The 112753-nt window shown below is 72.8% G+C and carries 104 protein-coding genes, 2 tRNA genes and 1 riboswitch (2 of these 107 running past the window's edge); of the genes, 41 read left to right on the top strand and 65 right to left on the bottom strand.

The features are described from left to right. Positions 1 to 67: the 5' portion of a hypothetical protein gene (locus ACA511_RS11570; protein WP_375024125.1), read on the bottom strand. 62 nt of this gene lie to the left of the window's left edge; only the first 67 of its 129 coding nucleotides appear in the window; it begins with the start codon at positions 65 to 67; its stop codon lies off the left edge, out of view. 73 nt (positions 68 to 140) lie between these two features. Here ACA511_RS11570 and ACA511_RS11565 point away from each other — a divergent pair, with 73 nt between their 5' ends. From ACA511_RS11565 to ACA511_RS11555, 3 genes are all read left to right on the top strand, one after another. Then, entirely contained in the window at positions 141 to 1649 is a 1509-nt protein-coding gene (locus ACA511_RS11565) for a recombinase family protein (protein WP_375024124.1), read from the top strand. A 561-nt stretch (positions 1650 to 2210) separates the two neighbouring features. Next, complete coding sequence (locus ACA511_RS11560) at positions 2211 to 2387, top strand: hypothetical protein (protein WP_375024123.1); 177 nt, start codon at positions 2211 to 2213, stop codon at positions 2385 to 2387. Next, on the top strand, positions 2384 to 3820 hold the full coding sequence (locus ACA511_RS11555) for a replication initiator (RefSeq protein ID WP_375024122.1): 1437 nt from the start codon (positions 2384 to 2386) through the stop codon (positions 3818 to 3820). Before ACA511_RS11560 ends, ACA511_RS11555 begins: the two co-directional genes overlap by 4 nt. Before the next feature lie 131 nt (positions 3821 to 3951). Here ACA511_RS11555 and ACA511_RS11550 read toward each other — a convergent pair whose 3' ends face one another. The 3 genes from ACA511_RS11550 to ACA511_RS11540 form a co-directional block, all read right to left on the bottom strand. After that, entirely contained in the window at positions 3952 to 4371 is a 420-nt protein-coding gene (locus ACA511_RS11550; RefSeq protein WP_375024121.1) for a hypothetical protein, read from the bottom strand. 1183 nt (positions 4372 to 5554) lie between these two features. Further along, a complete protein-coding gene (locus ACA511_RS11545; protein ID WP_375024120.1) occupies positions 5555 to 5821 on the bottom strand; it encodes a hypothetical protein in 267 nt (88 codons plus the stop codon). A gap of 335 nt (positions 5822 to 6156) precedes the next feature. After that, positions 6157 to 6453: a hypothetical protein gene (locus ACA511_RS11540; protein ID WP_375024119.1), complete on the bottom strand. Its 297-nt coding sequence runs from the start codon at positions 6451 to 6453 to the stop codon at positions 6157 to 6159. 196 nt (positions 6454 to 6649) lie between these two features. On the opposite strand from ACA511_RS11540, the gene ACA511_RS11535 reads away from it, so the two are divergent. Beyond that, on the top strand, positions 6650 to 7888 hold the full coding sequence (locus ACA511_RS11535) for a helix-turn-helix domain-containing protein (protein ID WP_375024118.1): 1239 nt from the start codon (positions 6650 to 6652) through the stop codon (positions 7886 to 7888). Positions 7889 to 7974: 86 nt separating this feature from the next. Here the strand turns inward: ACA511_RS11535 and ACA511_RS11530 are convergent, their stop codons facing one another. After that, positions 7975 to 8658: an exodeoxyribonuclease III gene (locus tag ACA511_RS11530; protein WP_375024117.1), complete on the bottom strand. Its 684-nt coding sequence runs from the start codon at positions 8656 to 8658 to the stop codon at positions 7975 to 7977. Positions 8659 to 8872: 214 nt separating this feature from the next. On the opposite strand from ACA511_RS11530, the gene ACA511_RS11525 reads away from it, so the two are divergent. Together ACA511_RS11525 and ACA511_RS11520 are read left to right on the top strand one after the other, a co-directional pair. After that, positions 8873 to 10024, top strand: coding sequence for an FKBP-type peptidyl-prolyl cis-trans isomerase (locus ACA511_RS11525; protein ID WP_375024116.1), 1152 nt, complete (start codon positions 8873 to 8875; stop codon positions 10022 to 10024). Positions 10025 to 10290: 266 nt separating this feature from the next. After that, the gene (locus ACA511_RS11520) at positions 10291 to 12951 is read left to right on the top strand and encodes a transglycosylase domain-containing protein (RefSeq protein ID WP_375024115.1); all 2661 of its coding nucleotides are present in this window, start codon (positions 10291 to 10293) and stop codon (positions 12949 to 12951) included. A 29-nt stretch (positions 12952 to 12980) separates the two neighbouring features. On the opposite strand, the gene ACA511_RS11515 is transcribed toward ACA511_RS11520, so the two are convergent. Then, positions 12981 to 13352: a hypothetical protein gene (locus ACA511_RS11515; protein WP_375024114.1), complete on the bottom strand. Its 372-nt coding sequence runs from the start codon at positions 13350 to 13352 to the stop codon at positions 12981 to 12983. 50 nt (positions 13353 to 13402) lie between these two features. Further along, positions 13403 to 13519: riboswitch (SAM riboswitch) on the top strand. Positions 13520 to 13641: 122 nt separating this feature from the next. Between ACA511_RS11515 and ACA511_RS11510 the strand changes: the two genes are divergently transcribed. The 4 genes from ACA511_RS11510 (at position 13642) to ACA511_RS11495 (ending at position 20963) form a co-directional block, all read left to right on the top strand. After that, positions 13642 to 14817: an aminotransferase class V-fold PLP-dependent enzyme gene (locus ACA511_RS11510; protein WP_375024113.1), complete on the top strand. Its 1176-nt coding sequence runs from the start codon at positions 13642 to 13644 to the stop codon at positions 14815 to 14817. A 100-nt stretch (positions 14818 to 14917) separates the two neighbouring features. Then, entirely contained in the window at positions 14918 to 19492 is a 4575-nt protein-coding gene (locus tag ACA511_RS11505) for an SseB family protein (RefSeq protein ID WP_375024111.1), read from the top strand. Next, on the top strand, positions 19489 to 19857 hold the full coding sequence (locus ACA511_RS11500; RefSeq protein ID WP_375024110.1) for a hypothetical protein: 369 nt from the start codon (positions 19489 to 19491) through the stop codon (positions 19855 to 19857). Before ACA511_RS11505 ends, ACA511_RS11500 begins: the two co-directional genes overlap by 4 nt. Before the next feature lie 119 nt (positions 19858 to 19976). Then, a complete protein-coding gene (locus ACA511_RS11495; RefSeq protein WP_375024109.1) occupies positions 19977 to 20963 on the top strand; it encodes a hypothetical protein in 987 nt (328 codons plus the stop codon). 491 nt (positions 20964 to 21454) lie between these two features. On the opposite strand, the gene ACA511_RS11490 is transcribed toward ACA511_RS11495, so the two are convergent. Continuing rightward, complete coding sequence (locus ACA511_RS11490; RefSeq protein WP_375024107.1) at positions 21455 to 22273, bottom strand: TrmH family RNA methyltransferase; 819 nt, start codon at positions 22271 to 22273, stop codon at positions 21455 to 21457. A 223-nt stretch (positions 22274 to 22496) separates the two neighbouring features. Between ACA511_RS11490 and ACA511_RS11485 the strand changes: the two genes are divergently transcribed. The 3 genes from ACA511_RS11485 to ACA511_RS11475 all read left to right on the top strand — a co-directional run bounded on the left by ACA511_RS11485 (position 22497) and on the right by ACA511_RS11475 (position 28291). Next, a complete protein-coding gene (locus ACA511_RS11485) occupies positions 22497 to 24797 on the top strand; it encodes a substrate-binding domain-containing protein (RefSeq protein WP_375024106.1) in 2301 nt (766 codons plus the stop codon). A gap of 281 nt (positions 24798 to 25078) precedes the next feature. Then, positions 25079 to 26599: an RNA polymerase sigma factor gene (locus ACA511_RS11480; RefSeq protein WP_375024105.1), complete on the top strand. Its 1521-nt coding sequence runs from the start codon at positions 25079 to 25081 to the stop codon at positions 26597 to 26599. Between the two features lie 225 nt (positions 26600 to 26824). Continuing rightward, a complete protein-coding gene (locus tag ACA511_RS11475; RefSeq protein ID WP_375024104.1) occupies positions 26825 to 28291 on the top strand; it encodes an RNA polymerase sigma factor in 1467 nt (488 codons plus the stop codon). A 52-nt stretch (positions 28292 to 28343) separates the two neighbouring features. Here the strand turns inward: ACA511_RS11475 and ACA511_RS11470 are convergent, their stop codons facing one another. Next, positions 28344 to 29429 (bottom strand): phosphotransferase family protein, encoded by a 1086-nt coding sequence (locus ACA511_RS11470; protein WP_375024103.1) that lies wholly within the window; start codon positions 29427 to 29429, stop codon positions 28344 to 28346. Between the two features lie 537 nt (positions 29430 to 29966). Between ACA511_RS11470 and ACA511_RS11465 the strand changes: the two genes are divergently transcribed. Further along, on the top strand, positions 29967 to 30572 hold the full coding sequence (locus ACA511_RS11465) for a hypothetical protein (protein ID WP_375024102.1): 606 nt from the start codon (positions 29967 to 29969) through the stop codon (positions 30570 to 30572). Between the two features lie 4 nt (positions 30573 to 30576). On the opposite strand, the gene ACA511_RS11460 is transcribed toward ACA511_RS11465, so the two are convergent. Then, a complete protein-coding gene (locus ACA511_RS11460) occupies positions 30577 to 31896 on the bottom strand; it encodes a PLP-dependent aminotransferase family protein (protein WP_375024100.1) in 1320 nt (439 codons plus the stop codon). A gap of 117 nt (positions 31897 to 32013) precedes the next feature. Between ACA511_RS11460 and ACA511_RS11455 the strand changes: the two genes are divergently transcribed. The 5 genes from ACA511_RS11455 (at position 32014) to ACA511_RS11435 (ending at position 34286) form a co-directional block, all read left to right on the top strand. Beyond that, a complete protein-coding gene (locus tag ACA511_RS11455; RefSeq protein ID WP_375024099.1) occupies positions 32014 to 32664 on the top strand; it encodes a pyridoxamine 5'-phosphate oxidase family protein in 651 nt (216 codons plus the stop codon). Positions 32665 to 32716: 52 nt separating this feature from the next. Beyond that, positions 32717 to 33313, top strand: a complete 597-nt coding sequence (gene orn, locus ACA511_RS11450; RefSeq protein ID WP_375024098.1) for an oligoribonuclease — start codon at positions 32717 to 32719, stop codon at positions 33311 to 33313. A 54-nt stretch (positions 33314 to 33367) separates the two neighbouring features. Further along, a tRNA-His gene (locus ACA511_RS11445) sits at positions 33368 to 33443 on the top strand. A 119-nt stretch (positions 33444 to 33562) separates the two neighbouring features. Then, on the top strand, positions 33563 to 34129 hold the full coding sequence (locus ACA511_RS11440; RefSeq protein ID WP_375024097.1) for a response regulator transcription factor: 567 nt from the start codon (positions 33563 to 33565) through the stop codon (positions 34127 to 34129). A gap of 84 nt (positions 34130 to 34213) precedes the next feature. Further along, positions 34214 to 34286: transfer RNA gene (locus tag ACA511_RS11435), tRNA-Lys, on the top strand. Positions 34287 to 34358: 72 nt separating this feature from the next. On the opposite strand, the gene ACA511_RS11430 is transcribed toward ACA511_RS11435, so the two are convergent. Together ACA511_RS11430 and ACA511_RS11425 are read right to left on the bottom strand one after the other, a co-directional pair. After that, complete coding sequence (locus ACA511_RS11430) at positions 34359 to 34871, bottom strand: tyrosine-type recombinase/integrase (protein WP_375024728.1); 513 nt, start codon at positions 34869 to 34871, stop codon at positions 34359 to 34361. A gap of 147 nt (positions 34872 to 35018) precedes the next feature. Continuing rightward, a complete protein-coding gene (locus ACA511_RS11425) occupies positions 35019 to 35483 on the bottom strand; it encodes a hypothetical protein (protein ID WP_375024096.1) in 465 nt (154 codons plus the stop codon). Between the two features lie 118 nt (positions 35484 to 35601). Between ACA511_RS11425 and ACA511_RS11420 the strand changes: the two genes are divergently transcribed. Beyond that, positions 35602 to 37023, top strand: coding sequence for a serine/threonine-protein kinase (locus ACA511_RS11420; protein WP_375024095.1), 1422 nt, complete (start codon positions 35602 to 35604; stop codon positions 37021 to 37023). Between the two features lie 322 nt (positions 37024 to 37345). On the opposite strand, the gene ACA511_RS11415 is transcribed toward ACA511_RS11420, so the two are convergent. Genes ACA511_RS11415 through ACA511_RS11405 form a run of 3 tightly spaced genes read right to left on the bottom strand, consistent with a single transcriptional unit; the run spans position 37346 to position 39591 of the window. Next, the gene (locus ACA511_RS11415; RefSeq protein WP_375024094.1) at positions 37346 to 37729 is read right to left on the bottom strand and encodes a hypothetical protein; all 384 of its coding nucleotides are present in this window, start codon (positions 37727 to 37729) and stop codon (positions 37346 to 37348) included. A 42-nt stretch (positions 37730 to 37771) separates the two neighbouring features. Further along, positions 37772 to 38440, bottom strand: a complete 669-nt coding sequence (locus tag ACA511_RS11410) for a response regulator (protein ID WP_375024093.1) — start codon at positions 38438 to 38440, stop codon at positions 37772 to 37774. Then, complete coding sequence (locus tag ACA511_RS11405) at positions 38437 to 39591, bottom strand: sensor histidine kinase (RefSeq protein WP_375024092.1); 1155 nt, start codon at positions 39589 to 39591, stop codon at positions 38437 to 38439. The genes ACA511_RS11410 and ACA511_RS11405 overlap by 4 nt, the downstream gene beginning before the upstream one ends. A 138-nt stretch (positions 39592 to 39729) precedes the next feature. Between ACA511_RS11405 and ACA511_RS11400 the strand changes: the two genes are divergently transcribed. The 4 genes from ACA511_RS11400 to cydC are packed head-to-tail and all read left to right on the top strand — an operon-like array spanning position 39730 to position 44970. Next, entirely contained in the window at positions 39730 to 41001 is a 1272-nt protein-coding gene (locus ACA511_RS11400; protein ID WP_375024091.1) for a cytochrome ubiquinol oxidase subunit I, read from the top strand. A 27-nt stretch (positions 41002 to 41028) separates the two neighbouring features. Then, positions 41029 to 41796, top strand: a complete 768-nt coding sequence (locus ACA511_RS11395) for a cytochrome d ubiquinol oxidase subunit II (protein ID WP_375024090.1) — start codon at positions 41029 to 41031, stop codon at positions 41794 to 41796. A gap of 10 nt (positions 41797 to 41806) precedes the next feature. Further along, a complete protein-coding gene (cydD, locus tag ACA511_RS11390; RefSeq protein ID WP_375024089.1) occupies positions 41807 to 43378 on the top strand; it encodes a thiol reductant ABC exporter subunit CydD in 1572 nt (523 codons plus the stop codon). Further along, the gene (gene cydC / locus ACA511_RS11385) at positions 43375 to 44970 is read left to right on the top strand and encodes a thiol reductant ABC exporter subunit CydC (RefSeq protein WP_375024088.1); all 1596 of its coding nucleotides are present in this window, start codon (positions 43375 to 43377) and stop codon (positions 44968 to 44970) included. Before cydD ends, cydC begins: the two co-directional genes overlap by 4 nt. Here the strand turns inward: cydC and ACA511_RS11380 are convergent. Beyond that, positions 44937 to 46415: a vanadium-dependent haloperoxidase gene (locus ACA511_RS11380; protein WP_375024087.1), complete on the bottom strand. Its 1479-nt coding sequence runs from the start codon at positions 46413 to 46415 to the stop codon at positions 44937 to 44939. The genes cydC and ACA511_RS11380 overlap by 34 nt on opposite strands. A gap of 92 nt (positions 46416 to 46507) precedes the next feature. Continuing rightward, positions 46508 to 47548: an alpha/beta hydrolase gene (locus tag ACA511_RS11375; protein ID WP_375024086.1), complete on the bottom strand. Its 1041-nt coding sequence runs from the start codon at positions 47546 to 47548 to the stop codon at positions 46508 to 46510. Positions 47549 to 47762: 214 nt separating this feature from the next. Here ACA511_RS11375 and ACA511_RS11370 point away from each other — a divergent pair, with 214 nt between their 5' ends. Continuing rightward, positions 47763 to 49085, top strand: a complete 1323-nt coding sequence (locus ACA511_RS11370) for a cation:proton antiporter (RefSeq protein ID WP_375024085.1) — start codon at positions 47763 to 47765, stop codon at positions 49083 to 49085. Positions 49086 to 49161: 76 nt separating this feature from the next. Here ACA511_RS11370 and ACA511_RS11365 read toward each other — a convergent pair whose 3' ends face one another. The 8 genes from ACA511_RS11365 to ACA511_RS11330 form a co-directional block, all read right to left on the bottom strand. Further along, positions 49162 to 49935, bottom strand: a complete 774-nt coding sequence (locus tag ACA511_RS11365; protein WP_375024084.1) for an ABC transporter permease — start codon at positions 49933 to 49935, stop codon at positions 49162 to 49164. Next, positions 49932 to 50906: an ATP-binding cassette domain-containing protein gene (locus ACA511_RS11360; RefSeq protein WP_375024083.1), complete on the bottom strand. Its 975-nt coding sequence runs from the start codon at positions 50904 to 50906 to the stop codon at positions 49932 to 49934. The genes ACA511_RS11365 and ACA511_RS11360 overlap by 4 nt, the downstream gene beginning before the upstream one ends. A gap of 162 nt (positions 50907 to 51068) precedes the next feature. After that, positions 51069 to 51713 carry a PadR family transcriptional regulator gene (locus tag ACA511_RS11355; protein WP_375024082.1) on the bottom strand — a complete coding sequence of 215 codons (645 nt, stop codon included), beginning with the start codon at positions 51711 to 51713 and terminating at the stop codon, positions 51069 to 51071. A gap of 185 nt (positions 51714 to 51898) precedes the next feature. Beyond that, positions 51899 to 52357, bottom strand: a complete 459-nt coding sequence (locus ACA511_RS11350; RefSeq protein ID WP_375024081.1) for an anthrone oxygenase family protein — start codon at positions 52355 to 52357, stop codon at positions 51899 to 51901. Positions 52358 to 52406: 49 nt separating this feature from the next. Then, positions 52407 to 53618 carry a ketosynthase chain-length factor gene (locus ACA511_RS11345; protein ID WP_375024080.1) on the bottom strand — a complete coding sequence of 404 codons (1212 nt, stop codon included), beginning with the start codon at positions 53616 to 53618 and terminating at the stop codon, positions 52407 to 52409. Next, positions 53615 to 54886: a beta-ketoacyl-[acyl-carrier-protein] synthase family protein gene (locus ACA511_RS11340; protein WP_375024079.1), complete on the bottom strand. Its 1272-nt coding sequence runs from the start codon at positions 54884 to 54886 to the stop codon at positions 53615 to 53617. The genes ACA511_RS11345 and ACA511_RS11340 overlap by 4 nt, the downstream gene beginning before the upstream one ends. Positions 54887 to 54889: 3 nt before the next feature. Further along, positions 54890 to 55309 carry a cupin domain-containing protein gene (locus ACA511_RS11335; protein WP_375024078.1) on the bottom strand — a complete coding sequence of 140 codons (420 nt, stop codon included), beginning with the start codon at positions 55307 to 55309 and terminating at the stop codon, positions 54890 to 54892. Between the two features lie 70 nt (positions 55310 to 55379). Next, complete coding sequence (locus tag ACA511_RS11330; protein WP_375024077.1) at positions 55380 to 55721, bottom strand: TcmI family type II polyketide cyclase; 342 nt, start codon at positions 55719 to 55721, stop codon at positions 55380 to 55382. A gap of 224 nt (positions 55722 to 55945) precedes the next feature. Between ACA511_RS11330 and ACA511_RS11325 the strand changes: the two genes are divergently transcribed. Both ACA511_RS11325 and ACA511_RS11320 read left to right on the top strand, forming a co-directional pair. Then, positions 55946 to 56488 carry a flavin reductase family protein gene (locus ACA511_RS11325; protein WP_375024076.1) on the top strand — a complete coding sequence of 181 codons (543 nt, stop codon included), beginning with the start codon at positions 55946 to 55948 and terminating at the stop codon, positions 56486 to 56488. A 56-nt stretch (positions 56489 to 56544) separates the two neighbouring features. Continuing rightward, on the top strand, positions 56545 to 57615 hold the full coding sequence (locus tag ACA511_RS11320; RefSeq protein ID WP_375024075.1) for a methyltransferase: 1071 nt from the start codon (positions 56545 to 56547) through the stop codon (positions 57613 to 57615). Positions 57616 to 57686: 71 nt separating this feature from the next. Here the strand turns inward: ACA511_RS11320 and ACA511_RS11315 are convergent, their stop codons facing one another. The 5 genes from ACA511_RS11315 to ACA511_RS11295 form a co-directional block, all read right to left on the bottom strand. Next, positions 57687 to 58082, bottom strand: a complete 396-nt coding sequence (locus tag ACA511_RS11315; protein WP_375024074.1) for an ester cyclase — start codon at positions 58080 to 58082, stop codon at positions 57687 to 57689. Continuing rightward, positions 58079 to 58630, bottom strand: a complete 552-nt coding sequence (locus ACA511_RS11310) for a cupin domain-containing protein (protein WP_375024073.1) — start codon at positions 58628 to 58630, stop codon at positions 58079 to 58081. Before ACA511_RS11310 ends, ACA511_RS11315 begins: the two co-directional genes overlap by 4 nt. 71 nt (positions 58631 to 58701) lie before the next feature. Beyond that, the gene (locus tag ACA511_RS11305; protein ID WP_375024072.1) at positions 58702 to 60375 is read right to left on the bottom strand and encodes an NAD(P)/FAD-dependent oxidoreductase; all 1674 of its coding nucleotides are present in this window, start codon (positions 60373 to 60375) and stop codon (positions 58702 to 58704) included. Between the two features lie 16 nt (positions 60376 to 60391). Then, complete coding sequence (locus ACA511_RS11300; protein ID WP_375024071.1) at positions 60392 to 61186, bottom strand: SDR family NAD(P)-dependent oxidoreductase; 795 nt, start codon at positions 61184 to 61186, stop codon at positions 60392 to 60394. A gap of 2 nt (positions 61187 to 61188) precedes the next feature. Further along, positions 61189 to 62139, bottom strand: a complete 951-nt coding sequence (locus ACA511_RS11295) for an oxidoreductase (protein ID WP_375024070.1) — start codon at positions 62137 to 62139, stop codon at positions 61189 to 61191. A gap of 180 nt (positions 62140 to 62319) precedes the next feature. Here ACA511_RS11295 and ACA511_RS11290 point away from each other — a divergent pair, with 180 nt between their 5' ends. After that, positions 62320 to 62814: an ester cyclase gene (locus ACA511_RS11290; RefSeq protein WP_375024069.1), complete on the top strand. Its 495-nt coding sequence runs from the start codon at positions 62320 to 62322 to the stop codon at positions 62812 to 62814. A gap of 21 nt (positions 62815 to 62835) precedes the next feature. Here ACA511_RS11290 and ACA511_RS11285 read toward each other — a convergent pair whose 3' ends face one another. The 16 genes from ACA511_RS11285 to ACA511_RS11210 all read right to left on the bottom strand — a co-directional run bounded on the left by ACA511_RS11285 (position 62836) and on the right by ACA511_RS11210 (position 77415). Next, entirely contained in the window at positions 62836 to 63474 is a 639-nt protein-coding gene (locus ACA511_RS11285) for a hemerythrin domain-containing protein (RefSeq protein ID WP_375024068.1), read from the bottom strand. Then, positions 63474 to 64460: a hypothetical protein gene (locus ACA511_RS11280; protein WP_375024067.1), complete on the bottom strand. Its 987-nt coding sequence runs from the start codon at positions 64458 to 64460 to the stop codon at positions 63474 to 63476. The genes ACA511_RS11285 and ACA511_RS11280 overlap by 1 nt, the downstream gene beginning before the upstream one ends. A gap of 2 nt (positions 64461 to 64462) precedes the next feature. Next, positions 64463 to 65311, bottom strand: a complete 849-nt coding sequence (locus tag ACA511_RS11275; protein WP_375024066.1) for a methyltransferase domain-containing protein — start codon at positions 65309 to 65311, stop codon at positions 64463 to 64465. A 5-nt stretch (positions 65312 to 65316) separates the two neighbouring features. Beyond that, positions 65317 to 67413 (bottom strand): MMPL family transporter, encoded by a 2097-nt coding sequence (locus tag ACA511_RS11270; RefSeq protein WP_375024065.1) that lies wholly within the window; start codon positions 67411 to 67413, stop codon positions 65317 to 65319. Positions 67414 to 67583: 170 nt separating this feature from the next. Continuing rightward, positions 67584 to 68054, bottom strand: a complete 471-nt coding sequence (locus ACA511_RS11265) for an anthrone oxygenase family protein (protein WP_375024064.1) — start codon at positions 68052 to 68054, stop codon at positions 67584 to 67586. Further along, positions 68054 to 69238: an FAD-dependent monooxygenase gene (locus ACA511_RS11260; RefSeq protein ID WP_375024063.1), complete on the bottom strand. Its 1185-nt coding sequence runs from the start codon at positions 69236 to 69238 to the stop codon at positions 68054 to 68056. Before ACA511_RS11260 ends, ACA511_RS11265 begins: the two co-directional genes overlap by 1 nt. A gap of 5 nt (positions 69239 to 69243) precedes the next feature. Continuing rightward, complete coding sequence (locus ACA511_RS11255; RefSeq protein ID WP_375024062.1) at positions 69244 to 69552, bottom strand: antibiotic biosynthesis monooxygenase family protein; 309 nt, start codon at positions 69550 to 69552, stop codon at positions 69244 to 69246. Between the two features lie 31 nt (positions 69553 to 69583). Beyond that, a complete protein-coding gene (locus ACA511_RS11250; protein WP_375024061.1) occupies positions 69584 to 69871 on the bottom strand; it encodes an antibiotic biosynthesis monooxygenase family protein in 288 nt (95 codons plus the stop codon). 12 nt (positions 69872 to 69883) lie between these two features. Continuing rightward, a complete protein-coding gene (locus ACA511_RS11245; RefSeq protein WP_375024060.1) occupies positions 69884 to 70624 on the bottom strand; it encodes an SDR family oxidoreductase in 741 nt (246 codons plus the stop codon). A gap of 122 nt (positions 70625 to 70746) precedes the next feature. Beyond that, positions 70747 to 71625 (bottom strand): BTAD domain-containing putative transcriptional regulator, encoded by an 879-nt coding sequence (locus tag ACA511_RS11240; RefSeq protein ID WP_375024059.1) that lies wholly within the window; start codon positions 71623 to 71625, stop codon positions 70747 to 70749. A gap of 32 nt (positions 71626 to 71657) precedes the next feature. After that, positions 71658 to 72038 carry a SchA/CurD-like domain-containing protein gene (locus ACA511_RS11235; protein WP_375024058.1) on the bottom strand — a complete coding sequence of 127 codons (381 nt, stop codon included), beginning with the start codon at positions 72036 to 72038 and terminating at the stop codon, positions 71658 to 71660. Between the two features lie 85 nt (positions 72039 to 72123). Beyond that, on the bottom strand, positions 72124 to 73188 hold the full coding sequence (locus ACA511_RS11230; RefSeq protein ID WP_375024057.1) for a glucose-1-phosphate thymidylyltransferase: 1065 nt from the start codon (positions 73186 to 73188) through the stop codon (positions 72124 to 72126). Positions 73189 to 73353: 165 nt separating this feature from the next. Next, entirely contained in the window at positions 73354 to 73713 is a 360-nt protein-coding gene (locus tag ACA511_RS11225; protein ID WP_375024056.1) for a hypothetical protein, read from the bottom strand. Positions 73714 to 73845: 132 nt separating this feature from the next. Continuing rightward, a complete protein-coding gene (locus ACA511_RS11220) occupies positions 73846 to 74874 on the bottom strand; it encodes a methyltransferase (RefSeq protein ID WP_375024054.1) in 1029 nt (342 codons plus the stop codon). Between the two features lie 91 nt (positions 74875 to 74965). Further along, positions 74966 to 75886, bottom strand: coding sequence for a hypothetical protein (locus ACA511_RS11215; RefSeq protein ID WP_375024053.1), 921 nt, complete (start codon positions 75884 to 75886; stop codon positions 74966 to 74968). Positions 75887 to 75894: 8 nt separating this feature from the next. Continuing rightward, a complete protein-coding gene (locus tag ACA511_RS11210; protein ID WP_375024052.1) occupies positions 75895 to 77415 on the bottom strand; it encodes an FAD-dependent monooxygenase in 1521 nt (506 codons plus the stop codon). 216 nt (positions 77416 to 77631) lie between these two features. On the opposite strand from ACA511_RS11210, the gene ACA511_RS11205 reads away from it, so the two are divergent. From ACA511_RS11205 to ACA511_RS11195, 3 genes are all read left to right on the top strand, one after another. Continuing rightward, positions 77632 to 79128 (top strand): sialidase family protein, encoded by a 1497-nt coding sequence (locus ACA511_RS11205; protein ID WP_375024051.1) that lies wholly within the window; start codon positions 77632 to 77634, stop codon positions 79126 to 79128. Beyond that, complete coding sequence (locus ACA511_RS11200; protein WP_375024050.1) at positions 79118 to 80692, top strand: FAD-dependent oxidoreductase; 1575 nt, start codon at positions 79118 to 79120, stop codon at positions 80690 to 80692. Before ACA511_RS11205 ends, ACA511_RS11200 begins: the two co-directional genes overlap by 11 nt. A gap of 63 nt (positions 80693 to 80755) precedes the next feature. Continuing rightward, entirely contained in the window at positions 80756 to 81928 is a 1173-nt protein-coding gene (locus ACA511_RS11195; RefSeq protein WP_375024049.1) for a nucleotide disphospho-sugar-binding domain-containing protein, read from the top strand. Here ACA511_RS11195 and ACA511_RS11190 read toward each other — a convergent pair. From ACA511_RS11190 to ACA511_RS11175, 4 genes are read right to left on the bottom strand one after another with little or no spacing between them, the layout of a single operon-like run. Next, positions 81915 to 83006, bottom strand: a complete 1092-nt coding sequence (locus ACA511_RS11190) for a methyltransferase (RefSeq protein WP_375024048.1) — start codon at positions 83004 to 83006, stop codon at positions 81915 to 81917. The two genes, ACA511_RS11195 and ACA511_RS11190, sit on opposite strands and share 14 nt — an antisense overlap. Then, positions 83003 to 83914: an NAD(P)-dependent oxidoreductase gene (locus ACA511_RS11185; RefSeq protein WP_375024047.1), complete on the bottom strand. Its 912-nt coding sequence runs from the start codon at positions 83912 to 83914 to the stop codon at positions 83003 to 83005. The genes ACA511_RS11190 and ACA511_RS11185 overlap by 4 nt, the downstream gene beginning before the upstream one ends. 38 nt (positions 83915 to 83952) lie before the next feature. After that, positions 83953 to 84690, bottom strand: coding sequence for an SDR family NAD(P)-dependent oxidoreductase (locus ACA511_RS11180; protein ID WP_375024046.1), 738 nt, complete (start codon positions 84688 to 84690; stop codon positions 83953 to 83955). A gap of 8 nt (positions 84691 to 84698) precedes the next feature. Continuing rightward, positions 84699 to 85154 (bottom strand): DUF1772 domain-containing protein, encoded by a 456-nt coding sequence (locus ACA511_RS11175; RefSeq protein ID WP_375024045.1) that lies wholly within the window; start codon positions 85152 to 85154, stop codon positions 84699 to 84701. 177 nt (positions 85155 to 85331) lie between these two features. Between ACA511_RS11175 and ACA511_RS11170 the strand changes: the two genes are divergently transcribed. Together ACA511_RS11170 and ACA511_RS11165 are read left to right on the top strand one after the other, a co-directional pair. Continuing rightward, positions 85332 to 86561, top strand: coding sequence for a cytochrome P450 (locus ACA511_RS11170; RefSeq protein ID WP_375024043.1), 1230 nt, complete (start codon positions 85332 to 85334; stop codon positions 86559 to 86561). Positions 86562 to 86678: 117 nt separating this feature from the next. Next, the gene (locus tag ACA511_RS11165; RefSeq protein ID WP_375024042.1) at positions 86679 to 87572 is read left to right on the top strand and encodes an SDR family NAD(P)-dependent oxidoreductase; all 894 of its coding nucleotides are present in this window, start codon (positions 86679 to 86681) and stop codon (positions 87570 to 87572) included. Here ACA511_RS11165 and ACA511_RS11160 read toward each other — a convergent pair. Continuing rightward, positions 87539 to 88057: a hypothetical protein gene (locus tag ACA511_RS11160; RefSeq protein WP_375024041.1), complete on the bottom strand. Its 519-nt coding sequence runs from the start codon at positions 88055 to 88057 to the stop codon at positions 87539 to 87541. The genes ACA511_RS11165 and ACA511_RS11160 overlap by 34 nt on opposite strands. A gap of 192 nt (positions 88058 to 88249) precedes the next feature. Here ACA511_RS11160 and ACA511_RS11155 point away from each other — a divergent pair, with 192 nt between their 5' ends. Beyond that, positions 88250 to 88996, top strand: a complete 747-nt coding sequence (locus ACA511_RS11155) for a class I SAM-dependent methyltransferase (RefSeq protein ID WP_375024040.1) — start codon at positions 88250 to 88252, stop codon at positions 88994 to 88996. A gap of 87 nt (positions 88997 to 89083) precedes the next feature. Here the strand turns inward: ACA511_RS11155 and ACA511_RS11150 are convergent, their stop codons facing one another. Next, positions 89084 to 90142, bottom strand: a complete 1059-nt coding sequence (locus ACA511_RS11150; protein ID WP_375024039.1) for an NAD-dependent epimerase/dehydratase family protein — start codon at positions 90140 to 90142, stop codon at positions 89084 to 89086. Between the two features lie 118 nt (positions 90143 to 90260). Here ACA511_RS11150 and ACA511_RS11145 point away from each other — a divergent pair, with 118 nt between their 5' ends. Beyond that, positions 90261 to 91160, top strand: a complete 900-nt coding sequence (locus ACA511_RS11145) for an NAD-dependent epimerase/dehydratase family protein (protein ID WP_375024038.1) — start codon at positions 90261 to 90263, stop codon at positions 91158 to 91160. On the opposite strand, the gene ACA511_RS11140 is transcribed toward ACA511_RS11145, so the two are convergent. The 3 genes from ACA511_RS11140 to ACA511_RS11130 all read right to left on the bottom strand — a co-directional run bounded on the left by ACA511_RS11140 (position 91157) and on the right by ACA511_RS11130 (position 94306). Beyond that, positions 91157 to 91543: an antibiotic biosynthesis monooxygenase family protein gene (locus ACA511_RS11140; RefSeq protein ID WP_375024037.1), complete on the bottom strand. Its 387-nt coding sequence runs from the start codon at positions 91541 to 91543 to the stop codon at positions 91157 to 91159. The two genes, ACA511_RS11145 and ACA511_RS11140, sit on opposite strands and share 4 nt — an antisense overlap. 1 nt (position 91544) lies before the next feature. Further along, a complete protein-coding gene (locus tag ACA511_RS11135; protein WP_375024036.1) occupies positions 91545 to 92738 on the bottom strand; it encodes an SDR family oxidoreductase in 1194 nt (397 codons plus the stop codon). 128 nt (positions 92739 to 92866) lie between these two features. Beyond that, positions 92867 to 94306 carry a multicopper oxidase family protein gene (locus ACA511_RS11130; RefSeq protein ID WP_375024035.1) on the bottom strand — a complete coding sequence of 480 codons (1440 nt, stop codon included), beginning with the start codon at positions 94304 to 94306 and terminating at the stop codon, positions 92867 to 92869. A 173-nt stretch (positions 94307 to 94479) separates the two neighbouring features. On the opposite strand from ACA511_RS11130, the gene rfbB reads away from it, so the two are divergent. After that, positions 94480 to 95517: a dTDP-glucose 4,6-dehydratase gene (gene rfbB / locus ACA511_RS11125; RefSeq protein WP_375024034.1), complete on the top strand. Its 1038-nt coding sequence runs from the start codon at positions 94480 to 94482 to the stop codon at positions 95515 to 95517. On the opposite strand, the gene ACA511_RS11120 is transcribed toward rfbB, so the two are convergent. From ACA511_RS11120 to ACA511_RS11110, 3 genes are all read right to left on the bottom strand, one after another. Beyond that, the gene (locus tag ACA511_RS11120; protein ID WP_375024033.1) at positions 95501 to 95809 is read right to left on the bottom strand and encodes an antibiotic biosynthesis monooxygenase family protein; all 309 of its coding nucleotides are present in this window, start codon (positions 95807 to 95809) and stop codon (positions 95501 to 95503) included. The two genes, rfbB and ACA511_RS11120, sit on opposite strands and share 17 nt — an antisense overlap. A gap of 16 nt (positions 95810 to 95825) precedes the next feature. Continuing rightward, on the bottom strand, positions 95826 to 96080 hold the full coding sequence (locus ACA511_RS11115) for an acyl carrier protein (RefSeq protein ID WP_371947736.1): 255 nt from the start codon (positions 96078 to 96080) through the stop codon (positions 95826 to 95828). 93 nt (positions 96081 to 96173) lie between these two features. Next, a complete protein-coding gene (locus ACA511_RS11110; protein ID WP_375024032.1) occupies positions 96174 to 98174 on the bottom strand; it encodes a BTAD domain-containing putative transcriptional regulator in 2001 nt (666 codons plus the stop codon). Positions 98175 to 98869: 695 nt separating this feature from the next. Between ACA511_RS11110 and ACA511_RS11105 the strand changes: the two genes are divergently transcribed. Together ACA511_RS11105 and ACA511_RS11100 are read left to right on the top strand one after the other, a co-directional pair. Further along, complete coding sequence (locus ACA511_RS11105) at positions 98870 to 99580, top strand: N-acyl homoserine lactonase family protein (protein WP_375024031.1); 711 nt, start codon at positions 98870 to 98872, stop codon at positions 99578 to 99580. Between the two features lie 99 nt (positions 99581 to 99679). Continuing rightward, on the top strand, positions 99680 to 100045 hold the full coding sequence (locus ACA511_RS11100) for an antibiotic biosynthesis monooxygenase family protein (protein WP_375024030.1): 366 nt from the start codon (positions 99680 to 99682) through the stop codon (positions 100043 to 100045). 40 nt (positions 100046 to 100085) lie between these two features. Here ACA511_RS11100 and ACA511_RS11095 read toward each other — a convergent pair whose 3' ends face one another. Genes ACA511_RS11095 through ACA511_RS11080 form a run of 4 tightly spaced genes read right to left on the bottom strand, consistent with a single transcriptional unit; the run spans position 100086 to position 105299 of the window. Then, positions 100086 to 101732 carry an FAD-dependent monooxygenase gene (locus tag ACA511_RS11095; protein WP_375024029.1) on the bottom strand — a complete coding sequence of 549 codons (1647 nt, stop codon included), beginning with the start codon at positions 101730 to 101732 and terminating at the stop codon, positions 100086 to 100088. Continuing rightward, positions 101729 to 103087 (bottom strand): acetyl/propionyl/methylcrotonyl-CoA carboxylase subunit alpha, encoded by a 1359-nt coding sequence (locus ACA511_RS11090; RefSeq protein WP_375024028.1) that lies wholly within the window; start codon positions 103085 to 103087, stop codon positions 101729 to 101731. The genes ACA511_RS11095 and ACA511_RS11090 overlap by 4 nt, the downstream gene beginning before the upstream one ends. A gap of 60 nt (positions 103088 to 103147) precedes the next feature. Then, complete coding sequence (gene accB, locus ACA511_RS11085) at positions 103148 to 103621, bottom strand: acetyl-CoA carboxylase biotin carboxyl carrier protein (RefSeq protein WP_375024027.1); 474 nt, start codon at positions 103619 to 103621, stop codon at positions 103148 to 103150. After that, the gene (locus ACA511_RS11080; RefSeq protein WP_375024026.1) at positions 103614 to 105299 is read right to left on the bottom strand and encodes an acetyl-CoA carboxylase carboxyltransferase subunit alpha; all 1686 of its coding nucleotides are present in this window, start codon (positions 105297 to 105299) and stop codon (positions 103614 to 103616) included. Before ACA511_RS11080 ends, accB begins: the two co-directional genes overlap by 8 nt. Before the next feature lie 173 nt (positions 105300 to 105472). On the opposite strand from ACA511_RS11080, the gene ACA511_RS11075 reads away from it, so the two are divergent. Then, positions 105473 to 105736 (top strand): DUF6059 family protein, encoded by a 264-nt coding sequence (locus tag ACA511_RS11075; protein ID WP_375024025.1) that lies wholly within the window; start codon positions 105473 to 105475, stop codon positions 105734 to 105736. A 25-nt stretch (positions 105737 to 105761) separates the two neighbouring features. Here ACA511_RS11075 and ACA511_RS11070 read toward each other — a convergent pair whose 3' ends face one another. The 4 genes from ACA511_RS11070 to ACA511_RS11055 form a co-directional block, all read right to left on the bottom strand. Beyond that, entirely contained in the window at positions 105762 to 106265 is a 504-nt protein-coding gene (locus ACA511_RS11070) for a MarR family winged helix-turn-helix transcriptional regulator (protein ID WP_375024024.1), read from the bottom strand. 141 nt (positions 106266 to 106406) lie between these two features. Further along, entirely contained in the window at positions 106407 to 107255 is an 849-nt protein-coding gene (locus tag ACA511_RS11065) for a M23 family metallopeptidase (protein WP_375024023.1), read from the bottom strand. A 19-nt stretch (positions 107256 to 107274) separates the two neighbouring features. Beyond that, complete coding sequence (locus ACA511_RS11060; RefSeq protein ID WP_375024022.1) at positions 107275 to 107778, bottom strand: ArsR/SmtB family transcription factor; 504 nt, start codon at positions 107776 to 107778, stop codon at positions 107275 to 107277. A 59-nt stretch (positions 107779 to 107837) separates the two neighbouring features. Next, complete coding sequence (locus tag ACA511_RS11055) at positions 107838 to 108830, bottom strand: patatin-like phospholipase family protein (protein ID WP_375024021.1); 993 nt, start codon at positions 108828 to 108830, stop codon at positions 107838 to 107840. Between the two features lie 369 nt (positions 108831 to 109199). On the opposite strand from ACA511_RS11055, the gene ACA511_RS11050 reads away from it, so the two are divergent. Continuing rightward, on the top strand, positions 109200 to 112388 hold the full coding sequence (locus ACA511_RS11050) for a glycosyl hydrolase 115 family protein (protein WP_375024020.1): 3189 nt from the start codon (positions 109200 to 109202) through the stop codon (positions 112386 to 112388). Further along, on the top strand, positions 112385 to 112753 hold the beginning of the coding sequence (locus ACA511_RS11045; protein WP_375024019.1) for an endo-1,4-beta-xylanase. The gene runs 999 nt beyond the window's last position; the window shows 369 of its 1368 coding nt (coding positions 1-369); its start codon is at positions 112385 to 112387; its stop codon lies beyond the right edge, outside the window. Before ACA511_RS11050 ends, ACA511_RS11045 begins: the two co-directional genes overlap by 4 nt.

Here is a 112753-nt window from a genome sequence, read left to right as displayed (position 1 = left end):
GGTCGACATAGGCGGACCGGACGCGCCCGGCGAAGACGTCGTTCCCGTAGACGAGGTCGATGCGCATCCCCAGATCCTTATGGAACGCCCCGGCCCGGTAATCCCAGTAGGTATCTTGATGCACCTCCAGGGAGGCCCGGATGGCAGTGACCGAGAGTGACCTGATCCCCGTAGTGGACTACGCCCGCGCCAGCGCCGACAAGTCGAAGGACGAGCACACCGTCAACGACCAGAAGAAGGCCAACGAGCAGACGGCCGCCCGTCTCGGCTGCAAGATCGTTGGCAGGTTCTCGGACAACGACAAGTCCGCGATGAAGGACGGAGTCGTGCGCGAGGAGTTCGAGGCCATGCTTCGCGTCATCCGCGAAGGCAGGCTCCCGGACGGGACGCCGGTCTTGGGCTGCATCGTCACCGCCGACGACCGTCTCATCCGCAGGCCGGGAGACTACGAGCGTTTCGTTGACGCCCTCACCTACGAGGAGGGCAGGGTCTACGCCGACAAGCGAGGCTTCAAGGACCTCTACAGCGAAGACGTCGAGAGCATGGGACTCATGGGCGCGGTGATCTCCCGGATGGAGGTCAAGAAGACCCGCCGCCGCCTACGCGACTGGCACCGCGCCCGCGCCGGCGAAGGAGCCCTCACCCCAGGAGGCCGCCCGTTCGGATGGCAGGACGACCGGAAGACGCTCCACCCGATCGAAGCGCCCTTGATGCGTCAGGCCGTCGAGCGAGTCTTGGCAGGAGGGTCGGTCAGCGGAATCTGCACCGAGTGGAATCGCCGGGGCATCAAGACCCCACGCGGGAACGACTGGCATTACCGGACGGTGTCTCGCGCCCTGGTCAATCCCCGCCTGTGCGGCTTCCGCATGATCAGAGGCGAGTTGATCACCGACGAGCGAGGCGAACCGGTAGCGGGCCAGTGGGAGCCGATCATCACGCCCGACCAGTGGCGGGCGATTCACGCGCTCTTCGCCAACAGGCGAGGCAAGCTGGTGGGCCAGGACGGCACGGCCCTAAGCGCGATGCCCCAGGACTACCGCCAACACTCGTACCTCCTCAGCGGCATCGCGCGATGCGGCGTGATCCTGGCGGACGGCACGATGTGCGGCAAGGGCCTACGCGCCGGGGTCGTCAAGTCGGCGGGTTGGCACAGATACGCCTGCCACTCGCCATCCGTCGGGGGATGCGGACGCCTCACCCGTCGAGGGGACCTCGTTGACGAGTTCATCTCGGAGGCCGTTCTCGCCAAGTTGGAGGAGCGGAACGTCCGTTCAACGGGCATAGGCCCATGGCTGGGAGAGTACGAGCTGGAACAGAAGCTTGAACAGATGCAGGAGCTTCGCCAGCGGTTCGCCGCGCACAAGATCTCCAACAGCCTCTTCTTCGGCGAGGTCGAGCGCCTGGAGCCCGAGATCCACCGGCTACGGGCCGAACGCGAACAGCACTCCCTTGCCGCGCAACGGGCCGCCCAGGACGTGACCGACATCCGCCGCCGCTGGTACTCCGACACGGACGACGACCGGTTGGACGTGTCCCAGAAGCGAACCTACATCCGCGAAGCACTTCACGCCGTAATCGTCCACCCCGCAGGGAAGGGGCGACGCCCGTTCAACCCCGACTTGCTTGAGCCGGTCTGGCGCGAAGACTGACCCGCCCGCAAGCACGAGGCCCCGGACACGAAAACCGACCGGGGCCTTTGCTATGTGATCTGTGTCACTACTGGGCGGGTGCAGCCGGACGCCAGCGGACGCTACCGGACGCCAACGGTCACCAGCGGACAACCACACACACGCGCAGCCCCTACTGGCAAGGCGATCTCGCGGGTTTGATCTTCGTGTGCGCGTGGCACAGTTGAGACCGGAGCCGCATCCAGCGACTCCGAGACAAGCGAGTGGCGGACGGGGTCGGCTCCCGTCGCAGGGGTCCCGTGAGGTGACCTCGAACCAAGCGGAAAGCCGCAAAACACTAAATACACAGATCGCCAAGGTGGGCTCTTGGCACGCAAGACCGGGTGCGCGCCCGGGTGGGACTCGTCCCGCGAATAGCTACCTAAAACGAACAGCCCTGGCTAACACGGCACATAAAGAAAGCCACTCGCGCGAAGCACCTACCGGAACGAGTAGGCGTCAGCCTGCCCGCAAACCGGCGTGCCTTCAGTCCCGGAGATCGTCGCGCGCTCCCTAGCTGTGGCCAGGGAGAGGAGTCACGGGTTGAAGCCCAGCCCGGAAGCAGTCGCATGGGGAAAGCGTCAGGCCAGCACATCGCCGCACTGGTCAGACGCCAAGTGGAGCAAGATCGAAGCCATCTTCGGCGTGAAGCTACTCGTACCGGACGAGACCGAGCAGCAGGACCAAGAGAACGCCGAGACGATGCGGGACGCGGCATGAGCGCCCCGCAGATGCCCGAGCTACCGCCCGAGCTGGCGGCCGCCGTCCAGCGCGCCGCGATGCCGGACTTTGACCGCTGGCACCAGATGATCAAGTCCGCCGGAGGCTGCGAACAGCCCATCCGTCTACGCGGCGAACGCATCACCCTGGACGGCGAGACCGGCGAGCTGATCGAGTCCTACTCGACCGACGACGAGCCGACCGGCTACCTGATCACCGCGTGCGGGAACCGCCGCGCGTCCCGTTGCGCAGCCTGCGCCGAGGTCTACCGAGACGACACCTATCACCTGATCATCTCCGGATTGACCGGAGGCAAAGGCGTCCCCGAAGCGGTCAGCGACCACCCCCGCGTGTTCCTCACCCTGACCGCCCCCTCGTTCGGCGCCGTCCACGCACACCGAACCAAGGCCGGAAAGCCCCAGCCATGCCGCCCCAGACGAGACGACCCCCTATGCCCACACGGCCACCCGGAAGGATGCCGAGCCCGCCACCAGCCCGACGACCCGAGGGTGGGGCAGCCGATCTGCGCCGACTGCTACGACTATCCCGCCGCCGTCCTATGGAACGCCCACGCCCCCGAGCTATGGCGACGCCTGACCCTTACCGTCCCGAAGCTCATCACGGCTGAACTAGGCATCACCCACAAAGCCCTACGCGAACAGGCCCGCCTGTCCTACGCCCGAGTCATCGAGTACCAACGACGCGGCCTCATCCACTTCCACGCCGTTGTCCGCTTGGACGGGCCAGACGGCCCCGACCAGCCCCCACCCCCATGGGCCACCACCGAACTACTGGAGCGCACTCTCCGCACCGCCGCCGCACAGGTCGAAGCGCCGGCCCCGAGCCCGGATGACACAAGCCCGCCGCTCATCCTCCGATGGGGCCGCCAGCTCGACACCCAGCCCATCCAGGTAGCCGCCGAGCTGGACGGCATCGCCGACAGACACGTGGCCCGCTACGTCGCCAAGTACGCCACCAAGGGAGCCGAGGACTCCGGCACCGTAGACCGCCCCATCCGCTACGCCACCCAGATCAACTCACTCAAGGTCTCCGACCACGCCCGCCGCATGATCTGGACGTGCTTCACTCTGGCCGACCTGCCCGAGTACCACGACCTACGCCTACGCAACTGGGCTCACATGCTCGGCTACGGCGGACACTTCTCCTCCAAGTCCCGCCGTTACTCAGTCACCCTCACCGAGCTACGCCAGGCCCGCGCCGACCACGCCGCCCAAGCAGCCCGCCAGGCCACAGGCCAACCCGAACCAGACCCCAACCGCCCCACCGTGACGACCGGCCAATGGAAGTACCTCGGCAGCGGCCTCCTACACGGCGAACACTTCTGGGCCGAGCAAGCCCGCACCCGCATCCAACAGGCGAGAGCCATCCGCGACCAACACACAGAGCGTGACGAAGACCGGAAGTCAAGCTAGCCAGACCACCCGACGTCGAGGAGTTTCACTACAGAGTCAAGGGCGCCGCTCCGCGCCGCCGAGCACGCCGGACGCGCCTGGCCTATTCCGTCGCCCTCACCATGTTGTTCTCACACTCGGTCGACGGTCCTCTAACGACATAGTCGATTAAACACCAAGGCGCGCAGGCAACCTGTATCTTTCACCCTCATGAGCGACCAGTCGGGCCAGAGCGGGCAACCCGAGGGGGAACCTGCCCGCCAATCAGTCGATCCCCAAATCATCTCCGCGAGAATTACTTCCCGCAATGCAATTTTGGCTGCAGCAATAACAGCTCTTGCTGCCGTGATCGTGGCCATAATAGGACCCTGGGCTGCGGCCAAATTCAACAACAGCCCCGCCAGCAACGACGAGGTCAATACAACACCAGAAGCAAAGGCGACGTCATCACCAAAAGCCCAAGCTCCTAATGCCATTAAAGCACCGACATCAACGCCATCAAGCACCTCTCCAGCGTCCCAGGTTAGATTTTCCGGGAAGGTATCGATTACCAACCGGGGAGAAAGGGACATGGACACAAACCCTCCAATTACTGTCGAAGACTCGAACGGTGCCGGCGACTTTAGTATCAATATGTTTGACGCACGAGTCTACGCGAGCGAAGGAACAACTTGGGCCAAGTGGGAGTCGAACAGGAAGCCGTCTTACACTGACTGCGCGAACTACGCAGATGCTGCAGGCGTGACTGCAATGAAGACATACATAGGCGAAACATTTTGCTTCAGAACCAACGGAAATAGGGTCGGCCGCATGAAAGTAATCGAGGAACCTGACTGCTATTGCCAAATTTATAGTGCGACAATATGGGAGCGGCAGTAACGCGGCTCCAAATCAAGTGCTACACGCTATCCCGATCCCAACCTCGCCCATCCAACAGCCTGCCACAAAACACGCCCTCACGCGAAATTATCCTTCAAATGCTTCGACCCGTTCACGCGAGCACATAATCTTACTTGAGCACATTGGAGGCCAATAACTTCCTCATGAGCTTAAGCCGCTGGCCGGTTCCGGACTTGCACGGGGACCCCTCGCGGGGCCTCGGGACGGGCCATTGCGGGCAGGCAGGTGCTGCCCGTCCGCCGGTCGAGGCTACGAGGCCCCGCCCCCGCGCAAGTCCGGAACCGTCCAGCTTTAACGTGCGGGTTGCCCGACGCTTGGGATTTGATTTCGTCAGGTTGGAGCGCGGGGGCGGGTGCGTGGTTGGGCCCGTCCACCGCAGGGCGGGACCGTGGACGGCCGCCGCGCCTTGCGCGTGCGGCCTTGGGGGCCGTTCGCGGCGCGGCCCCGACCACCGCCCCGCCCCACCGTGGACGGCCCGCACGTACCGCACCGCGCAAGCTGAGGTAGGCCCCGCGCCAGGCAGGCCGCACAAGTGCCGGGCAGCGGCTTCTAGGCCGGAGACGCTGGAGACGGAATTGCCGACACGGCGCCGGCCGAACTCCCTTACGGTCGCCCCTCCGGGGTGACCTACGGCCATTCCGCAGGCCCCGACCATGTCAGCACGCAAGGGAAGCCGCGGCCCTCAACTCGCCGCATAGTAGGTGGCCCCGCCTCTCTACTCCGGGGGTGAAGCAGAGAGGCGGGGCGGCAGGTGACGAGCGACGGCCCGAACTCCCCAGCCAGGGCCGCACGTCACCGCCGAGAATGAGGAACGACCCCTGAGCCCCTGCCCCATGGAGGCGTCCCTCTTGTGGCTTACCAGGTGCCAGGGAACATGCAGTGCTTGAGAAGGTCTTCGACCTGTTCGGCAGCGGCTTTGACATCGCCGCAGGGAGCCAGGTAGCCGCGCCGCCCGCGCTCGGCGACGTGGTATCCCCACTCACCGCCCGGCACGGCCAGCACGACTATCCCGAGCCCGACGTGACCGTCGGGGCCGCTGGCGTAGACCCACAGCAGCGGCACCGTGAACCCCTGCGAGCGATAGAGCCGGACGAGACGCCACCCCCGAGGCTTCAAAGCCACGGCCAATAGGTTCAGGAACCTTTCCGCCGTAGCGCCGCCCCGGCACGTCCGCCACCGCAAGACGTGTCGCTCAACCTTGACGCTCAGGGGGCGCACTTGGTCCACAATCTGCCTGCCTTTCATGATCGGTCGGGTGATCCGCGCGCGCACCAGCGGCGGCAGCGGGGAGGAACTTCTGTTGAGGCCATGGCCAAGCCGCAGGGTTCTCGATCGCTTCCCGCAGCTCACGAGGGTTGGTCGCTTCCAGCAGCCGCGCCCCATGCGAGTACGGCACCATGGCCCACCACGCGCCCGTGGCATGCCCGTACCAGGTCACGACTCCGGACGAGGGCGACCTACCCATCGGCCTGCGCGGCGAGCTTGCCCTTAACCGCCACGACCACATCCGCCATGTGCGCGTCGTCGGCCGCAGCGATCGCACCGCCACCGGGGAAGGCGAACCACAGTTCACCACCGCAGACCGCTCGCTGATCACACCGCACCACCACCGGCGACCCGAACGCCGCCGGTACCGACAGCAGCGGATCGGACTCGGCCACCTCCACCGCGTACCCGTGCGACTTGAGCGCCTGCGCCAGCGCCCAGACGCGCAACCGGCGCGCCTCCGTAATCTCCGATGTTTCCGTTGTCATGAGCCGTCCTTCTGTCGAGTGCGGGGACAGAACGAAGCATCCGCAGCGCCGTCGAGATCGATTTCTGCCGATCTAGGTTGACGGCGACGTTTGCCGCACGTTCTATGGCTTTGAGCTTGTCTTTCTCGTCGGATCTCGCAAAGGCACCAGCCAGGGGGCCGGGGAGGGGCCAGACTTGGAGGAGGGAGGGGCCAGCGTGAGCAATGCAAAGCGGAAGAGGTTCGGGGCGTACCTCGCACAGTTGCGCCGGGACGCACGAAAGAGCCAGCGGCAGCTAGCGGAGACGTTGTGTCGGATCTCCGGAACCGCCTCAGTGACGCGCCACGAGATCAGCCGATGGGAGCGAGGCGACCGCGTTCCCGACGTATGGCTACCCGCGCTTGCGACGGCCCTGAGCGTTCCACTCGACACCCTTGAGCGCGGGGCGGCCCATGCACGAGGCGAGGACATCGGCACCGGGCCGCGTAGTCCGGCCGAGGCACTCGCCTATTTCCTGCCCGACCACGATGTTGGGCTCGGGCCTTTGGCGAGCAGTGCGGGACGCCGAGTCGGAGCGACCACCGCCGCCGCCCTTACCGACCGGGCGCACGGCTTACGGCTGGCAGACGACGTTATCGCCGGTGGCGATCTACTCGTCCCAGCGCTCAGGGAGTTGGACGGAGCCGTCCGGCTCTACCGAGAGACGACGCATTCCGAGGAGACCGGCCGCTCGCTCCTCAGCAGCATCGGAGAGATAGCCCAGATCGCCGGATGGATCGCCAGCGACGCGGGCGAGCACGACCAGGCCGCGCGTGCATACCGGCTCGGAGTCTCTGCCGCGCGAGAAGCGGGAGATCTCGCCCTCGTGGGCAACCTCGCCGGAAGCCTCGCCTACCAGCTTTCCAACACCGGCCACGAGGACGACGGGCTAAGCCTCGCCCAGGCTGCCCTAGAGGAGGCAGGCACGGACGCGCCCGCCAAGGCCCGCGCGCTCTTCCTTGACCGAGTCGCATGGGCACGCACCAAGGCGGGCGACGTCCAACCAGCGATGCGCGCACTCGCCGAGGCCCACGAAGCCATGACCGACGAGGACTCGCAGGAGTCCCCCGACTGGGCTTACTGGGTCTCTCCCGAGGAACTCGACGTGATGGACGCCCGCGTCTACACCGAGCTTCGTAAGCCGCTGCGCGCCGTCCCGCTTCTGCAAGAGGTGCTCAGCCGGTACGACTCGACGCACACTCGTGAGTTGGCTCTCTACCTCTCGTGGCTGGCTGTCGCCCTCGTGGACGCCAACGAGCCGGAGGAGGCCGCCATGGCGGCGCGACGGATGCTCGACCTCTCGTCCGACTTCGCCAGCGACCGGACGGCCCGGCGAGGCCGCATCGTCCTGACCAAGCTTGAGCCGTACCGAGACATCCCCGAGGTACGTGAGGTACTCGACACGTACGCGGCTTGAGTCCAGGAAGAACAGGACGTCAAAGCCCCCGCGCCAATCGGCCGGGGGCTTTCGTCTTGTGGCTTAAAGGTGCATCAAGGTACCTTCTAGTCCCAGTAGGTGTAGGGATGTGGGCCCTTCATGGGGGTGGGGACGACGTCGTGGAGGCCGATGTCGCGCAGTTCGGCCAGGGCTCGGCGTTCGGCGGGCGTGACGTGGGTGGAGCCGGCGAAGACCGACGGGTCCCAGACGTCGTCGTCGGTGGGGGCCACGTTGTAGTCGCCGGTCGCCATCAACGGAGTCTCCGGGGACAGTTCGGCGGCGAGCGCGTCGCGCAGGGCCGCGAACCATTCGAGCTTGTAGCGGTAGTGGGCCGACTCCGGGGTGCGGCCGTTCGGCGCGTAGAGCGACCAGACCCTTATACCGCCGCAAGTGGCGCCGATCGCGCGCGCCTCCGGCGCCAGCAGGACCGGCTCGCTGAGCTTGGCCTGGACGCCCTCGCCCCCGGCCCCCTCGGCGTCGGTCTCGCCCTCGTATACGGGCTCGCCCGGGAAGCCGTTGGAGACGTCCTCAATGCCGACCCGTGAAAGAACCGCGACACCGTTCCACCGGCCGTCGCCGTGCGCGGCGGTCTCGTAGCCGAGTTCGGCGACGTCTCCGGCCGGGAACCTGTCGGCGCGGCACTTGGTCTCCTGCAGGCAGACGACGTCCGGCTTCGTCTCGTCCAGCCAGGAGAGGAGGCGCGGAAGCCGGGCCTTCACCGAGTTGACGTTCCACGTCGCGAGGCGCATTCCCCCAGCCTGCCATCCGAGGGGCTCCACTCACCCCGGCCCCGGGGATATCCTGACTGCTTTCCGTCCCCCGCCCGGACGGGCACCGCGATCCGCGCGTGACCGGTAGATTGCGGTCCGGCCTCCTTTACACGGTTTTCACGCTGTGCTTAGCCCGGCCCTGGAAGGGTGGTCACGTTCGTGATGTCGTCTAGCCCGGAGCAAGTGAGGAACCATGTCCGAGGATGAAAAGCCCCGGGGCAAGCCGGTGGTCAAGGCGAAGGCGAAGATCCCGAACGCCCAGAGCATCCGCAGCCCCGAGTTCACCCCGCACGGCATCAGCGCCGGGCGCGGCAGCGGGCTGAACCGGCCGTCCGCCCCGTCCGCGCTGACCGCCAAGCAGGCGCGCAAGCGCCGGCTGATGATGATCGCCGGGATCGTGGTGGCCGCGCTGGCGGTCTCCGGCGGCGTCGCGTGGTGGGTCACGCGCCCCGGGCCCGCGCTGGAGGTGACGGGCAAGTTCGCGTCCGAGCCGAAGGTGGAGATCCCCACCAAGCTCGCGCCGGCCACGTCGCTGAAGGTGACCACCCCGATCAAGGGGACCGGACGGGCGATCGCCAGCGGCGACACCGCCTACGTCTCGTTCGTCACCTACAAGTGGGCCAAGGACAAGGACGACGAGAACTCGCGCGTCAAGAGCACGAGCGAGAAGGTCAGCTCCACCTGGGAGCAGCAGTCCCAGCAGCCGAGCGGGCCGCGTCCGCTCCCCATCGGCAGCAGCGGGCTGAAGGAGATCGACAAGAACCTCGTCGGCAAGACCGTCGGCAGCCGGGTCGTCCTGCAGCTCCCGCCGTCCAAGGACCTCAGCCAGCTGAGCCCGCAGCAGATCACCGACAAGGACGCGGTGGTGTTCATCATGGACATCCAGGCCGTCGTCCCGAAGGACCCGCAGCCGCAGGGCACCGCCAAGAAGCCGGACGACAAGAACCTGCCCAAGGTCGAGGACAAGGGCGCCAAGGAGCCCAAGATCACGATTCCGGACGCGGACGCGCCGGGCAAGCTGCAGGTCGCTACCCTCGTCGAGGGGACCGGCCCGGCGCTCGCCAAGGGCGACGACGCCATCGTGAACTACGTCGGCAAGGTCTGGAAGAGCGGCGACAAGTTCGACTCCAGCTGGGACAACAAGCAGGTCGCGAACTTCCCGATCGGCACCGGGGCGACCATCCCCGGCTTCGACAAGGGCCTCACCGGCGCGAAGGTCGGCAGCCGCGTCATGCTCGTCCTGCCGCCCGCGGAGGGCTACGGCAAGGAGGGCAGCCCGCCCAAGATCAAGGGCACCGACACCCTGGTCTTCGTGGTGGACATCCTCGCCAAGATCCAGAAGTGAGCCCGGCGCGGCACGGCCGCGCGGGCGGCACCGCCTGAATCGCCTGAGGACGGCGCCGTCCGAGGACGGCGCGGGAGCGGCGGGGTTCCGATCGGGGCCCCGCCGCTCGGCGTTCCCGGGAAGAACCGGTATTGCGACGTCCGCCACGACAACCGGCGGGACGGATTGCCCGTCCTCCTATTGGGAGGCCATGCGGTTGCGCATTGGGCGGTCGGCGCACGGATCCCCTCAGGTATCGTCGGTAACGCATTAATCACGGGGGGCTTGTGAGCGACAGCGAAAAGGTCCCGGAGGGCGACACGCCCGCCGGGTCCGCCGAGGTGGGCCGGCGCGACACCGAGGCGGAGTCGCCGCCCGGCACGGACGGCCCGGTCACCGGCACGCTGACCGAGGAGACCGGAGAGACCGCCCAGGGCGCGGAAGAAGCCGCCCAGGACGCCGGAGAAGCCGCCGAGCGCACCGGAGAAGCCGCCGAGGGCACCGGGGATCCCGCCGGGGACGACGCCGAATTCCGGGACGCGGAAGCCACATCACAGAACGGCGACAAGGGTCGCGAATCGCCAGAGTCCGCCAAGGATGCGGGCGAATCAGGCGACCCCGAAACGTCCAAGGACGAACCGGACGATCTCGCGGACGCCCCGGACGATCTCGCTCAGGAACCGGCGTCCGAGGGTGTTGAAGCGCCGGACACGGGTGATACCAAGACCATGCCCGCCGCCTCGTCCAAGCACGGAGGACCTACGCCGCCCGGAAGCGACGGCGGGCGCGGCGGAGGCGGCGGGAGCGGCGGCAAGAAGCCGCGGAGCCGCCGGTCGCGGCTCCTGCGCCGGACGCTGTTCGTGCTGCTCGGGTTCATCGGGTTCTGCATCGCCGCGTTCGGCCTCGCCTACCTGTTCACCCCGGTGCCGTCCCCGCAGGAGAAGGCGATCGCGCAGGGCCCCACGTTCTACTACTCCGACGGCAAGACGCAGATCGCGAAGACCGGCATCAACCGGGACGCGGTCAAGCTCGACCGGATCCCGGAGAGCACCCGCAACGCGGTCATCGCGGCGGAGAACGGCAGCTTCTACGACGACCCGGGCGTCTCGGTGCAGGGCACGACGCGGGCGTTCTGGTCGACCGTGACCGGGCAGCAACTGCAGGGCGGGTCCACGATCACGCAGCAGATGGTCCGCAACTACTACGGCGGCATCGGCAAGGAGCGCTCGGTCACCCGCAAGCTCAAGGAGGTCATGGTCGCGCTGAAGGTCGACCGGGAGAAGTCCAAGGACTGGATCCTGGAGCAGTACCTCAACACGATCTACTTCGGGCGCAACGCCTACGGGGTGCAGGCCGCCGCGCACGCCTACTACGACAAGGACGTCTCGGAGCTGACGCCCGCCGAGGGCGCCTACCTCGCGGCGGCGATCCAGCAGCCGAGCAACTTCTCCGACCCGACCGGCGACCAGCGCGCCGGGGCCGAGCAGCGGTGGCGCGCCGTCCTCGGCAACATGGCGCGGGACGGCTACCTGACGTCCGCCGACGCCGCCGCGCTGGAGTTCCCCGCGCCGGCGAAGCAGAAGATCACCGACGTCCTCAGAGGCCAGAAGGGCTACATGGTCAATGTGGCCAAGAAGGAGCTCACCGAGCGCCGCGGCTACAGCGAGGACGAGATCAACCGCAGCGGGTTGAAGATCACCACGACGTTCGACAAGCGGCTGATGGACGCGATGAAGCTCGCCGTCACGCGGAACGCCCCGGACGGGATGAGCAAGAAGATCCGCACCGGGGCGGTGTCGGTCGACCCGTCCACCGGGCAGGTGCTCGCCTTCTACGGCGGCCGCGGCTACCTGGACGAGGCGCTGAGCAGCGCCTTCGGCGACTGGGCGCAGGCCGGTTCCGGGTTCAAGCCGATCGCGCTCGCCGCCGCGCTGGACGACGGGCGGTCGCTCGGCTCGACCTATGACGGCAGCTCGCCGCAGACGTTCGCCGGGTCGTCCATCCACAACGACAGCAACGAGAACTTCGGGACGGTGAACCTCGTCACCGCGACCCAGCGCTCGATCAACACCGCCTACGTCAACCTCGGCCAGGACATCGGCAACGAGAAGATCCTCAAGATGGCCGAGAAGATGGGCATCCCCGAGGGGCAGATCACCAAGGGCCAGCGGAGCGCCGCGACGCTGCCGCTCGGCATCGTGTCGCTGCATCCCGTCCAGCAGGCGGGCGTGTACTCGACGTTCGCGTCGGAGGGCGTGCACCGGACGCCGTTCGTGGTGAAGTCCGTCACCGACAACGAGGACCACAAGCGCACGTTCACCGAGAAGGGCAAGCGGGCGCTCAGCGCGCAGAACGCGCGGGACGCGACGTACGCGATGGAGAAGGTCGTCGAGGGCGGCACCGGGACCAACGCGCAGCTTCCCGACGGCCGCGACGTCGCCGGCAAGACGGGCACGACCGATGAGGGCAAGGCGATCTGGTTCAACGGGTTCATCCCGCAGATGGCGACGTCGGTCGCGATGTTCCGCAGCGACGGCAAGCCGCTGAACATCCCCGGTTACGGCGCGTACGGCGGGCAGCTGCCCGCGCAGATCTGGCGCAGCTACATGACGGACGCCGTCAACATCAAGGACTACGACCCCAAGTCGTTCGGGTCGCCGTCGATGCGGCCGGGCGGCGGGTACGGCGGGCCGGCGCGGCCGACCATGCCGGGGCAGACGGAGCCGCCGCGCACGGACGGGCCGGCCGAGCCGCCGCCGACCACGGAGGAGCCCGACATCCCGACGCCGCCGACCGACCTGCCGACCATCATCCCGACGCAGCCCGGCGGCGGAGGCGGCGGTGACGACGGCGGAGGCGGCGGCGGAGACGATGGAGGCGGCGGAGGCGGCGGCGGGGGCGGAGACGGCGGGGGCGACGGCGGCGGACGCTCAGCCTCCACCGACTGAGGGACCCCGGGCCGGGCGCCCGGGAGCCGTCAGTCGCAGACCTTGCCGATCCTGGCCGGCGTCTCCTTCATCACGGCGTTGAGCTGGGAGACGTCTCCGGTGCCGACGGCGCGGGCGGCGGCGCGCAGCTTCTCCGCCTCCGCCCGCAGCGCCTTCTTCAGCGCCTCGTCGTCGGCCTTCCTGCCCAGCCCGTCCATCCGTCCTCCGAGCTGCTCGGTCGCCTGCCGCCACTGCGCGGGCTCGGCCGCCGGGATGCTCCTGACCTGCGTGATGTACTGCTGGAACGCCTTCTTCGTGTCGGCGCACACCGCGCCGGAGTTGCCGCCCAGCACCCCGCATCCGCCGAGCGCGCCGAGCACCGCCATGCCCCCGGCCAGCGCCCGAACCACCCCGTACCGCATCGCACCCTCCCACTTGATCCCCGACCGGACCCGCATATAATTCCGCACTAGGTCATGAGCGCCAGCGTCAAGCCCCGGCTTGCTGGCCGGCAACCCTTCGTCCGCGATGGGGTGCCCCGGGTGAGGACCTGGCCGGACGCGGCACCGCGTTCCGGCAAGCGCGGACCCCGACCGACGTTCCGGGGTCCCTGGCCCGGAAGGTCCCGGTATGCCCACGCTGCTCGCCCACTCTCCCATCACGCCTGCTGTGACGCGTCCCGAAGGGGGCCGGGTTCGCCCGTTTCCGCGCGTGATCGGGGCGGGTGTCCCGGTGCCGCTGCGGGACGGCGGCCACGTCCCCTACGCCAACTTCGACTACGCCGCCAGCGCGCCCTGCCTGGAGGCGGTGCAGGAGGCCGTCACCCGCGCGCTGCCGTACTACAGCAGCGTCCACCGCGGGGCGGGCTACGCGTCCCAGGTCACGACCGGCGCGTACGAGGACGCACGCGCGACCGTCCGCTCGTTCATCGGGGCCTGGCGGCGCGCGGCGGTCGTGTTCACGCGCAACACCACCGACTCCATGAACCTGCTGGCGCACGCCGTCCCCGCCGGGACGAGCGTCGTCGTGTTCGAGACCGAGCACCACGCCTCGCTGCTGCCGTGGAGGCGCGCCGTGCGGCTCCCCGCGCCCGCCACCCCGGCCGAGGCCGTCTCCGCCGCCGACCGGGCACTGCGCTCCTGCCCGATCGGGCCGCGGCTGCTCGTCGTCACCGCCGCGTCCAACGTCACCGGCGAGCTGTGGCCCATCGGGGAACTGGCGCGGGTCGCGCACCGCAACGGCGCCCGCATCGCGGTGGACGCGGCGCAGCTCGTCCCGCACCGCCCGCTCGACATGACCGCGCTCGGCCTCGACTACGTCGCGTTCTCCGGGCACAAGCTGTACGCGCCGTTCGGCGCCGGCGTGCTCGCCGGACGCGCCGACTGGCTGCGCGCCGCCGAGCCCTACCTGAAGGGCGGCGGCGCCAGCGCGTCGGTCGGCGCGACGACCCGGTGGGCGGCGTCCGCCGAGCAGCGGCACGAGGCGGGCTCGCCGAACGTCCTCGGCGCCGTCGCGCTCGCCGCCGCGTGCGAGGCGCTCTCCCCCTCCTGGGCGGACGTGGCCGCCCGGGAGGAGGCCCTCGTCCGGCGGCTCCGGACGGGGCTCGCCGCGCTCCCGCACGTCCGGGACCTGTCGTTGTGGGACGGCGGGGCGCCGCGCGTCGGGATCGTGTCGTTCACCGTGGACGGCTGGAACGCGCGGGACGTGGCGCTTACCCTGTCGGAGGAGCACGGCATCGGCGTCCGGGACGGGAGGTTCTGCGCTCACCCCTTCGTCCGGCATCTGGCGGGCGGGGACACCGCGGTCCGCGCGAGCCTGGGCATCGGGACGAGCGAGGGGGACGTCGACCGGCTGCTCACCGCCCTCGCCGGGCTGACAGGGCGCTGACCTGCGAACACCGGCGGGCGGTCAGGTGATTATGCTCTTTGGTCCTGTTCGCCCATGTAGCGTAGGCAGTCGCGTGGGGACGAGCACGGAGAAACAGGGGGTGGCGACCGTGGCCGACGCGTGGCGACCCACGTCGGAGCTGGAACACCGACTGCAGGAGACCGTACGGGCCGGGGACCAGGAGAGCTACTTCCGCCTGCTCGCGGACAGCGAACTCGTCGTCCCCGTCCCGCCCGAACTGGTGGACGGCGTCCTCGCCAACGAGGCGCAGCCGTCATGGCCGACCCAGGAGGAGGACGGCCGCGTCCACGTGCTGGCCTACACCTCGGCGTCGGCGATGCGCGCCTGCCTGGGGCCGGCCTACCAGCACTTCATGACGGTCCGGTTCGGCGACATCGCCGAGACCTGGCCGGACGCCCGCTGGTGGCTCGCCATCGACGCGCCCGCCCACGGCGTCGGCACCGTCCTGCCCATCGAGGCGCGGATGCCGGCCTGGTTCGTCCGCCAGGTCGCCGAGGGCGACGGCCGCCCGCCGCAGGTCGGCCGCGCGCCCGCGCCCTGGGAGGAGCTCCGCGACCAGCACCGCGACCTGCCCCGGCAGGCGCCCCGCCCCGAGTTCCAGCCCGCCAACGACGTCGAGCGCGAACTGCTGCGGGCCGCGGCGAACAACGACCACGACCTGTTCCTGCAGACGCTCGCGGGCACCGACGTCCTGCTGCCCGTCCCGGACGACACGGACTTCACGCTGCGTCCCGGGCGGCCCGGCTTCCCGTGGCAGACCCGCGAGGTCGACGGCTCCACGGTCGTGCCGGTCTTCACCTCCGCCGAGCGCCTGCACGAAGCCGCCGGCACGGGCGCCGAGTACATCAAGCTGCCGTTCACCGTCACCCTGCGCTACTGGCCGAACCCTGACTGGCTGCTCGCCATCAACTCGGGCTCACCCGCGGGCGGCACCGTCCTCGCCCAGCAGCTCCCCGGCCTCGCCACCTGGGCCGACCAGCGCGCCGCCCAGCGCATGACGGAGCACTTCGAACCGCAGAACGACATCGAGCAGCGCCTCTTCGACGCCGCCCGCCGCCGCGACACCGACGCCTTCTACAAGATCCTCCTCGGCGCCCAGGTCCTGGTGCCGGCCGACGCGGACACCCCGTGGGGCATCGTCCCCGGCGACGCCGACTTCCCGTGGCGTCCCGTCCCCGTCCACGGCCGGACGTCCATCCAGGTCTTCACGTCCCTGAAATGGATGAACGAGGCGATCGGCTCGTCCCGCTTCATCATGCCGAGCCTCCACGAGATGGTCGCCGCCTGGCCCGACACCGGCTGGACGCTCGTCCTGAACCCGGGCACCCCGATCGACGCCGCCATGCCGGGCGACCAGATCCGCACCCTGCGCGGCCCGGCGACCCCGCCGTCGGCGGCCACGCCTCCGCCCCCGGAGACCCCGGACGTCCCGGTCGCTCCGGCCGTCCCGGCCGTCCCGGCCGTCCCGCCGGAAGGCGGGCACGCGCCCCACGCCGACCCGCTCTCCGCCGGCGCGCTGGGCGCACCCACGAACAGCGCCCCTTCCGGCGGCGGTCCGAACGCGGGGCAGCCCGCGTCCGCCATCGGCGAGGGCGCGCACCGCGCTCCCGACCCGTCCGGCATCGCGCCCGGCGGCCTCGGGGACGAACCCGGCCACGGCGCACCGCACGAACCCCTGCCGGGCACCCCGCCCACGCCCACCCCGCCGGCCAGCCTCGGCGCACCCGCCACGCCGAACGCGGACCCGGCCACCGGGCCGAGCGCCGAGCAGGGGTTCCCGCCCGGCCTTGGCGAGGGGGCGCACCGGGCCCCTTCTGCGTCCGGCGCAGGCGCGGCCGACGCGCCCAGCACCACGCCTGCGGCGCCCGCCGGGGAAATGCCCTACAGCGACTCGCGCGCGTCCGAAACACCTGGCGGGCCGGCCGGGCACAACCCTCAAGGGCCCCGCATCCCCGCAGCTGAGAGGCCAGGCAAGCACGGGTTCCCGTCCCAGGATGGCGTTCCGGGCGGCATCGGCGCGCCGGGCGAGACCGCAGGCGCAGACCTGTCCGGCGGAGGCACGGCCCCAGGTGTCGTGCCCGGCCATCACTCCCCTGCACCGCACGAAGACATCTCAGGCATCGCCGCGTCCACCCCGCCGAGCAGCGCCGGATCGCCCGGCGGCCCCGCAGGTGCGGACGCATCTGCCGGGACGAGCACGGGGTACGAGCCCGGGGCGCTCGCGGGTGGAGGGGCATACCGCGATCCCCGCACGTCCGGCGAAGCGACCGATCCGGCGGGCGGCACCGCAGCCGATCACCCCGCCGCCACTTCACGCGAAGGCGTCCGAAGCAACACGGGCCTGCCGGGCATCGGAGCGCCGACTGAACCAGGCGCAGGGCAGGATCCGACGGCCAACGCCGGCGGAACGACGTACGGCGGCTCTGCGACCCCCGGAGAACCCCGCACTGGCGCGGCCACCGGGACGGGCGCGGGACCGGAGCCCGCCCCCAGCCCAGGCGCCGCAACGTACGGCGACTCCGCCGCGTCCGGAGAACCCCACACCGGCGCGACCGCCGAGGCGGGCGCGGGACACGCGACTCCCGCCGACACCGGCGAGGCGACATACGGCGACACCCGCGATTCCGGAGCACACCACCCCGGCGCAACCGGCGCGGCGAACGCAGGACAAGAGCCCCCCGGAAGCCCCGGCGCTGCGACCTACAGCGGTCCCCCTGCCTCCGGCGCACACCACCCCGGCGCAGTCAGCGCGACGAACGCAGGGCAAGAGCCTCCCGGAAGCCCAAGCAGCGCAACATACGGCGGCTCCCCCGCGTCCGGAGAACACCCCATCGGCGCGACCGGCGGGGTGAACGCGGGACAAGAGCCTTCCGGAAGCCCAGGCAGCGCTACATACGGCGGTCCCCCCGCGTCCGGAGAACACCGCACCGGCACAACCGGCGCGGCGAACACGGGACAAGAGCCTTCCGGAAGTCCAGGCGCTGCGACGTACAGCGGTCCCGCTGCCTTCGGGGAAGCTCAGGTCGGGGCGACCGGGAGCGCGGGGGCGGGACAGGAAGCTGCCGCCGGTACCGGCGAGGCCGCATACGGCGACACTCGTGTTTCCGGTCAGGACCACGTTGGCGTGGCCGGCGGGGCGGGTGCGGGGTATGAGGGTCCCGCCTATGCCGGTGAGGGGGCGTATCGCGATCCGCGAACGTCCGAAGTGTCCGGTGACGAGGGCCGAGGGGCCGGTGGGGGCGACGTCTGGCCCGGCATGGTGCCGGGGGACGAGCGCGGTCAGCATGCCGGTCCGCCGCTCGGAGGGCCTTCGGACGCGGCAGGCCCGGCCAGTGTGCCCGGCAGCGCCGGAGTGGCCGATGATCCCGCGGGCGCTGGACGTGGGCCTGTGGCGCGTTCCAGTGAGGCGGCGTTCGGCGATGCCCGTGCGTCCGACACTGCGGGCGAAGGCGGCGTCGGTGCTGCTCACGACGGTGAAGGCGCGTACGGCGGGCCCCGTGCGGTCGGCGACCCCGCGGGGGGAGCGGCTCAGTTCGATGTGTCCGGTGCGCCGGGAGAGGCGGGACGCCGTCCGGGCGACCTGCCGCCGGGCGCCGCCGACACGGACGTGCCCGGTGGGCGCGGGTTGCGGGCCGTCGAGGATCCCGAGCCCGCGTTCGAGCCCGGGAACCGGATCGACCAGGAACTCTACGAGGCCGCGTCGGGCGGCGACTCGGACGCGTTCCTGCGGGTGCTGCTGAACGCCAACGTGCTCGTGCCGATCCCGGACGACGCGCCGCTTGAGGCGACGCCCGTGCAGCGCGAGTTCCGGTGGGACGCGGCGCTGCGCGGCGAGGCGGCCGTGCAGGTGTTCACGTCGCTGGTGCGGCTGCGCGAGGTGCTGCCCGAGTCGCGGTTCGTGTACGCGGACTTCCGGGAGCTGATCGGCGCGTGGCCCCGCGAGGACTGGGCGATGCTGCTCAACCCGGGGACGCGCATCGGCGCCTCGCTGCAGGGCGACCAGGTGCGGGCGCTCAGCGAGTGGGCGGTGCGGGTCGGGCTCGTCCCGGCGCGGCCCGAGGTCTCGCCGCCGCCGCCGCGGCCGGAGCCCGCGGCGGCGCAGTTGCCGTCCGACCTGGACGACCGCGTCTCGTCCCCGACCATCATGCAGAAGGTCGTCCCGCACGGGCATGTCGCCTGGTACCTGGAGCAGGGCTACGACCGTGTCGGCGGGTTCGTGCACTCGACCGGTGACGTCGCCGAACTGCAGACGCCCGGCCAGCTGTACGAGGCGCTGGGCCTGCTGTACGAAGGCTCGCCGTTCTCGCCCGCCGACGACGGCGTGTACGTCGTCCGGTGGCCCGCCTACTGCCCCGACCTGTACCGGGTGCCCTTCGGCGGACGGGACGAGGCGGAACTCGCCGAGTGGGGCGAGGCCGGCTGGGTCATCGAGCGTCCGCCGTTCCTGGGCGGCGGTTTCGCGCCGGGGAGCGCCGGGTCCATCCGCGAATACAAGGTGGACAGCGTCCGGCTCCCCTACGGCGCGGAGATGTACTACCTCGGCCGCGACCGGACCGAGCGGTTCGTGGCGATGTACGACCCCGACCGGCTCGCGTGGCTCCGGCCCGAGGCGGGCCCCGAGGGCTGGGACGAGCGGACGGAGGCCGCGCAGTGATCCGGGACGGGTACGTCGCACGCTGGCTCGGACGCGACTTCGAGGCCGCGCCGGGCGCCGACGGCGAGGTCAGGCTGTACGCACCCGACCCGACGGACGGGTTCGAGGAGCTGCGGCCCGGACGGTTCCGCCGGATCGTCCCCGCGTCCGAGATCGAGGACCTCCGGTACGCCCGGACGACATGCCGGTGGCGCGGCGAACGGTTCGTCATCGTGGGCGAGCATGAAAGTTGGCTGCGCGTCGAGTACACGGGCGGACGGTCCCCGGTCGCCGAGAATCTGGGGCTCGACCGCATCGACCAGGGCATCTGGCAGACATGGGCTCCCGGCTCCGAAGTGGAGGACGTCCGGGAGGAGTTGATCTGAGTCCGGACGGGGTTGATTTGGGCCGGAGATCCGTGTTCGCTGGACTCTTGAGGCGATCCCTCGGGTAGGACAAATCGGGCACGGGCGCTCAACGGCGACGCGACGGAGGTGCTGCGGCAGTGATCTGCCGATCGGCGGTCAAACCGGTGTTCATCGGTCTCGGCGCGGCGGCCATCCTGGCCGCCGGAGGCGCATCGGCCACAGCCGCAGACTCGCCCCCTCCCTCCGAACCGGTCACCACGGGCACGCTCAAGGTCAGCATCAGCCCGACCACGGCCGAGTCCAAGCCCGGCGCCCAGGTCACCTTGCGGACGCACATCGAAGCCGTGGACGGCGATGTGTCCGGCATCAAGATCGAGCGCATCGTGGCCACCCCGGAGACCGCCAAGGCGACGATCGAGGGCGACTGCACGTCGGATTGCGCTCTTGGGAACTTCGTGAACGAAGATTCCAAGGAGGTCCTGTCGACGGTGTCCGTGCCCAAGTCCACGGAGAAGACGGTCACGGTGACCGTCACGGTGACCGTGACCGCGACCGGCCTGGATGACGAGACGCCCGCGGCGAAGATCACGTACGTCGTGCCGGAGCAGTCCCCCTCGCCTACGCCGACGCCGACGCCGACGAAGAAGCCGCCGACGTCGCGGGCGCCGTCCAAGCCGTCGCCCACGTCCAGCAAGTCGTCCGGGACGAGCGGGAGCGGCGGTTCCGGCGGGAGCAGCGGGTCGAGTTCCGGGGGCGGGTCGTCGTCCAGCGGATCGGGGACGGGCGGGTATGTGCCGCCGTCGCCCAACTCGTCGTTCGGCACCGGCAACCCGCAGGTCGCGCTTCCGCCGATTCAGGCGCCCAGCCCGTCGGTCGCGCCGAGTCCGGTGCCCGGGTCGGGGACGCCGCAGAGCCGGTTGCAGGGCAACAAGACCCCCGTCGCGCAGGATCTGACCTTCGAGCGGATGGCGAGCACGCAGATCGCTTGGCTGGCCGCCCTGATGGTCGCCTTCTCACTGCTGCTCACGCAATTGCGTCTCGGACGCCGCCACGTCCCGGCCGGAGCCGCGAAGCGCGCGAAGGGAACCCACCGCCGCCCCCGGCACGGCATGTTCGGCAAGTGATCCGATCCGCATGCCTTGGGGTTTCCGACCATTCTGCGGGTATCGCATTCAAGGATCTCGGCAGAAGAAACCGGCCTAAGGAAGAGGCACTCAGCCGCTTCTCCGCGAACGCACGGGAGCGGATCCGCGATTACCGGCGGCTTCGCGATGACATCGGCGGGATGACCGGCCCCCGCGCACGTCCGGGCAACGGCCGAATGGGTGCGAACGGTCTTCGCGCCGTAGCAGAGCAGCATCCATTCGGGCGGGCTCACCGCTGACGGGCCGTGGCACCGACAGCACGCAAATCGCCTTCGCGCGTGTCGACGGGCGCTCCATTAAGTAAGCGAATCGGCGGTTGCTTCGGGCACGGCGACGCGCTCTCGGATTCCCGGGCACCATGCCGTGGAACCCCTCGTTCCGGAGACTCGGGCGAACGGTCGGGTGACTGCTTTCATCCCGGCTCGACGGGTCACGAAATGGCGCAGTCCGGTCTCTCGTCTACGAATTGCCTATATGTCCCTGGTGAGGGTGTAGCAGGCTATTGCGGCGGCGGCTACGACGTTCAGGGAGTCGACGCCGCGGGACAGGGCGGTCTCGTTCATGGGGATGCGGACGCGGTGGTCGGCCTCGTCCAGCCAGCGGGACGACAGGCCGTCGCCTTCGGAGCCGAGGAGGAGGGCGCGGCGGTCGGACGTCTCCACCTCGTCGATGGGTTCCGCGTCCGGGGACGGGGTGAGGGCGAGGAGCTGGAAGCCGGCGGCGCGGATCAGGGCGAGGTCGTTGTGCCAGTCGGTCATGCGGGCGTACGGGAGGGCGAACACGGCGCCCATGGACACCTTGACCGACCGCCGGTAGAGGGGGTCGGCGCAGCGGGGTGCGAGGACGGCGGCGTCCACGCCGAGGGCGGCCGCGCAGCGGAAGATCGCGCCGATGTTGGTGTGGTCGACGATGTCCTCGCAGATGATGAGGCGGCGGGCGCCGGCGAGGACGGCGCCGAGCGGGGGCAGCGGGAGGCGTTCCAGGGACGCCAGGGCGCCGCGGTGCACCGGGAAGCCGGTGATCGACTCCATGGTGGCGTCGTCCGCGACGTAGACGGGGGCGTCGAGGCCGGTCAGGACGTCGGCGAGCGGTTCGGCCCAGCGGCGCGCCATGAGGAGGGAGCGGACGGGGTGGCCGGCGGCGACGGCGCGGCGGATCACCTTCTCGCCCTCGGCGACGAACAGGCCGTGCTCGGCCTCCAGGCTCTTGCGGAGGTTCACGTCGCGGAGCCGCACGTAGTCGGAGAGGCGGGGGTCGGCGGGGTCCGAGACGGCGGTGAAGTCGGCCATCCTCCCAGTCTGCCGCCCGCGGCGGCCGGATCCGGACGGACGTCCCGCGCCGGTTCGTACCGTCGTCGTCGCAGTCCGTGACAGCAGGGGTCAATGCCAGGTTCGTCGGGACATACGGTGATGACCTGCGTCATTATCAGTTTTGAGTTCTTTGTAACCTCTGGTTCGTACTACTACAGTGCCGGGGAACATCGGCGGGTTTCTGGTGAATCGAGGGCAGGCCATGAGCGGACGTCATCGCAATGACTTCCCTGAGGGGATGGACGGCGGCTACGACCCGTCCAGGCCCGTCTTCGGCCCGGCCAACGACGGGTCGTCCGACTGGTTCGGCTCGCGGGAAAGCCAGGGCCGGCCGCTCTCCCAGCCCCCCGGCGGGCCGCAGGGGGCGCCGCAGCCGCAGGGCGCCCCGCCCGGCGCATCGGGCGAGACGCCGGAGTGGTTCACGCCGCGGGCGTCGTCCGAGGAGCCGATCTACGGTTCCGGCGGGTTCAGCGGCGCGTCCGACGCGGGCGGTTACGGCCTCGGGCGGTCCGGCGGATATCCGCAGGGCGAGCCGCGGGCGTCGTCCCCGCAGGGCACCCCGTCCGAGTCCTCGCCGCTCGCCGGGACCGGGTACAGCGAGTACGACGCGATCCGGAGTTCCGACGGCGGCCCGTCCGGCTTCTTCGGCGGCGGCTCCGGCGGGTCGAGCGGATCGGGCGGCTCCGGTGGATCGGGCGGTTCCGGCGGCTACGGCGGCGGTTCGGGCGGCTACGACAGCGGCTCCGGCGGCTACGAGTACGGCCGCCGCAAGCGCAAGCGCAGCGCGACCGCGCTGATCGGGCCGATGGCCGGGGCCGTGGGCCTCGCGCTGCTGCTCGGCGTCGGCGTCTACGCGTTCGCCGAGAGCGGCGGCGGCTGCTCCGGCGACGACGCGATGAACCTGTCGGTCGCGGTGGCGCCGGACATCGCGCCGGCCGTGGAGAAGGCCGCCGGACGCTTCAACGACGGCAAGAGCAAGGTCGGCGGCAAGTGCGTCAAGGCGACGGTGAAGAAGGCCGACCCGTCGACGGTGTCGACGCTGCTGTCCGGGCAGGCCGTGGCGAGCGGGTCCAACGAGCGCCCGGACGTGTGGATCCCCGACTCGTCCCTGTGGATCTCGCTGGCGCAGGCCGCCGCCGAGGGCGGTGACAAGGGCGGCGTCATCTCCACCAAGACGTCGGTCGCCAAGAGCCCGATCGTCGTCGGGCTGCCCCAGTCGCTCGCCGCGCAGCTGAAGCAGCAGGGCATCACCGCCAGCCCGTCCTGGGACAACCTGCTCAAGGCCGCCGGCGGCACCGCGGGCGGCGCGGTGACCAAGAACCAGATGATCCCGGCGGGCTCGGTGCGGCTGGTCGTGCCGGACCCGATGAAGAACGCGGCCGGCATGGGCTCGCTCATGGTGACGAGCATGCTGCTGGCGAACGACCCCAACCGGGACTCGATCTTCACCGGCATCGTCCGGACGGTGCGGGAGAGCACCGTCCCCTCGACGGAGGCGGAGTTCGCGGCGTTCCGCAAGGGCCAGCCGGGCAAGAAGCCGATCTCGCTGTCGTCCGAGCAGGCCCTCTACCAGTACAACAAGACGAAGCCGGGCGAGCCCGCGGTGGCGCTGTACCCGATCGAGGGCACGCTGTCGATGGACTACCCGTTCACCGTCACCGGCAAGGACTCCGGCAAGCAGCAGGCCGCGCGGCTGCTGGAGAAGGAGCTGAGCAGCGAGGCCACCCACAAGGACGTCCACGAGCTGGGGTTCCGCACCCCGGACAGCAAGGCGCCGGCGGGCTTCGGCGAGTCGGCCGGGGTCAGCCCGGCCAAGCCGCGGCAGCTGCCCCAGCCGAAGAGCCAGGACGTCGCGAAGATCATGCAGGCGTGGTCGAAGCTGTCGCTCGGGCTGCGCATGCTGACGCTGATGGACGTGTCCGGCTCGATGCTGGAGAAGGTCGGCCCGAACACCAACCGGCTGCAGGCCCTCGCGGCGGTGTCGCAGGGCGGGCTCGGCATGATGTCGAACGACACCGAGCTCGGCCAGTGGCTGTTCTCGACGAAGATGAACGGCGACCTGCCGTACAAGGTCTCGGTGCCGATCGGCCCGCTCGGCGAGCGGATCGGGTCCACCACCCGGCGCGGCCTCGTCCTGTCGGCGCTCAACCAGATGAAGCCGAAGCCGAACGGCGACACGGGCCTGTACCGGACGATGCTGGCCGCGTACAAGCAGATGAACGAGACCTACAAGCCGGAGTTCGGCAACTCGATCCTGCTGCTGACGGACGGCAAGAACGACGACGACGGCGGCCCCAGCCTGCCGGACACCCTGAAGCAGCTGAAGGCCATGCAGGACCCGAACAAGCCGATCCAGGTGAACATGATCGGGTTCGGCAAGGGCGTGGACCGCAACGAGCTGGAGCAGATCGCCTCGGCCACGAACGGCAACGTCCAGGTCGCCCAGACCCCGCAGGAGATCTCCAAGATCTTCCTCAAGATGCTGTCCCGCCGGATCCAGTGATCAGCGCTCGGTGAGCTTACCGATGCGTCAGGTAGTTCTGGATTTTTCCTGCCGTTCGCTGTCAACCGGGCGCCGGAGTCGATCGTCCAACTGGTGGAGGCCCGACGGGGAGCGGGGCCGTCGGGCCTCCGACCCGCTTTCCCCCCGGCCCGTGACGGGGAGGCGGCCGCCGGACGAGAAGGCGCCGGCGCCGGGAGAGCGCACCGCTCCCCTCTTGGATCTTCCAGCCCGTCCCTCACGATGCGGACGAGGAATCCGAACACAGCCCGCGGGAGGCCCTCGTGTCCGGTTGGCCCAGTTTCGATCGCGCTGACGACGAGCGCCTGGCCCGGGCGCTGGCCGCCGGCGATCCGAGCGCGCTCATCCAGGTCATGGATCGCTACGCGGCCCGCCTGTACGACTACTGCCACGCGCTGCTGCGCGACCAGGAGCAGGCGGCCGGGGCGCTGCACGACGCGCTCATCTCCGCCTACGCGCACGTGTCCGTCCTGCGGGAGCCCGAGCGGTTCCGGGGCTGGCTGTACGCGCTGGTCCGCAACGAGTGCATGCGGCGGCTGCGCGACCGCGACCGTCCCGCCGAGCGGCAGGAGGCGCCCGAGGTCGAGGACGGCTTCCTGGACGAGGCGGAGCTCGCCCGGCGGCAGGAGGCCCGGCGGCTCGTCCACCACGCCCTGTCGGCGCTGCGCGGGCGCGAGCGCGAGGCGCTCGACCTCGTGCTGCGGCACGGCCTGGACACCTTCGAGGTCGCCGGCGTCCTCGGCCTGGAGGCGCAGGAGGCCGCGGACCTGACCGGCGCCGCGCACGCCCGCCTCGACGACGCGCTCGCCGCCGCCCACCTCGCCCGCACCGCGGGCGGCGGCTGCCCGGACCTCGCCGCGATCGCCGGCGAGGGCGGGGGCGGCGGCCGTCCGCTGCCGCCGCCGGTCGTCCGCCGGGTCGTCCAGCACATCGCGTCCTGCGCGGTGTGCGGGCCGCGGCGCGAGCAGGCCGCGCCCGCGGCGCGGCTCCTCCAGGTGCTGCCGGTCGCGATGATCCCGACCGATCTGCGCGGGCACGTCATGGCGACCGCCACCGACGCCGCGCTGGCCCCCGACCTGTCCTACATCGCGCACCGCGCCGAGCCGCTCGACGAGTGGGGCTGGCCCTGCATCGTCGAGCGGACGGGCGCGCAGGAGAAGCCCGAACGGCGCAGACCGCGTGCGCTGTGGCCCGCGCTGGCCGCCGCCGCGGCGGTCATCGTGATCGTGGCGAGCGCGTTCTACGTGATGTCGGGGTCGCCCACCGGGGGGACGAGCGCGCAGGGCCCCTCGGGCGGCGCGACGGAGTCGGTGCTCGACCCGTCCTCGCCGACCGACTCCGAGGACCCGTCTGACTCGCCGACGCCGACGGAGAGCGAGACCCCGACGCCCACCCCCACCACGACCTCCCCGACGCCGACGCTCACCCAGTCGCGCAGGCCGTCGTCCCACTCGTCCGCCCCCCGCCCGACCACGAGGAAGCCTTCGAGGGGGACGCTCTCCGTGGGCGGCGGGTGCAGCCTGACCCCCGGGCAGAGTTGTTCGATCCAGGTCCGCGCCGTGGGCGGGACGGTCGCCTGGTCGGCGTCGGCCGCGGCGCCCCTCAGCGCCGGCGGGGGCGGCACGCTCGCCAGCGGCCGGACCGGCAGTGCCACGGTGACGCTCTCCCCGGCCTGCGAGGGGTCCGGTTCCGGGACCGTCTCCTTCTCCCCCAACGGCGCCGCGACCGTCTCCTGGACCTGCCCGTCCGAGGGCGGCGGGCCGGGTGGAGACGACGGCGGCTGAGGCCGCCGAACCTCGCCTGTGATATAGATCACTTTCGTGTGACCGGGTGCCCACGACTAGGACAGATGGCCACACGGTGTACCGAATCAGTCACGGAATCCGTCCATGCGGGAGAAATTCCAGCAACTTGGTGGCAAGATCAGGCAACCAGAGTCGACCGACAGGCGTCGGGGCTCGCCGGGGGCACGATTCACAACACCACCGAACTCGACTGGGAGGACACCCGTGGCCGGTGAGCCAGGGCCCGGGCGGAATGACGACCAGAGGCTGGCGGACTCGCTGCGAGCCGGGGACGTCATCGCCCTCACCGAGGTCTACGACACGTACGCGCCGTTCCTCTACGACTACTGCCACGGGCTGCTCCGTGACCGGGTGGAGGCGGCGGGCGCGCTCCGCAACGTCATCATCTCGGCCCGCGAGCACGTGGACCGGCTCACCGAGCCGGACCGGCTGCGCGGCTGGTTCTACGCGATCGCCCGCAAGGAGTGCATGCGGCGCCGCGACAGCCCGAACCGGCATGTCGGGCAGGAGGCGCCGGAGGCCGACGACGCGCTGACCCCCGAGCAGCTCGCCCGCCGCGAGGAGCGCCGGCTGCTCGCGCACAGCGCGCTCGCCGCGCTGAACGGCCGGCAGCGGGAGGCGATCGACCTGTCGGTCCGGCACGAGCTGGACGAGGTCGACGTGTGCGGCGTCTTCGGGATTCCGCTGGAGGAGACGCTCGCGCTCGTCCAGAAGGCCCGCGAGGACCTCGCCGCCGCGCTGCGCGCGGCCCTCATCGCGCAGAACCACTGGAAGAACTGCCCGAGCGTCGCGGCGCTGACCGAGTCGTGGCCGCTGACCCCGCAGACGTCGACGTCGCTCGTCCGGCATGTGGCGAGCTGCCCGGTGTGCGAGGTGCAGGAGACGCCGCCGCTGCCGCCGGACCGGCTGCTGTCGGTGCTGCCGATCGCGGCGATCCCCGCCGACCTGCGGCTGGACGTGCTGACCGCCGCCACCGCCGAGGACCGCGCCGGGAACCGCCGCGCCATCGCGGCCTGGACCGAGCCGTTCGACGAGTACGGCTGGCCGCTCCCCTACCAGCCGACCGCCCCGCGCGCCCGCGACCGCGGGCCCCGGCGGCGCGGCCCGCTGCTCGGGGCCGTCGCCGTGGGCGTCGGGATCGTGGTCATGTGCGTCGGCGCCTGGTCCTGGCTGCACGACGGGAGCGGCGGGACGAACGCCTCGGCGTCCGGTCCGGCGGTGCCGGGCGACAGCGGCTCCCCGGGCGACTCGGCCGTGCCCGAGCCGTCCCCGTCCAGCCCGTCCCCCACGGTCTCCTCCCCGTCCCCGTCCAAGTCCAAGTCGCCGTCGAAGTCGCCTTCGCCGACCGCGACCGCGTCGAAGACGCCGGCGACCCGGGCCCCGTCCCCGACGACGCGGGCTCCGGAGCCGAAGCCGGGCAGGCTGTCCGTCGAGGGGTGCAGGATGGGCAACGACGAGTCGTGCACCATCCGCGTCACCGCCGTCGGCGGTGCGGTCGACTGGCGCGTGTCGGGCACTTCGGGCGAGCTGAGCGCGAGCGGAGGCGGCCACCTGTCGCCGGGCGAGTCGGCGAGCGTGACCGTGTCCCGGACGAACGTCGTGTGCTGGGGGCGCAAGAACGGGTCGGTGTCGGTCTCGCCCGGCGGCTCCGCCCGGGTCTCCTACTGCTGACCGCGCCTTCCGCCGGGCGGACGGCGCGTCCGTCCGGCGGAGGGCGGGCCGGCTAGGAGAGCGAGCCGGTGTCCAGGGTGCGGTGGGCGCGGTCCAGCAGGACGGGGACGCCCCCGCCGATCTGGTCGAAGCCCTCGCCGACGGTCGCGTTCTGCAGGTAGCGGGCGTGGATGCCCTCCAGGATGACCGCGAGCTTGAAGCACGCGAACGCGACGTAGAAGTCGAGGTCGGCGAGGTCGAAGCCGGTCAGCGCCGCGTACCGGTCGGTGAACTCGCGGCGGGTGAAGAAGCCGGGCGCCGAGGTGATCGTCGCGCCGACGGGGAGCTCCTCGGCGTCGGCGGCCTCGGCCCAGTAGACGAGCGTCAGGCCGAGGTCGGACAGCGGGTCGCCCAGCGTCGACATCTCCCAGTCGACGACGGCCGCGATCTCGGGGCGCGGCTCCAGCCGGGCGAGCGCGTTGTCGAGCCGGAAGTCGCCGTGGACGAGCCGGGAGGGGGCGTCCGCCGGCATCCGTCCGGCCAGCCGCGCGACGAGCCGGTCGTACTCGGGCAGGTCGCGGGTGGCCCCGGTGGCCCGGACCGCCTCCTGCGAGCTGTCCCACTGCTTGCCCCAGCGCTTGAGCTGGCGCTCCATGTAGCCGGACGGACGTCCGAAGTCGGCCAGCCCGACGGACTCCACGTCGACGGTGTGGATCGCGGCGAGGGCCTCCGCCAGCGCGCTCGACAGTCCGCGCGCCTGCTCGGGGGTGATGTCGACGGCGTCCTCGCGGGTGCGCAGGACGCGGCCGTCGACGAAGTCCATGAGGTAGAAGCGGGCGCCGATGACGTCCTCGTCGTCGCAGAACGCCAGCGTCCTCGGCACCGGCACGGCCGTCCCGCCGCCGAGCGCGGACAGCACCCGGTACTCGCGCCTCATGTCGTGGGCGGTGGGGAGGACGTGCCCGAGCGGCGGCCTGCGCAGCACGACGCGGCGGCCGCCGTCCAGGGTGATCCCGTAGGTGAGGTTCGAGCGTCCGCCCGCGATCAGGTCGATCGCGGCGATCCGTCCCGAACCGGGCAGCTCACGGGCCAGCCAGGCCGCCAGGCGGGGGACGTCGATGCCGGGGACCCCGGCCGGAAGCTCTGCGTCAACGGTCATGACGCCCTATTAGAACGCGGCTCGGTCCGGCCTGTGAACCCCACCCCCGTACCTGTGCCCGTCCGCACGCGCGGACGCCTGTACGCGCTGTGCGTTGTCGGCCACTTCCGGCCGATATGCAGCAACGCTTCACCTGGCCTTCAGCATCCCGGCTGACCTGGGGGAACTTCGTACCGTCCGGCCCTTGACGCCCGTTTCACCGAAACTCTCTGGAGAAAACCCCGACTCCAGGTGGAATCCTCGGACACCCGGGGTACGCATCTGCGACGACACCCGACACACAGGGCGCATCCCTGCGCGGATGTCAGCAGCCGTCATCCCGGCCCATGAGACGGCAGGCTGGACTTATGAGTCTCGCTGGGCTAAGAGAAGAGGACTAGACCATTCGGGACTAGACCGCCCGATTGGGGGGGACGCACCGTGGCAGACGCATGGCTGCCGGGAGCCGGCCGCATGCCGGCACGACACGACGGCGGAGCGTTGCGGGGAGGTGCTCCCCGCGCCGTCTGGTGCGCCGGAGACTACGATCCGCGCAGCGTGTCCGCGCGCTCGGTGGCCGCCGACCTCGTCAAGGAGGACCGGGCGGCGCACCTGGTGTGGCACCCCGGCACCGGCGAGATCGTCCAGCTCCTCCCGATCACCCGCGCCGCCCGGCTGCTCGGCGACGGCGTCGGCCGGGAGGGACGCGTCTGCGCGCAGATCATGGTGGTCGGCAATTCCCGGGCGCCGTTCACCGGTTCGCTGCTCACCGGCCTCGACGCGATCGTCCAGTGGCTGGACGCGTGGGGCGTCGCGCGCCGCTGGCCCGCCGGCCCCCCGCTGCCGTCGCCGCAGTCCTACCACGCGCTGCGCGCCCGCAAGGACTGGGCGCGCGGCGGGCACTACGGGGCGTCCCAGGTGCCGACGCTCGACCGCCCCGACCCCGGCGGCATCGACATCCGGCGCATCACCGGGCCCGACACCCCCGTCGCCCCCATCCCGAAGCCCCGCGCCCCGAGCGCGCCCGCCGGAGCCCGGCTGCCGGCCCCGCGCCCGCGCACGCCGGACCCCGTCCGCCCGCCGCAGAACGACCCGCCGTCCCCCGCGCCGCTGCGTCCCGCCCCCGAGCCCGTCCCGGTCGGCCAGTCCGCGATGTCCAACTGACCGGTCAGGCGCTCAGGCTCCGGACGATCTCGCAGCCCGCGCGCAGTTCGGCCGTCGTCGCGGCCGAGCCGTAACCGATCACCAGGCCGGACGCGCGCGCCGGTCCCATGTGGTGCCGCTCCAGGGTCTCCACCAGGACGCCCCGCTCGCCCGCCTCCGCCGAGACGCGCCGCGCCTCGCCCTCGGGGACGTCCACCACCAGGTGCAGCCCGGCCGTGTCGCCGCGCAGCCGCAGGCCCGCCAGCGCCCCCACGACCACCTCGCGGCGGCGCGCGTACTCGGCGCGCATCCGGCGGACGTACCTGTCGAGATCGCCCCTTTCCAGGAGGAGGCGCAGCGCGTCCTGCGGGACGACGGCCGTGCGGTCGTTCAGCTGCTCGCGGCGCAGCGCCACCTCGCCCACCAGGTCGGGGCGCCCCGCCAGCCAGCCGACGCCCATGTCCGTCGTGAGGATCTTCGCCGTCGTGCCGAGGTAGACCACCACGTCCGGGTCGAGGCCGTACAGGGCGGGCAGGGGCGCCACGTCGAACCGGAACTCGCCGTCGTAGTCGTCCTCGGCGATGAGCGCGCCGTTGCGCCTCGCCCACGCCAGCAGGGCCTGCCTGCGCGGGATCGGCAGGACGCCGCCCATCGGGAACTGGTGCGACGGCGTCGTGTAGACGATGCGGAGATCGTCGGGCAGGCCGTCGACGATGAGGCCGTGCTCGTCGACCGGACACGGCACGAGTTCCGCACCACGCCCCTCTAGGACGACCCGTGCCCTCCCGTAGCCGGGATCCTCCACCCCGACACGGTCGCCTGGACGAAGCACGGTCGCGGCAAGCAGATCGAGCCCGTTCGTCGCTCCCCGCGTCACGAGGAGCCCGTCCAAGGGGCAGCTCACGCCGCGGCTACGCCGGATGTAGTCGGCGAGTGCTTCGCGCAGGCCCGGCAGGCCGTGCGGGTCCTGGCGCTGCTGCGGTGGCATGCCGGCCGCCAGGCGCCATGCTCTGCGCCATGCCGGCGTGTCCAAGGCCCCGATCCAGGCGAGACCCGGCCGCAGGTCGATCTCGTGTGGGGCCGCCGCCCTCCGCGCTGGTCTCGTCGTGGGTTTCCGGGGTCTCGGCTCAGGCGCGGCGGCGACGCCGTCGGTCACATACGTGCCGGAGCCGTGCCGTCCTTCCAGCCACCCCTCCGCGTACAACTGCTCGTAAGCCTCCGTCACCACCGTCCGGCTGACGCCCAGCAGCTTGCCCAGGGCCCTGGTGGACGGAAGCCTCTCGCCCGCGGCGAGCCGTCCGTCCGCCATCGCGTCGCGCAACTGGCCGACGAGCTGAGCGCTCATCGGCTCCCCGGCATCCCGGTCAACGGCGAGGGGCAGATCGATCGACAAAGTGGTCTCCAGCTATACGCATCAAGTGGCCATACCGACCAGGCCACTTGTCTTTTAGCGTAAACGGACATGAAGCCGCTCTCCTCCACCGCCCGCACGCGCGTCCGCAGGCTCCCGGAACGCTCCAGCGCCGACCGCGCCGTCCTGTACGACATCCTCGACGCCGGGATGATCTGCCACCTCGGCGTCGTCATGGACGGAGCGCCACGCGTCATCCCCACCGGCTACGGCCGCCTTGAGGACACCCTCTACCTCCACGGCTCCACCGGCGCGAGCAGCCTCATGGCGGGGCCGTCCCAAGACGTCTGCGTCACCGTGACCCATGTCGACGGCATCGTCCTCGCCCGGTCGGTGTTCCACCACTCCATCAACTACCGGAGCGCCGTCATCTACGGGACGCCCCAACCCGTCACCGACCCCGACGCAAAGCGCACCGGACTCCGGGCCATTACCGAGCAACTGGCCCCCGGCCAATGGGACGCGACCCGCGAACCCAGCCGCAAGGAACTCGCCGCAACGGCCGTACTGGCCCTCCCCTTGTCGGAGGCGTCCGTCAAGGTGCGGCAGGGGCCGCCCAGCGACGACGAGCCCGACCACGCCCTCGACGTTTGGGCCGGCGTCCTCCCCGTCCAGCAGACGTTCGGCACCCCGTCCCCCGACCCGCTGCTGCGCCCCGGCATTCCCATTCCAGGACATATCGCCCATCGCGTGACCTCCTAAATCGATAGGGCTCAATGCCCCGCGCAGTCGCCCATGGCCGTAGGGTGAATCCATGAACGAGCGGCTGGTCTGGATCGACTGCGAGATGACAGGACTCGACCTGCGCAACGACGCGCTCATCGAGATAGCCGCGCTGGTCACCGATAGCGAGCTCAACATCCTGGACGAGGGCGTCGACATCGTCATCAAGCCGCCGCCCGAGACCGTGACGCAGATGACCAAAGTCGTCCGCGACATGCACACCACGTCCGGCCTCCTGGAGGCCCTCCCCAGCGGCGCCACCCTCGCCGAGGCCGAGGACACCGTCCTCACCTACGTCCGGAGCCACGTGAAGGACGCCAAGAAGGCGCCCCTGTGCGGCAACTCCATCGCCACCGACCGGTCGTTCCTCGCCCGCGACATGCCCGCCCTCGACGGGCACCTCCACTACCGCATGGTGGACGTCTCGTCCATCAAGGAACTGGCCCGCCGCTGGTACCCGCGCGCGTACTTCGCGAGCCCGGAGAAGAAGGGCGGCCACCGGGCCCTCGCCGACATCACCGAGAGCATCCAGGAACTGCGCTACTACCGCGCCGCCGTCTTCGTCCCGCAGCCGGGCCCCGACTCCGACGCCGCCCGCGCCATCGCCGCCAAGGTGTCCTCAGGCTGACCCACCCCCGCGGAGCCGCTACACTACTGGGAGCCGGGCGCGATCCCGGCCACGGTGGGTGTAGCTCAGCTGGCAGAGCACTTGGTTGTGGTCCAAGATGTCGGGGGTTCAAGTCCCCTCACTCACCCCAGTGCGGGGCCCCGGTCTTCGGCCGGGGCCTTCGTCGTTCCGGCGCGGTCCATCGACTCCCGGAGATCGTCCCGTTATGCTCCGTCCCTATACATGTCAACGACACCCCAAGGGCAACGGATGAGTGTCGACGAGACGGCCCCCCTTCGCGTCCTCGTGGTGGACGCCGACCCCCTGGTCCGCGCAAGCGTGATCTCCCTCCTGGACGCCAGCGACGAACTCCGGGTCGTGGCCGACACCCCCGACCCGCTGACCGCCCGCACCCTGGCCGAGCAACTGCGCCCCGACATCGTCCTGCTCGACGCGGGCGCCGCCGGGCACGCGCACCCGCTCAGCGGCGCGTCCCGCGTCTTCGTCCACACCGGCGACGCCGCCGCCGCCGAGACCGCCCTGCGCGCCGGCGCCTGCGGGCACCTCGTCCCCGGCGCCTTCACCGCCCGCGACCTCATCCGCGGCGTCCGCGCCGCGTCCCGCACCACCCTCGGCCTGTCCGCCCGCGAGTCCGAGGTCATGGACCTCATCGCCACCGGCCGCTCCAACGGCGAGATCGCCCGGCAGCTCTTCCTCAGCGAGAAGACCGTCAAGAACCACGTCAACCGCATCTACGCCAAGCTCGGCGTGAGCTCCCGCGCCACCGCCATCGCCCTGTGGCGCGGCATGGTCAGCGTCCTCCCCGTCCAGGACTAAACCGATTCGCACAGGTCCGCGGGTCCTGATAATGTTCTTCTTGTCGCCAGGGACCCCGGCCCAAGGCCAGTCCCCAGCAGACACGCGCCGTTAGCTCAATTGGCAGAGCAGCGGACTCTTAATCCGCGGGTTCGGGGTTCAAGTCCCTGACGGCGCACCCGCAACCACCAGGGCGTGCACCGATACTCGGCGTACGCCCTGTTCGCGTTCGTTGCAATCGCCGTTGCGGTTAGCCCTCTGGAGGGCCCCAGAGCGCTCCCCCGATGCGGCTCACGGCGTCGGTCGTCAGTGGGTCGGTCGGCTGGACGTAGCGGCGCGTCGTGCTGAGTTGGGCGTGGCCGAGGATGCGCTGAATCACGTGGATACTCACGCCCTGCTCGCCGAGCAACGTCCCCGCGGTGTGCCTCGCGTCGTGGAGACGGTAGGCGTCCGCTTCGATCCCGCCAGCTCGTAGGAGAGCCTTCCACGCTCCCCAGTCGTCGCGCGCTCGGATCGGTGCGCCGTCCGGGCCGCACCACACGAGCCCCCATTCCTGCCAGGCGTCGCCGGCGGCGCGCCGTTCGGCGTCCTGAGTCGCCCTGTGCGCCTTGAGAAGCGGCACCAGTTGAGGCGGTATCGGGACCTCGCGCTTCCGCTTGCCCTTGGGCCGCGTGAACGTCCATCCTCCCGTCCGTCCCGGACAGGAACGCGCGTGCGCCGTGCAGTCCGGCGAATCGAACTGCCCTGGCCGCCTTCGTCTTATCGGGCAGGTCGCCCACCTGGGTCAGCAGAATCTTCGGGCCGAGGTACTGGGCCTCGTTCTTCTGGGTGCCGTCGTGCTCTTCTCAGAGCGGCTACGTCATGGTTCAGTGAATGGGCCGGGGCGGGGCGGGGCGGGCGTATTGCGAAGTCAGCAGTAAGGGCCGAGGGCCTTCTTGATTTTGGCTGGCGCCTTCGCCATTTTGGGACCGTCGCAAAGGGCATCGGTGCCGTAGGTGACCAGGCTGACCTTTCCGCTTCGCATCCGTACGATCACGCGCGACGGGTCGGAGCCCGGATAGCGCATCTCGGTCGTCGCCCAGCCGCCCTGGCAGGTGATCTCGTCCGACACGACGACGCCGCTGGAACCGTCGGCGGCCGACACGGCGTCGGCGATCTGCGCCCGCGACGGGCAAGGCGCGGCGGCGGGCTTGGAAGGGGACGGCGGCTGCGCGGTCGTGGCGGGCGCGGGGGTGCCGGGCGCGGTGCTGGCCGTGGCCGGTGGGGCGGCGGACGCCTTCCCGGCTGCATCGTCCTCCCCGCCGCCCTGGCAACCGGTGAGAACTCCCGCGCACGTCAGAACGCTGACGACTGTTACAAGCCTGAACACAGGCACGCGACCTCCGCTGTCCGATTTCCGGACACGTTTGCGTCCGCTCTGCTCGGGCGGCCACTATAGCCGAGCCGGTAAGAGTGAACGCGAAATGGGGGACGCGGGAGTGCGTCGAGAGGATTTGCCGCAGAACATCGGTGAGTACCGTCCGCAGTCGCATCTCGCGGCCGGCGGCATGGGCCGCGTGTTCCTCGCGCTCGCCCCCGATGGAGGGACCGTCGCGGTCAAACAACTCCATCCCAGCATCTCCTATGACCGCAAAATGCGGGAACGGCTCAGCCGCGAGGTACAGGTGATGCGGCGCGTCAGCAGCCCCCGCGTCGCCGAACTGCTGGACGCCGACCTCGACGCGGACCCGCCGTACATCGTCACCCGCTACGTACAGGGCCGGACGCTGCACGACGTCGTCAAGACCGACGGCCCGCTGCGCGGTGACGATCTGATGAAAATGGCGCGCGGCATCGCCGAAGCCTTGGTGGCCATCCACGGCGCCGGGCATATCCACCGCGACCTCAAACCGTCCAACGTCATGGTCGTCGGCGGCGAACCAGTCGTCATCGACTTCGGCATCGCCCAAGAACAGGACGCGACCCGGATCACCCGCGAGGGCGGGGCGATCGGGACGGTCGGCTACATCCCGCCAGAGGCACTGGAGGGCGGCGCCGCCGGTCCGCCCGCCGACGTCTTCGCGTGGGGCGCCACCATCGGGTACGCGGCGACCGGCAAACCCGTCTTCGGCACCGGCGGAATGCAGGCCGTCGCGCTGCGCGCCTACCAGGGCGCCGCCGACCTCGACGGCGTTCCCGCCGCGTTTCGCCCGCTCCTCGCCGCCTCGCTCGCGCCGCGACCGGACGTCCGGCCCGATGCCCGCACCCTCGTCCAGACCCTTTCCGGCCCGGAAGGCCCGGCCGCGTTCTCCGTGGACCCGGCCACCGCCCAACCCGTACAGGCATCCGCGCTCGCGCCGGCCACCGATCCCGCCGCCCAGGCCGCCGCAGCGAAACGAACACGAACCCTCGCCGTCGTCGCGAGCACGCTGGCCGTGGTCGTCGTCATCGGCGGGTCGCTCCTCATCCGGCAACTCCGCCTCGACGAGAACGGGCGCCCGTCCGCGCAGCAGACCCCCGTGGCCGCCCCGTCCCATCCGTCCTACCGGGAGGCCATCGCCAACTGGGGCCCGGGGAAGGAGTTCACGCAATTCCTGCGATCCAGTATCGGCAAGAAGATATTCATCGGTGCCCAGCTAGATGAGGACATCCTCCCCGAGGACGGCAATGGCCAGCCTTTCCATGCCTCTCGCAAGAACGACGGGTCCTCCATCATGGTATGGACGGAGTGCTTCGAGAAGCTGGACCCGGGCGAACAGCCCTCGTATTACAAGTGCACCGGCGCCCAGGTCGGTATCCTGGGCGAGCAACCGGGGTGGGCCGGAATGAACTGGGCGCACGGAATGTACAGCATCCAGGGTAATTTCGAGGTGGCGGGAGGTACCGTTCACCAGGGAATCGTCAGCTACACCCTCAAACCCACCGCCGCCGCCTGACCTCCCCGTCTCACGGGCGAAGGAGTGAGACGGACACCGTCGTGGACGATCTGACCGTGTGGGGTGCCGCTCCGCGTCCGGTGGCGGCCGACTCGGTCGGGGCGGTGTCGACCGTCTGAGGTCTTTGGCGATGACGTCCTCCCGGAGGTCGTCGCTATCGTCATTTGGGGCCGAACTAGGGTTAGCCCACGCCCGTCGCTATGCATGTATTCCAAGCGAGATGGCAGGAGGGCAGCAGCGGCCTGCTTGATCCCTCGGGGCGGGAGCTTCGGGGTGGCTTCTGCTCTCTCCTCCATTCCGGTGAGGTGTTTTGTGCAGTTCGTCAGTCCTTGCCGACGGGGTCGGTCTCTTCGTTCCGGAAGGCGGCGGCCGTTCCGGTGACGCTCGCGATTATCAGGGCGACCAACAGAACCCAGCCGGCCATGAGGTCGAGGGCCGACTCCGGATCGACCAGCCGTTCCTGAGCGCCGACCGCGAACATGACGACGAGGTTGAAGAGCGCGGCCACCGCGCCGGCGACCGGAGTCCAGCGGCCCGGCACGGCGGCGAGCAGACCGGCGGCCAGCACGATGGCGACGAGGCCCGGCGGGATCGGCGGGGTGTCGGTGAGCCCGGCCACCTCCAGGACGACGAAGGCGGCGCCGGCGGCGAGGAGTGCGGAGAAGGTCGCCTTTCCCGTCGCGGAAAGGCCGGTGAGGCGAAACATCGATCGTCCCTTTCGATGACGGATCGACCGCGGAGGAGCCGGTCAGCGGAGGAGGCGGCGGGGGGTCACCAGGCCCGCCTCGTAGGCGGCGATGACCAGCTGGGCGCGGTCGCGGGCGGAGAGTTTGGTCATGATGCGGCTGACGTAGGTCTTCGCGGTCGTGGGGGTGACGAACAGCCGGGCCGCGATCTCGGCGTTGGACAGGCCGTCGGCGACCAGGCCGAGCACCTCGCGCTCCCGGCAGGTCAGCCCGTCCAGGCTGGGGTCGGCGGCCTGCGGGTCCACGCGTCCGGCCAGCTCGGCGATCAGGCGGCGGGTGACGGACGGGGCCACCAGCGCGTCGCCCTGCGCCACCACCCGCACGGCGCGGATCAGCTCCGCCGGGTCGATGTCCTTGAGCAGGAAGCCGCCGGCCCCCGCGCGCAGCGCGCCGTAGATGTACTCGTCCAGCTCGTAGGTGGTCAGGATGATGATCTTCAGGTCGGCGTGCGCGGGGTCGGCGGCGAGCCGCCGGGTGGCCTCGATGCCGTCGAGGACGGGCATCCGGACGTCCATGAGGACGACGTCGGGCCGCAGCGCGCCGCACTGCCGGACCGCCTCGGCGCCGTCGCCCGCCTCCCCCGCGACGGCGATGCCGGGCTGCCCCTCCAGGATCGAGCGGAACCCGACCCGGACGAGGGTCTGGTCGTCGGCCAGCAGGACGTTGATCATGCGTGCTCCCGGAGCGGCAGCCTGGCGAGCACCCGGAACGTGCCGTCGCCGCACGGCCCGGCGCGCAGGTCGCCGCCCAGCGCCGCGGCGCGCTCGCGCATCCCGCGGATGCCGTAGCCGGAGCCGCCGGCCGGCGCGGCGCCGGTGTTCTCGACGCGGATGTGCAGGTCGCCCGCGTCGACGCGGATGCGCACCGTGGCCTCCTCGGTGCGGGCGTGGCGCGCGACGTTGGTCAGCGCCTCCTGGACGATGCGGAACGCGGCCAGGTCGACCTCGGCGGGGACGCGCGGCCCGGCGCCCTCCACGGTGGTGCGGACCCGGAGCCCGGCGCGTCCGGCGGTGTCCACCAGGTCGGGCAGGCGGGCGAGGCCGGGGGCGGGCGCGGTGGGGTCGGCCTCGTCGGCCTGCCGCAGCACGCCGAGCGTGGCGCGCAGCTCGCGGCCGGCGTCCCGCCCGGCGTCCCGGATCACGGTGAGGGTGTCGGTCAGCTCGGCGCGCAGCCCGGGGTCGTCGCGGCGCGGACCCCCGGTGAGCTGGAACAGCGCGGCGCCCGCCCGCACGTTGATCATCGAGATGTTGTGGGCGAGGACGTCGTGCAGCTCGCGGGCGATGCGCATCCGCTCCTCGGTGACGCGCCTGCGGCCGTCGGCCTCCCGGCCGCGCTCGGCCTCGGCGACCCGCTGCTCCACCGCGGCCAGGTAGGCGCGGCGGTTCCAGGCCACGCCGCCGACCGCGAGCACCGCCACCAGCCACCCGGCCACCAGGACGGCGCTCTCCCCCTGCCCCTGGGCGGAGCCGGAGCCGCGCAGGATCATGCCGAGGATGGCGATGACGGCGAGCACGATCGCGGCGGGCAGCCGTCCCTCGGCCGCGGTGGTGTAGAGCGCGACGATGAAGGCGACGAAGACGGGCCCGCCCGAGTCGCCGAGCGCGCCCGACAGCGAGGTCAGCAGCAGCGTCAGCAGGAGGACGCTCACGGGGTGGCGGCGGCGCAGCACGAGCGCGGCGCACGCGGCGACGGCGGCGGCCACCTGGCCGGGCAGCGGCGCGGGCCCGTCCCGGGTGAAGGCGGAACCGAGCACCAGGGCCAGCGCGACGGTGCCGATGGCCGCGTCGAGGAGCAGGCCCGGCGGCGGACGGTGCAGCCGCATCGCACCCCTTCGGAAGAGAGCCGCGAGACCACCAAAGTATACATAGCTACTATTTCCGGCGCCTGTCTCCCGTGGTTGACAACCGGGTGTCGACCACAGGCCGACGACAACGCGGCGCCGCTCGGTGAGGATCCAGGCATGAACGCCGAGACGCTCGACCTCGCGCGGCTCCAGTTCGCGATCACCGCGGGCGCGCACTTCCTGTTCGTCGCGCTGACGCTCGGACTGGCGCCGCTGCTGGCGGCCATGCAGACGCGCGCCACCGTGTCCGGGAGCGAGACGCACTGGCGGATGACCCGGTTCTGGGGCCAGCTCTACGTGATCAACTACGGCATGGGCATCGTCACCGGGCTGGTGATGGAGTTCCAGTTCGGGCTGAACTGGAGCGGGCTGACCACGTTCGCCGGAGACGTCTTCGGCGCCCCGCTGGCGATGGAGACGCTCGTCGCGTTCTTCATCGAGTCCACCTTCCTCGGGCTGTGGATCTTCGGCTGGGGACGGATCAACCGGTGGGCGCACCTGGCGCTGCTCTGGATCGTGACGCTCACCGCCTACGTCTCCGCGTACTGGATCATCGCCGCCAACGGCTGGCTGCAGAACCCGGTCGGCGCCGAGCGCCAGGGCGACCGGATGGTGCTGGTGGACCGCGCCGCGATGCTGGCCAACCCGGACGCGCTCATCGCGCTCCTGCACGTGATCGGCGCGGGGCTGCTGACCGGCGGGTTCTTCCTCGCCGGGATCAGCGCCTTCCACCTGCGCCGCCGCACCGCCGACCAGGAGGTGTTCCGCCGCTCGCTGCGCACCGGGATGATCGCGGCGCTGCCCGCCTCCCTGCTCACGCTGGGCGCCGGGTTCAACCAGTTCGCGGTGGTCGCCGACCATCTGCCGATGAAGTTCGCGGTCAGCCAGGGCGACACCGCCGAGCAGGCGCGGCTCCAGGCGGAGCTCGCCGCCGAGCTGGGCCCCGGCGACTACAGCCCGCCCGACTGGATCAACCTGCCGCTCGGCCTGATGATGATCCTCGGCGTGGCGCTCTTCGTGCTGGCGTCGGTCGGGCTCGTCCTGGCCTACGTCAACCGGTCCGGGGTCCTCATGCGCGCCTGGCAGCGGCTGCTGACCTGGTGCGTCGTGCTGCCGTTCGCCGCGGTGATCGCCGGCTGGATATTCCGCGAGGTCGGCCGGCAGCCGTGGACGATCAACCAGATCCTGCGCACCGAGGACGCGCTGGCGCCGTCGGTGTCGGCCGGGAGCATGCGGCTCACGCTGATCGGGTTCACCGCGCTGTTCGCCGTGCTGATCGCGCTGGACGCCTGGCTGCTCGGCCGGTTCGCCCGGCGCGGCCCCGACGGGTCGGCGCTCGGCGCCCAGCCGGACCCGGCCGCGGAGCCCGAGCCCGTGCCGAACTTCTGACGCCGCCCACGCTGACAGGGAACTCTCATGGACGTCCTCGCCATCGGCCTCCTGGCCTTCGCAGCCGTCGGCTACTTCGTGCTGGCGGGCACCGACCTCGGCGCCGGCATGATGCTGTTCTTCCTCGGCCGGAACCCCGCCGAGCGCCGCCTGGTGATCGCCGCCTTCGCCCCGTTCTTCCTCGCCAACGAGATCTGGCTGGTCCTCACCGCCGGGCTCCTCGTCGGCCTGTTCCACGAGCTGGAGGGGGAGCTGTTCGGCGCGCTGTTCGGCACCGTCGCCGCGCTGCTCGCCGGATGGGTCGTCCGGGACGTGGGCCTGTGGCTGCGCGGCCGGCTGGAGGCGCCGGGCTGGCGGCTCTTCTGGGACGGCGCCGTCACGGCCGGGAGCTGGACGGTCACCGGCGCCTGGGGCTGGATCGTCGGCTCGGTGCTGCTGTACCGGCTCGACCCGGAGACCTCGCCGTTCCCGCTGATCGGCGTGGCGGCGGCGTGGGCGCTGTTCGCGCTGCACGGCCTGGCGTTCGCCTCGCTCCGGCTGCGCGGCGCCCCGTACGAGCGGGCCCGGACGGTCACCGGCCCGTCCGGGGAGCCGGTCACGTTCGCGCTCACCTCGGCCGGCATGGTCGTGATCCCGCTGGCGCTCGGGGCGCGGCTCCCGCTGCGCGACTCCGTGACCGAGTCGGCGGAGTTCGTGGCCCAGTCGACCGCGCTGCTCCTGCCCGTCCTCGTCGCCGCCCAGGTCTGGACGTGGTGGGTCTTCCGCCACCGGGTCACCGCGCCGAGCTACCTGTGAGGGCGCGGCCGTGACCGCGCCCGACCTCCCCGGACTCGACCGCCGGCGGCTGCTCCGCACCCTCGCGCCGCCGGCGGTCGTTCAGGGGGCGCTGGTGGTCGCCCAGGCGGAACTGCTGGTCCGAGCGCTCGCTCCGCCCGATCCCGGCCCGCTGCCCTGGCTGGCCGCGGTCGTCGGGCTGCGCGCCCTGGTGTCGTGGGCGACGGCGAGTGCCGTCCACCGGGCCGCCGCGCGGCTCAAGGCCGACCTGCGCACGGCCCTGCTGCCCGCGCGCGGCGGCGCCACGCTGATCGTCCGGGGCTTGGACGCGCTCGACCCGTACCTGACCGGCTACCTGCCGCAGCTCGCCATGGCCGCCGTCGTGCCGCCGCTGGTGCTGGCGCGGCTGCTGGCCGCCGACCCGGCGTCCGGGCTCACGGTGCTGGTCACGCTGCCGCTCGTCCCGGTGTTCGGCGTCCTGGTCGGCCGGCACACCCGCGACGCGACCCGCGTGCAGTGGGAGCGGCTGAGCCGCCTCGGCGGCCACTTCCGCGACGTGGTCGCGGGCCTGCCGACGCTGCGCGCGTTCGGCCGGACCGGCCACCAGGAGGGCGAGGTGCGGCGGATGGCGGACGCGCACCGGCGCGCCACCCGCCGCGTGCTGCGCACCGCGTTCCTGTCGGCGCTCGTGCTGGACCTGGTGGCGACGCTGTCGGTCGCGCTCGTCGCCGTCCCGGTCGGGCTGCGGCTGCTGGACGGCGGCCTCGGCTACCGGACGGCGCTGCTGGTCCTGCTGCTCACTCCCGAGGTCTTCCTGCCGCTGCGCGCGCTCGGCAGCCGGTTCCACGCCGCCGCGGAGGGCCTCGCGGTCGCCGAGGAGACCGCCCGCGTGCTCGGCCGGGCCGAGCCCGAGCCCACCGGGCGGATCGCGCCGGCGCGCGGCGACATCCGGCTGGAGGACGTCAGCGTCCGCTACGGCGACCGGCCCGCGCTCGACCGGGTGTCCCTGGTGATCCGGCGGGGCGAGGTGGTGGCGCTGACCGGGCCGAGCGGCGCGGGCAAGTCGACGCTGCTGGCGGTGCTGCTCGGCCTGGCCGTGCCGGACGAGGGCCGCGTCCTCGTCGGCGGGACCGACCTGCGCGACCTCGACCTCGCGGCGTGGCGGCGGCAGGTCGCCTGGGTGCCGCAGGCCCCGCACCTGTTCGCCGACTCGGTGGCCGGGAACGTCCGGCTGGGCATGCCCGCGGCACCGGCGGCGGCGGTGCGGCGCGCGCTGGCGGACGCGCACGCGCGGGACTTCGTGGACGCGCTGCCGGACGGCGACGCCACGATGCTCGGCGAGCGCGGCGCCGGGCTCTCGGCCGGGCAGCGGCAGCGGATCGCGCTGGCCCGCGCCTACCTGCGCGACGCGCCCGTCCTGCTGCTGGACGAGCCCACCGCGCGGCTCGACCCCGGCAGCGAGCAGGCCGTCGTCCGCGCGGCGCGGCGGCTGCTGCGGGATCGGACCGCGGTGCTGGTCGCGCACCGTCCCGCCCTGCTGGACGGCGCCGACCGGGTGATCCGGCTGAACGAGGGACGGGTCGTCGAGGAGGTGCGCCGGTGACCGCGTGGGCCGTCCTCGCGGGGGTCGCGGCGCGGCTGTGCGCGCTGGGCCTGACCGCGTCCGCCGCCTGGCTGATCGCCCGCGCCGCCGAGCGGCCGGACCTGTCGGCGCTGGGCCTCGCGATCGTGGCGGTGCGGGCGTTCGCGTCCGCGCGGGGCGTGTTCGGCTACCTGGAGCGGCTGGCCGGGCACGACGCGGCGCTCGGCCGCGCGGCCGGGCAGCGGGTGCGGCTGTACCGGGCGCTGGCGCACGGCCCCCTCCCGGCCGGGTCCCGCGGCGCGGGGTCCGGCGGCGGGGAGGCGCTCACGCACATGGTCGCCGACCTGGACGCCGGGCAGGACCTGCGGCTGCGCTGCGCGCTGCCCGCGATCGTGGCCGGGGTCGCCGGCACGGCGGCGGTCGCGTTCTGCTGGGCGCTGCACCCCGCGTCGGGCGCGGTCGTGGCCGCCGGGGCGCTGGCGGCGGGCCTGGCCGTCCCGGCGGCGGCCGCCGCCGCGGCCCGCAGGCTCGGCGCTCGCCTCGCGGGCGCGCGCGCCGAGCTGGCGGCGCGGGTCATGGACCTCACCGACGGACGCGCCGACCTGGTGGCGTTCGGCGCGCTGGACTTCGCGACGGCCGCCGCGGAACGCCAGGCGCGGCGGCTGGCGCGGACGGAACGCCTCAGCGGCGGGGTGTCGGCCGCGGCGCTGGCGGCGGGCACGGCCGTCCAGGGGCTGACGGCGCTCGGCGTCGCGTGGGCGGCGGCCGGGACGGGCGCGGTGACCTGCGCGGTGCTCGTGCTGACCGCGCTCGTCGCGCTGGACGCGGTCCAGCCGGCGATCCCGGCCGCGCAGCTCTGGGTCGAGCTGCGCCCGGCGGCGGCGCGGGTGCGGCGGGTCGTCCGGGCGGACGCCGCGCTCCCGCCCGACGAGCGGCCGCACCGCCCGGCCGTGCCGGGACGCGTCGCGCTGCGCGGCGTCCGGGTGCGCTACGGGGACGTCCCGGCGCTGGACGGCGTCGACCTCGACCTGTCCCCGGGACGTTCGGTCGCGGTGCTCGGGGAGAGCGGCGCGGGCAAGTCGACGCTGCTGGCGGTGCTCGCCGGGCTCGTCCAGCCCGGCGAGGGCCTGGCGCTGCTGCGGCCGGCGCGCGGCCTGTACCAGGACGCGCACCTGTTCGCGGCCACGGTGCGGGCGAACCTGCTGATGGCGAAGCCGGACGCGGGGGACGCCGAGTTGCGCGCCGTCCTGGACCGGGTGCGGCTGACCGGGTGGCTGGACGCCCTCCCCGAGGGCCTGTCCACGCCCGTGGGCGCGGGCGGCCGGGGCCTGGCCGGCGGGCAGCGGCAGCGCCTGCTGCTCGCCCGCGCCCTGCTCGCCGACCCGGAGGTGCTGCTGCTCGACGAGCCCACCGAGGCGCTGGACGCCGCGACCGGGCGTGCCGTGCTCGCCGGCGTGCTGCGGGCACGGCACGGACGGACGACGGTCGTGGTCACCCACCGGGAGGACGCGCTCGGCCTCTTCGACGACATCGTCGTCATGGCCCGCGGCCGGGTCGAGCTGCACGACGCCGGCGACCGTCAGCCGATCGGCCGGGCCTTCCCCTCGGCATGAGCGTGGATCAGCTCGTAGGCCCGGTCGCCGATCTTGGGCCCGAACTCCTGGGACGCCCGCACCGCGGACGGGAAGTGGACGCCGCCGAGCACCCGGCTCCACGCGCACTGGCTCACCCATTCGCTCCAGGTGTTCCAGGTCAGCACCGTGTCGGCGGCGGGGGTGACGCCGGGCTCGGTGAGCGAGGACCCCTTGGCGAAGCGGAACGAGAGCGTGATGTCGTCGGTGCCGAAGACGCGCCGTCCGGCCTGGGCGGCGGACGCGCAGACCGACGTGGAACCCGACGGGTACTCGGTGTGGTCGGGGATGTCGAGGTAGCTCTGCCACTCCTCGCCGGGCATGTCCTTCACGGTGCCCTTGCCGGGACCGCCCCACGCGCTGACCCGCTTGCCGCGGTACAGGAAGCGGATCGCGCTGAACGGCCGCACCGCGTTGTACTTGTACTTGGCGTACCAGGACGTGATGAGCGCGTCGAAGCCGGCGACGTCGGTGGCGGCGGTGTGCTCGACGAACGTGTCCAGCGACGCGTGCTTGTTCAGCGCGATGGTGCCGATGGAGTACCCGATGCCGCGGAACTTGTCGTCGAAGAACTCGGCGATCATCTTCTTGCGGTCGTCCAGCCCGGCGGACGCCGCCAGCATCTGGTCCGCCTGCTCCTTGTACCCCTTCCGGTTGTGCTGGTAGTCGCTCTTGACCGGCGGCGGCGGCAGGAACCGCTTCGGGCTGTCGTAGCTGAACGGCTTGGTGACGCTCAGCTGCGGCGTGATGAACTGCTGCACCTGGAAGATGCCGTTGCTCTTGGTCACCACAGCGGGCTGCCAGCGGGACGGGTCGGTCAGCTTGTAGGCGGTGTTGACGGGCTGGTATCCGAGGTAGTCGGAGTAGGGCTGCCGGTTGTACCGGCGTCCGCCCTCGTCGCCGAGCTGGTTCATGCCGTCGTGCACCCGGCCCCGCACCACGGCGTTGCCCGCCTTGTTGCCGATGCCGACGGGCGTGGTGAGGTCCTCGCTGTCGTCGTCGGGGTCGAGCCCGACGCTGGTGAGCACCTCCCGCCATTCCTCGGACGCGGTCGGGACGAGGCTCTTGTAGACCCGGTAGGACGCGTACAGGATGGCGATGTTCTTGTTCCGGTTGGTGGCGCCCTCGGCGGCCGGGCGGCGGCCCAGGTCGGAGTAGAGGCCGACGGCCCGCTCCCGGTACGGCGCGATGGCGTCGAACTGGGCGACCGCGGCCATGGCCGCGATCCGGAAGACCAACGTGGCGTCGTTGCCCTTGGCGGACACCTCGGTCCTGATGACGTGCCCGACGCGGCTCCACAGCACGTCGGTGATCGCGTTCCCCTTGTCGAAGTCGAAGTCCGCGGCCCGCGCGGACGAGCGGTCGTCCACCGCGGGCGCGACGCTCACCGCCCCGGCGGTCAGCACGGCGGCGCACAGCGCGGTCACGCGGAGCCCCCGGGGTCTCCGGGCTCTGTTCGGGTCGGACATTTCCTTCCGCCTTCCTCTCGGCGCGCCGGCGGCGCGCTCCAGCCGGGCGATCAAGCGGGCCGGGCCCCGACCGCGGACATCAGCAGCGGCAGGCTGCGGGTGAACTCGCGGTTCCAGTAGGCCCAGCCGTGGGTGCCCGCGCCGTAGAGGTCGGCGGTCACCCGGACGCCCGCGGCGCGGGCGTGCTCCACGAAGCGCGCGTTCATCGGCCCGACCCAGCCTTCGAGGGGGTCGGCGGGCCGTCCCGGCGGGTCGAGCGGGCCGGGCCGCCCGTCGCCGGACGACACGAACAGCCGCACGCCGCGCAGCGCGCCCACCCGGTCGTGGGGGTTGTGCTCGCGCCACAGGCCGGACTGCCGGACCGGGTCGCCCCAGAGGCCGGACGGGTCGGCGCCGTAGCCCTCCAGCACGGCCAGGACGTTCGCGGCGCCGGACACCGTGTCGGTCAGCCCGCTGTAGGAGGCCGCGGCGCGGAACATCCCGCGGTGGCGGGCCGCGTACGACAGCGCGCCGAACCCGCCCATGGAGACGCCGGCGACCGCGCGGCGCGGCCCGCCGCCCAGCCCGTCCCGCACGAGGCCCATCAGCTCGGTGAGGTGGAAGGTCTCCCAGGCGGGCGGGCCGTGCCGGCCGCCGTTCCACCAGTCGCTGTAGAAGCCGTGGGTGCCGCCGTCCGGGATGACCACGAGGACGCCGTAGCGGGCGGTCAGCCGCTCGACGTCGGCGTAGGCGGTCCACTGCCGCCAGCCGCCGGCGCCGTCGCAGCAGCCGTGCAGCATGTAGAGGACGGGCCAGGGGCGCCCGCGCGGGCCGGCGTGGCCGCGCGGGAGCAGGATGCGGGCGCGCCCTTCGCCGCCGAGCGCGGCGGAGTCGATGGTGATGTCGAGGGTGCGGTGCCCGGCGCGGCGGACCTCGCGGAGGCGGGCGCCGCCCGCGAGCCGCATGCCGGGCGGCAGGGCCGCGGCGGCGGCAGCGGCGACGCCGGTGGCGGCCGGGGCGGGGGCCGCGGCCGCCCGGGGGGCGGGGAGCAGCAGGGCGGTCAGCAGGAGTGAGACGACGGTGAACAGGCCGGCGAGGGGTCGTTCATTCATCACTTTTTCCACCAGGCGAGGGAAGGATTCCCACGGTAGGCACGCCGCGCTACCGCAAGATCAAGCGCCGGTAAAGCCACTGGCCCCCAGGGCCCCGCGCCGCCGGACACCAGCGCGCTTCCAATCGGCCGCGAGCCCGTCACCAGCGCCGCTTTACAGGATCGGCGGGGCAATGACCGGCGAAGCGGCCCCGGAGGGCCGCGGTGGAGGAGATATGGAAGCCCACATTCTCGCGAGCGCCACCACCGACAAGAACCTGGAGTTAGTCCTCGACGTCCTTCCGGCGCTGATCGTCATCCTCGTCACGTCCGGCCTCTGCGGCTGGCTGGCGCGCTGGGTGTGGCAGCCCCGGGTGCTCGGCGAGATGGTGGCCGGGGTGCTGCTCGGCCCGACGCTGTTCGGATGGCTGTTCCCGGACGCCCAGGCGGCCGTGTTCCCCGACCACGTGACACCGATCCTCTATGTGATCAGCACGCTCGGGCTCACCCTGTACATGTTCCTGGTGGGCGCGGGCCTCGACCACGGCGGCGGGGAGCGCGGCGGCGCGCACCGGCCGATCGTCCTGGCGATCTCCGGGATCTTCCCCGCCCTGCTCCTCGGCGGCGCGGTGGGGTTCGCGCTGTGGTCCCAGCTGTCGCGGGACGACGTCGGCCGGTGGATGTTCGCCGTGTTCGTCGGCGGCGCGCTGTCGCTGACGGCCTTCCCGATGCTCGCCCGCATCCTCTACGAGCGGGGCCTGGAGAACTCGCGGCTGGGACGGCTGTCGCTGCTCGCGGCCTCGATCGACGACGCGGCGGCGTGGTGCCTGCTGGCGGTGCTGAGCGCGGTGCACCTCGGCGACGGCACCGGTTCGGCGGTGCTCACGATCGCGCTGGCGCTGCTCTTCGTGGCCGTGGCGCTCGGCGTGGTCCGCCCGCTGCTGCGTCCGCTGGGACGGGCCGTCGCCCGCACCGGGGACATGACCCTCGGGCACACCTACCTCGTCCTGCTGGTGCCGCTCCTCGCGGGCTGGCTGACCGACTGGATCGGCATCTACTCGGTGTTCGGCGGCTTCATCGCCGGGCTGGCGATGCCGCGCGACGCCGCGTTCCGGCGGCTGCTCCACGAGCGCATGATGAACATGGTGTCGGTCCTGCTGCTGCCCGTGTTCTTCACCTTCTCCGGGCTCAACACGCAGCTGGGCGGGCTGGGCGGCGGCACCATGCTGCTGTCCTTCCTGGCGATCCTGACCGCGGCCTTCGCCGGCAAGTACTTCGGCTGCGCGCTGGCGATGCGCACGCTGGGGTTCAACCTCCGCGAGTCGTACGCGGTGGGAGGGCTGATGAACGCCCGCGGCCTGATGATCCTCATCTTCATCAACATCGGGCTCGCGCAGGGGATCATCACGCGGGAGGTGTTCAGCATGCTGGTGCTCGTGGCGGTCCTCACGACCGCGGCGGCGCTGCCGCTGTACTCGCTGGCCCTGCCCAGGCGGCTGGAGGAGGAGCAGCGCACGGCCGTCCCGGACGAGCCGGAGAAGACCCCGGCCGCGGCCTGACCGGGTCCGGGCCGGATCCCGGGCCGCTGCAGGGGGGAGGCGGCGACCCGGGATCCGGGGTCTGGCGGGCGGGGGGTCAGGCCTGCTTCTGGTAGACGCGGAACGCCAGGGTCGACAGCCAGGCGCAGCCCAGCGCGACGGCCAGCAGCCCCGCGCCGCGGGTCAGCACGAAGGACCAGTCGACGCTGTCGTCGAGGGTCTGCCGGCCGATCTCGACGAGCCAGTTCACCGGGTTGCCGCCGGCGATCGCGCTCATCCAGTCCGGCATCACCCGGCGCGGCACGAACGTCGAGGACAGAAACGCGAGCGGGAGCACCAGGAACTGCGCGATGGAGATCACCGACTCCTGGCTGCGGGTCACCAGGCCGAGGGCGTTGGACAGCGAGGCGAACGCCACCGCGATCAGCGCCACGCACACCAGGAAGACCAGCATGATCGGCACGCCGCCGGGGAAGCGCGCCCCGGTGGCGAGCGCGATGGCCAGGATGATCAGGCCCTGGAGGACCACGGACAGCGCCTGGTGGATGAGCCGCCCGGTGATGAGCGCGCCGCGCCGGACCGGGGTGACCAGGAACCGGTTGAGCGTGCCCTGCTCCATCTCCACGACGAAGACCATCCCGCTCCATCCGCTGGCGAACAGGGCGGTCATCGCGATGATGCCGGGCGTGAGGAAGCCGATGTAGGAGTCGGTGGTGTGGGTGTCCTCCATGAGGGGGGCGAAGAGCTTGCCGAAGAGCAGCAGCCAGATCACCGGCTGGACGAGGGTGGCGACCAGGTAGAACGGCTGGCGGATGAACGCCCGGAGGTCGCGCACCGTCATGTGGTACGACTGGATCACCGCGGCGGTCATCGGATGTGTCCTTCCTGGACGCTGCGGAAGCTGCGGCCGGCGTGCCGGAGGTACACCTCGTCGAGGGTGGGCGCCGACAGCGTGACCGAGGCCACCCGCAGGCCGGCCGACTCCAGCGCCGACAGCAGGGCGGGCGCGCTGTCCGCGCCGGCGTCGACGCGGGCGCCGACCTCGCGGCCGGACACCACGACGTCGTGCACGCCCGCCACGTTGGACAGGGCGGTCCTGACGGCGGGCTCCTCCGGCGGCTCGTTCAGCAGGATCTGGACCGAGTCGCCGTGCAGGGCCTTCTTGAGGTTCTCCGGGGTGCCGTACGCGACGACCTTGCCCTCGTCCAGGATGGCGAGGGTGTCGGCCAGTTCGTCGGCCTCCTCCAGGTAGTGCGTGGTGAGGACGACGGTGATGCCGGTGGCCGCCATCCCGGCGATCTCCTTCCACAGATCGGCGCGGGCCTCCGGGTCGAGGCCGGTGGTGGGTTCGTCGAGGAACAGCACGCGGGGCTCCTGCACCAGCCCCATGGCCACGTCGAGCTTGCGGCGCATGCCGCCGGAGTAGGTCTTGGCGAGGCGTCCGGCGACGTCGGTCAGGCCGAAGCGTTCCAGCAGGCCGTCCACGCGCTCGCGGAGGCGGCCGCCTCCCAGCCCGTAGAGCTGCCCTTGCAGCACCAGGTTCTCCCGGCCGGTGGCGGCCGGGTCGACGCCGGAACTCTGCGCGACGCAGCCGATGTGGCTGCGCACCCGCGCCGCGTCGGACAGGACGTCGAACCCCGCCACCCGCGCGGTGCCGGAGTCCGGCCGGGTGAGGGTGGTGAGGACCTTGATGGTGGTGGACTTGCCCGCCCCGTTGGGGCCGAGCAGGCCGAAGACGGTACCGGACGGTACCGAGAAGGTGACGCCGTTCACGGCGCGCACGCCGTTCGGATAGGTCTTGGTGAGGTCGCTGACCTCGATGGCCAGTGTGTCTCCTGGCATGACGGATCTCCCGCATGGTGGGGTCGGCGATCGTGCCCGCGGGGGAGATCCGGTTAACCTGGTAGCGGATCCTCGAGTAACCGGCCGCCACCCGTTGGCGTCGATCGAGGTCGTGGGCCCCGGTGGGTGCTGCAACACCCGCCGGGGTTCTCGTTCGGCGGGTCAGCTCACGTGGCGCTCTCTCCCCCGGATCGCGAAACTCCGGCTGGACTCGTCGCCCTGGTGCCAGCGGTACCAGATCTCCAGGTCCTCCAGGGTTCCCTCTTCGAGTTCCTCGGCCAGGCACTTGACCCATGCCAGTTCGGCGCGCAGCATCATCTCCTCGTACTCGGCCTCGATCAGGAACAGGCGGCGCAGGCCGTTCGAGCGCATCTGGTCCATGAACGCCCGGACCTCGGCCAGCCTGATCTCCAGCGACTCGACCCGCTGCCGCAGCAGCGGGGCCACCGTCGCGGGCGACAGCACCGGCATCAGCGACAGGCCCGCCTCGAACTCGGGGTACTCCTTGGTCGAGGTGCGCAGGATCTCGCTGAGCCATTCCCTCAGCTCGACCCCGCCCGCGGGCGTGAGCGCGTAGACGGTGCGTTCGGGACGCCTGCCCTCCCGGAACGTCTCCACCGGCTCGATGAAGGAGGCCCGGACGAGGGCGTCGACGACGGTGTAGAGCGACCCGTAGTTGATCCGGATGCTCTGCTCCTTGCCGCGCCCCTTGAGCTTCTGCGCCATCTCGTACGGATGCATGGAGCTCTCGGAGAGGACGGCGAGCACCGCCAGTGCGAGCGGATTCGAGACCTTGCGCTTGACCATGAGACTCTCCGGTGACGGATACTCTGCGCCGAGTATACCGCGCCGGAGATTCGGCAAACCAGTCCGCTCAGGTGACATCACCCTGAAGCGACCACAAACACCACGAAAGCGGCGGATGGCGGGCGATATCGCCTGCCATCCGCCGCTTTCGGGCGCGAAGATCACGCGGAACGTGTCACCCGGCGTCACATGACGAGGACCACCGCCGCCACCAGGTTCGCCGCGAGGGCCGCTCCCGCGAGCCCCGTCCGCACCGTGTTCCACCGCCGCCACCGGCCGCGCCGCTCGGTCCAGTCGGGCGGCAGCGACGCCGGGTCCTGCGCCGTGACCCAGTGGTTGATCGGGACGTTCTTGGTCAGCGACACCGTGATCACCGAGATCAGCAGCAGCGCCGCGATCCCGCCCGCCAGCGGCCCCGCCCAGCCCGGCGCGGCCACCGCCAGCGTCAGGTCCGCCAGCGCCGTCAGCAGGATCGTGACCGGCATGAACGGGTCGTAGCGGGTGGCCAGGAACCCGTGCGCGTGCACGTACTGCTCGCCGGGCAGCGCCATCAGCAGCGGGACGCCGCCCAGCACGGTCGCGCAGAACACCCCCACGGCGACGGCGTTGCCCATCAGGGCGGCGACGACCAGGATCTGGCTCACATTCCCTCTCCTTCCCTGCCTGGTCCGGCGCCGGCGTGCCCGGCCCCGGCTAGCCGGCGGCGCGGGCGACCAGCGCCGCGTTGAACCCGCCGTATCCGCGGGCGACGACCAGCGCGTTGCGGACCCGCGCCGGGCGGGGGCCGTCCAGCACCAGGTCGAGCCCGTCCGCCGCCGGGCCCGCCACCGGCGCCGTGGGCGGGATCACCGAGTCGCGGATGGACAGCAGGGCCGCCAGCAGGTCCAGCGCGGCCCCGCCCGCGTAGAGCCGCCCCGTCAGCGCCTTCGGCACGGTGACCGGCACGCCGCGCGGCCCGAACACCGCCGCGAGCGCGTCGGCCTCGGCCTGGTCCTGCTCCGGCACGCCCATCGCGTCGGCGAACACGACGTCCACGTCGCCCGGCGCGATCCCGGCGTCGTCCAGCGCCTTCTCGATCGCCCGCCGCAGCGTCGGCGGCCGGTCCGAGCCGGGCGGCGGGTCGAACGTCGCGCCGTAGCCGGCGATCTCCCCGTAGATCCGCCCGGCGCCCCGGTCGCGGGCGTGCTCGCCGTCCTCCACGATCAGCAGCGCGCCGCCCTCCCCCGGCACGTACCCGCACGCCTCGGCGTCGAAGGGCAGGTACGCCCGCTCCGGGTCGGGCCGGACGCTCAGCGCCCGGGTGCTGAGCTGCGCGACGAGCCCGTACGGGCACAGCGACGCGTCGGTCCCGCCGCTGACCACCATCCGGGTGCCGTCGCGCAGCAGCCGCCGCGACTGCGCCACCGCGTCCAGCCCGCCCGCCTGCTCGGTCGCGATCACCCCGCAGGGGCCCCGCATGCCGTGCCGGATCGAGATCTGGCCGGTCGTCGCCGCGTAGAACCAGGCGATGGACTGGTAGGCGCCGACGAACTCCGGGCCGCGGCCCCACAGGTTGACCATCTCGTGCTGCCCGAACTCGGTGCCGCCCGACGAACTGGCCGTCACCACGGCCATCTCGTACTCCGGCATCTCCGCGGGGTCGATCCCCGAGTCCGCCAGCGCCAGCGCCGCGGCCGCCAGGCCCAGGTGCGTCCAGTGGTCGGTCTGCGGGACGATGCGGCTGGGCACGTGCTCGGCGGCGGAGAAGCCCGGCACCTCCCCCGCGAGCCGGACCGGATACGACGCCGGGTCGAAGCGGGTGACGGGACGGATCGCGCTCCGGCCCGCCAGCGTCCCCTCCCAGTACGCCTCGACGCCGACGCCGTGCGGCGTGACCGCGCCGACCCCGGTGACGACCGCGCTCATCCGGTGCCCCCGGGACGGGCGAGGAGCATCGCCGTCTGGAAGCCGCCGAAGCCGCTGCCCACGCTGAGCACGACGTCGGTGCGGTGGTCGCGCGCCGTGAGCGGCACGTAGTCCAGGTCGCATTCCGGGTCGGGCGTGTGCAGGTTGGCCGTCGGCGGCACCACGCCGTGCTCGATCGCCAGCGCGCTGGCCGCCACCTCCAGCGAGCCGATGGCGCCGAGCGAGTGCCCGATCATCGACTTGATCGAGCTGACCGGCACCTCGCGGGCCCGCTGCCCGAGGCTGCGCTTGAACGCCGCCGTCTCGTGCCGGTCGTTCTGCTTGGTGCCCGACCCGTGCGCGTTGATGTAGTCGATGTCTTCGGGCCCGAGCCCCGCCTGCCGCATCGCCACCGTGATCGCCTCGGCCATCTCCCGTCCGTCGGGTTTCAGCCCGGTCATGTGGTGGGCGTTGCTGCGCCCGGCGGTCCCGGCGACCTCGGCGTAGACGTGGGCGTCGCGGCGGCGCGCCGCCGACGCCTCCTCCAGCACGAACACCGCCGAGCCCTCGCCGAGCACGAACCCGTCCCGGTCGCGGTCGAACGGCCGCGAGGCGTGCGCGGGGTCGTCGTTGTTGGGGGACGTCGCCTTGATCGCGTCGAAGCAGGCCGAGGTGATCGGCGAGATCGGCGCGTCGGTGGCCCCGGCGATCACCACGTCCGCGGCGCCCTCCCGGATGAGCTGGGCGCCGTGCGCGACGGCGTCCAGGCCCGAGGTGCAGCCGGTGGAGATGAGCGCCACCGGCCCCTCCGCGCCGACCCGCCACGCCACCTCGACCGCCAGCGTGCTGGGCACCATGTACCCGTACAGCTGGGGCACGCCGTAGCGGTGGTCGACCAGCCACTGCCGGCCGCCGTCGCTGAGGACGATGTACTCCTCCTCCAGCCCCATCGTGCAGCCGACCGCGCTGCCGAGGCTGACGCCGACGCGGTCCGGCCGCAGCGCGCCGGTCTCCAGCCCGCTGTCGGCGACGGCCTCGTCGGCGGCGACCGAGGCGAGCTGGGCGGCGCGGTCCATCCGCCGGGTCTCCTGGGGCGTCAGGCCGCAGGCGGCCGGATCGAAGTCGCACTCGGCGGCGATCCGGGACCGGAACCCGGACGCGTCGAAGAGCGTGATGGTGCGGGTGGCGGTCCGGCCCGCGGTGAGCATCTCCCAGAACGCCTTGGTGCCGATGCCGCCGGGGGCCACCACCCCGATCCCGGTGATCGCGGCTGAGCGCGCGGAGGTCACGGGTCACCCGACCTTCGGCGCGGCCTCGGCGGCGTTCGGCAGCGGCTCGGTGTCGACGTGGCCGAGCTCCGGCCGCGGCGCCAGCGGGCTGAGGTGGAAGACCGCGAACGCCTGCTCGGCGCCGTCGTTCTCCAGCCGGTGCCGGTCGTTGATCGGCACCATCAGCGAGTCGCCGGGGCCGAGGCGCACCGACTCGCCCTCGACCCGCATCAGCACGGAGCCGCGGACGACGTAGAGGAACTCCTCCGAGTACGGGTGCCGGTGCTCGGAGACGAACTCCCCGGGTTCGAGCGTGAGCTCGCCCATGAAACCCGAGGTCGACTTCACGGTCTTGGGGCTGAGCAGGACGCGGATGTCCCCGCCCCGGCGGCGGTTGGGGACGACGTCCTGCGCCGTCACTTTCCGGATACGCGGTGTGGACACGGTGGCGACTCCTAGACGTGCTGGGTCCTGGACGTACTGGGCCTGGGGGAACGGGTGGGGACGCGGGCGGTCACGGGGTGAGCTGGACGCCGTCTTCGGGGGTCCAGATGTAGAAGGGCTGGGCCATCGCGTCCTTCGGCTCCTTCCAGTTCGGGTCGTAGGGCCGGACGTGCGCGGTGAGGCGGTCGCTCAGGTCGCTGTAGAGCGGGTTGCTCCGGGCCTTGTACAGGTTCGGGGTGATGTCGCCGTCCGCCTCGACCATGTGGAAGTACAGGTCGTGGAAGCGGAAGAGGGTGCGGCGCGACACCCCGATCAGGTGGGGCAGCTCGGTCGAGTCGGACTCGCCGAACAGGCGGGCCACCGAGCCGGCCTGGTCCGGCTCCATCCGGGCCACGATCAGCGTGCGGTGCATGGACGCTCCTCCCTGCGGCCGGCCCGGCGGGCGGGCAGGCTGACGGATATCACCACGACGAGCGTCGGGGCGGCCGCTTGACCCTGGCTGCAGAAGCACTGGAAGCGTCCGCCCGTCCGGCGGCGGGCGGGGCGGCGCGCTTGAGAACGTCCCGAGCGGTCCTCGAGCACCGCGCGGGAACGTGGCGCGGACGCCCCGGCACCGATCCCGGGACGGGGAGGCTCATGCGAACCCCTGACTCGCGAACGACGGATCCCGCCGACACGCGCCTGCTCCGCGCGGCGCTGGGCAGGTTCGCCACCGGAGTCGCCGTCGTCACCGCGACGAGCCCGGCGGGCACGCCCGTCGGGATGACGGTGAACTCCTTCACCTCGGTGTCGCTCGACCCTCCGCTGGTGCTGTTCTGCGCGAGCCGCCGGTCCAGCCTGTACCCGGTGTTCGCCGCGGCGGAGGCGTTCGGGGTGAACATCCTGCGGGACGGCCAGACGGCCGAGTCGCGGCGGTTCGCCGGCCCGGGATTCGACCGGTTCGCCGGGCTGCGGCCGCGGGAGGGGCGCACCGGCGTCCCGCTGCTGCCGCGTGCCCTGGCCACCCTGGAGTGCGTCGAGCCGCAGCGGCGGCCCGCCGGCGACCACGACGTGATCATCGGACGGGTCGCCGTGGTCGAGACGGACGCGGGCGAGCTCGACCAGCCGCTGGTGTACTACGCCGGCGGCTACCGCTCCCTCGACACCGACGCCCAATGGTGGTCCGCCTGGCGCGAGTAGGCGGGTCCCCTCCATCGCCCGACGACCCGGCGAACCCCAGATGAGGAGATGGCACGATGACCGCACCCACCGACACCCCCGCCGCGAGCGCGCCCCCGTTCGCGCCCGCGAAGATCTACGAGCTGAGCACCGCGTTCTGGCACTCGAAGATGCTGGTCAGCGCGTCCGAGCTCGGCGTGTTCGCGCAGCTCGCCGAGGGCCCGGCCACGGCCGCCGAGCTGGCCGGCCGGCTGGGCCTGAAGTCGTCCGCGCTGCCCGAGTTCCTGGACGCGCTCGCCGCCATGGGCATGCTCGAACGCGACGGCGACGCCTACCGCAACAGCCCGGAGGCCGACTACTACCTCGTCCCCGGCAAGCGCTACTTCATGGGCACCTACCTCGGGTTCGTCGACCGGTTCATGCGGCCGACGTGGGAGGGGCTCGCCGAGGTGATGCGCACCGGCAGGCCGCAGATCCCGCATCCGCCGCAGGGGGACGCGCCGCAGGGCGAGGGCGAGGAGTTCTTCGAGCAGACCTACGCCGACCCGCAGCTCCAGCGCATGTTCATCGAGGCGCAGGACGCGCTGAGCAGCGAGCTGGCGTGGGAGCTGTCCCGCCGGATCGACTGGAGCGGCCGGACCGACGTCGTCGACCTCGGCGGGGCGCGCGGCAACGTCGCGGGCATCCTGCTGCAGGCCCACCCGCACCTGACCGGCACGGTGTTCGACATGCCGCCGCTGCGGCCGCTGTTCGACGAGCACATGGAGCGGCTCGGCGTGGCGGACCGCGCCCGCTACCAGGGCGGCGACTGGTTCGCCGACCCGCTGCCCGAGGGCGGGACGCTGCTGTGCGGGCACGCGCTGCACAACTGGACCACCGAGCAGCGCCGCACCGTCATCGGCAAGGCGTTCGAGGCGGTCCGTCCGGGCGGCGCCTTCATGGTCTACGACCTGATGTTCGACGACGAGCGCGGCCGGCTGAACCCGCTGCTGCTCAGCCTGGCGATGACGCTGAGCGTCGGCGGCTCGGGCTACTCGGCCGCCGAGTGCGTGCGGCTGATGGAGGACGCCGGGTTCGAGGGCGTCGAGACCGTCGCGCTCCAGGACTACGACGGCCACACCGTCGTCGTCGGGCACAAGCCCGAGTGACGGCGCGCAAGGAACCGGGCCCGTCTCCGTGGGAGGCGGGCCCGGTTCTTCCGTACCGTGATGCGCTGTCGTCAGCGGAGCTGGGAGACCAGGCCCCACTCGTCGAAGACGTTCACGTCCGCCACGACGAGGCCGTCGCGGAGCGTCCAGATCTGGATGCCGGACGCGGACGCGGACCGCCCCGTCGGCGGGATGCCCCGGTACCCGGCGACGTGCCGGCCCCGGGCGGTGTAGTGCGTGACGACCCGGTCGCCCTCGGCCACCTGGAGGTCCACGTCCACGGTCATGCCGGCGAACGAGGCGCGGATCCGCCGGGCGGCCTCGCGCGGGCCCTCGGGCCCGACGCGGCGGCCGCGGAGCACGAAATCGGGCGCGAAGATCCGGTCGGCGAGGGCGAGGTCGCCGCCGCACCAGCCCTCCACGAGCCAGCGCCGGGCCAGCTCCTTGCCCGCCTCGCCGCCGCTCACGAGGCGGCGGGGCGGGCCGCCGGACGTCCCGCGCCGGGCGGCCCGCCACCCGGGCGCCCGCCACCGGGACGTCCCGCGCCGGGCGGCGGGCCGACCGCCTCCAGCCCCTCCACGTCGAACCGGCCGGCCAGCTCGATCATCGCGGCGGGGGCGGGCGGCCCGCCGCCCGACATCAGCTCGCTGAGCCCCTCGAAGAAGCCCTCGACGCCGCCGGGCGTGGCGATGACCAGCAGCTTGCTCGGGCCGCCGGAGATGTTGCGGAACTTGTGCGGGACGCCGCGCGGCCCGTACACGAGCCCGCCCGCCGAGACCTCGTGCTCCTCGTCGCCGAGCCGGATGGCGTACCGACCCTCGATGACGTAGAAGGACTCGTCCTCGCCCGCGTGGACGTGCAGCGGCGGCCCGCCGCCCGGGGACGTGGTGACCTCGAAGAACGAGTACAGGCCGCCGGTGTCCTCGGCGCGCAGCAGGAACCGGCCCTCCTCGCCCTGCCACCGGACCGGCGGCACCTCGTCGCGCCGGACGAGCTTTCCAGGTGTGTGCGTCATGCCCGCTTCCTCCGCTGGTGTTCGGCTTCGGGTCGTGGGTCCGGGCCGCGGGGACGGCGCGGCCCGGACGGTCAGGCGATCTTCTTGCGGCGGAGCGCGGCCCGGCCGATGGCCTGCAGCGTCCCGGCCGCGAGTTCGCGGGCCGCGGGCGGTCCGCTGCGGATCGCCCAGTACATGAACTTGGCCAGGTCCCGGGTCGTCGGGTGCAGGTTGTGGTTGTCCGGGTCCTTGTAGCCGAAGGCGGCCGGCGGCAGGTCCGACTCCAGCACCATGCGCAGGATCCGGTCGGCGGCGTCGTCCGCCGAGATCTCCCCGATCTCGAACTTCTCGACCGTCTCCACCATCACGTCCCACATGGCCTTGGTCTCCGCGTTGTCCGGCCACCAGAACCCGGCGTTGGGCGCGTCCTCCAAGTCCTTGTAGATCTGCTCGTCGCCGCTGAGGTTGTACTGGAGCTGCGCGCGGCTCAGCCGCATCGCGCCGTAGTTGGACGAGAAGCCCCACACGCGGAAGATGGCGTCCCACAGCTTGAAGTGCGGGAAGGCCAGGAAGGACACGTTGCAGAGGTCGTCGTTGTAGTCGAGCAGGCCCTGCTGGAGCCGCTCGACGTACGCGTAGCGCTCCTCGGAGAAGTCGTCGTCCTTCAGCGAGTCGAGCACCCGCCACGCCACCGCGTCGATGACCTCGACGGTGTTCGACATGCCCCGGGAGAAGAGCGGGTCGATGAACCCGGCGGCGTGCGACATCATGCACCAGCGGTGCCCGACGGTCTTCTTGGTCGAGTACTGGACCCGTCCCGTGGACACCCACTCGCGCACCCGCCGCGCACCCCGGAAGTGCCGCTCCACCGCCGGGTACTTGCGCACGAAGGAGTAGAACTCCTCCTCCGGCGTCATGTCGTCGGGCTTGGGGTGGACGCGGGTGTCCAGCACGAGGCCGACGCTGCACAGCGGGTTGGTCGACTTGCGGTGGTTGTCGAACGGGATGATCCAGAAGAAGCCGCCCTCGAAGGTGTGGTGCAGGGTGCCCTCGTGCCAGCGCAGCGGCGGCCGGTCCTCCCGCGGCCAGTCCACCATGTGGTCGAACGGCGGCACGTCCGACATGTGGGTGAAGATGGAGCGGGTGTGGGTCTTCAGCCGGGTCGGGTTCTCCCGCAGGTCGAGCTTGTCGGCCACCGGGGAGCGGAACCCGCTGGCGTCCACCAGGTAGCGGGCGCGGATGCGCTCGCCGTTCTGCCCGGTGACGGTCACCGCGTCCTCGCCGAGGTCCAGGTCGGCCACCCGCCAGTTCTGCCGGGGCTCGCAGCCGTACTTGACCGCGACGTGGAACATGTAGGCGTCGCTGTCCTGCCGGAAGATGTGGGTGGCCTTGTACAGCACCTTGGGCACGCCGGCGAGGATCGTCTCGCCCGGGTCGGGTTCCTCGCCCGGCCGGTGCGACACGAACGCGAAGTGCCGCTTGATGCCGAACGTGCTGCCGATCTTCTTGTCGACCGAGTCGAGGCTCTCCAGCGTGGTGATCTCGGGGATCCCGTAGCGGGCCGCGAGCATGCCGAGCCGCACCAGGTAGTGCGGGATCGTCGACTCGCCGACCGCGAACCGCGGATGCTGGACGCCGTCCACCAGCACGACGCTCGCGCCGTTGCCCGCCAGGATGGCCGCGAGCATGGATCCGGCGATGCCCGACCCGATGACCAGGACATCGCACTCGGTCTCTTTGACGTGGTCCTTCGCCTGTCGTTTCACGTTCGTGGCCTCCCGGTCACAGCATCGCGGTGCCGCCGTCGATGATCAGGTAACTTCCGGTGAGGTAGCCGGAGGGTTCGGCGGCCAGGAACGCGATCACCTCCGCGACGTCCTGCGGCACCCCGTTGCGGCGCATGGCCGCGCGCTGCGCGTTGGCGCGCAGCGCCTGCTCGGGCAGCCCGTCGGCGACCCGGGTGAGGATCAGCCCCGGGCCGACCCCGTTGACCCGCACGCCGTACGGGCCCGCCTCCTGGGCCAGCACCTTCACCGCCGACTCGACCGCCGCCTTCGCCATGCTGAGCGGCAGGAACCCCGGCGCGGGCGAGCGCGACAGCGCCGCGCCGACCGCCACGACGGTGCCGTGGCCGCGGTCGAGCATGCCCGGCAGCACCAGGTCGACGGGGTTGAGCAGGGCCCGCAGCTGGCGCTGCACGATCCACTCGCAGTACTCGACCGACGTCGAGGTGAACGGGGCCACCTTCACCTCGAACCCGTAGAGGCCGGTCGCGTTGGCGACCAGCACGTCGACCGGGCCCAGCTCCGTCTGCGTCCGCTCCACCAGGTCCCGGACCTGGTCGCGCTCGGTCACGTCGGCCTGCAAGGCGAGCGCGCGGCCGCCGCCCGCCTGGATCGCCTCCACCACTTCCTTGGCCGGGGCCTCGCCCCGGTGGTAGTTGACCGCGACGGCCGCGCCGCGGGCGGCGAGCGTGCGGGCGGTGGCCGCGCCGATGCCGCTGCTCGCGCCGGTGACCAGCGCCACCCGGCCCCGCAGGTCCGCGGTCTCCGGCACCGCCGGTGCGTTGTCCGCCATGGTCAGCCCTCCTTCGTCTCGGGCGCCGCCGCCTCGTACGACACGCCGGCCAGCCGTTCCGAGATGTCCCAGAGCCGCCGCCCGAGCTCCGGGTCCGTGATCTTCGCGGGGGTCTTCACCCGTCCGATCGGGCCCCAGATCTCGCCGAAGCCGGTGGGGGCGTAGCAGGCGCCCGGCTCCACCCCGGGCGCGCACGCCGCGTACAGCGAGGGCCAGGCGCCCATCGCCGTCGGCTTGGCGAACAGCCGGGTGGGGATCTTGAAGAACGCCTCCTGGAACCGGCTGCCCTCCATCCGGGGGCCGGTGTACTGGAGGTCGCTGGCCGCGAAACCGGGATGCGCGGCGACGCCGGCCGGCCCGTGCCCGGCGTACCGGCGGGCCAGTTCCCGGGTGAACACGAGATTGGCGAGCTTGGCCTGGTTGTAGGCGTTGAACTTGTCGTACGCGCGCTCGCTCTGCAGATCGTCCAGGTCGATCTTCCCCATCATTTTCACGACCCAGGTGCTGAGGCTCACCACCCGGGCGCCGGACCGCGCCCGCAGCAGCGGCAGCAGCCGCCCGGTCAGCGCGAAATGACCGAGGTAGTTGACGCCGAACTGCATTTCGTGGCCGTCGGCGGTGAGCAGCCTCGGCACGCCCAGGACGCCGGCGTTGTTGATCAGGATGTCCAGCCCGGCGTTGTCCGCCGCGTATTCCTTGGCGAACCGCTCGACCGACGACAGGTCGGCCAGGTCGAGGAGCCCCAGCCGGACGGACGCGTCCGGCGCGCGCCGCCGTATCTCGGCCAGCGCCCGCTCCCCCCGGTCACGGCGGCGGCAGGCCAGCGTGACGTCCGCGCCGTGCGCGGCCAGTTCGAGCGCGGTGTGGAAGCCAAGGTTCTTGTTGGCGCCGGTCACGATCGCCGTGCGCCCGGTCAGGTCCGGGATGTCGGCCGGGGTCCACCGTTCGGCCATGCTCGCCCTCCTGTGACGCGCGGGCCCCGTGCGGGCCGCGAACCCAGTGTCGCGAGCCCCGGTTAATTCGCGGCTAAGCGCGGGAAAGGCCGCCTCGACACCACCTTGACAATAAAACGGGAAGCCGTTTAGCCTTTTTATTGGTCACTATTGGAGAACGCTTCCATGAATGGAGGAAAAATGGCAGGGCAAAGTCGCGAGGCACGGAACAAGGAAATCCTTGTAAAGTCGCTCGACATTCTCCGCGGAAAGGCGGGGGCGGAGCTGGCGAACGAGACCTACACCGCCGACTACACCGACAACAGCGGTGCGCCCGAGCGGGGGCCGGCGCGGGTGCTCGCGGTGGCCGAGCAGGCCCGCCGCGCCTTCCCCGACCTGGACTACGACGTCGGCCAGGTCATCGCCGAGGGCGACTACGTGGCGTTCCGGCTGACGATGCGCGGCACCCACGAGGGGCCGCTGCCCGGCTCCGGGCTGCCGGGCACCGGCAAGCGGGTGGAGGTGCGGCAGCTGCACATGATCCGGTTCGAGGGCGAGCGGATCGCCGAGCACTGGGCGGTCCGCGACGACATCGGCATGATGCGGCAGCTGGGCGTCATCCCCGGTCCTCCCGGCGGCGGCGGTCCCGGCGGTCCGGGCGGCCCGCCTGCGGGAGGCCCGCCGGCCGCGGGCTGACCGGCGGGTCGCGCACCCGGCTCAGAGCCAGCGTGGCTGCCTCGTGTAACGGGGCAGCCACACCTTCTGGAACAGCAGCCGCACGGGCGGCGGGACGCGGCGCAGCACGGCCGCCCGGTCGGCGGCGGACGCGTCCCCGATCAGCCAGGGGAAGAACTCCGGCGCGCTGCGCAGCGCGGCCAGCCCGTTGCCGCGCATCTCGGCCAGGCACCGGTCCCACTCGCGGGGCGTCATCGCGGCCGCGACCAGGGGCAGCGCGTCCTCCTCCTCGTGCTTGAGGTGCCGGTCCAGCTCGGCGCGGAACTCCTCGGCCGCCGCGGCCAGCCGGGTGCCGTTCTCGCCGGACCGCGCCAGCGCGTCGTCCACCGCCGCCACCAGCGGGTCGATCCGGTCGTGCTCGGCCTCCATCGCGTCCAGGACGGCGAGGTCGTCGGCGCGCCCGTGCAGCCCGGTCCGCATCCGCGGCCACATGTACCGGTCCTCGCCCTCGTGGTGGCTGATCAGCATGGCCTTCAGGGTGGCCCAGCCGAGGCCCACCGCCTCCCGTCCGCCGGCGTCGCCGGAGTCCAGGCGCTCGGCGGCGCCGGCCAGGTGGCGCAGGTCGCGGCGGAACGCGTTGTGCGTCACCAGCATCATCGTCATGTCCGGTTCGGCGGCCATCAGATTCCTCCCTCGTGCCGGCAGTTGACGTTCAGGGTGTGCGCCGCGGCGAGGTAGCGCGGGTCGGGACGCAGCGCGTACTCCCGCCGGCACGCCTCGGCGAGCTTGATGGCGTGCTCCTCGCCGATGTCGACGGCGTCCTCGACCAGCCGGTCCACCCCGGGCGGGTCGCCCTCCGGGAGGGGCGCGCCCCGCGCCGCGAAGCCGCGCGAGACCGCCCACACCTGCGCGGCCAGCGCCTCGGCCGCGGCGTACGTCGGCGGCCACAGCTCCTCCGGCAGGATCGGCAGGACGAGGCGGACGGCCGCCGGCGCGGTGACCGTGTGGACCGCCGGGACCGGCGGACGGGGCGCGTACTCGGCGTACAGGCCGGCGTTCACCACCGTCAGCTCGCTCAGCGCGGCCGCCACCCGCTCGACCGGGACCCGCGCGCCCAGGGTGACCGGGATCTCCCCGGCCCCGCCGCCGGGCCCCCGGACGGGCGCGAAGCGCGCCGCCCAGTAGGCCAGCCCGCGGGCCAGCTCGTTCAGCTGGAGGCCGCTCGGCTCCGGCGCGGTGCGCAGGATCCGCACCGCGTGCGCCGTCCGGATCAGCCCGTGGGTGAAGGCGGCGAACGCGCCGTCCAGCAGGACCGGCCACCACTCGACGACCACGTCCCGCCACGGCCCCTCGGCGAGCCGCCGGTCGAAGTAGGCGACCCAGTCGGTGACGCGGCGGTAGTCGCCCAGCGCGGCGCGCCGCGCCACCGGGTCGTCGTCGGGGATGGGCTCCATCGGCGGAGGCGGGGCGTAGGAGCGGCGCCGCCGGAGGTTGAGCTCGATCCACGACGGCACCGCGTCCGGGTGGTCCAGGGTGACCAGCGCCTCGGCCGCCATCGGCGCGTGCATCGCGAAGTCGGGCCCGAACTCGAACCCGACGTCCGCCAGCCGGTCGAGCGCCTCGTCGACGGCGCCCGCGTAGCGGCCGGCCGCCTCCGCGTCCGGCATCCTCACCCCTCCTTCCGGCCCTCGGCCAGAATGATCACGCCGTACATCAGGAACCCGCCGTCGGCCTCCCGCTCGGCGATGTCGCCGGTCAGGGCGCTGACGCGCTCGGGCGGCAGGACGCCCACCTCCCCCGCGCGCCGGATGGCGTCGCTGAGGCCGGTGAGCCCGTCGGCCGCGGCGATCCCGTCCAGCACGACGGGCATCGGCTTCACCTGCACCTCCGCCAGCCCGGCCGCGCGCAGCAGACCGGACAGCCGGCGGCCGATCCACGGATTGCGGATGTTCTCGAACCACCAGGTCAGCACGGTGCGGGTGGACTCCCGGTCGGCCAGATCCGGGGCCCACATGCCGTGGTCGGGATCGGCGACGAGGACGCGCCCGCCCGGCTTGGTCACCCGCGCCAGCTCGGTGATCGCGCCCGCCGGTTCGGCCAGGTGCTGGACCATCCGCTCGGCGCGGACGCCGTCGAAGTGGTCGTCGGGGAACGGCAGCGCGTACGCGCTGGCGGTCAGGAAGGACGCGGGCACGCCGGTCCCGGTGCCGCGCGCCCGGGCCTCCTCGATCGCCCGCTCGTTGACGTCGACGCCGACCACCTCGCCGGACGGTCCGACCCGCGCGGCGAGTTCCAGGACGTCGGTGCCGTTGCCGCAGCCGACGTCCAGCAGCCGCCGGCCCGGCTCGGGCGCCAGCCGGTGCAGGATCTCCCGCTTGACCGCGGCCAGCGTGTCGGCGGCGGCGTCCAGGTACCCGACGGCCGGGCGGCCGAGCAGCGTGGAGGTGTCCCCCGGCTCGCCCTTCCATCCTGGCTCGCCGTCCGCCGCCCGCCCGCGGGCGGTCGCTTCACTCGTCACCGTCGTCAGCCTCTCTGCTCGGGTGCCAGCTCGCGCCCGTGTTCGCGGGGCCGCTCGGCCCGCCCCCGGGCCAGGCTGCTCGGCCACCACAGCCGGTCGCCGAGATCGTGCGTCAGCGCCGGCACGAGCAGCGAGCGCACGATGAACGTGTCGATCAGCACGCCCAGCGCGATGACGAAGCCCTGCTCGGCGAAGCCGACGACGGGCAGGGTCACGAGGACGCTGAAGGTGGCGGCCAGCACGATGCCCGCGGACGTGATGACGCCGCCGGTGGACACCAGGCCGTTGATGGTGCCCTGCCGCGTCCCGTGCAGCCTGGCCTCCTCGCGGACCCGGCTCATGAGGAAGATGTTGTAGTCGACGCCGAGCGCCACGAGGAACACGAAGGCGATCTGCGGGAGCTGGGCGTCCTGGCCGGTCCAGTGGAAGACGTGCTCGAAGACCGCCGTCGAGATGCCCATCGCGGCGCCGAACGACAGCACCACGGTCGCGATCAGCAGCACGGACATGGTGAAGGCGCGCAGCAGCAGGCACAGCACCACGAGGATGACCACCAGCACGAGCGGGATGGTGAGCAGCGAGTCGCGCTGGATCGTCTTGATCATGTCCACCTCGATCGCGGCGGGACCGCCGACCTTGGCGTCCGCGCCGGGCACCGCGTGCAGGCGGTCGCGCAGCCGCTTCACGGCGTCGCGCTCGGCCCCGGTCTCCGGCTCGGCCGCCACGGTGACCTGCATCTGCACCTTGCCGCCAGCCCGGCCGGACTCCTGCGCGGTGGTCGCGCCCGCGGCGAGCGCGGCCTGCCGCACCGCGTCCGCCTGCCCGGCGTTGGCGATCACGTCGACGGGGTTGCCGGCGCCCGCGGCGAAGTGGGCGGAGATGAGCTCCTGGCCCTTGACCGCGTCCGGCTTCTCGGTGAAGCGGGTCTGCTGCGGGACGTTGAACGACAGCAGGCCGAGCACGCAGGCGGCGAGCGCCAGCGCCGTCACCGTCCACACCGCGCGGGGACGGGAGCCGACCAGCGCGCCGGCCCGCGTCCACAGCCGGGAGACGTGCGGGGCGGCGCCCGCGTGCGGGACGCGCGGCCAGAAGATCCAGCGGCCGAAGATGACGAGCAGCGCGGGCAGCAGCGTCATCATGGCGAACACCGCGGAGCCGACGGCGAGCACGCCGATCGGGGCGAGCGAGCGGGTGGAGTTCAGGTCGGCGACGGCCAGGCAGAGCAGGCCGAGCCCGACCGTGCCGGCCGAGGCGACGATGGCCCCGCCGGAGCGGCGGAGCGCCACCCGCATCGCCTCGTGCCGGTCCTCGTGCCGGGCCAGTTCCTCCCGGTACCGGGCGATCAGCAGGAGCGCGTAGTCGGTCCCCGCGCCGTAGATCAGGATGCTGAGCACGCTGGTGGCCATCGAGTTGACCGCGAGGCCCGGCCCCTTGATCAGCCCGTACACGATCGCGCTGCCGAGCTGGTTGGCGGCGAAGACGCTGAAGAGCGGCACCAGGAACAGCACCGGGCTGCGGTAGATGAGCAGCAGCAGGACGGCCACCACGAGGACCGGGATGAGCAGGAGGGTGAACTCCATGTCCCGGAAGATCAGGAACTCGTCGGCGCCGAGCCCGGCGGGCCCGGCCACCTTGACGTCCAGGCCGCCGCTCCCCTCGCCCAGCCGTTCGCGCATGCCGTCGACGGCGTCGAGGATGACCTCGCCCTCCTGCTCGTCGCCGGTCGCGGCCAGCGGCACCGTGTACAGGACGGCCTTGCCGTCCTTGGACACCTGGGGCCGCTGCGCGGCGGCGTGCGGCGCGAACTCCTTGGTGAGCTGCTGCGCGTCCGCCGCGGCGCGCTGCTTGTCGGCGGCGGTCACCCCGCCCTCCCGCTGGTAGACGATCATCGCCGGGATGACCTGGCCCTGCGGGAACGCCTCCTGCGCCTGGAGCACGGCGGTCGACTCGGCGCTGTTCGGCAGGTACTCGATCCGGTCGTTCTCGGCCGCGCTGAACAGCTTGCCGGCGAACGACCCGGACGCGATGAGGATCACCAGCCAGCCGACCAGGACGATCCATTTCGCCCGGCGGCCGGCGGGCAGTGCCAGCAACCTCGTCATCGGGGAACCTCCAGGTTCTCGGTCATCGGTCGGGCGGGGTCACGCGGTCGGGCGGGACCGAACAGTAAACATGGCTATTGTCTACATGTATGAGACGGGTGGCCACTACCTGGCCGGAAACTATGCTCGACCTGCGATGACGTCCCGTCCTGACGGCGCGTCCCGGCCGGTCACCACACCAGCGCCGCCCCCGTGATCGCCGCGCCGAAACCCGCGACCGCCAGCAGCGTGCGCACCCGGTTGGCCGCCGCCCACCGCGCCCGCACGCCCGGCCAGTCCGGCGGCGGCGCGGCCGGGTCCCAGCCGTCGATGACCCGGTTCATCCGCACGTTCCAGCCCTCGGACACCACCGCCACGCCGACGACGCACAGCCCCGCGCAGCCGACGGCCACCCGCGGCCAGACGCCGCCCGCGACCACCACCAGCGCGGCGCAGACGGCCAGGGACACCTTGTTGACCCGCGGCATCATCGGGTCGAACCGGCGGTCGAGCAGCCGGTGCACCTGGACGTAGCGGTCCGCCGGCAGCACCGCCACCACCGGCACGATCGCCGTCTCGACCGCGAAGAGCACGCCAGCGAGCACCCCCGACAGCAGCAGGAACGCCGCCAGGAGCGCGTCGACCACGGCGTCCGGGACCATCAGAACCGCACGTCCATCATCTGGGCGTAGCTCTCCCGGCGGCCCTTGCCGTCGAAGAACGCCCGCATGAACAGGTCCCGCCCGGCGCACAGCGCCCGGCTCCGCCAGCGCCCCATCGCGCCGATCGACCACGCCGTGCCGGTCATCCCGTCGACGCGCTCACGGCGCAGCTCCTCGAACGCCGCGATCGCCGCGGGCACCCGGTCGTGCTCGCTCAGCAGCCGGGAGAGGGCCACGCCGTCCTCGATCGCCTGGCCGGCGCCCTGGCTGAGGTTGAGGGTCATCGGATGAGCGGCGTCGCCGAGCAGCACGACGCGGCCCTTCCCCCAGCCCCCGCCGCGCTCCGGCGGGCGGTCGAAGATGTCGATCGGGAGGATCGCGTCCTCCTCGGTGGACGCGAGGATGCGCGGCACCGGGTCGGGCCAGTGCCGGTACGTCTCGGCCATCACCTCGCGCCGGTCCTTGGCCAGCATGTCGAACGAGGCGCCCACGCTGTCGGCGGTGATCGCGTCCCAGTACACCTCCTCCGGGTTGAGCCGCATGTACAGGAAGCGCAGCCCGCCCCGTCCCCACAGGTTGAAGAACGTCCCGGTGGGCACCACGTCCTCGCCCGGCAGCCGGGTGATCGCCTGCCAGGCGGTGTACCCCGCGTACCGCGGCGGCAGGTCGTGCCCCTTGCGCAGGACGTCGCGGACCGTCGAGCGGATGCCGTCGGCGCCGATCAGGATGTCGGCGCGCAGCTCGGCGCCGTCCGCGAGGCGCGCCGTCACGCCGTCCGCGTCCTGCTCGAACCCGACACAGCGCCGCCCCAGCCGGACGTCGTCCCCGGCCGCGTCCATCAGGACGGTGTTGAGGGCCGACCTGCGCAGGCCGAGCGCCGGGGCGCCGCACCGCTCGGCCTCGGGGGCGATGTCCCAGCGGGCCAGCCGCCGGCCCCGGTCGGACCGGAACTCGTGGTAGACGATCTCCACGCCGGCCTCGGCGACCCGCTCGTCCAGCTTCAGCTCGCGCAGGGCGAGCAGGGCGTTGTGCCACAGCATGAAGCCGCCCCCGGTGAGCAGCCGCCCCGGAGCCGAGCGGCGTTCGAGCACCACGGTCTCCACACCCGCGCGGCGCAGCCCGACGGCGGTGGTCAGACCGCCGATCCCCGCGCCCACCACGATGGCCTTGCGCACCGCCGCCATGGCGGTCACACGCTGTCGAGCCGGGCGCGCACCTCGAAGATGCGCCGCTCGACCCCGTTGTCGCCCCAGTACGGCAGCATCGGCGCGGCCATCTCCAGATGCCGGGGATGGTCCTCCCAGGCGCGGAACGCCTGCTCGCTCTCCCACTCGGCCAGCAGGATGTAGGTCTGCCCGTCCTCGGTGTCCCGCAGCAGCTCGTCGTGCAGGTGGCCGGGCGTGCCGCGCACGGTCTCGGTCACCTGCCGGTAGGCCGCCTCGAACTTCTCCTGGTCCTCTTTCCGGGGGGTGGCACGCACCACGATGCGGAACGTCATGGCAGTCACGTCTCCTCTCTGCACCGCCCGGTCAGACGCGGGCGATGATCTCCAGGACCTGCTTGCTGGCCGACTCGCGGAGCGGCTCGAACGCGGCGGACATCGAGCGGCGCTCGGTGCTGCTCTCGAACGCCCGCAGCGCCTCGCGGCTCTCCCAGTCGCCGGTGATGATGTACTTGCGGCGCAGCTCCGGATCGCAGGTCAGCGCCTGGCCGAGGCTGCCGCTCGGCTGCGTGTCCTTCATCGCGCGCCGCCAGATGTCCTCGAACGCGGTCTCGCAGCCCTCGCGCACGAGCATGGTGAGCACGGCACGGACCATGGTCGTCACCTCCTAGATCCCGCCGTCCACGTCCAGCACGGCGCCGGTGACGTACCGGGCCGCGTCGCACGCCAGGAACAGCACGGCGTCGGCGACCTCGGCCGGTTCGCCGAGCCGGCCGAGGGCGGTCATCCCGGCGTAGCGCCGCTTGCCCTCCTCGCCGTTCGGGTTCGCCTGCCCGGTGTCGTCGATGATCCCGCAGGTGATCGCGTTGACCCGGACGCCCGCGGGGCCGAGCTCCTTGCACAGGGCGCGGGTCAGCCCGATGATCCCGGCCTTGGACGCCACGTAGTGGGACGCGTTCGGCATCCCGTGCTTGGCGACGGCCGAGGTGATGTTGACGATCGACGCCGGCCGGGCGAGCCGGTCCAGCGACGCCCGGATCATCCGGTAGGTGCCGCCGAGATTGGTGTCGACGACGCGCGCCCACTCGTCCTCGGCCATCTCGCCCAGCGGCAGATGGCTGATGATCCCGGCATTGTTGACCAGCACGTCCACGGCGCCGAACGCGTCGTGGGCGTGGTCGAGCAGCAGCCGCGCGTCCGCCTCCCGCGAGACGTCGGCGCGGACCAGCCGCGCCGACGCGCCGCGCGAGGCGAACTCCGCGCGGAGGGCGGCCGCCTCCGCGTTCTCCTGACGGTGGCACGCGGTGACCGAGGCGCCCTGCTCCAGCAGCGCCCGGGTGATCGCTCGTCCGATGCCCCGGGTCCCCCCGGTGACCACCGCGTGCCGTCCCTTGAGACCGAAATCCATGGTGCCGCTCCTTTGTCCGGCTCCACTCCCCGGCGTGACCTTGAGTGGCTCACGCTGTCGAGCGTCTCAGCCGGGGATAAAGCAGCGGCCAGTCTCGGGAAAACGCGCCGCTAGGCGGACCGCTAGGCGATCCACGCCTCCCACAGGCGGGGGGACTCGGCGTTGGACTCCAGGATCGACCGGTGCAGCACCTGCAGGTCGTGGCTCGGCTCCACGCCGAGGTCGTTGACGCATGCCTCGCGCAGGACGCGGAACGCCGCCAGGGCGTCCGCCCTGCGTCCGGCCAGGTACAGCGCCACCATCAGCTGCGCGTGGACGCGCTCGTGCAGCGGATGCTCGGCGGCCAGGGCGCGCAGGTCCCCGATCACCTCGACGTGCCCGCCCAGCCGGATCTGCAGCCGGATGCGGCGCTCCAGGGCGGAGATGCGCGCCTCCTCCAGGCTCAGCGCCACGCCCTCCAGCACGGACGAGGAGCGCACGTCGACCAGCGCCGGGCCGCGCCACAGCCCGGTCGCCGCGCGGTAGTGCCGCAGCGCGCGCTCGAGGTCGCCCTCGCCCGCGGCCATCCGGCCCAGCTCGCAGAGGCGCTCGAACCGGACGAGGTCGAGCGTCCCGTCGTCGATCTCCAGCCGGTAGCCGGGATCGCGGGTCACGATGACCGGGCGCCGGTCGTGCGCGGGCAGCGCGGACAGCGTCCGGCGAAGCTGTGAGACGTACACCCGCAGCGCCTTGAGCGCCGTGCGCGGCGGGCGTTCGCCCCACAGCTCCGATATCAGCGTGTCCGTGGACACGACGGTGTTGCACCGCACCAGGAGCAGCGCCAGCAGCACCCGCAGCTTGTGCGCGCGGGGCGTGCGGATCCGCAGCCCGTCGTGGATCTCCAGTGGCCCGAGCACCGTGAAACGTAACCCGGACGCGGGCTCGAGGTCCGCCGGCGGCGGTGCGCCGGCGGCCACGCCGACCGGCCCGACCGGCCCGGCGATCACAGGCAGGATGTCCATGCGCTGGGCTCCCCTCAACGAGCCACGTCGCGTCAACTGCCCGCCGGGTGGGTGTCCACCGAGAGCTGGGATATGCAGCGCATCATCGCGTTGCGGAAGTTCTCCTTGAACTCCTCGGGGGTCTCGGCGGGGCGCCGGTGCGTCAGGTACGGGCCGAGCTTCTCCTCCAGGTTGTGGACGCCCTGCTGGGCGGCCATGTGCCGGGCGATGGCGATGAAGTCGCCCTCGTAGTGGATGACGCGGACCATGAACTCGTCCTTCACGAAGACCGCGGTGCCGAGCAGCCGGCCCACCGTCTCCCCGTTCTCGTCGCGCATGTCCGGGGTGTCGACCCGCTTGAAGCCGGCGAAGACCTCCGCCAGCTCGTCGTCGCATCCCGGCTTGACCCGGTAGGTGATCGCCGCGTACGGCATGGTGGACCTCCAAGGCGGAAAGGGAATGTGCCGCCATCGGACACGCGGCCGCTTGAGGCTCGCTGGACCGGCGGTGGGCGGCGGGTCAGCCGAGGCGGACCCGGCTGTGGTCGCCGACGACGAACCGGTGGGCGCGGGGCTGGTCGGCGACGGGGGTGATGACGACGTCCTTGCCGAGGAGGGAGTCGCGCATGCGCGGCACGCCGAGCACCGACGAGCGCTCCATGACGATGGAGAACTCCACCTCGGTGTCGCGGATCACGCAGCCGGGGCCGATGGAGGTGAAGGGGCCGAGGTAGCTGCCGCGGACGACCGCGCCGGCCCCCACGATCAGCGGGCCGACCAGCCGCGACCCGGCGACCTGCGCGCCCGCCTCGATGATGACGCGCCCGGTGATCTCGGTGGCGGCGTCGACCTCGCCGTCGATCCGCGGCTCCAGGGACTCCAGGACGAGCCGGTTGCACTCCAGCATGTCCTCGACCCGCCCGGTGTCCTTCCAGTAGCCGTGGACGATGTGGGACGTCACCCGCGTCCCCCGCTCCAGCATCCAGCGGATCGCGGTGGTGATCTCCAGTTCGCCGCGCGGGTCCGGCTTGATCGAGCGCACCGCCTCGTGCACGAGGGGCGTGAACAGGTACACCCCCATGATGGCGAGGTCGCTGCGCGGCCGCTCCGGCTTCTCCTCGACGGCGAGCAGCCGGCCGTCGGCGTCCAGTTCCGCCACGCCGAAGGAGCCGGGGTCGGCGACCGGGGTGAGCAGCAGCCGCGCGTCCGGCCGGTCGCGGCGGAACCCCTCGATCACGCCGGTCAGCCCGTCGAGGAGGAAGTTGTCGCCGAGGTAGAGGACGAAGTCGTCGTCGCCGAGGTAGTCGCGGGCGATGAGCACGGCGTGCGCGAGGCCGAGCGGCGCCTCCTGCCGGATGTAGGTGACCCGCAGGCCGAACCGGGAGCCGTCGCCGACCGCGCGGCACACCTCCTCGGCGGTGTCGCCGACGACGACGCCGACGTCCTCGACGCCCGCGTCGCGCAGCGCCTCCAGGCCGTAGAACAGGACGGGTTTGTTGGCGATGGGAACGAGTTGCTTGGCCGAGGTGTGCGTGATGGGCCGCAACCGCGTCCCATGTCCGCCGCACAGCACGAGCGCCTTCATGAGCCGACCTCCCCGCTGTCGAGTGGAACGCCGCCATCGTGGACGGCGGCGCTGGCCGCTCGCTCAAGGGGAGGTCGAGGATCATCGGTCCCGGACCGCGCCGCAATTGGCTGGCACCAGTTATCGGGCGGCCCGTTATTTCGCTCGCCAGTAATTCGAGTGCGGTTATTTACCGCGGTAGCGCGCCCCGGCGCGGAGGCTCTTACTGAGGCCGCGGAGCAGTTCCTGGAAGCCGTCGCGCAGTTTGTCCTTGGACGGCGCGAACAGCGGCACCATCCAGCGCGTCGCCCCGGAGGCGATGTTGTAGACGTGGTACTGGACCAGGCTGCCGCCTTCGTGGTCCTTGACGATGTGCTCGCCCCGGTACCACCAGTCGCCCTGGAGGGAGATGCGCCGTTCCGCCTCGTCCACCGTCACCTCGCCCATGCCCGACTCCTTGACGGCGCGCACGAGGGCCTTCCACACCTCCTTGGGCGGAGCGTCCACGACTCCGGAGGCGGACCACGACGGTTTCGAATCGGACATAGAAGGGTTCTCCTTGGCTTTTGTCCCGTGAGTCCGGAAATCTCGGAGAGAATTCCGCGTTCACTCCCATGGAACTGGTGACACCGGCTCCGGTCAAGTCGCGGCCCGTGCCGGAAAGGCGAACCGGAGGCGTCAGGGGCGGACCGCCTGGATCAGGTGCCACGGCCGCGGCAGCAGCGTGCTCGGCACGGTGACGGTCGACTCGAACTTGAACCCGGCCCCCTCCAGGAGCCCGACGAACTCGCGCTCGGTCCGGACCCGGCCGCCGGTGACGGTCTGCAGGCCGAGGCTCATGCTGTCGTACTCCGACGGCTCGTTCCCGTCCGGGCGCATCCACTCGATCACCACCAGCCGGCTGCCCGACGGGGCGCCGCGGTGGATGGAGTCGAGGATGCGCGCCGAGTCCTCGTCGCCCCAGTCGCAGAGCACCTGCTTGAGCAGGTAGAGGTCGGCGGCGGGCGGGACGTCCTCGAAGAAGCTGCCGCCGGTGAAGGACAGCCGGTCGGCGACCTCCGTGCTCGCGGCCCACTCGCGGCCGCTCTCCACGATGCCGGGCAGGTCGAACACCGTGCCGGTGACGCCCGGCGCGCCCGCGAGCAGCCGCGACAGCAGCACGCCGAGGCTGCCGCCGACGTCCACGACCGTGGACACGCCGCCGAGGTCGTGGTGCTCGGCGATCGCGGCGCCCGCGTCGCCCGCGAGGTCGGCCATGGCGGCCGCGTGCCAGGCGCGCTCGACCGGGTTGTGCCGGTAGTAGTCGTAGAGGTCCTCGCCCGCGTCGTCCGGGACGGTCTTCCCCGTCATGACCGTCTCGTGCAGCCGGCCGGCCCGGTTCCAGATGCCGGGGGTGAAATTCATCATCACGATGTTGCGCATTCCGGCCTCGGGCGAGCACAGCAGCCGGCCGAGTTCGGTGATGGCGAACGTGTCGCCGTCGGCGGTTTCGAGCAGTTCCAGGACGACGCAGGAACGCAGGAACCGGCCGAGCGAGTCGTGGTGCGCGCCGAGTTCGCCGGCGAGGTCGGCGACCGTTCTGCCGCCCTTGGCCAGCCGGTCGGCCATTTCGAACCGCACGAACGTGCAGATGATCTGCGGCTCCCACGGGCGGAAGACGATCCGGCTGAGCCGCTGTACCTGTTCGGAGGCGTGATCGAGGGACATGGAGCCACCTTTCGGCTGCGTTTCGGAAATGGCCTGGTCGATCGTCCATGCGGCCGCTCGAGCCGTGCTCGACCGGTCGCGGAGACGTTTGTCAGCGGACCGTCACGGTCGTGAACATTCCTTCGAAGGCGCTTTTCACGCCGGTCTGGGGATTGCGCACGAACGACAGGACGGCGTAGCGGCCCGGGTGCAGGTCGACACGGAACTCCGCGGTCCGTCCGGGGGAAATGGCGAGCATCCCGCCGATGGTCGCCCCGAACGGGTTCGGCACACCGGTGTCGCCATTCTGGAGGGCGTCGAAGTACCGCGCGACGTCCGCGTCCCCGGTGCCCGGGGCCACTTCGACGATGATGACCTCGTGGGGCTGCTCGGCCCGGTTGCGGACCACGACGGAGGCCCGCGACGGCCAGGTCCGCGGCATGTCGAAGCGCTGCCCGCCGCCGGGGGTCGTCCGCGCCTGGATCACGGTGCCGCCGCTGAGCGGGCGCGCGGCCGGCGGGTGCCCGGCGACGCGGAAGCGCTGCAGGTGGGTGCGGCCGGTGCCGCAGCCGTCCGTCGCGCCCTCCAGCGCCGTGTCCGACATGTAGTAGGTGCCCGGTTCGAAGTCGGAGGTGACCGACACCGGCGCGGCCGGGGTGACGGACGCGCCGCCGCGGAAGTCGACGTCGCGGTAGATGGCGCGCAGCGCGGGCAGCGACACGGCCGGGTCGGGCGAGTAGCTGTCGGCGAACTCCTGGCGGACCTGGTCCATGGTCGCGGCTCCGCGCAGCCGCATCAGCGCCCACCAGCGCCCCGCCGCGTCGGGCGTGCTCACCCGGAAGGCGAGCGGGCCCGCAGGGCGGGTGTTCGGGCCGGGCGCGCAGAACCCGTCGCCGGTCACCTCGACCGGCACGGCCCGCGGGCGGGACGGGGCCGCGGCGGGCGCGGCGGCGGCGGGCGCGGCCAGCGCCGCCGGCGGCAGCGCGACGGCGAGGGCGGCGGTCAGGACGTTCAGGGCTCTCAAGGCCGGCATGCGATCTCCTAGGCCGTGGATCGGTTTCGGGGCGGGACGGGGCCGAGGACGGTGTCGAGGTAGGCGGCGACCTGCGGGGCGTGTTCGAGCCCGCCGCGCAGCCCGATGTGGCCGTCCGGCCGGATGAGGTGGATGCCGGCGGCGTCCGGCCCGGCGTTCAGGGCGGACGACGCCGCGCCGTCGACGTCGACGATGACCTCGACGCGCGGGTCCAGCCCGGTCATGAGCCGGCCGATCACCCGCCGGTCCGGGCGGGGGCCGGGCAGCACGAGCAGCGTCCAGCGGCCCTCCCACCGGCCCGGGGCCCGCCGGCCCGCCTGCGGCCCGGCGGTGCCGCCGAGCAGGTCGCGGGTGAGCGGCGAGTCCGGGTAGTCGATGGCGAGCTGGGTGCGCTTCGGGCGGTTCACCGCGATCGCGGCGAGCAGCTGGTCGCGGTCGGGGGCCTCCTGGACGCCGAAGTCCAGCGACCGCTCGGTGCGCGCGAGCAGCTCCTCGGCGACGGGGCGCCGCTCGGCCTCGTAGGTGTCCAGGAGCGTCTCGGGGGCGCCCTCCCCGGCCACCGCGGCGAGCTTCCAGCCCAGGTTGAAGGCGTCCTGGACGCCGGTGTTCATGCCCTGCGCGTGCACCGGCGCGAACACCCGCGCCGAGTCCCCCGCGAGCAGCACCCGCCCGGCGCGCATCCGGTCCGCGAACCGGTTCTGCAGCCGCACCCGCCAGGCGAACCGGCCGTCGTCCAGGCCGACCTCGTCGACGCCGCAGAGCGGCGCCATCGCCGCCGCGATCTCGGCGGGCGCGGGGTCGCCGCGCTCCCCGGCGTCCCCGGCGCTCTGCCGGACGACGAAGACCCGGTGCCGGCCGTCCGGCAGCGGCACGCAGCCCACGTGCCCGCCCGCGCCGAAGAACAGGTGGGCCTCGTCCGGCGCGAGGGCGAACGGCAGCCGCACCCGCGCGTCGATCTGCAGCATCCGCAGGCCGGCGAACCGGCGCCACTCGCGCCACGCCACGCCGACCGAGTCGCGGACGCCGCTGGCCGCGCCCTGCGCGGCCACCAGCCAGGCCGCCCGGATGACCGACCGCCGTCCCCCTTCGTGGTGCAGGGCGACGGTGACGCCGTCCTTCTCCTGCGTCACCGCCCCGGCGGACGTGCCGCGCTGCACCGGCACGCCCATGTCCGCGAGCCGCCGCTCCAGGTACCGCTCGGTGACGTTCTGGCCGACGACCAGCGGGTACGGGCGGTCGCTGCGGGGCTCGGCCATGTCGACCGTGCCGATCCGCTCGCCGAAGAGGTGGTAGACGCGCCGCGCCATCCGGGCCCCCTCGGCGGCGTAGTCGTCCACCGGCAGGCCCATGGCGTCGAAGACCTCCAGGGTGCGCTGGTAGACGGTGCACCCGCGGGTGCTCTCCCGGGGGGCGGGGCGCTCCTCCACCACACGGCAGGGCACACCGCGCCGGGTCAGCTCCACCGCCACGGTCAGGCCGACCGGCCCGGCCCCCACGATCAGCACCTCGGTCTCCATCAGGCCGCTCATGGGACGGATTGTGGGACCGGCGGGTCGTCGCGCGCTCGAATCGGCACGGGCCCGCGGCGCGCGGCGCCCCGGCGGCTTCGAGTGATCTTCCAGCCGGGGCCCCTACCGTCGGCCTGGCCTTCCGCCGCTGGACGGCGACGATCCCGAGAGCCCTGCCGGGGAACGGCGACGATCCCGAGAGCCCTGCCGGGTCACGACGACGCGAGGTCTTCGATGATGCGACACAGATCCCGATCCCTCTTCGCCGCGGCCCTGGCGGTCCCGCTGCTGGGCGCGCCCGCGGTGGCCGCCCCGGCGTCGGCGGCCGCCCCGGCGCCGCTCGCGCGGGTCTCGGGGGCCAGCCCCTTCGCCGGGTGCACGGCGGACGAGTTCCCCGGCGACACCTACACGCTGGACGTCGAGGCCGAGCCGACGCTGGCGATCGATCCAACCGACCCGCGCCGCCGCGTCGTCGGCTGGCAGCAGGACCGGTGGGCGTACGGCAGCGCGCGCGGCATGGCGACCGCGGTGACCGCCGACGGCGGCCGGTCCTGGCGGCAGGTGACGCCGCCCCTGACGATCTGCTCCGGCGGCCCGTACGGCCGGATCACCAACCCGTGGCTGACGTTCGGGCCGGACGGGCGGCTCTACGCGACCGCGATGGTCGCCGGGGTCGCCCCGCTGACCACCGGCGTCGCCGTCCTCACCTCCGACGACGGCGGGCGCAGCTGGAGCGCGCCGGTGGAGGTCGCCGCCGACCCGATGACCGGGTACTTCCACGACAAGCCGGCCCTCACCGTCGACCCCCGCCACCCGCGCCGCGCGTACCTCGTGTGGAACCGGCACGGCAAGACGGACCAGCAGCACGACCTGCTGTTCAGCCGCACCACCGACGGCGGCCGGACGTGGGAGCCCGCCCGCTCCGTCTACCGCCCGCCCGTCGGCGACGGGACGATCGGCAACCAGATCGTCGTGCTGCCGGACGGCACCCTCCTCGACCTGTTCCACGAGGGCCCCTTCGCGCCCGGCGGGGCGGCGGCCGCGGCCGGCGCGCCGGCGCGCGCCGCCGCGGACGGGCCCGAGCTGCTGCGCGTCATGCGGTCCGCCGACGGCGGCACGACCTGGTCGGCGCCCGCGACGATCGCGGCGACCGAGCTGGGCGTCCCGGTCCTGCCGGGGACGGCCACGCCGATCGTCGGCGCCTCGCTCGTCCCGGACGCGGCCGTGGACGCCAGGGGCCGCGTGTACCTGGTGTGGAACGACGCGCGGCTCAGCGAGAGCCGCAGCGCGGTCGCGCTGACCTCCTCGTCCGACGGCGGGCGGACCTGGACGCCGCCGCGCCGGGTGAACGGGACGCCCGACTCGCCGCCCGGCGGCGCCGGGCAGGCGTTCACCCCGCAGGTCGACGCCGCCCCGGACGGCGCCCTCGCCGTCACCTACTACGACCTGCGCGACGACACCGCCGCGGCGGGCGCCTCCACCGCGCACTGGATCGCGACCTGCGACGGGGCGGGCTGCGCCCGCGGCCAGGGCTTCCAGGAGCGGCGCCTCGCCGGGCCGTTCGACCTGGACAAGGCGTTCCGCTGGTTCAGCGGCCCGTACCTCGGGTCCTACACCGGGCTGGCGCACACGCGGACCGGGTTCGTGTCGGCGTTCGTGATGAGCGGCGAGCGGGCCGGCGATCCGCAGGACGTGTACGTCCGCGAGTGCGCCGGGCGGTGCCATGTCCGCTGACGAGACCGTTCCCGTGCTGGTCGTCGGGGGCGGGCTGACGGGCCTGTCCGCGGCGGTGTTCCTGCGCCGGCTCCGCGTCCCCGTCACCGTCGTCGAGCGGCACCGCGGGATCCTGGTGCATCCCCGGGCCCGCACCGTCAACCCGCGCACCCAGGAGCTGTTCCGGCAGGCGGGCCTCGCCGAGGACGTGCTCGACCGGCGCAACGTCAACACCGGCGAGCTGATGATCACGGCGGAGACCCTCGCCGGTCCGGAGCGCAGCAGGCTGGGCGGCGAGCCCGCCGAGGACCCGGCCGAGTTCAGCCCGTGCCCGTGGGTCCCGGTCGACCAGGACCGGCTGGAGGCGCTGCTGCGCAAGCGCGCCGCCGAGCTCGGCGCGCGGCTGTGCTTCGGCACGGAGCTGACGTCCTTCGAGCAGGACGCGGACGGCGTGCGCGCGGTCGTCGCGGACCGCGACACCGGCGCCGAGCGCACCATCGCGGCCCGGTACCTGATCGGCGCGGACGGCGCGGACAGCCCGGTGCGCGAGCGGCTGGGCATCCCGAGCGAGGGGCCCGGCCTGCTCGGCGACACCGTGACGCTGGCGTTCGAGGCGGACCTGTCGCGGCACGTGCGCGACCGCCGCATCGCGGTGTGCCACGTGGACCGGCCGGTGCCCGGCACGGTGATCGTCCCGCACGACGGCGCCGACCGGTGGGTGTTCAGCGTCCCGGTCACCCGGGTGGACGCGACCGAGGCCGCCGACATGATCCGCAAGGCGGTGGGCGACCCGGCCCTGGAGCCGCGCATCGTCCCGCAGCTGCGGGACGGCACCCGGCTGCTGCGCTACCGGATCGGCGCCGTCGTCGCCGAGCGGTTCCGCGCCGGACGGGTGTTCCTGGCGGGCGACGCCGCGCACGCGATGCCGCCGGTGGGGGCGCTCGGCTCCGGCACGGGCATCCAGGACGTCCACAACCTGGCCTGGAAGCTCGCCGCCGTGCTGGACGGGCACGCCGGCGCCGCGATCCTGGACGGCTACGAGGCCGAGCGCAGGCCGGTGGCCGCCTTCACCATGCGCCAGGCCCTGCTGCAGATGCGGGACCGGACCGGGCGGAACGTGCTCGGCACCGACGAGCCCGCCGCCCCCTACTACGCGGTCGTCTTCGGCTACCGGTACGGGGCCGGCGGCGCGGGCCCGGAGGCGTTCCCGCCCGAGGAGCTGACCGGGCAGCCCGGCACCCGCGCCCCGCACGCGTGGATCCGGCGGGACGGCCGGACGATCTCCACGCTCGACCTCTACCGCGACCGCCCGGTGCTCGTCGCCGGGCCGGACGGCGGCCGGTGGTCCACGGGCGCGCGCACGGCGGCGGACCGGCTCGGCGTCCCCCTGGACGTCCACCGGTTCGGCGACGGCCTGCACGACCCCGGCGACGTGTGGGACGACGGCCACCGCATGCCCGCGAACGGGGCCGTGCTCGTCCGGCCCGACGGGTTCGTCGCCTGGCGCAGCCCGGATCGTCCCACCGCCGACGCGGGGGACCTGGTCGCGGGCGCGCTCGCCGGCCTCTTCCACGTCGGCTCCTGAGCCCGCACGCCCACGGCGGGCCGCGCCGTGGGGCCCCTTCCGGCCGAGAGCGAGGAACCCGCCATGCGCGTACTCTTCACCACTTTTCCCGCCCCCTCCCACTTCTTCCCGATGGTCCCGCTGGCCTGGGCGCTGCGCGCCGCGGGCCACGAGGTCGCCGTCGCCTCCCAGCCGTCCTACCTCCAGGCGGTGCGCGGCACCGGGCTGCCCGCGGTGAAGGCCGGCGTCGACGTCGACCTCGGCGCGGTCTGGTACCGGGACGGCGAGACCGACCCGGGCTGGCGGAGCAGCGAGGAGGCGCGCGCCGCCCGCGGGATGCGGATGTTCGCGGCGGTCGCCGAGGCGATGGCCGACGACGTCATCGCGTTCGCGCGTCGCTGGCGGCCGGACGTCGTCGTGTACGAGCCGCGCGGCTACGCCGGGCTGGTGGCGGCGGAGGTCCTCGGGCTGCCGCTGGTGCGCCACCTGTGGGGCACCGACTACACCTGCGAGCGGTGGGACGTCGAGTCGCCCGCGCTGCTCCCCCTGCTGGAGCGGCACGGCGTGCCGGACGCCGACCACCTGGGCGCCGTCACCCTCGACGTGTGCCCGCCGCGCCTGCAACTGGCCGAGGCGCCCAACCGCACGATGATGCGGTACGTGCCGTTCAACGGCTCCGGCATCGTCCCGGACCTGCCCGCCGGCCCGCGCGAGAAGCCGCGCGTGTGCGTCACGTGGGGGACGACGTTCGTCAAGCAGACCGGCCACCTGGACCCGGTGCGGTCCGCGGTGGAGGCGCTCTGCGACCTGGACGTCGACATCCTCGTCGCGATCGGCACGGGCCACCGGCACCTGATCGGCGAGCTGCCGGCCGGTACGCCGGTGCTGGAGTCGGTGCCGCTCAACCTGTCGCTGCCCGCCTGCGACGCGATCGTCCACCAAGGCGGCGCCGGCACCACGATCACCGCCGCGGTACTCGGGGTGCCGCAGCTGGTGGTGCCCTCGTTCGCCGACGAGCCGGTCAACGCGCGGCAGGTCGCCGCGAGCGGGGCGGGGCGCTCGCTGCCGCTGGCCGAGACGACGGTCGACCGCATCCGCGCGGAGGCCGGCGCCCTGCTGGAGGACGCCGGCTACGCGGTGGCCGCACGCGAGATCCGGGACGAGGTGGCCGGGCTCCCCGCGCCCGCCGCCCTCGTCGCGGCGATGGAGGCGCTCGGCGACCGGGGGCGGCGGGGGCAGGTCCTCAGCCCGCGCTGACGTCGGCGCGGAACTCCAGGACGGTCGTTCCGGCGGCGGCGCGCCGCCCGGTGAGGCGCAGGCCCGCCGCGGCGGCGAGCCGCCGGTACTCCCCGGCCGAGCGCTCCCGGCCGCCGGCGGACACGAGCATGTCGATGTCCAGCAGCCGCACGACGTCCAGCGTGTTGAGCTCGCCGGTGACCATCTCGATCACGTGCACGCGGCCGGCGTCGCCGGCGGCCCGCGCCACGTTGCGCAGGATGCGGACGACGGCGTCGTCGTCCCAGTCGTGCAGCACGTGCTTGAGCAGGTAGGCGTCGCAGCCGGCGGGGATCTCGGCGAAGAAGTCGCCGGCGACGCACTCGGCGCGGTCGGCGACGCCCCGTTCGGCCAGGAAGGGGCCGGCGTCCTCGACCGCCGCCGGGCGGTCGAACAGCAGCCCACGGCAGCCCGGGTGGCGGAGCAGCACCTCGGCCAGCAGGTAGCCCTGGCCGCCGCCGACGTCGGCCACCCGGGACCCCGGCGGCAGGTCGATGACCGCGGCGACGGCGGCCGAGCCCCGGCGGCTGGCCGCGGTCATCGCGCGGTGGAAGAGGCCGGCCAGCTCCGGCCGGTCCTCCAGGTAGGCGAACAGGGACGTCCCGAAGACGTGGTCGAACGCGGGCAGGCCGGTGCGCGCGGAGTGCAGGATCGCCTCGTAGGGCCGCCAGAACAGCTCGGTGCCGTTCATCAGCACCAGGTCCCGGACGCTCTGCTGGGCGTCGGCGCGCAGGAACTCCGACATCGGGGTCAGCCGGAACCGGCCCTCGGGCTCCTCCGCGAACACCCCGAAGGACGCGGCCGCGCGCAGCAGCCGCGACAGCGTCGGCTCGTGCGTGCCGGTGCTGCGGGCCAGCTCGCCGACCGGGAGCGGGCCGTCGGCGAGCCGGTCCGGGACGCCCAGTTCGGTGAGCGCCCAGACGACCGGCGCGACGACCCGGCCCATCGTCAGGATCATCAGCCGGTGCCGGGCCGGCAGCGCGGCCAGCGCCTCGAAGGCGGCGCGGTCGGCGCGGTCGTCTTCGTCCCGCGGCGGCACCGCGGTGGTGGTGTCGGTCATGCGTCACCCCTGTCGTGAGTCGTGTGCGTGCCCGGCGACGCGTGCTCGGCGAGCACGGCCAGGTCCTTGTCGCCGTCCCCGCGGTCGACGGCCCGCGTCACGATCTCCAGCGCCCGCTCGGCCAGCGGCAGCCCGCCGCCCGCGACGGCGGCGAGGTCGACGGCGTGCCGCAGGTCCTTGGCCATCAGGCTGGTGCGGAAGGCGGCGGGCTCGTACCGGCGCTCGCGCATGATCGCCGCGCGGAACGCCATCACCATGGACGCGACCCCGCTGGAGGCCACGCAGTCGAGGACGGCGTCGCGGTCCAGCCCGGCGCCGCGGCCCAGCTCGGCGGCCTCGGCCAGGGCGGCGATCTCCGTCCCGATGAGCATGTTGAGGACGAGCTTCATGACGGCGGCCGAGCCGGGCGGCCCGAAGTGCCGGACGTCCTTGCCGACCGCGTCCAGCACGCCGCGCGCCGCGTCCACGTCCGCCGGGTCCCCGGCGGTCAGCACGCGCAGCTCCCCGGACCGGGCCTGCATCGGGTTGCCGAAGACGCACGCCTCGACCCGGCGGACGCCGAGGGCGGCGAGCCGGCGCGCGGCGTCGCGGGCGAAGTCCGGCGAGACCGTGGAGGTGTCGACGACGAGGGCGCCCTCGGCGAGCCGCGGCGCCGCGTCGCCGAAGAGCACCTTCTCGACCGCGGGCTCGTCGGCGAGGCTCACGACGACGACGCCGGCCCCGTCCACCGCCTCGGCGGCCGTCTCAGCCGCCCGCGCCCCCGCCTCGACCACCGGTGCGGCCTTGGCCGCCGTCCGGTTGTAGACGCGGACCTCGTAGCCCGCCTCGACCAGGCGCGTGGCCATGCCCGCGCCCATCACGCCCAGGCCGAGGAAGCCCAGGGCCCGTCCGCCGCCGTCGTCGCTCATGAGATCTCCTTGTCCGGCATGGTCAGAGTCCGGCATGGTCAGACACCGCAGTCGGCCGGGACCGTCGCCCCGGTCACGGCCCTGGACAGGTCGCCCGCGAGGAACAGCACGACGCCGGCGACGTCCTCGGGCCGGGCCAGCCGGCGGAGCGCGGTCATCCCCGCGAGCCGTTCCCGGATCTGGGCCGGCGGGCCGCCGCCGTCCCGCTTGTCGACGAAGCCGGGCAGCACCGTGTTGACGCGGATGCCGCGCGGCCCGAGCTCCTTGCTCAGCGAGCTGGTCAGCCCGAGCACGCCCGCCTTGGACGCGGCGTAGTGCGCCCGTCCGGGGGCGCCGCGCTGCGCCAGCGAGCTGCCGACGTTGACGATCGACCCGCCGTCGTCCAGCAGCCCCAGCGCGGCGCGGGTGACCAGGTACATCGAGGTGAGGTTGGCGTCGAGCACCCGCCTCCACTCGGCGCGGTCCAGCTCCGCCAGCTCGGCGGACGCGTCCACGCCCAGGTTGTTGACGAGCACGTCGAGGCCGCCGAACGCCTCGCGGCAGCGGGCGGCCAGCAGCTCGGCGCCCGCCTCGGTGGTCGCGTCGGCGCGGACGACGCGGTGCCCGCCGCCGATCGCGTCCAGCTCGGCGGCCAGCTCCTTCGCCGCGGTCTCGTCCCGGTGGTAGCCGGCGACGACGCGGCCGCCCGCCCGCGCCACCGCGAGGGCGACCTCGCGGCCCACCCCGCGGGTGCCGCCGGTCACCAGGGCCCGCCTGTCTCGCAGTCCTATGTCCATGTCACTCCTCAGATCACCGCGGCGGTCGCGTTCACCAGCACCGCCGCGATCGCCAGGGCGGTGCGCAGCAGGTGCCAGCGCCGCCACTCGGCGCGCGGGTCCCGCCAGTCCGCGGGCAGCGGCGCGTCCGGGTCCAGGCCCTTGACCTGGCGGTTCAGCGGGACGTTCAGCAGGTGGGACACGCCCGACACCGCGACGAGCAGCACCGCCCCGGCGAGGAACAGCAGCCGTGCGGCCCCGCTGTCGGCGATCACCGCGAGCACCAGGCTGGTCAGCGCCGAGGTCAGCACGATCAGCGGCATGGTGGGGTCCCAGTTGCGGCCGAGCAGCTGGTGGATGCGTACGTAGAGGGGCGGGGACACCGCCCGCAGCGTGGGGACGACGCTGACGGCCACGGCGAGCAGCACGCCCGCGGTGATGCCGCTCCCCGAGAGCGCTACGACGCCGAGCGCGTTGTCCAGCACGGGTGCTCCCTCCGGTCGGCTCGGTTGCGGCGGACGCCGGCGGCGTCCGCACACGGCCAGCGTCGGGCGTCCTCCTTGAGCCGTGCTTGAGGCCGGTCGGCGGTCCGGCGTCGAGCGGCCCTCGAACCGGGCGGCCGACGATGCCCGTCGCGGAAGCAGCCGAGCCAGGGAGCGGACATGGCCGACGCAGACATGACCGACGCCGACGCCGGGGCGACCGGCCGGGAGGAACTGCGTTTCCCGCCGCGGGTGCCGCCGGGCCCCGATCCGGCGCGGGAGTACGCGCGGCTGCGGGAGCACGAGCCGGTCGCGCGGGTCCGGCTGCCCGACGGGCGGCCCGCCTGGCTGGCCAGCCGCTACGCCGACAACCACCGGCTGCTCGCGGACGAGCGGCTCAGCCGGGCCGCCGCCGCCCGCGAGGGCGCGCCGCGGGTGCGCGGCATCGCGCTGGAGGCCGGCTCGATCACCACGCTGGACCCGCCGGAGCACACCCGGCTGCGGCGGCTGATCGCCGGGGAGTTCACCGCGCACCGGATGCGGCGGTTCCGGCCGCGCATCGGCGCGATCGCGGCGGAGCTGGCGGACGCCATGGCCGCCGCCGGTCCCCCGGCCGACCTGGTGGCCGGGTACGCCGCCCCGCTGCCGATCAGGGTGATCAGCATGCTGCTGGGCGTCCCGGAGCCCGACCACGACCGGTTCCGCTCGTGGGCGGACGACTACCTGGGCACCACCGGCACCGACCCCGACACGGTGCGGCGCGCGGCCGAGGGGCTGCGCGGCTACTTCGGCTCCCTGGTCGCGGCGCGCCGCGCCGACCCCGGCGACGACCTCCTCAGCTCCCTGGTGACCGCGCAGGACGAGGAGCGGCTCACCGAGCAGGAGCTGGTCGCGCTCGGCGTCACCCTCCTCGTCGCCGGGTACCAGACGGCGGCCGGCATGATCGCGGGGTCGGTGCAGACGCTGCTCGACCATCCCGGCCAGCTCGCCGCGCTGCGCGCCGACCCGGGGCTGATGCCCGCGGCGGCCGAGGAGCTGCTGCGCTACGTGGCGGTCTCCGCGAGCGGCGGGACGATCCGCGTCGCGACCCGCGACCTGGACCTCGGCGGGACGCGGATCCGGGCCGGCGAGGCCGTCCTCCCGGCGATCACCTCGGCCAACCGGGACACCGCCGTGTTCGCCGACGCCGACCGGCTCGACCTGCGCCGCGACCCCAACCCGCACCTGGCGTTCGGGCACGGCGCGCACCGCTGCCTGGGCGCCGCGCTGGCGCGGGCGGAACTGGCGGTCGCGCTGGGCACCCTGCTGGAGCGGTTCCCCGGGCTGCGGCACGCCGAGCCCGGACGTCCGCCGGAGTGGCGGACCGGCGGCATGATCCGGGGCCCGCTGGCCCTGCCGGTCGCCTGGTGAGAGGGCGCGCAGATGCCCCCCGGCGACGGAGGAGCCGAGATGACGCGGGCGGCGGAGGAGCCGAGATGAACCTCGTGACGGAGGAGCGCAGATGACGCGGGCGATGGAGGAGCCGAGATGACGCGGTATCGGAGCGCGGTGGTGACCGGCGCGTCGGGCGGCATCGGCGCGGCGTTCGCGCGCCGGCTGGCCGCCGAGGGGTGCGCGCTGGTCCTGGTCGCGCGGGACGGGACGCGGCTGGCGGCGCTGGCCGCCGAGCTGGAGCGCGACCACGGGGCCGACGTGGAGCCGCTGCCCGCCGACCTCGCCGACCCGGCCGGCCTGGAGCGGGTCGCCGCGCGGCTGGCCGACCCGGGCCGTCCGGTCGACCTGCTCGTCAACGGGGCCGGGGTGCTGGGCGGCATCGGCCCGCTCGCCCGCCGGGAGCCCGCCGAGCTGGCGCACGGCCTGGCCCTCAACACCGGCGCGCTGGTCCGGCTGACCCGGGCCGCGCTGCCCGGGATGCTCGAACGCGGCCACGGCGGCGTCGTCAACGTCTCGTCGGTGATGGGCTTCCTGCCCGCGCCCGGCGGCGCCCCGTACGCGGCCGCCAAGGCGTTCGCGACGTCGTTCAGCGAGAGCCTGCACGGCGAGGTCTGCTGGAACGGCGTGCACGTCACCGCGCTGTGCCCCGGGTCGACCGGCGGGACGCGGCTGCACCGCTCCGCCGGGCACCGCGAGTCGGGGCGCCTCGGCAGGCTGCTCGACGTGGACGACGTGGCGCGCGACGCGCTGGACGCCGTGGCCGCCGGGCGCCCGGTCTGCGTCCCCGGGCTGGACTACCGGTGGCGGGTCGCCATGTCGCGGGTACTGCCGCGGCGGCTCGTGCGGGCCCGCTACTACAAGCGGTGGGGCCGCCGGCTGGCCGGCGGCCCCGGTACTCCATCTGACAGTGCTTCGTCCGACCGTGCTTCGTCGGACCGTGCTTCGTCGGACGCTCAGCAGCCCAGGTCGGCCGGGCCGAAGCCGTAGCGCTCGCCCTTGGACGACGCGTGGAGCGTGACGATCACGTTCCCGTCGTTGTCGACCTGCGCCGCCTCGCCGGTCATCGTCAGCTTGTCCGGCGACAGCAGCGTGCCGGTCTGCTTGACGCGCACCGTGCCGGTCACCTTGCCGTCGTCGGAGATGACGAAGTGCCGGTAGTCCACCGCGAACGCGGCGGCGCCGGTGGCCGTCCAGGTGCCGAAACCGACGATCTTCGACGCGCCGCCGGTGCCGGTGAGCAGGCCGTCCCCGCCGAACGCGAACAGGCCCGGCTCGGGCGGGAAGTCGGGCAGGTCGGTGATGGTCACGGTGACCGCCCACGTGCCCGGCAGCGGGATCCGGACCCGCGCCCCGGTGTCGGCCGACGCCGGGTCCGGCGCGAGCGCCGCGGTCAGCAGTGCCGCCGCGCCCGCCGCGGGCACCAGCCGCCCGCCCTTCCCGATCAGTTCACGGCGTCCCATTCCTTCGCCCACGGGGCGGCTCCTCTCGTCGCGGACGGTTTCCGCGCAGGAGGCTCGCACCCGCGGATCGACGTCCGCTCGACGTCCGGTCCACCGGGCTTCTAGGGCACCTCGACCGGCATACCGAAGGCTTCGGCCTGGGCCTCGACACGCGGCATGCGGGACGTGGGCGAGGTGACGACGCCGTCTACGAAAGGGCCGTTCATGCTAGCTGAGACTTTCGTCAGCGCCGGTCACAGGCTCATCGGCGACCACGCCCCCGAGGGGCGGGACTACTGGGCCAGGCGGTTCTGGGACCGCGAGGAGGTGGAGAGCCGCCCCGTGCTGGGCGACGACTTCCGGGCGCAGAAGAAGAAGATCGCCGAGTACATCGAGGGGCACGGCCGGGACGCCGACCGGGTGCTGGAGTTCGCCTGCGGCACCGGCGAGTTCACCGCGATGGCCGCCGGCCTCACCTCGGCGAAGGAGATCCTCGCGAACGACATCTCCGAGCAGGCGCTCAAGATCACCGGCGACCGGGTCGACCACCCCGGGCTCACGCTGCGCCAGGGCGACTTCTGGAAGCTCGACGACATCGAGCCCGCGCCGCTCGTCCTCTGCGTGGACGCGATCCACCACATGGGGCAGGTGCGGAAGGTCCTGGAACGGCTGAAGACGTTCGTGGAGCCCGGCGGCACCTTCGTCGGCAACCTGTGGACGATCGACAACTACCACGACTACCAGCGCGGCCGCTACGGGGCGGGCCGGCACCTCGGCCGCTCCGCGCTGTTCTTCGCCAACGCGGCCGTGATGCGCGCGACGGGCGGCCGCGTCCGCTGGGCGTCGTACCGGACGCAGCTGCTGCGCGCCGCCGCGGTGGAGCCCCTCCTGCACGAGGTCTTCGACGAGGTCGTGGAGGTCTACACGACCCGCTTCTTCGTGGCCTTCGTCTGCCGCCGCGCCGAGCGCTAGCGGTTCACCGGGTGCGTTGACCTGCGGCGTGTTGTTGTTATGGCGCGGTTCATAACAACAACACGCCGCAGGTCAACGCGGCCCGGTTCAGGTTCCCGCCGGGGCCACCCCGCCGCGCACCCGGTCGGCGGCGAACTCGCGCAACCCGGCCGCCAGCCCGACGCGGGGCCGCCAGCCCAGCTCGTCCATGATCCGGGCGGGTGAGGCGAACACGTGCCGCACGTCCGCCACCCGGTACTCGCCGGTCACGACGGGCGGCGGCCCGCCGGCCGCGACGGCCAGCGAACTCGCGACGTCGAGGATGGTGTGCGGGGTCCCGCTGCCGACGTTGTAGGCGCGGAACCCCGGGCCGCTCCGCTGGAGCGCGGCGACGTTGGCCTCCGCCACGTCGTCCACGTGGACGAAGTCGCGGCGGGGCAGGCCGTCCTCGAACACCCGGGGCGGGCGCCCCTGCACCACGGCGTGGTGGAACGTGCCCGCCACGCCGGTGTAGGAGCTGCCGAGCATCCCGGACCCGTAGACGCTGTGGTAGCGCAGCGCCGCGGCGCTGCCGCCCGTGTCGGTCGCCCACGCCGCCACCAGGTTCTCCTGCGCCAGCTTGGTCACCGCGTAGATGTTGTACGCGGGGGCGAGCGGGTCGTCCTCCTCGATCGCCTCGGCGGCCAGCTCGTGCCCGCACGCGGCGCAGCGCGGCTCGAACCGCCCGGCGTCCAGGTCCGGCACCGTCCTGCGCCGGGGGCGCACCAGGCCGTGGCGGGGGCAGCGGTACCGGCCCTCCCCGTAGACCACCACGGAGCTGGCGTACGCGAGCCGCGCCACGCCCGCCTCGACCATCCCGACGAGCAGCGTCGCGGTGCCGAGGTCGTTGCAGTCGGCGTACCGGCGGGCGTCCAGGATCTCCCGCCCGCGCCCCACCATGGCGGCGTGGTGGCTGACCGCGTCAACGCCGCGCAGCGCCTCCCGCACGGCGTCCTCGTCGCGCAGGTCGCCGTGGACGAACTCCACGCCGTCGGGCAGCCGCGGCTCGGCGAAGTGCAGCTCGGGCAGCAGGGCGTCCAGGACGCGCACCCGGTGGCCGGCGGCCAGCAGCGCCGCCGCCACACGCGATCCGATGAACCCGGCTCCGCCGGTGACCAGAACGTGCATCACACGTACCTCTTCCTCGTTCGGGCGCCTCGATCAGGTTCACAGCGGCCGTCGAGCCGCCGCTGGAACCGTTCGGGACGTGGTTGCTCACAGGAACGCGAACACGGAACCGGAACCGGTGGCCGTGGTGGGAGCGGGCGGATTCATCGGCGCCCGGCTCACCGAGGCGCTGACGATGGCGGGCGTTCCCACGGCGCCCGTCACCCGCGCGACCCCGGCGGTGGCGGACGGGCTCCCCGCGCCCGCCCTGCGCACCGCCCGGACGATCTTCTACCTGGCCAGCAGCGTCAACCCGGCGCTCGCCGAGCGGCACCCCGAGCGGGTCGCCGCCGACCACGCCGCGTTCACCGGGCTGCTGTCCGCGCTGCGCCGCGCCGGGGACCGCCCGGCGCTGATCCTGGCCGGCAGCGCCGGCGCGGTGTACGCGCCGCACGCGGCCCCGCCGTACCGGGAGACCGCCCCGCTCGGCCCGGCCTCCGCGTACGGCCGGGCCAAGGCGGAGCTGGAGCGGGCGCTGTTCGACGCGCGCGACGCGGTCCGCCCGATCGTGGTGCGGATCGCCAACGCCTACGGCCCCGGCCAGCGGACCGGGACCATGCAGGGCGTCGTCGGGCACTGGCTGGAGGCCGCGGCGGCCGGGCAGCCGCTGCGGCTCTACGGGCCGCCGGAGGCGTGCCGCGACTACGTGTTCGTGGACGACGTCGTCGAGGCGTTCCTGCACGCCCGTCACCTCGTCCGCCGGCGGCCCGAGGCGGGCACGCCGGAGGTGTTCAACGTCGGCTCCGGCGTGCCCGTGTCCCTCGGCGAGCTGGCCCGGTCCGTCGCCGCGGCGATCGGGCGGGAGCCGCGTGTGGAGCGGCTGCCCGCCCGCGGGTTCGACCGCCGCGACGTGTGGTTCGACGTGCGGCGCGCGGGCGAGGTCCTCGGCTGGCGGCCGCGGACCCCGCTGCCGGACGGGCTGCGCCGCACCTGGCTCACGCTCACCGCGGCGACGGCGCCCACCGGACCGGTCCGCTAGCGCGACGAGGCCGACGGCGCCGACGAGGAGGCCGGCGGCCCGCCGAGCAGGGCCCGGCCGGTCATCTCGTAGACGACGTGCATGGTGACCATCGACGCCGACGCCCGGAACGGGTGCAGCCGGGTGCGGTGGTCCAGATGCTGCGGGCTCTTCTCGAACTCGCGGAAGCCCGGCTCGCTCACCCAGTCGCTGACGACGTAGTACACGCCGTCCTCGTCGTCGCTGCGGGACAGCCACTGGCGCAGGTTGGCGGGGTCCTCGGTGATCGCGTGCCCGACCTTGTACCAGGTCTCCTCGAACTCCCGCTCCTTGCCGGGGTGGATGTGCATCCTCAGCATGACGCGGAAGATGCCGGAGGTCGCGCCCGTGTCCGCCGCGCCCATGTCAGATTCCTCCGTCGACGTTGAGGGTCTCCCCGGTGATCCACGCGCCGAGGTCGCTCGCCAGGAAGAGCACCGCGCCGGCGATGTCGGCGGGCTGCCCCAGCCGGCCGAGCGCGGTGAGCCGCTGGTACCGCTCCTGGACCTCGGGCGGGACGTCCTCCTCGGTCTGCACCGGGCCGGGCGCCACGAGGTTGACGCGGTAGCCCCGCGGGCCGAGCTCCTTGCACAGCGACCGGGTCAGGCCGGTGAGGCCCGCCTTGGACGCGGTGTAGTGGGCGCGCAGCGGGATGCCGACCGTGGCCACCTTCGAGCCGACGTTGATGATCGAGGCGCCGGGCGTCAGCAGCGGCAGGGCCTTCTGGGAGACCAGGTAGGCGCCGGTCAGGTTGACGTCCAGGATGCGCCGCCACTCGTCCGCGCCGAGCTTCTCGAACGGCACGTGGCTGATCGCGCCGGCGTTGTTGACCACCACGTCGAGCGAGCCGAGGTGGGCGCGGCACTCGCCGATCAGCCGCTCGATGTCGGCCTCGTCGCCGATGTCGGCCTTGACGACCTTGTGGTCCCCGGGCGTCTCGGCCAGCTCCTTGACCAGGCTGTCGACGGCCGGGCCGTCCTGCCGGTGGCAGGTCAGCACGGTCGCGCCGGCGCGGGCGAACGCCAGCGTGATCGCCCGGCCGATGCCGCGGGTGCCGCCGGTGACCAGCACGCGGCGGCCGGTGTGGTCGAAGCGGACGCCGCCGGCGGCGCGCTCCGCGGCCTCCTCGACGATCCGCTTGATCCGCTCCATCTGAAGCGCGGTGTTGTGGTTGAGGCGCGCGGTCATGCCGGCGTCGTCCAGCGGGGCGTCCGGCTTCATCGCGAAGTCCTGCGTCCAGCGCATCCGCACGCCGCCCTCGACGTGCTCGTACTCCCAGTGCAGGTTCATGTACTGGAAGACGCCGGTCTCCACGCGGTGGGCGTCGACGGTCCGGGTGGCCGGGTCGGGCGTGCGCTCGGACACCCAGCTCCAGACCGTGCCGTTCTCGTCGGGGTGCAGCGCGAGCCGGAAGCGGACGGTGTCGCCGTCGCGCTCCAGGATCTCGGCGGAGCCGTACTCGCTGAAGAGCCGGGGCCAGGACTCGACGTCGTTGGTCATGTCCCAGAGCAGGTCCATCGGCGCGTTGATGACGATCGAGTTGTCGGTGTGTCCCGCCATGGTGCGGATTCCTCCTGGACGTCGCCGGGTCGGGGAACTGAACGGTTTCGCGCGGGGCTAGAGCGCCTCTGGAGCGACGGTGGTGACCCCGTGCACCTCGATGAGCCGGTTCGCCTCGGTGACCGCGTTCATCCGATGACCTCGGCCTGCGCCATCATTCCCATGGACGAGTGGTCCAGGAGGTGGCAGTGGTACAGGTACCGGCCGAGGTGCCGGTCGAAGCGGACCTTGAGCCGCACGTCGCCGCCGATCGGGACGGCGACGGTGTCCTTGCGGCCCGCCTCGTGCCCGGTGACCGGCTGCCCGTTGCGGTCCAGGACCTGGAAGTGCGTGCCGTGCACGTGGAAGTTGTGCGGCACCGACGGCTGGACGTCGCGGTTGTGGACGCGCCAGATCTCCGTCTCCCCGCGCTTGATCTGCCTGTCGACGCGGTCCATGTCGAACGTCTTGCCGTCGATGACGAACTGGCCGATGGACAGGTCGAGCTTCATCTCGATGTCCCGCGTGGCCACGGCCTCGCCGAGGTCGTGGGCGCGGCCGAGCCGCTCCGGCACGCGGCTGGGGTCGGGGACGCGGCGCCCGACGTCGAACCGCATGAGGCTCGCGGTCGCCTCGTCCGTCCCGTCGGCGTTGTGCAGGACGACCTGGGTGCCGGGACGGTACCGGGAGAAGTCCACGACCACGTCCACGCGCTCCGCGGGCGACAGCGTGATGCCGGTGGCGGTGACCGGGGCGGGCAGCAGGCCGCCGTCGGACGCGATGACCGTCATCGCGTCGCCGTCGCCCTCGCCGAGCCGCAGCGTGAAGTACCGCTCGTTGGAGCCGTTGAGCAGCCGCAGCCGGTACTTGCGGCCGTCCACCCTCATGTACGGCTGCGGCCGGCCGTTGACGAGCAGGGTGTTGCGGTACCGGAAGTCGTCCATCTCGAAGAGGAGCCGGCCCTGCTCGTCGAAGCGCGCGTCGCGCAGCATGAGCGGCACGTCGTAGCGGCCGGACGGCAGGCCCAGGCGGCGCTCCCGGCGGTCGTCGACGAGGTAGAACCCGGCCAGCCCGCGGAAGACCATCTCGGCCTCCATGTGGTGGCTGTGGTCGTGGTACCACAGCGTCGCCGACGGCTGCCGGTTGTCGTAGACGTACCGCCGCTGCGCGCCGGGAGCGATGGCGTCGGCGGGATGCCCGTCCTGGCCGGGCGGGACGAGGCCGCCGTGCAGGTGCACCACGGTCTCGTGCATCATGGCGTTCGTCTGCCGGACGACGACCCGGCGGCCCGCCTCGGCGCGGATGGTCGGGCCGGGGAAGCGTCCCTCATAGCCCATGATCGGGGTGCTGACGCCGGGCAGGATCTCCGCGGCGCCGTCCCGGATCGTCATGTCGTAGTAGTCGGTGGTCGCCGTCCGGCGCACCGGGACCGCCACCTCGGGCAGGCTCAGCGGCACCGAGAACGGCGGGGGCGTGGTGACGTCCGCCCACGCGCGGCCCCGCCGCCCGAGCGCCGCCGCCGTCCCCGGCACCACCGCCGCGCCGGCGGCGACCGCCCCCAGCCTGATGACTCCGCGTCTGCTCAGCATCGGTCGTCCCTCCTCATCGGTGATCGGGCAGGGACACGGTCGCGCGGTGTTCTCAAGGGGCGCTGGAGGGACGTGCCCGGGGAGCGCCGGGGGAGCCATCTCGCTCGGGAATCGAGCAGCCGTTGCGAGCGTGCGGCGACGCTCCGGGAGACAGCGATCCGAAGGGGAGACAGATGGCACGCACCATCGCCGTGACGGGCGCCGCCGGGTTCATCGGCGGCAACTTCGTGCGCTATTGGCGCTCGGTCCATCCGGAGGACAGGGTCGTCGCGATCGACGCCCTGACCTATGCCGGGAACGTGCGCAACCTCGACGAGGTCCGCGCCGAGATCGTGTTCGTCCAGCACGACATCGCCGACGAGGAGGAGATGACCAGGGTCCTGCGCGCGAACGACGTGGACGCGGTGGTGAACTTCGCCGCCGAGACGCACAACAGCCTGGCCGTACTGGAGCCGGCGCGCTTCTTCCGCACCAACGTCCTCGGGACGCAGTCGCTGCTGGAGGCGTGCCGGCGGGCCGGGGTGGGCCGGTTCCACCAGGTGTCCACGTGCGAGGTCTACGGCGATCTCGCGCTGGACTCCCCCGAGTCGTTCACCGAGTCCAGCCCGTACCTGCCGCACACGCCCTACAGCGCCAGCAAGGCGGGCGCCGACCACGTGGTGCGCTGCTACCAGCACACCTTCGGCCTCCCGGTGACGATCTCGAACTGCGCCAACAACTACGGCCCGTACCAGTTCCCGGAGAAGGTCCTGCCGCTGTTCGTCACGAACGCGCTGGCGGGGCTGCCGCTGCCGATGTACGCCTCGACCGGCAACAAGCGCGAGTGGATCTCGGTGACCGACCACTGCCGGGCGATCGACCTCGTCCTCGCCCGCGGCGAGCCCGGCGAGACCTACCACGTGGGCAGCGGCGAGGAGGCCACCATCGAGGAGATGGCCGACCTGGTGCTCGACGAGCTCGGCCTGCCCGGGACGCTCAAGACGCTGGTGTCCGACCGGCCCGGGCACGACCGCCGCTACCTGCTCGACTCCTCCCGGATCCGGCGGACGCTCGGCTGGGCGCCCGAGATCCCGTTCGAGCGCGGCGTCCGCGAGACCATCCGCTGGTACCGCAGCAACCGCGACTGGTGGGAGCCGCTGCTCGCGCACCGCCGGATCGCGGAGGAGTCGTGGAGCGGGCACGACCGGACGCCGCTCAGTAGGCGGCGGTGACCTCGTAGATCCCGAACGGGCCGCGGCCCCGGCCGTCCTGGAGGGGGCGGAGCGGGGCGGTGGCGCCGCGGTGCCCGGCGCCCTCCTCCCACTCCCGGAACGAGTCCAGGTCGGCCCACTCGCTCATCACGACGAAGGCTCCCGGCTCGTGGACCGACCGCAGCAGCGCGTTGCCGAGCAGCCCCGGCGTGCCCGCCAGGGTGCGGCTGACGGTGTGGTAGGCGTCCTCGACGGCCCGGGGGTCGTCGCCGGGCGCGCTCGCGTACACCAGCACGCGCACCCGCCCGACCACGTCCCCGGACCGTCCCTCACGCCGCGGCGATGCGCGGAGTGACATAGCCGACCACGTCGTCCGGTGTGCGGAGCTCCTCGACCTGCTCGTCGGGGATGGCCACCAGGAACTCCTGCTGGATCCGCGCCGCAAGCTCGAGGCGGGCCAGCGAGTCGTAGCCCATCTCGTCGAAGGACACCGCCCCGATCTCCGAGTCCAGGCTGATGGAGTCGGGCTCGCCCGCGCAGTCCCGCAGGATCCGCCGGACGTCGTTCACCGTGAACCGGGCCATCGTCTCTCCTCTCGTGCCGTTGTGGCCCCACTGTCGCGGCAGCGGCTTGAACTCCGCTGGACCCGGGATGGAAACCCGGGCGCGGGCCGGCGGTCACCCATTGCCGAGCGCCTTCACCACGCCGTTCACGGGACGCGCCCGCCGCGCCGGCGGCTCCGGCGCGCGGATCACGTGCGGGTCGCGGTGCTCGTGCCCGCAGTCCGCGCGCTCGCCGACGCTCTCCCACACCGGGCGGCCGTTCTCGCGCACCGGGCGCACCCCCTCGCGGACCACGCGGGCGTGGTCGGCGGCCGCCGCGGTGCTCGCCTCCGGCCGGTCCCGCGCGGGCTCCAGGAGCTCCTCGTCGAGGCGCTCCCGGGCGAACACCCGCACCAGCTCGTGCAGCCGGTAGCGGATCTCCCCGCCGGCGCCCATGCTCACCGACAGCAGGTGGCAGCCCGCCAGCCGGATCAGCTGCGCCTCCACCTCCTCGGTGCCGTTGCCGATCAGCCGGGCCGCGGTGGTGGCGGAGAAGTCCGGCGGCGGCAGCAGGCTGATCAGGCGCAGCGCGCTGCGGTCTCCGGCGTCCAGCCGCCGGTACCCGGACGCCAGCCGGGCCCGCACGTCCAGCTCGGCGAACGACAGCAGGTCGAGCCGGCGCGGCAGGCTCTCCAGCTGCGCGGCCAGCTTCTCCACCGGCCACGTCTGCATGGCCGCGAGCCGGGACCCCACCGCCCGCACCGCGAGCGGGAGCCGCCCGGCCAGCCGGGCGACGCGCTCGGCCGCGCCCAGCTCGTCCGCGGTGAAGCGGCGCCCGCTCACCGCCTCGATCAGCGCCATCGCGTTGCGGGTCGACATGACGTCCAGCTCGACGTGCCGCACCCCCGGCAGGCTGTAGAGGCCCCGCTGGGTGGTGATGATGACGGCGCAGTTCGGCGACGCCGGGAGCAGCGGCGCGACCTGCGACACCGAGTGCGCGTCGTCCAGCACGACCAGCACCCGCCGTCCCATGCTCCAGGTGCGGAACAGCTTGCTGCGCTCCTGGAGGTTGTCCGGGATCTCCGCGGCCGGCACCCCGATCGCCCGCGCGAAGCCCTCCAGGATCTCGTGCGGGTCGGTCGGCCGCTCGGCCGCTCCCCTCAGGTCGGCGTAGAGCTGGCCGTCGGGGAACTCCGCGCGGTCGGCGTGCCCGGCCCGCAGCGCGAGGGCGGTCTTCCCGACCCCCGGCATGCCGGAGATCGACACCGCCCGCGCGGCCGTGTTCTCGCCCTGCGGACGCACCAGGTGGCGGCGCACGTCCCGCAGGATCTCCTCCCTGCCCACAAAGTCAGATGTGTCCGGGGGGAGCTGCGCGGGCACCAGGAGGGTCTCGAAACGGCCGCGCACGACCGGGGCGGGAGCACCCTCGTCGCGCGACTCGGCGTCGGAGTTGAGCAGGTTCAGGTGGAGCTGCTGGACGGCCGCGGACGGCTCCATGCCGAGCTCGTCGATCAGCATGCGGCGCAGTCCCTGGTAGACCTCCAGGGCCTCGTAGCGCCGGCCGGACCGGTGCAGCGCCGTCATCAGGTGGGAGTGGAAGCGCTCGTTGAGCGGATGCTCCGACACCAGCATCTTCAGCTCGCTGATCAGCTGCCGGTGCCGGCCGAGTTCCAGGTCGGCGGTGATGCGCAGTTCCAGGGTGCGCAGCCGCTCCTCCTCCAGCCGGGTCACATGCGCGGACAGGATCTCGCCGGCCGACACGTCGGCCAGCGCGGGCCCGCGCCACAGCGCCAGCGCCTCGCAGAGCCGGTCGGCGGCACGGGCGGCGTCGCCCTCGTCGAGGGCCGTGCGGCCCTCGTGCGCCAGTCGTTCGAACCGCAGGAGGTCACCGCGTTCTGCCGAGACGTCCAGCAGGTACCCGGAGACCCTCGTATGGAGGGTCGCCGACGTGCAACGCTCCAACACGTCCTTGCGGAGTTTGTAGATGTACGTCTGAAGGGTCGTCATCGCGCTGGCCGGCGGCTCGTCCCCCCACAGCTCGTCGATGAGCTCGCCGACCTGCACGAGCTTTCCGCACCGCACGAGCAGGAAGGCGAGCACCTGCCGTACCTTCGGCGCGGTGGGGGTGAGTTCCATCCCCCCATTTGCAACCCACAGCGGACCCAGAATCCGGAAATACATGCACCCTTCCCCGTGTTCTGTCGTCACATCACATCTGGATGAACCTCGGCCCCACGCGACTAATCACCTGGGAAATTCTCGACTGAATCGGTCACTCAGGCAACGGCCGCTCGCGGCGCGGTCACCGCACGCCGAACGCGCCCCTTGAAGTTCCACATCACCCTCTATACAATTCTCTGCCCGGCCATCCGGGGAACCGGGCGATGCACCCTCTCGCCGTATCGGACGATCACTCCAAGAGATCCGGACGGTCCGATATACGGCAACCTCGACCTTCGCGAAGAAGACCGCCTCACAGTGCACCCCGCCTGCTCGGGGCCCACTCGAAGACCGCTCGCACCAGGCCGCGCCGGCGGTCCCCCGGCCATCTCGGCCCCGATAACTGGCGACAGCTAATCCGCGTCTTTTCGGACTCGCGCAAGGTGTACACGACCGACCGCAGAACGCGATTTCCCATGGTCATCCGGCATGCCTGGAAATCCCGAGTTGCAAGCATGTAACGGGCCTATAAATAAGGATTGAAGGATTACCTGTAATCCCAGGTTTCGGCCGGTCGCCGGCCCGGTCGACCGGCATTGGATCCGCGGCATCTACGCTGACCGCCCGGTCTCCGGCAACGGAGGCCACGCCAGCAGACTCCGGAGTGAAGAATGAAACTTCAACTGCTCTTCAGCGGCCGGATCCGGCCTATCGGCGCCCCGGTGCCGGCGTACCTCGTCACGACCGGGGACGCCACGGTGCTCATCGACACCGGCCCGCCGCGCGACCGCGCGGGCGCGCACCGCACCGATCCGGACGAGCGCGTGGAGCTGGAACCGGGCGAGGACGTGCCGAGCCTCCTCGGCCGCCTCGGCGTCGCCCCCGGCGACGTCGACCTGGTGGTCTGCACCCACCTGGACCCCGACCACGCCGGCAACCACGACGTGTTCGGCGCGGCCGAGTTCGTCGTCCAGCGGAGCCACCACGCGTGGGCGACGTCGGACGCCGGGGCGCGGTGCGCGGCCACCCGGGGCCGCTGGGACCGGCCGGACGCCAAGCTCCGCCTCGTCGACGGCGACACCGAGCTGCTCCCCGGCATCGAGCTGATCGAGTCCGGCGGGCACGTGCCCGGACACCAGTCGGTGCTGGTCCGGCTGCCCCGCACCGGGCCCGTGCTGCTCGCCGCCGACGCGATCCCCATGACCGCCGCGCTCGACCCGGAGAAGCGGCCCGTCTTCCCCTTCGACATGGACGAGGCGGACGTCCGCGCGTCCACCAGGAAGCTCGTCGACCTGGCCGCCGCCGAGAACGCGCTCATCATCTGCGGCCACGAGCCGTCCAACCTCACCGAGCTGCGGGCCGCGCCCGCCTACTACGACTGACCGGCCGCCCGCCCCGCCCCCACCGCCCCGCACCGCCCCGCACCCCGCTCCGCCGGCGGCCCGCCGTCCGTGACCGAATCACGCAGCGAGGAGTAGCCCGTGTCCAAGAGTCCCGTCCGCGTCGTCGTCCACTACCGCGATCCCCGCGGTCCCACCGGCGCGGTCACGGCCGCCTACGAGCAGGCGGGCCGCACGCTGCGGGGCACGCCGGGGCTGATCGGCCACGAGCTGCTGGCGGTCCAGGAGGGGGACGGCCGGTACGCGCTGATGATGGCGTGGCGAGACCTGGCCTCCTACCGCGACTGGGAGCGGTCGCTGCGCGCCGCCGGGCACCCGTCGCCGCTGCGGGCCTACCAGGACCGGACGCGCCCGGCCGGCCACTACGAGGTCTACGAGGTCCACGACGCCTGGTACGAGGCTGCGGGCCGCACGGGCCCGGCGGCCGTCCCGGATCCGCCGGCCTGACCGCCTGACCGCCTGACCGCCGAACGGCCGCCCGCCCCTGTCAGCCGGCGACGCGGTCGGCGCCGGCGGGCGCGCCCGCGGACCGGCAAAGCAGCCGGTCGAACAGCCCGTCGACGTCGTCGCCCGCCGCCGGGGGGCCCGCGCTCCGCCACGCGACGAACCCGTCCGGGCGCACGAGCACGGCGCCCGCGGGCGTCAGGCCGTGCGCGCCGCAGAGGTCGACGGCGACGCCCTCGACGTCCCGGCCGATGACGGCGGTCCGCACGGCGATCCCGGCCTTCTCCGCCGCCCGCGCCACGGCGTCCGCGCAGGCCGCGCCCTCCGGTCCGGCGAGCAGCACGAACGCGTCGCCGTAGAGGTCGAGCGTGGAGGCGAGCCGCCCGTCCCGCTTGACGATGACGTGCGGGGCGCGCGTGCCGGGCCGTCCGCTGGGCTCGGGCTCCCAGAGCGGGTCGCCGCCGGCGCCGTCCGGCTCCACCGCGGCCGACCGGTAGACCTGCCCGAACGTGACGACGGGGTCGGGCTGGATCCGCGGGTCCGGGGCCGGGCTGGGGCCGCCGGCCAGCCGCGGGCGGTCCTTGGACCGCAGGACGGCCTGCTCCACGGTGGCCTCGGCGACCGGGCGGCGCTCCTGCTCGTAGGTGTCCAGCAGCGCGGGGCCGGCCTGCCCGCGCAGCACGGCCGCGAGCTTCCACGCCAGGTTGTGCGCCTCCTGGATGCCGGTGTTGGACCCGTACGCGCCGGTCGGCGGCATCACGTGCGCCGCGTCGCCGACGAGGAGGGCCCGCCCGGCGGCGAAGGAGCGGGCGACCCGGCCGGCCGACTCCCAGGACGCCACGCCCTCGACCGTCACGTCCAGGTCGGCGACCCCGGCGGCGGTCCGCACCAGGTCGGCGCAGTGCTCGGGGGTGAAGTCGGCGGCGCGGTCCGGGTCGTACGGCACGTGCAGCAGCCACTCGTCGGCGTTGTTGACGGGCAGCAGCCCGCTGCGCGACGACCCGCTGATCGTGTAGCACATGACGAAGCGGCGGCCGCGCAGCGGCCCGGTCAGGTCGGCCCGGAACTGGACGTTGAGGAAATGGGCCAGCGTGCCGGGGCCGTCCGTCCCGATGTCCAGCAGGCGGCGCACCAGGCTGCCCGCCCCGTCCGCGCCGACCAGGTAGCCGGCGCGGACGGACGTCTCCGCGCCGGCTGCGTCCCGCAGCCGGACGGTCACGCCGTCCGCGTCCTGGTCGAAGCCCGTCAGCTCGGTGCCGAACCGCAGGTCGGCCCCGTGCCGGGCGGCGTGCTCGCGCAGCAGCGGCTCGACCTCGTGCTGGTGGCACAGGCACCAGCCGGTCGCGCCCGGCCAGCCCGCCTCGTCGTCGGCGGCGCCGGTGTCGCGGTGGTAGCCCTCCTTGAGCGCGCCCATCTCCTTCCCGGCCAGGCTCTCGGCCGCGATGATGCCGCTGTTGCCCGCGAGCGCCTTCGCGGACGGCATGGAGCGCAGCTCGTCCTCGATGCCCGCCCACCGGAACAGCTCCATGGCGCGGGCGTTGACCCCCCGCGCGCGGGGATGGGGCGACAGGCCCTCGTTGCGCTCGACGACCATGGACGGGACGCCGTGCTTGCCCAGGAACAGCGCGGTGGCGAGCCCGACCAGGCTCCCGCCCGCGATGACGACCGGCGTGTCCGCTGCGGCGTTCATCGGTCACCTCCGAAGTTCATCTCGTCGACCAGCGCGGTGGTGTGCTTGCCCGCGCGGAATGTGGGGTTCTCCAGGACGCCGCGCAGGAAGTCGCGCGTCGTCCGCATGCCCTTGCCGGTCACGTGGAACTCGCCGAGCGCCCGCCCGGCCCGCTCGATCGCCTGCCGGCGGTCGGGCGCCCACACCGCCACCTTGGCGAGCAGCGGGTCGTAGTCGGCGGTGACCCGCATGCCGGGGCGCGCGTGGGTGTCCACCCGGACGAACGGGCCGCCGGGGGGCGCGAACTCGTCCAGGACGCCGGGCGTGGGCAGGAACCCGCGCTCCGGGTCCTCGGCGTTGACCCGCGTCTCGATGGCGACGCCGCGGGGGGCGATGTCGCTCTGCCGGACCGACAGGCCGTCGCCCGCCGCGACCCGGAGCTGCTCGCGGACCAGGTCGACGCCGGTGACCAGCTCGGTCACCGGGTGCTCGACCTGGATCCGGCAGTTGACCTCCATCAGGTAGAAGTCGCCGTCCCGGTCGACGAGGAACTCGTAGGTGCCGGCTCCCGGGTAGCGCAGCTCGCTCGCGGAGTGCACGGCGGCCGCGCAGATCCGGTCGGCCAGCTCGCGGGGCAGGCCCGGCGCGGGCGTCTCCTCGACCAGCTTCTGCCGCCGCCGCTGCACCGAGCAGTCCCGCTCCCCGAGGTGGACGACGCCGCCCTCGCCGTCGCCGAGGATCTGCACCTCGATGTGCCGGGCCTGGTCGAGGTACCGCTCGGCGTACAGCCGCCCGTCCCCGAAGGCCACCTGCGCGCCGGCGCGGGCCTCGACGTAGGCGCGCGGCAGCTCGCGGGGGTCGCGCACCACCGTCATGCCGCGGCCGCCGCCCCCCGCGACCGCCTTGATGATGACCGGGTAGCCGATGGACGCCGCGACGGCCTTCGCCTGCTCCACGGTCTCCAGCGGCTCGGGGCTGCCCGGCAGCACGGGCAGCCCGGCCTGCCGGGCGATCTCCCGGGCCTGGGCCTTGTCGCCCAGCCGGCTCAGCACCGGCGCGGACGGGCCGACGAACGTCAGCCCCTCGGCCGCGCAGATCTCGGCGAAGTCGGGGTCCTCGGACAGGAAGCCGTAGCCGGGGTGCACCGCGTCGGCGCCCACCTGCAAGGCGGCGGTGACGATGGCGGCGGGGTTGAGGTAGCTGCGGCGGGGGGCGGCCGGGCCGATGCGGACGCACTCGTCGGCGAGCCGCGTCACCGCGGAGTCGCGGTCGGCGTCGGAGTACACCGCGACGGTGCGGATGCCCAGCTCCCGGCAGGTGCGCGCCACACGAAGCGCGATCTCCCCACGGTTGGCGATCAGGACGGTCGAGAACATGAAGGCTCCTCAGTGGCGGGAGTTGCCCGGGACGGGCTCGGCGTGCCGCGCGCGGCCGGCTCAGACCGGGGCGAGCACGAACAGCGGCTGGCCGTACTCGACGGGCTTGCCGTCGGGCACCAGCACCTCGACGACACGGCCCGCGCGCTCGGCCGTGACGGCGTTCATCAGCTTCATCGCCTCGACGATGGCGACCTGCCGGCCCTCCTCCACCTCGTCGCCGACCTCCACGAAGGGCCGCGCCCCGGGGGCGGACGAGCGGTAGAAGGTGCCGACGAGCGGCGCCTCGACGTGGAAGGAGCCGTCGTCCTCCGCGACGGGCTCCGCGGCGGGGACGGCGGCCGCCACCGCGGCGGGCACGGGGGGAGCGGCGCCCGCGGCGGCCTGGTCCGGCCATTCCACCTCGACGCTCAGCTCGCCCGCGCGGACCCGCACGCTCTTCAGCGGCCCGGCGGTGGCGCCGATCAGCTCGGCGGCCCGCCGGCACAGGTCATCGAGGGTGCTCGCGGCACCGCCGGTCGGGTCCTCAGTCATGTGCACCTCGCTCTTCGGCCCCGAACGCGCCGAACCGGGCGCGGCGCCGCCGCACCAGGTCGGCCGGGGCGATGTCGGCCAGTTCGTCCAACGTCGCGGTGAGCGCGCCGCGCAGCAGCTCGCCGGCGGTCACCGGGTCCTCGTGCGCCCCGCCGTCCGGTTCGGGCACGACCGCGTCCACGATCCCCTGCCGCAGCAGGTCGCGGGCGTCCGGCCGCAGCGCCGCCGCGGCGAGCGGCGCCAGCTCCCGGTCCTTCCACAGGATGGCGGCGCATCCCTCGGGGCTGATCACCGAGTAGACGGCGCCGGCGAGCGCCAGCACCCGGTCGGCCACGGCCAGCGCCAGCGCGCCGCCGCTGCCGCCCTCGCCGACGACCACCGAGACGATCGGCACCGGCAGCCCGCTCATCAGCCGGATGTTCTCGGCGATGGCCCATGCCTGCCCGCGCTCCTCGGCCTCGACGCCCGGGTGCGCGCCCGGCGTGTCCACCAGCGTGACGATCGGCAGCCCGAGCTTGGCGGCCAGCCGCATCAGCCGTCCCGCCTTGCGGTACCCGGCGGGCGAGCCCATGCCGAAGTTGTGCGCGATGCGGTCGGCGGTGTCGCGGCCCTTCTGGTGGCCGATGACCATGACGGGACGGCCGTCCAGCCGCCCGGTCCCGCCCACGATCGCGGGGCAGTCGCCCGACACGCGGTCGCCGCGCAGCTCCTGGAAGTCCTCCAGCAGCTGGCCGATGTAGTCGACGGTCGTCGGACGCCCCTGGTGCCGTGCCAGCCCGACGACCTCCCACGCGTCCCGCGCGGGCAGTTCCGCCGGGTCGCGGACCAGCCGGACGCCCTCCCCCGCCGCCGGGCCCGGCGGGGGGGTCTCCGCGCCGCGCGCGGCGGCGAGCACGCAGCCCAGCGCGGGACGCAGCGCCGCGCGCGGGACGACGGCGTCCACGAAGCCCCGCTCCAGCATGAACTCCGCGGTCTGGAAGCCGTCCGGGAGCTCCTGCTGGATGGTCTGCTGGATCACCCGCGGCCCGGCGAACCCGATCCGGGCGCCCGGCTCGGCGAAGATCACGTCCGGCAGCGTGGCGTAGGACGCGGCCACCCCGCCGTAGGTCGGGTCGGTGATGACCGAGACGGTCAGCACGCCCGCCTCGTCCAGCTCGGCGAGCGCCTGGCTGGTCTTGACCATCTGCATCAGGGAGTAGGCGCCCTCCTGCATCCGGGCCCCGCCGGAGGCGGTCACCAGCAGGAACGGCGCACGGGTCCGGAGGGAGACCCGCGCGGCCCGCGCCAGGCGCTCGCCGACGCCCACGCCCAGGCTGCCGCCCATGAACCGGAAGTCCATGACGGCGGCCACCACCGGGTGCCCCTCCAGCGTCCCGGTCACGCAGGTGACGGCCTCCCGCTCCCCCGTCTCCGCCCGCGCCTGCGCCATCCGCTCCGGATAGGGCCGCGAGTCGGCGAAGCCGAGCGGGTCCTCGGCCGCCGCGACGTCGTCGAGGGCGGTCACCGACCCTTCGTCGAGGAGCTGCGCGATGCGCCGGCGCGCGGTGAGGCGGGTGTGCGCCCCGCAGCCCGGGCAGACGCGGAGGGAACGGTCGAAGCGCTTGCCGTACGTCAGCTCGCGGCACGCGGGGCAGCCGTACCACCGCACCGCGTCTGTCGGCATCGTCTGCGTACTCACCTGGGCAGAGTCGCCCGGCGGGCTCAACGGCCACTGGAAGACGGCTGGACGTGCCCCGCCGCGCTGCCGGCGGGCGCGTTCCCGCCCACCGATCTTCCACCGCCCCTTGAGCGGCGCTCCGCACACTCCGTCCGTGCCCCCGCGCTCGCGGGCGCCCAGGACGGGAGGACGCGATGGGACCGGGCCTGCTCCGCCGGGCGCTGCGCTATCTCAGCGCCGGGCTGGGTTACGTCGGTTTCGGCGTGATCGGGATGACTCCGAGCCAGTACATGAGGTACGCCGCGAACCGGGAGGCCGGGTCCGAGGCGGAGGCCGAGGAGTGCGCGTCCCACCTGACGCCCCCGCCGCCGGCCCACCCCGAGCGCCTGGTGCCCGGCGAGCCGCTCAGCGAGGAGGCGTCGCGGCTGTGGGCACAGCTCGGCGACCTGGGCCGGTGAACGGGGCGCGGCCGGGGAACCGGTGTCAGCCGGCGGCCTGGCCGAACGCCTCCGGCGCGGGCGTCCCGCCGAGCGCGTCGGCGTGCGCGAGCAGCGTCTGGAGGGCGCGCCTGAGCTCGACGTTCCGCCCGGAGTCGCGGCCGCCCAGCGGCGCCAGGTAGCGCTCTTCCAGCTCCCGCACCTCGGGGACGGCCTTCGCCACGACCTCGGAGCCGCGCGCGGTGAGCGAGAGCTGCACGGCCCGGGGATCGTCCGGGTTGTCCTTGCGCTCCACCAGCCCGGCGCGTTCCAGCGTGCGGACCAGCCGGGAGATGTACATGGGCTCCAGGCCGCTGTAGTCGGCCAGCTGCCGCTGGCTGGGCCGGACGCCGCCCATGAGCATGCCGTGCAGGGAGGCCACGACGGCGTACTGGGCGTGCGTGAGCCCGAGCGGCGCCAGGGTGCGGTCCATGGCGACGCGCCAGCGCAGGGACACGTGCCAGAGCAGGTAGCCCGTGGGCGGCGGCGGGGCATCGGCTCGGTTCGCCATGCACACAGTCTACATGTTTATTAACCCGGGCCCCTGACCAGGCCCGGAGTGCGGGCTCGGAGAATTCACCCGGCCACCAGGGACAAGACGCGTCTCAGGCGGCGGACGCCGATGGGACCGCCCCCGTCCGCACCCGACGGGTCAGTGGCCGGGCGGCGGCGTGTCGGGGGCCGCCGGGGTGAAGGGGGTGCGGGCGCCGGGGACGCCGGTCTCGGTGCGGCCGCCTGCCTCGTAGGGGAAGGCGAACGGGAGACCTGCGGCGGTCATGGGGCGGGGGCGGTCCATGAGGTGGAAGTGCAGGTGCGGCTCGGAGGTGTTGCCCGAGTTGCCGACCTCGCCGAGGACGTCGCCGGCCCGCACGCGGTCGCCCTTGGCGACACGGACGGAGCCGCGCCGCAGGTGCGCGAAGACCGCGTACACCCCGTCGCCCAGGTCGAGGGTGACGGAGTTGCCGACGACGAACCGGCCCGCCGACAGGGTCAGCAGGGAGAGCAACTGCCGGAAGACCATGCCCTCGACCAGCAGGTAGAGGACGCCGGGCCAGGAGTTGCGGCTCCAGTGGTCGCGCTGCCATCCCTCGGCGTGGACCACGACGCCGTCCGCGGGCGCCAGGACGTCCTGCCCGAACGCCGGGAACGTCTCCGGACGGGCGGCGAGCGGCCACCGGCGCAGCGGCTCCCAGGTCCGGGACGGATCGGGGACGTGCACGAGGTCGATCGCGTACGTCTGGCCCAGTTCGTGCGTCCCGTGGCTCGGAACCTTGTCGGCGGGGCTGTTGACCGGCACCCAGCGGCCCCGCACCGGGCCGCGCACGACGACCGGTTCGCGGTCCGCGCCGCCGCTGGGCACGAAGAACAGCGCGAGACCGCAGACGATCAGGACCACCCCGGCGATGAAGAGCGCGCCGGCGCCGTGCAGCGGCTCGGTCAGGGCGAGCAGCAGGCCGAGCAGGATGAACAGCGTCCTGAAGCGTGCGATCCTCCGGTGCATCTCTCCTCCTGTCGTCCGGTCAGCGGCGGGACGCCGCGAGCACGGTGAGTACCGGCACCACCCGATCGCCGGGGACGCTGAACCGCCCGCGCGCGGTGCTGCGCAGCCAGCCGGCCGCGACCAGCCGGTGCAGGTGGTGGTAGAGCTGGCCGGTCGTGCCGAGGCCCTCGTGCGCGGCCAGCTCGGCGGTGGTGCGGGCGCCCTGGAGGATCTCGCGGAGCAGCAGCAGCCGCACCGGGTGCGCCAGCGCGCCCAGCGCCTCGGCGGCCTGCGACCAGTCGTCTTCGAGCAGGTCGTCCGCGAGGCTGCCCTGCTGCCACTCGTAGTGCTCACCGGACGGCAGCGTCACCGAACCGGTGAACAGGACGGCGCCGGGTTCGGCGACGCGGTCCTTCAGGCCGTGCAGCGCCCAGAAGGTCTCGTCCGCGTCCGGGCGGTCGGCGGGTACCGGACGCGGGCCTTCCAGGTGGGCCACCCGCTCCTCCAAGCGCGCGACACGGTCCGCCAGGGTCTCGTCAGCCACGACTCCAATACTACGTAATTACGTAGTTCTTCCAACTCGCGGGACGGGCGGTGCCGCGGTCAGTGCCCGCGGCTCATCGGCAGGTGGCGGTATCTCGCCAGGTAGTCGGCGTAGTCCCAGTGGTCGAGGAAGGCGGCGGCGGCCTCCCGTCCGGCGTCGTAGAGGCGGTCGCGGGTCCGGGCGTCCAGCCCGAAATCGGTCGCCAGGACGCCGCCGGTCCCGGCGAACATCGTGCGGGCCACGATCGACGGCTCGTCCATCTGCACCCGGTCGTGCGCCTCCGCCATCGTGGAGACCAGCGCGCGCCCGTAGCCGATCGGCCCGCGGATGCCGCGCCACTGCCGGAACACCCCGTCCCCGGACGGCGGGCGCCCGGACAGCTTCACGCCGAACGTCGGCCAGCGGGGCTCGCGGTCCTCCCGGTCGAAGATGGTGATCGGGTAGTTGGACAGCATGCCGCCGTCCACTTGCACGCACTTGCGGCCGTCCGTGCGGCAGACGCGGCACGGCCGGAAGAAGACCGGGATGGACGCCGAGGCGCGCACGGCGTCGGCCACCGGCTGGTCGTCGGGGTCGAGGCCGTAGCGGTCGTACTCCCAGGGCAGCCGCACCATGCGGCCGCTGCTGACGTCCGAGACCACGACGACGAGCTTGTAGGCGTGCTCGGGCGGCAGCGCGGAGTCGGGGTCGCGCAGCCTGAGCTGCCCGAACGTCTCGACGCCGCAGTCCCGCAGCCGCGCGGAGATCCAGCGGTGCAGGGCGTCGCCCCGGTGCAGGCCGAGGGTCGTGAGCAGGGATACGCCGCGGACGACGGCGAACCGCGACCCGTCCTGGAAGGACCGGTAGTCCACCTCGCGCATGACCCGCACCATGTCCGGGACGGGCATCCCCGCCGCCAGCAGCGACCCGACGATCGCGCCGGCGGACGTGCCGGCGACGCGCGCGGGCGCGCCGAAACGGTATCCGCGCGCCTCCATTTCCGCGATCGCGCCGACCAGCGCGATGCCCTTCACTCCGCCGCCTTCCAGAACGAGGTCCGCGCAGCCGTTCATGGTCCTTCTCCCTCCGCCCGCCGATGGCGCGGCGATTGCCGGCAGAGGAACGAAGACCCCCGGATTCTGTTCCGCTCGCCTTTCTTATGGGATGCCCGCTCCGGCATTCGTTCATTGCGCTCCGGCGGGCCGAACATGGGCGCCCGAACCGGGTCCGCGCCGTGGGCGGCGGGCGGGCCGGGTCGCCAGGACGGCGGGTCCGAAAGGTTTCGAAGAGACGATCTCGGCCGAGGCGCGTCTCGCGCGGGAGCTGACCTCTGAAAGCTCGTGCAAGTGGTTGACGCTAGGGACGCTTGGGGTTACTTTCCTGTCTACTCTCGAAAAGCTGGCGAAATGTTTCGAGGCCGCTCCCCCTTGAGGAGACCGCCGATGGGCAGATCCCCGCGGACGTGGAAAGTCCTCCTGACCCTGGTCCCTACCGTCGTCGCCTTCACCGCCGTGCCCGCCGCCGCGATGCCGTCCGCCCCGCCTGCGGGGCGCGGCGGCCCCCGCCCCGCCGACCCCGCGTCCTACATCTCGTTCCATGACGGGCGCGGGCACTTCCCCCTCGTCGCGGACGGCGAGGCCGCGCCGCTCGTCGTCAGCGGCGCCGACCTCCCCGGCGTCGTGCGGGTCGTCGGCGACATCCAGTCCGACATCGAGCGGGTGACCGGCGTGCGCCCGGCGGTCGCCCGGGACGCGCCGCCGCCCGGCCGGGACGTCGTCATCGTCGGCACGATCGGCATGAGCCCGCTCATCGACGGCCTCGTCGCGGCCGGGAAGCTCGACGTGCGGGGCGTCGCGGGCAAATGGGAGACGACCCTCGAACAGGTGGTGGAGCACCCGATGCCGGGCGTCCGCCGCGCGTTCGTGATCGCGGGCAGCGACCAGCGCGGGACGATCTACGGCGCGTACGACGTCTCGAAGAGCATCGGCGTCTCCCCCTGGTACTTCTGGGACGACGTCCCGTCCGAGCGCCGCCGCGCGCTCTACGTGAAGCCGGGCCGGCACACCCAGGGCACGCCCGCCGTGAAATACCGGGGCTTCTTCATCAACGACGAGAACCCCGCGCTGAACCGGTGGGCGCCGAAGTTCTTCGGGAACGGGAAGGCGCCCGGATTCCCGAACGGCTTCAACCACGAGTTCTACGCCAAGGTCTTCGAGACGATGCTGCGGCTGAAGGCCAATTACCTGTGGCCGGCCGTGTGGGGGCGGGCCTTCGCCGAGGACGACCCGCTGAACCACGCGACCGCGAAGAAGTACGGCGTGGTCATGGGGACCTCCCATGAGGCGCCGATGATGCGCGGCATCGAGGAATGGAACCGGCACGCCGTCCCGGCGCGGCGGGACGCGGACGGGAACATCGTCGAGCCGGGCCGCGACCCGTACGGCGGCACCGGCGAATGGAGTTTCCGGCGGAACGCGGACGCCATCGAGAAGTACTGGAGGGACGGCGTCCAGCGCATGGCCGACGAGGACTTCGAGGGCGTCGTCACGCTCGGGATGCGCGGGAACGGCGACGTCGGCCTGCCGGACGGCGACGGCATCGAACTGATGCGGGACATCATCGCCAGTGAGCGCGGAATTCTGGGCGACGTCACCGGCAAGGACCCGTCCGAGATCCCGCAGGTATGGACGCTCTACAAAGAGGTGCAGCGGTACTGGGACCGGGGGCTGCGCGCGCCGGACGACGTGACGGTCGTCTTCACCGACGACAACTGGGGCAACATGCGCAAGATGCCCGAGCGCGGTCTTCCCGAGCGCGCGGGCGGATACGGCCTCTACTACCACTTCGACTACGTGGGCGGCGGCCGCAACTACAAATGGGTCGACACCGCGCAGCTCGGCAACACGTGGGAGCAGCTGCACCAGTCGTACCAGTACGGCATCCGGAATCTCTGGGTGGCGAACGCCGGGGACATGAAGGGCAACGAACTGCCGGTCCAGTTCTTCCTCGACTACGCGTGGAATCCCGGCAAGTGGCCGCTGGCGAGCCTCAAGGAGTGGGAGCGGCAGTACGCGGCGCAGAACTTCGGCCCCGATGACGCGGACGAGATCGCCGGTGTCCTCGACGCGTACGGGAACCTTCAGGCGCTGCGCAAGCCGGAACTGCTCAACCGCCGCATCACCGTCGACCCGGACAAGGACCTGCCCTCCGATTCCGGCGCGGTCGTCTACGACGACGAGCAGACGCCGTTCCACCTGAACCAGTACCGGGAGATGGCGACCGTGACCGCGCGGTGGAAGCGGCTGGCGGCCCAGGCGGAACGGATACGCGGGCGGCTGCCGAAGGAATACCAGGACGCCTACTACCAGCTCGTCCACTACCAGGTGAAGGCGACCGCGAACCTGTACGAACTGCGGGAAGCCGAGTTCACCAACATCCTGTACGCGAAGCAGGGGCGGGCGTCCGCCAACGACTACGCCGACCTCGCCGAGGCCCGTTTCGCCGACGACCAGGCGATGTCGAAGCACTACGACACCGTGCTCGCGGGCGGGAAATGGAATGGATTCCAGAGCCAGCCGCACATCGGCTACGGCGACGTCGAAAGGTACGGCCCCAACGCGCCCTGGCAGCAGCCTGAGCGCGACAACGTGGCACTTCCGGACGAGATCTTCCCGAAGCTCCAGCGGATCGAGGTCCCGGACGGCGCCGACATGGGCGTGGCGGTCGACGGCTCCGACGAATGGTGGCCCCATTCCGGGTCCGCGGCCGTCCTGCCGGAATTCAGCCCCTACCAGAGCGGGCCCGCGCAGTACATCGAGGTGTTCAACCGCGGCTCCGAGCCGTTCCAGTACCGGATCTCCCCCGCCGAGCCCTGGGTGCGGGTCACCCATGGCGAGGGACGGGTCGACAAGCAGATCCGGGCCGCGGTGCAGGTCGACTGGTCGCGTGCGCCCAAGGGCACCAGCCGGGTGCCCATCGAGATCTCCGGGCCGGGCGGCCGAACCGTGACCGTCCACGCCGTGGTGGACAAGCCGGCGTCGTACAAGGCGCACGGATTCGTCGAGGCGGGCGGCTACGTCTCGATGAACGCCGACCATTACAGCCGCGCGACCGACACGGCGGCGGCGCGGTGGACGCGCGTCCCCGGAATCGGCCGGACGGACGCCGGAATGGAGCCCTTCCCCGTCACCGCGCCCGCCCAGGAGCCCGGAAAGGGGCCGCGCCTGGAATACGACATGACCCTGACGACCACCGGGCCGGTGAAGATCTGGGCCTACCTGTCGCCGAGGAACAGCGTCCTTTCGGCCGAAGGGCTGGAATACGCCGTCTCGATCGACGACGAGCGGCCGCGGGTCGTGAACGCCACGGCGGCGACCGGCGCGAACGACACCACCATGAACAAGCAGTGGGAGCGCAACACGTCCGACAACGTGAACCGCACCGTCACGACCCACGCCGTCGCCGGACCGGGGACGCACACCCTGAAGTTCTGGATGGTCGACCCGGCCGTCGTCCTGCAGAAGATCGTGGTCGACACCGGCGGACTCAGGACCTCTTATCTCGGGCCCCCGGAAAGCCGGCGGGCCGGGTTTCGCCCCACCCCCGTCCTTCAAGGAGGAACGAAACCATGAGAAGAGCATTCACCGCGGTGCTGGGAGCAGCGTCACTGCTCCTCGCGATGCTGGTGGCCGTCGCGCTCCCCGCGTCGGCGGCCCCCGGCACGCTCGGGGAGGCGGCCGCCGCCAAGGGCCGCGTCTTCGGTACCGCCGCCGCCCAGGGCCACATGGGCGAATCGGCGTACGCCACCACGCTCGACCGTGAGTTCAACCAGCTCACGCCGGAGAACGAGATGAAGTGGGAGACGACCGAGCCGTCCCGCGACTCGTTCAACTTCAGCGCGGCGGACCAACTCGTCAGCCACGCCCAGGCGCGAAGCATGGCGGTCCGCGGGCACACGCTCGTATGGCACAGCCAGCTGCCGGGCTGGGTCAGCGGC

The organism is Actinomadura sp. GTD37 (assembly GCF_041951365.1).
Classification (GTDB): Bacteria; Actinomycetota; Actinomycetes; order Streptosporangiales; family Streptosporangiaceae; genus Spirillospora.
This window is presented reverse-complemented; position numbering and strand designations above follow the sequence as displayed.

Bases quoted from the DNA above. Each gene is read 5' to 3' on its own strand.
- ACA511_RS11355 (WP_375024082.1), bottom strand. From the start codon at position 51,713: ATGGTCAAGCGCAAGGTCTCGAATCCGCTCGCACTGGCGGTGCTCGCC.
- ACA511_RS11150 (WP_375024039.1), bottom strand. From the start codon at position 90,142: ATGCACGTTCTGGTCACCGGCGGAGCCGGGTTCATCGGATCGCGTGTG.
- ACA511_RS11300 (WP_375024071.1), bottom strand. From the start codon at position 61,186: ATGGCGGACAACGCACCGGCGGTGCCGGAGACCGCGGACCTGCGGGGC.
- ACA511_RS11310 (WP_375024073.1), bottom strand. From the start codon at position 58,630: ATGACGCACACACCTGGAAAGCTCGTCCGGCGCGACGAGGTGCCGCCG.
- ACA511_RS11250 (WP_375024061.1), bottom strand. From the start codon at position 69,871: ATGGTCCGTGCCGTGCTCACCATGCTCGTGCGCGAGGGCTGCGAGACC.
- ACA511_RS11530 (WP_375024117.1), bottom strand. From the start codon at position 8,658: ATGCGCCTCGCGACGTGGAACGTCAACTCGGTGAAGGCCCGGCTTCCG.
- ACA511_RS11345 (WP_375024080.1), bottom strand. From the start codon at position 53,618: ATGAGCGCGGTCGTCACCGGGGTCGGCGCGGTCACGCCGCACGGCGTC.
- ACA511_RS11485 (WP_375024106.1), top strand. From the start codon at position 22,497: ATGAGCGGACGTCATCGCAATGACTTCCCTGAGGGGATGGACGGCGGC.
- ACA511_RS11225 (WP_375024056.1), bottom strand. From the start codon at position 73,713: ATGTCCGATTCGAAACCGTCGTGGTCCGCCTCCGGAGTCGTGGACGCT.
- ACA511_RS11130 (WP_375024035.1), bottom strand. From the start codon at position 94,306: ATGCTGAGCAGACGCGGAGTCATCAGGCTGGGGGCGGTCGCCGCCGGC.
- ACA511_RS11455 (WP_375024099.1), top strand. From the start codon at position 32,014: ATGAAGCCGCTCTCCTCCACCGCCCGCACGCGCGTCCGCAGGCTCCCG.
- ACA511_RS11295 (WP_375024070.1), bottom strand. From the start codon at position 62,139: ATGGCCGAACGGTGGACCCCGGCCGACATCCCGGACCTGACCGGGCGC.
- ACA511_RS11330 (WP_375024077.1), bottom strand. From the start codon at position 55,721: ATGCACCGCACGCTGATCGTGGCCCGGATGGAGCCGGACCAGGCCGGC.
- ACA511_RS11210 (WP_375024052.1), bottom strand. From the start codon at position 77,415: ATGAGCGGCCTGATGGAGACCGAGGTGCTGATCGTGGGGGCCGGGCCG.
- ACA511_RS11220 (WP_375024054.1), bottom strand. From the start codon at position 74,874: ATGTCCCTCGATCACGCCTCCGAACAGGTACAGCGGCTCAGCCGGATC.
- ACA511_RS11240 (WP_375024059.1), bottom strand. From the start codon at position 71,625: ATGGACATCCTGCCTGTGATCGCCGGGCCGGTCGGGCCGGTCGGCGTG.
- ACA511_RS11180 (WP_375024046.1), bottom strand. From the start codon at position 84,690: ATGGACATAGGACTGCGAGACAGGCGGGCCCTGGTGACCGGCGGCACC.
- ACA511_RS11490 (WP_375024107.1), bottom strand. From the start codon at position 22,273: ATGGCCGACTTCACCGCCGTCTCGGACCCCGCCGACCCCCGCCTCTCC.
- ACA511_RS11405 (WP_375024092.1), bottom strand. From the start codon at position 39,591: ATGCGGCTGCACCGTCCGCCGCCGGGCCTGCTCCTCGACGCGGCCATC.
- ACA511_RS11280 (WP_375024067.1), bottom strand. From the start codon at position 64,460: ATGCCGGACGCGGAGGCGGCCGGCCGCTACGCGGGCGCCGTCGACGAG.
- ACA511_RS11555 (WP_375024122.1), top strand. From the start codon at position 2,384: ATGAGCGCCCCGCAGATGCCCGAGCTACCGCCCGAGCTGGCGGCCGCC.
- ACA511_RS11155 (WP_375024040.1), top strand. From the start codon at position 88,250: ATGCTAGCTGAGACTTTCGTCAGCGCCGGTCACAGGCTCATCGGCGAC.
- ACA511_RS11165 (WP_375024042.1), top strand. From the start codon at position 86,679: ATGACGCGGTATCGGAGCGCGGTGGTGACCGGCGCGTCGGGCGGCATC.
- ACA511_RS11255 (WP_375024062.1), bottom strand. From the start codon at position 69,552: ATGACGTTCCGCATCGTGGTGCGTGCCACCCCCCGGAAAGAGGACCAG.
- accB (WP_375024027.1), bottom strand. From the start codon at position 103,621: ATGACTGAGGACCCGACCGGCGGTGCCGCGAGCACCCTCGATGACCTG.
- ACA511_RS11095 (WP_375024029.1), bottom strand. From the start codon at position 101,732: ATGAACGCCGCAGCGGACACGCCGGTCGTCATCGCGGGCGGGAGCCTG.
- ACA511_RS11415 (WP_375024094.1), bottom strand. From the start codon at position 37,729: ATGTTTCGCCTCACCGGCCTTTCCGCGACGGGAAAGGCGACCTTCTCC.
- ACA511_RS11230 (WP_375024057.1), bottom strand. From the start codon at position 73,188: ATGAAGGCGCTCGTGCTGTGCGGCGGACATGGGACGCGGTTGCGGCCC.
- ACA511_RS11200 (WP_375024050.1), top strand. From the start codon at position 79,118: ATGTCCGCTGACGAGACCGTTCCCGTGCTGGTCGTCGGGGGCGGGCTG.
- ACA511_RS11550 (WP_375024121.1), bottom strand. From the start codon at position 4,371: ATGTCCCTTTCTCCCCGGTTGGTAATCGATACCTTCCCGGAAAATCTA.
- ACA511_RS11410 (WP_375024093.1), bottom strand. From the start codon at position 38,440: ATGATCAACGTCCTGCTGGCCGACGACCAGACCCTCGTCCGGGTCGGG.
- ACA511_RS11140 (WP_375024037.1), bottom strand. From the start codon at position 91,543: ATGGGCGCGGCGGACACGGGCGCGACCTCCGGCATCTTCCGCGTCATG.
- ACA511_RS11460 (WP_375024100.1), bottom strand. From the start codon at position 31,896: ATGAGCGCTCAGCTCGTCGGCCAGTTGCGCGACGCGATGGCGGACGGA.
- ACA511_RS11110 (WP_375024032.1), bottom strand. From the start codon at position 98,174: ATGGAACTCACCCCCACCGCGCCGAAGGTACGGCAGGTGCTCGCCTTC.
- ACA511_RS11075 (WP_375024025.1), top strand. From the start codon at position 105,473: ATGGGACCGGGCCTGCTCCGCCGGGCGCTGCGCTATCTCAGCGCCGGG.
- ACA511_RS11235 (WP_375024058.1), bottom strand. From the start codon at position 72,038: ATGCCGTACGCGGCGATCACCTACCGGGTCAAGCCGGGATGCGACGAC.
- ACA511_RS11395 (WP_375024090.1), top strand. From the start codon at position 41,029: ATGGACGTCCTCGCCATCGGCCTCCTGGCCTTCGCAGCCGTCGGCTAC.
- ACA511_RS11290 (WP_375024069.1), top strand. From the start codon at position 62,320: ATGGCAGGGCAAAGTCGCGAGGCACGGAACAAGGAAATCCTTGTAAAG.
- orn (WP_375024098.1), top strand. From the start codon at position 32,717: ATGAACGAGCGGCTGGTCTGGATCGACTGCGAGATGACAGGACTCGAC.
- ACA511_RS11185 (WP_375024047.1), bottom strand. From the start codon at position 83,914: ATGAGCGACGACGGCGGCGGACGGGCCCTGGGCTTCCTCGGCCTGGGC.
- ACA511_RS11260 (WP_375024063.1), bottom strand. From the start codon at position 69,238: ATGGCGGCGGTGCGCAAGGCCATCGTGGTGGGCGCGGGGATCGGCGGT.
- ACA511_RS11400 (WP_375024091.1), top strand. From the start codon at position 39,730: ATGAACGCCGAGACGCTCGACCTCGCGCGGCTCCAGTTCGCGATCACC.
- ACA511_RS11070 (WP_375024024.1), bottom strand. From the start codon at position 106,265: ATGGCGAACCGAGCCGATGCCCCGCCGCCGCCCACGGGCTACCTGCTC.
- ACA511_RS11525 (WP_375024116.1), top strand. From the start codon at position 8,873: ATGTCCGAGGATGAAAAGCCCCGGGGCAAGCCGGTGGTCAAGGCGAAG.
- ACA511_RS11540 (WP_375024119.1), bottom strand. From the start codon at position 6,453: ATGACAACGGAAACATCGGAGATTACGGAGGCGCGCCGGTTGCGCGTC.
- ACA511_RS11105 (WP_375024031.1), top strand. From the start codon at position 98,870: ATGAAACTTCAACTGCTCTTCAGCGGCCGGATCCGGCCTATCGGCGCC.
- ACA511_RS11190 (WP_375024048.1), bottom strand. From the start codon at position 83,006: ATGACCGACACCACCACCGCGGTGCCGCCGCGGGACGAAGACGACCGC.
- ACA511_RS11265 (WP_375024064.1), bottom strand. From the start codon at position 68,054: ATGGTCCCGGACGCCGTGGTCGACGCGCTCCTGGCGGCGTTCCTGCTG.
- ACA511_RS11205 (WP_375024051.1), top strand. From the start codon at position 77,632: ATGCGACACAGATCCCGATCCCTCTTCGCCGCGGCCCTGGCGGTCCCG.
- ACA511_RS11325 (WP_375024076.1), top strand. From the start codon at position 55,946: ATGCGAACCCCTGACTCGCGAACGACGGATCCCGCCGACACGCGCCTG.
- ACA511_RS11375 (WP_375024086.1), bottom strand. From the start codon at position 47,548: ATGAATGAACGACCCCTCGCCGGCCTGTTCACCGTCGTCTCACTCCTG.
- ACA511_RS11470 (WP_375024103.1), bottom strand. From the start codon at position 29,429: ATGACCGTTGACGCAGAGCTTCCGGCCGGGGTCCCCGGCATCGACGTC.
- ACA511_RS11055 (WP_375024021.1), bottom strand. From the start codon at position 108,830: ATGAACGGCTGCGCGGACCTCGTTCTGGAAGGCGGCGGAGTGAAGGGC.
- ACA511_RS11440 (WP_375024097.1), top strand. From the start codon at position 33,563: ATGAGTGTCGACGAGACGGCCCCCCTTCGCGTCCTCGTGGTGGACGCC.
- ACA511_RS11245 (WP_375024060.1), bottom strand. From the start codon at position 70,624: ATGGATTTCGGTCTCAAGGGACGGCACGCGGTGGTCACCGGGGGGACC.
- ACA511_RS11270 (WP_375024065.1), bottom strand. From the start codon at position 67,413: ATGACGAGGTTGCTGGCACTGCCCGCCGGCCGCCGGGCGAAATGGATC.
- ACA511_RS11090 (WP_375024028.1), bottom strand. From the start codon at position 103,087: ATGTTCTCGACCGTCCTGATCGCCAACCGTGGGGAGATCGCGCTTCGT.
- ACA511_RS11215 (WP_375024053.1), bottom strand. From the start codon at position 75,886: ATGCCGGCCTTGAGAGCCCTGAACGTCCTGACCGCCGCCCTCGCCGTC.
- ACA511_RS11320 (WP_375024075.1), top strand. From the start codon at position 56,545: ATGACCGCACCCACCGACACCCCCGCCGCGAGCGCGCCCCCGTTCGCG.
- rfbB (WP_375024034.1), top strand. From the start codon at position 94,480: ATGGCACGCACCATCGCCGTGACGGGCGCCGCCGGGTTCATCGGCGGC.
- ACA511_RS11135 (WP_375024036.1), bottom strand. From the start codon at position 92,738: ATGGCGGGACACACCGACAACTCGATCGTCATCAACGCGCCGATGGAC.
- ACA511_RS11065 (WP_375024023.1), bottom strand. From the start codon at position 107,255: ATGCACCGGAGGATCGCACGCTTCAGGACGCTGTTCATCCTGCTCGGC.
- ACA511_RS11170 (WP_375024043.1), top strand. From the start codon at position 85,332: ATGGCCGACGCAGACATGACCGACGCCGACGCCGGGGCGACCGGCCGG.
- ACA511_RS11360 (WP_375024083.1), bottom strand. From the start codon at position 50,906: ATGCCAGGAGACACACTGGCCATCGAGGTCAGCGACCTCACCAAGACC.
- ACA511_RS11285 (WP_375024068.1), bottom strand. From the start codon at position 63,474: ATGGCCGCCGAACCGGACATGACGATGATGCTGGTGACGCACAACGCG.
- ACA511_RS11370 (WP_375024085.1), top strand. From the start codon at position 47,763: ATGGAAGCCCACATTCTCGCGAGCGCCACCACCGACAAGAACCTGGAG.
- ACA511_RS11515 (WP_375024114.1), bottom strand. From the start codon at position 13,352: ATGCGGTACGGGGTGGTTCGGGCGCTGGCCGGGGGCATGGCGGTGCTC.
- ACA511_RS11365 (WP_375024084.1), bottom strand. From the start codon at position 49,935: ATGACCGCCGCGGTGATCCAGTCGTACCACATGACGGTGCGCGACCTC.
- ACA511_RS11195 (WP_375024049.1), top strand. From the start codon at position 80,756: ATGCGCGTACTCTTCACCACTTTTCCCGCCCCCTCCCACTTCTTCCCG.
- ACA511_RS11565 (WP_375024124.1), top strand. From the start codon at position 141: ATGGCAGTGACCGAGAGTGACCTGATCCCCGTAGTGGACTACGCCCGC.
- ACA511_RS11050 (WP_375024020.1), top strand. From the start codon at position 109,200: ATGGGCAGATCCCCGCGGACGTGGAAAGTCCTCCTGACCCTGGTCCCT.
- ACA511_RS11115 (WP_371947736.1), bottom strand. From the start codon at position 96,080: ATGGCCCGGTTCACGGTGAACGACGTCCGGCGGATCCTGCGGGACTGC.